This is a genomic window from Pauljensenia sp. UMB6358 (assembly GCF_030216865.1).
In the GTDB taxonomy this organism is placed as follows: Bacteria; Actinomycetota; Actinomycetes; order Actinomycetales; family Actinomycetaceae; genus Pauljensenia; species Pauljensenia turicensis_A.
In genome coordinates this window covers 230,098-345,440 of sequence record NZ_JASOMS010000001.1, presented here as the reverse complement: position 1 = coordinate 345,440, position 115,343 = coordinate 230,098, and the positions used below count along the sequence as shown (strand labels likewise).

Annotated in this window: 103 protein-coding genes, 1 tRNA gene, 1 pseudogene and 1 riboswitch (1 of these 106 running past the window's edge); of the genes and pseudogenes, 78 read left to right on the top strand and 27 right to left on the bottom strand. The window is 55.2% G+C overall.

The window, feature by feature from the left end:
* From QP381_RS01620 to QP381_RS01530, 19 genes are all read left to right on the top strand, one after another.
* Positions 1 to 2,578, top strand: partial view of an HAD-IIA family hydrolase gene (locus tag QP381_RS01620; RefSeq protein ID WP_285067515.1) — the 3' portion only. 38 nt of this gene lie to the left of the window's left edge; only the last 2,578 of its 2,616 coding nucleotides appear in the window; the start codon falls outside the window, past its left edge; the stop codon is at positions 2,576 to 2,578.
* Positions 2,578 to 2,787: a hypothetical protein gene (locus tag QP381_RS01615; protein ID WP_006680936.1), complete on the top strand. Its 210-nt coding sequence runs from the start codon at positions 2,578 to 2,580 to the stop codon at positions 2,785 to 2,787. Before QP381_RS01620 ends, QP381_RS01615 begins: the two co-directional genes overlap by 1 nt.
* Complete coding sequence (locus QP381_RS01610) at positions 2,784 to 3,617, top strand: TlyA family RNA methyltransferase (RefSeq protein ID WP_006680937.1); 834 nt, start codon at positions 2,784 to 2,786, stop codon at positions 3,615 to 3,617. Before QP381_RS01615 ends, QP381_RS01610 begins: the two co-directional genes overlap by 4 nt.
* The gene (locus tag QP381_RS01605; RefSeq protein WP_006680938.1) at positions 3,614 to 4,462 is read left to right on the top strand and encodes an NAD kinase; all 849 of its coding nucleotides are present in this window, start codon (positions 3,614 to 3,616) and stop codon (positions 4,460 to 4,462) included. Before QP381_RS01610 ends, QP381_RS01605 begins: the two co-directional genes overlap by 4 nt.
* Positions 4,459 to 6,129 carry a DNA repair protein RecN gene (gene recN, locus QP381_RS01600; RefSeq protein ID WP_006680939.1) on the top strand — a complete coding sequence of 557 codons (1,671 nt, stop codon included), beginning with the start codon at positions 4,459 to 4,461 and terminating at the stop codon, positions 6,127 to 6,129. The genes QP381_RS01605 and recN overlap by 4 nt, the downstream gene beginning before the upstream one ends.
* Positions 6,126 to 7,304 (top strand): putative cytokinetic ring protein SteA, encoded by a 1,179-nt coding sequence (gene steA, locus QP381_RS01595; protein ID WP_006680940.1) that lies wholly within the window; start codon positions 6,126 to 6,128, stop codon positions 7,302 to 7,304. Before recN ends, steA begins: the two co-directional genes overlap by 4 nt.
* Positions 7,305 to 7,315: 11 nt before the next feature.
* Positions 7,316 to 8,242, top strand: a complete 927-nt coding sequence (locus tag QP381_RS01590; RefSeq protein WP_006680941.1) for a copper transporter — start codon at positions 7,316 to 7,318, stop codon at positions 8,240 to 8,242.
* 147 nt (positions 8,243 to 8,389) lie between these two features.
* Positions 8,390 to 10,111 (top strand): CTP synthase, encoded by a 1,722-nt coding sequence (locus QP381_RS01585; RefSeq protein WP_179370562.1) that lies wholly within the window; start codon positions 8,390 to 8,392, stop codon positions 10,109 to 10,111.
* Entirely contained in the window at positions 10,108 to 10,758 is a 651-nt protein-coding gene (locus QP381_RS01580) for an NUDIX domain-containing protein (protein WP_179370405.1), read from the top strand. The genes QP381_RS01585 and QP381_RS01580 overlap by 4 nt, the downstream gene beginning before the upstream one ends.
* A gap of 93 nt (positions 10,759 to 10,851) precedes the next feature.
* On the top strand, positions 10,852 to 11,562 hold the full coding sequence (locus QP381_RS01575) for a helix-turn-helix transcriptional regulator (RefSeq protein ID WP_218840510.1): 711 nt from the start codon (positions 10,852 to 10,854) through the stop codon (positions 11,560 to 11,562).
* Positions 11,563 to 11,600: 38 nt separating this feature from the next.
* Positions 11,601 to 13,049, top strand: coding sequence for a Fe-S cluster assembly protein SufB (gene sufB / locus QP381_RS01570; protein ID WP_285067506.1), 1,449 nt, complete (start codon positions 11,601 to 11,603; stop codon positions 13,047 to 13,049).
* Between the two features lies 1 nt (position 13,050).
* Entirely contained in the window at positions 13,051 to 14,229 is a 1,179-nt protein-coding gene (gene sufD / locus QP381_RS01565) for a Fe-S cluster assembly protein SufD (RefSeq protein ID WP_006680946.1), read from the top strand.
* A 57-nt stretch (positions 14,230 to 14,286) separates the two neighbouring features.
* Positions 14,287 to 15,039 (top strand): Fe-S cluster assembly ATPase SufC, encoded by a 753-nt coding sequence (sufC, locus tag QP381_RS01560; RefSeq protein WP_006680947.1) that lies wholly within the window; start codon positions 14,287 to 14,289, stop codon positions 15,037 to 15,039.
* A 5-nt stretch (positions 15,040 to 15,044) separates the two neighbouring features.
* Entirely contained in the window at positions 15,045 to 16,337 is a 1,293-nt protein-coding gene (locus tag QP381_RS01555; RefSeq protein ID WP_006680948.1) for a SufS family cysteine desulfurase, read from the top strand.
* Positions 16,337 to 16,804, top strand: a complete 468-nt coding sequence (gene sufU, locus QP381_RS01550) for a Fe-S cluster assembly sulfur transfer protein SufU (protein WP_006680949.1) — start codon at positions 16,337 to 16,339, stop codon at positions 16,802 to 16,804. The genes QP381_RS01555 and sufU overlap by 1 nt, the downstream gene beginning before the upstream one ends.
* Positions 16,801 to 17,226, top strand: a complete 426-nt coding sequence (locus QP381_RS01545) for a metal-sulfur cluster assembly factor (RefSeq protein ID WP_006680950.1) — start codon at positions 16,801 to 16,803, stop codon at positions 17,224 to 17,226. Before sufU ends, QP381_RS01545 begins: the two co-directional genes overlap by 4 nt.
* Positions 17,227 to 17,641: 415 nt before the next feature.
* Complete coding sequence (locus QP381_RS01540; RefSeq protein ID WP_285067502.1) at positions 17,642 to 18,709, top strand: hypothetical protein; 1,068 nt, start codon at positions 17,642 to 17,644, stop codon at positions 18,707 to 18,709.
* A gap of 46 nt (positions 18,710 to 18,755) precedes the next feature.
* Positions 18,756 to 20,423, top strand: a complete 1,668-nt coding sequence (locus QP381_RS01535; protein ID WP_285067501.1) for an ABC transporter ATP-binding protein/permease — start codon at positions 18,756 to 18,758, stop codon at positions 20,421 to 20,423.
* The gene (locus QP381_RS01530) at positions 20,423 to 22,141 is read left to right on the top strand and encodes an amino acid ABC transporter ATP-binding/permease protein (protein ID WP_285067499.1); all 1,719 of its coding nucleotides are present in this window, start codon (positions 20,423 to 20,425) and stop codon (positions 22,139 to 22,141) included. The genes QP381_RS01535 and QP381_RS01530 overlap by 1 nt, the downstream gene beginning before the upstream one ends.
* 204 nt (positions 22,142 to 22,345) lie before the next feature.
* Here QP381_RS01530 and tgt read toward each other — a convergent pair whose 3' ends face one another.
* Both tgt and QP381_RS01520 read right to left on the bottom strand, forming a co-directional pair.
* Positions 22,346 to 23,668: a tRNA guanosine(34) transglycosylase Tgt gene (gene tgt / locus QP381_RS01525; RefSeq protein WP_285067498.1), complete on the bottom strand. Its 1,323-nt coding sequence runs from the start codon at positions 23,666 to 23,668 to the stop codon at positions 22,346 to 22,348.
* Positions 23,665 to 24,288 (bottom strand): queuosine precursor transporter, encoded by a 624-nt coding sequence (locus QP381_RS01520; RefSeq protein WP_103633762.1) that lies wholly within the window; start codon positions 24,286 to 24,288, stop codon positions 23,665 to 23,667. Before QP381_RS01520 ends, tgt begins: the two co-directional genes overlap by 4 nt.
* Before the next feature lie 168 nt (positions 24,289 to 24,456).
* Between QP381_RS01520 and QP381_RS01515 the strand changes: the two genes are divergently transcribed.
* Positions 24,457 to 26,067: an ABC-F family ATP-binding cassette domain-containing protein gene (locus tag QP381_RS01515; RefSeq protein ID WP_103633716.1), complete on the top strand. Its 1,611-nt coding sequence runs from the start codon at positions 24,457 to 24,459 to the stop codon at positions 26,065 to 26,067.
* Positions 26,068 to 26,189: 122 nt separating this feature from the next.
* Here the strand turns inward: QP381_RS01515 and QP381_RS01510 are convergent, their stop codons facing one another.
* From QP381_RS01510 to QP381_RS01495, 4 genes are all read right to left on the bottom strand, one after another.
* Positions 26,190 to 26,945, bottom strand: coding sequence for an amino acid ABC transporter ATP-binding protein (locus QP381_RS01510; RefSeq protein WP_040318535.1), 756 nt, complete (start codon positions 26,943 to 26,945; stop codon positions 26,190 to 26,192).
* Between the two features lie 14 nt (positions 26,946 to 26,959).
* Positions 26,960 to 27,862: an amino acid ABC transporter permease gene (locus tag QP381_RS01505; protein ID WP_006680959.1), complete on the bottom strand. Its 903-nt coding sequence runs from the start codon at positions 27,860 to 27,862 to the stop codon at positions 26,960 to 26,962.
* A 64-nt stretch (positions 27,863 to 27,926) separates the two neighbouring features.
* Positions 27,927 to 28,856 carry an ABC transporter substrate-binding protein gene (locus QP381_RS01500; RefSeq protein WP_179370398.1) on the bottom strand — a complete coding sequence of 310 codons (930 nt, stop codon included), beginning with the start codon at positions 28,854 to 28,856 and terminating at the stop codon, positions 27,927 to 27,929.
* 95 nt (positions 28,857 to 28,951) lie between these two features.
* Positions 28,952 to 29,644: a DUF4191 domain-containing protein gene (locus QP381_RS01495; RefSeq protein WP_103633718.1), complete on the bottom strand. Its 693-nt coding sequence runs from the start codon at positions 29,642 to 29,644 to the stop codon at positions 28,952 to 28,954.
* Between the two features lie 112 nt (positions 29,645 to 29,756).
* Between QP381_RS01495 and QP381_RS01490 the strand changes: the two genes are divergently transcribed.
* Entirely contained in the window at positions 29,757 to 31,148 is a 1,392-nt protein-coding gene (locus tag QP381_RS01490; RefSeq protein WP_285067497.1) for a protein kinase domain-containing protein, read from the top strand.
* A 98-nt stretch (positions 31,149 to 31,246) separates the two neighbouring features.
* Here QP381_RS01490 and sucB read toward each other — a convergent pair whose 3' ends face one another.
* Together sucB and QP381_RS01480 are read right to left on the bottom strand one after the other, a co-directional pair.
* On the bottom strand, positions 31,247 to 33,022 hold the full coding sequence (sucB, locus tag QP381_RS01485) for a 2-oxoglutarate dehydrogenase, E2 component, dihydrolipoamide succinyltransferase (protein WP_285067496.1): 1,776 nt from the start codon (positions 33,020 to 33,022) through the stop codon (positions 31,247 to 31,249).
* A gap of 178 nt (positions 33,023 to 33,200) precedes the next feature.
* Positions 33,201 to 33,602: pseudogene (locus QP381_RS01480) on the bottom strand (FAD-dependent oxidoreductase); the annotation flags it as partial.
* Positions 33,603 to 33,777: 175 nt separating this feature from the next.
* On the opposite strand from QP381_RS01480, the gene QP381_RS01475 reads away from it, so the two are divergent.
* The gene (locus tag QP381_RS01475; protein ID WP_285067494.1) at positions 33,778 to 34,278 is read left to right on the top strand and encodes a hypothetical protein; all 501 of its coding nucleotides are present in this window, start codon (positions 33,778 to 33,780) and stop codon (positions 34,276 to 34,278) included.
* A 93-nt stretch (positions 34,279 to 34,371) separates the two neighbouring features.
* Here the strand turns inward: QP381_RS01475 and QP381_RS01470 are convergent, their stop codons facing one another.
* Positions 34,372 to 34,833, bottom strand: coding sequence for a tRNA (cytidine(34)-2'-O)-methyltransferase (locus QP381_RS01470; RefSeq protein WP_006680966.1), 462 nt, complete (start codon positions 34,831 to 34,833; stop codon positions 34,372 to 34,374).
* A gap of 214 nt (positions 34,834 to 35,047) precedes the next feature.
* On the opposite strand from QP381_RS01470, the gene QP381_RS01465 reads away from it, so the two are divergent.
* The 5 genes from QP381_RS01465 to QP381_RS01445 all read left to right on the top strand — a co-directional run bounded on the left by QP381_RS01465 (position 35,048) and on the right by QP381_RS01445 (position 45,491).
* On the top strand, positions 35,048 to 36,739 hold the full coding sequence (locus QP381_RS01465; RefSeq protein ID WP_285067491.1) for a DUF262 domain-containing protein: 1,692 nt from the start codon (positions 35,048 to 35,050) through the stop codon (positions 36,737 to 36,739).
* A 28-nt stretch (positions 36,740 to 36,767) separates the two neighbouring features.
* Positions 36,768 to 37,499: a hypothetical protein gene (locus QP381_RS01460; protein ID WP_285067490.1), complete on the top strand. Its 732-nt coding sequence runs from the start codon at positions 36,768 to 36,770 to the stop codon at positions 37,497 to 37,499.
* Entirely contained in the window at positions 37,500 to 39,512 is a 2,013-nt protein-coding gene (locus QP381_RS01455; RefSeq protein ID WP_285067488.1) for a site-specific DNA-methyltransferase, read from the top strand.
* Entirely contained in the window at positions 39,512 to 42,088 is a 2,577-nt protein-coding gene (locus tag QP381_RS01450; protein WP_285067486.1) for a DEAD/DEAH box helicase, read from the top strand. Before QP381_RS01455 ends, QP381_RS01450 begins: the two co-directional genes overlap by 1 nt.
* A gap of 214 nt (positions 42,089 to 42,302) precedes the next feature.
* The gene (locus QP381_RS01445; RefSeq protein ID WP_285067484.1) at positions 42,303 to 45,491 is read left to right on the top strand and encodes a DEAD/DEAH box helicase; all 3,189 of its coding nucleotides are present in this window, start codon (positions 42,303 to 42,305) and stop codon (positions 45,489 to 45,491) included.
* 58 nt (positions 45,492 to 45,549) lie between these two features.
* On the opposite strand, the gene QP381_RS01440 is transcribed toward QP381_RS01445, so the two are convergent.
* Entirely contained in the window at positions 45,550 to 46,209 is a 660-nt protein-coding gene (locus QP381_RS01440) for an HAD family hydrolase (RefSeq protein ID WP_285067482.1), read from the bottom strand.
* 193 nt (positions 46,210 to 46,402) lie between these two features.
* Here QP381_RS01440 and QP381_RS01435 point away from each other — a divergent pair, with 193 nt between their 5' ends.
* The 6 genes from QP381_RS01435 to QP381_RS01410 all read left to right on the top strand — a co-directional run bounded on the left by QP381_RS01435 (position 46,403) and on the right by QP381_RS01410 (position 50,497).
* Complete coding sequence (locus QP381_RS01435) at positions 46,403 to 46,897, top strand: MarR family winged helix-turn-helix transcriptional regulator (protein WP_336619912.1); 495 nt, start codon at positions 46,403 to 46,405, stop codon at positions 46,895 to 46,897.
* Between the two features lie 176 nt (positions 46,898 to 47,073).
* Positions 47,074 to 47,159: transfer RNA gene (locus QP381_RS01430), tRNA-Leu, on the top strand.
* 114 nt (positions 47,160 to 47,273) lie between these two features.
* Positions 47,274 to 47,957, top strand: coding sequence for a DsbA family oxidoreductase (locus QP381_RS01425; RefSeq protein ID WP_006680972.1), 684 nt, complete (start codon positions 47,274 to 47,276; stop codon positions 47,955 to 47,957).
* A complete protein-coding gene (locus tag QP381_RS01420) occupies positions 47,954 to 48,994 on the top strand; it encodes a GNAT family N-acetyltransferase (RefSeq protein ID WP_285067479.1) in 1,041 nt (346 codons plus the stop codon). Before QP381_RS01425 ends, QP381_RS01420 begins: the two co-directional genes overlap by 4 nt.
* A gap of 74 nt (positions 48,995 to 49,068) precedes the next feature.
* A complete protein-coding gene (locus QP381_RS01415) occupies positions 49,069 to 50,166 on the top strand; it encodes an FAD-dependent oxidoreductase (RefSeq protein WP_179370389.1) in 1,098 nt (365 codons plus the stop codon).
* A 31-nt stretch (positions 50,167 to 50,197) separates the two neighbouring features.
* The gene (locus tag QP381_RS01410) at positions 50,198 to 50,497 is read left to right on the top strand and encodes a hypothetical protein (protein ID WP_006680975.1); all 300 of its coding nucleotides are present in this window, start codon (positions 50,198 to 50,200) and stop codon (positions 50,495 to 50,497) included.
* A gap of 124 nt (positions 50,498 to 50,621) precedes the next feature.
* On the opposite strand, the gene QP381_RS01405 is transcribed toward QP381_RS01410, so the two are convergent.
* On the bottom strand, positions 50,622 to 51,560 hold the full coding sequence (locus tag QP381_RS01405; RefSeq protein ID WP_006680976.1) for an aldo/keto reductase: 939 nt from the start codon (positions 51,558 to 51,560) through the stop codon (positions 50,622 to 50,624).
* Between the two features lie 87 nt (positions 51,561 to 51,647).
* Here QP381_RS01405 and QP381_RS01400 point away from each other — a divergent pair, with 87 nt between their 5' ends.
* A complete protein-coding gene (locus tag QP381_RS01400; RefSeq protein ID WP_006680977.1) occupies positions 51,648 to 52,502 on the top strand; it encodes an undecaprenyl-diphosphate phosphatase in 855 nt (284 codons plus the stop codon).
* 35 nt (positions 52,503 to 52,537) lie between these two features.
* On the opposite strand, the gene QP381_RS01395 is transcribed toward QP381_RS01400, so the two are convergent.
* Complete coding sequence (locus QP381_RS01395) at positions 52,538 to 53,416, bottom strand: RecB family exonuclease (protein WP_285067476.1); 879 nt, start codon at positions 53,414 to 53,416, stop codon at positions 52,538 to 52,540.
* Positions 53,417 to 53,495: 79 nt separating this feature from the next.
* Here QP381_RS01395 and QP381_RS01390 point away from each other — a divergent pair, with 79 nt between their 5' ends.
* From QP381_RS01390 to lnt, 37 genes are all read left to right on the top strand, one after another.
* Positions 53,496 to 54,539 carry a tRNA (adenine-N1)-methyltransferase gene (locus QP381_RS01390; RefSeq protein ID WP_040318537.1) on the top strand — a complete coding sequence of 348 codons (1,044 nt, stop codon included), beginning with the start codon at positions 53,496 to 53,498 and terminating at the stop codon, positions 54,537 to 54,539.
* Complete coding sequence (arc, locus tag QP381_RS01385) at positions 54,532 to 56,082, top strand: proteasome ATPase (RefSeq protein ID WP_006680980.1); 1,551 nt, start codon at positions 54,532 to 54,534, stop codon at positions 56,080 to 56,082. Before QP381_RS01390 ends, arc begins: the two co-directional genes overlap by 8 nt.
* A gap of 1 nt (position 56,083) precedes the next feature.
* Positions 56,084 to 57,607, top strand: coding sequence for a depupylase/deamidase Dop (gene dop, locus QP381_RS01380; RefSeq protein WP_179370385.1), 1,524 nt, complete (start codon positions 56,084 to 56,086; stop codon positions 57,605 to 57,607).
* A gap of 56 nt (positions 57,608 to 57,663) precedes the next feature.
* On the top strand, positions 57,664 to 57,846 hold the full coding sequence (locus QP381_RS01375) for a ubiquitin-like protein Pup (RefSeq protein WP_006680982.1): 183 nt from the start codon (positions 57,664 to 57,666) through the stop codon (positions 57,844 to 57,846).
* A 1-nt stretch (position 57,847) separates the two neighbouring features.
* The gene (gene pafA / locus QP381_RS01370) at positions 57,848 to 59,233 is read left to right on the top strand and encodes a Pup--protein ligase (protein ID WP_285067473.1); all 1,386 of its coding nucleotides are present in this window, start codon (positions 57,848 to 57,850) and stop codon (positions 59,231 to 59,233) included.
* A 2-nt stretch (positions 59,234 to 59,235) separates the two neighbouring features.
* Positions 59,236 to 60,231, top strand: a complete 996-nt coding sequence (locus QP381_RS01365; RefSeq protein ID WP_285067472.1) for an FKBP-type peptidyl-prolyl cis-trans isomerase — start codon at positions 59,236 to 59,238, stop codon at positions 60,229 to 60,231.
* A gap of 176 nt (positions 60,232 to 60,407) precedes the next feature.
* Positions 60,408 to 61,181, top strand: coding sequence for an imidazole glycerol phosphate synthase subunit HisF (gene hisF, locus QP381_RS01360; protein WP_006680985.1), 774 nt, complete (start codon positions 60,408 to 60,410; stop codon positions 61,179 to 61,181).
* A 42-nt stretch (positions 61,182 to 61,223) separates the two neighbouring features.
* A complete protein-coding gene (aroC, locus tag QP381_RS01355; RefSeq protein ID WP_006680986.1) occupies positions 61,224 to 62,435 on the top strand; it encodes a chorismate synthase in 1,212 nt (403 codons plus the stop codon).
* Positions 62,432 to 64,039: a 3-dehydroquinate synthase gene (gene aroB / locus QP381_RS01350; RefSeq protein ID WP_285067470.1), complete on the top strand. Its 1,608-nt coding sequence runs from the start codon at positions 62,432 to 62,434 to the stop codon at positions 64,037 to 64,039. Before aroC ends, aroB begins: the two co-directional genes overlap by 4 nt.
* On the top strand, positions 64,036 to 64,623 hold the full coding sequence (locus QP381_RS01345; protein ID WP_285067469.1) for a shikimate kinase: 588 nt from the start codon (positions 64,036 to 64,038) through the stop codon (positions 64,621 to 64,623). The genes aroB and QP381_RS01345 overlap by 4 nt, the downstream gene beginning before the upstream one ends.
* Positions 64,624 to 64,645: 22 nt before the next feature.
* The gene (gene efp, locus QP381_RS01340) at positions 64,646 to 65,209 is read left to right on the top strand and encodes an elongation factor P (RefSeq protein WP_006680989.1); all 564 of its coding nucleotides are present in this window, start codon (positions 64,646 to 64,648) and stop codon (positions 65,207 to 65,209) included.
* Complete coding sequence (gene nusB / locus QP381_RS01335) at positions 65,209 to 65,808, top strand: transcription antitermination factor NusB (protein WP_006680990.1); 600 nt, start codon at positions 65,209 to 65,211, stop codon at positions 65,806 to 65,808. Before efp ends, nusB begins: the two co-directional genes overlap by 1 nt.
* Before the next feature lie 144 nt (positions 65,809 to 65,952).
* Positions 65,953 to 66,627 (top strand): GntR family transcriptional regulator, encoded by a 675-nt coding sequence (locus QP381_RS01330; protein ID WP_006680991.1) that lies wholly within the window; start codon positions 65,953 to 65,955, stop codon positions 66,625 to 66,627.
* Between the two features lie 132 nt (positions 66,628 to 66,759).
* Entirely contained in the window at positions 66,760 to 67,329 is a 570-nt protein-coding gene (pyrR, locus tag QP381_RS01325; protein ID WP_006680992.1) for a bifunctional pyr operon transcriptional regulator/uracil phosphoribosyltransferase PyrR, read from the top strand.
* Complete coding sequence (locus QP381_RS01320; RefSeq protein ID WP_006680993.1) at positions 67,329 to 68,321, top strand: aspartate carbamoyltransferase catalytic subunit; 993 nt, start codon at positions 67,329 to 67,331, stop codon at positions 68,319 to 68,321. Before pyrR ends, QP381_RS01320 begins: the two co-directional genes overlap by 1 nt.
* On the top strand, positions 68,314 to 69,639 hold the full coding sequence (locus QP381_RS01315; RefSeq protein WP_006680994.1) for a dihydroorotase: 1,326 nt from the start codon (positions 68,314 to 68,316) through the stop codon (positions 69,637 to 69,639). The genes QP381_RS01320 and QP381_RS01315 overlap by 8 nt, the downstream gene beginning before the upstream one ends.
* Complete coding sequence (gene carA / locus QP381_RS01310; protein ID WP_006680995.1) at positions 69,636 to 70,808, top strand: glutamine-hydrolyzing carbamoyl-phosphate synthase small subunit; 1,173 nt, start codon at positions 69,636 to 69,638, stop codon at positions 70,806 to 70,808. The genes QP381_RS01315 and carA overlap by 4 nt, the downstream gene beginning before the upstream one ends.
* On the top strand, positions 70,808 to 74,107 hold the full coding sequence (gene carB, locus QP381_RS01305) for a carbamoyl-phosphate synthase large subunit (RefSeq protein ID WP_285067464.1): 3,300 nt from the start codon (positions 70,808 to 70,810) through the stop codon (positions 74,105 to 74,107). The genes carA and carB overlap by 1 nt, the downstream gene beginning before the upstream one ends.
* Positions 74,104 to 74,949 carry an orotidine-5'-phosphate decarboxylase gene (gene pyrF, locus QP381_RS01300; RefSeq protein WP_103633737.1) on the top strand — a complete coding sequence of 282 codons (846 nt, stop codon included), beginning with the start codon at positions 74,104 to 74,106 and terminating at the stop codon, positions 74,947 to 74,949. The genes carB and pyrF overlap by 4 nt, the downstream gene beginning before the upstream one ends.
* Before the next feature lie 89 nt (positions 74,950 to 75,038).
* Complete coding sequence (mihF, locus tag QP381_RS01295; RefSeq protein WP_006680998.1) at positions 75,039 to 75,350, top strand: integration host factor, actinobacterial type; 312 nt, start codon at positions 75,039 to 75,041, stop codon at positions 75,348 to 75,350.
* 29 nt (positions 75,351 to 75,379) lie between these two features.
* On the top strand, positions 75,380 to 75,937 hold the full coding sequence (gene gmk / locus QP381_RS01290; protein WP_285067462.1) for a guanylate kinase: 558 nt from the start codon (positions 75,380 to 75,382) through the stop codon (positions 75,935 to 75,937).
* A gap of 50 nt (positions 75,938 to 75,987) precedes the next feature.
* Entirely contained in the window at positions 75,988 to 76,254 is a 267-nt protein-coding gene (rpoZ, locus tag QP381_RS01285; protein WP_006681000.1) for a DNA-directed RNA polymerase subunit omega, read from the top strand.
* A gap of 5 nt (positions 76,255 to 76,259) precedes the next feature.
* Positions 76,260 to 77,504: a bifunctional phosphopantothenoylcysteine decarboxylase/phosphopantothenate--cysteine ligase CoaBC gene (gene coaBC, locus QP381_RS01280; RefSeq protein WP_285067460.1), complete on the top strand. Its 1,245-nt coding sequence runs from the start codon at positions 76,260 to 76,262 to the stop codon at positions 77,502 to 77,504.
* A complete protein-coding gene (metK, locus tag QP381_RS01275; protein ID WP_006681002.1) occupies positions 77,501 to 78,691 on the top strand; it encodes a methionine adenosyltransferase in 1,191 nt (396 codons plus the stop codon). Before coaBC ends, metK begins: the two co-directional genes overlap by 4 nt.
* A gap of 86 nt (positions 78,692 to 78,777) precedes the next feature.
* Positions 78,778 to 79,323, top strand: a complete 546-nt coding sequence (locus QP381_RS01270) for a vitamin K epoxide reductase family protein (protein ID WP_243440785.1) — start codon at positions 78,778 to 78,780, stop codon at positions 79,321 to 79,323.
* Between the two features lie 46 nt (positions 79,324 to 79,369).
* Complete coding sequence (locus tag QP381_RS01265) at positions 79,370 to 81,349, top strand: primosomal protein N' (RefSeq protein WP_285067459.1); 1,980 nt, start codon at positions 79,370 to 79,372, stop codon at positions 81,347 to 81,349.
* Positions 81,350 to 81,381: 32 nt separating this feature from the next.
* Entirely contained in the window at positions 81,382 to 82,326 is a 945-nt protein-coding gene (gene fmt / locus QP381_RS01260; protein WP_006681005.1) for a methionyl-tRNA formyltransferase, read from the top strand.
* Positions 82,326 to 83,816 carry a transcription antitermination factor NusB gene (locus QP381_RS01255; protein ID WP_006681006.1) on the top strand — a complete coding sequence of 497 codons (1,491 nt, stop codon included), beginning with the start codon at positions 82,326 to 82,328 and terminating at the stop codon, positions 83,814 to 83,816. The genes fmt and QP381_RS01255 overlap by 1 nt, the downstream gene beginning before the upstream one ends.
* 21 nt (positions 83,817 to 83,837) lie before the next feature.
* Positions 83,838 to 84,500 carry a ribulose-phosphate 3-epimerase gene (gene rpe / locus QP381_RS01250; protein WP_103633741.1) on the top strand — a complete coding sequence of 221 codons (663 nt, stop codon included), beginning with the start codon at positions 83,838 to 83,840 and terminating at the stop codon, positions 84,498 to 84,500.
* 93 nt (positions 84,501 to 84,593) lie between these two features.
* A riboswitch (FMN riboswitch) is annotated at positions 84,594 to 84,718 on the top strand.
* A 69-nt stretch (positions 84,719 to 84,787) separates the two neighbouring features.
* Positions 84,788 to 85,561, top strand: a complete 774-nt coding sequence (locus QP381_RS01245; protein WP_103633763.1) for an ABC transporter permease — start codon at positions 84,788 to 84,790, stop codon at positions 85,559 to 85,561.
* 12 nt (positions 85,562 to 85,573) lie between these two features.
* Positions 85,574 to 86,593: an ABC transporter substrate-binding protein gene (locus QP381_RS01240; protein ID WP_103633742.1), complete on the top strand. Its 1,020-nt coding sequence runs from the start codon at positions 85,574 to 85,576 to the stop codon at positions 86,591 to 86,593.
* Between the two features lie 59 nt (positions 86,594 to 86,652).
* On the top strand, positions 86,653 to 86,916 hold the full coding sequence (locus tag QP381_RS01235) for a phosphoribosyl-ATP diphosphatase (protein WP_006681010.1): 264 nt from the start codon (positions 86,653 to 86,655) through the stop codon (positions 86,914 to 86,916).
* A gap of 22 nt (positions 86,917 to 86,938) precedes the next feature.
* Positions 86,939 to 87,784 carry an ATP phosphoribosyltransferase gene (gene hisG, locus QP381_RS01230; protein WP_006681011.1) on the top strand — a complete coding sequence of 282 codons (846 nt, stop codon included), beginning with the start codon at positions 86,939 to 86,941 and terminating at the stop codon, positions 87,782 to 87,784.
* Between the two features lie 40 nt (positions 87,785 to 87,824).
* Positions 87,825 to 88,754, top strand: coding sequence for a helix-turn-helix transcriptional regulator (locus QP381_RS01225; RefSeq protein ID WP_181002195.1), 930 nt, complete (start codon positions 87,825 to 87,827; stop codon positions 88,752 to 88,754).
* Positions 88,754 to 89,731, top strand: coding sequence for a helix-turn-helix transcriptional regulator (locus QP381_RS01220; protein ID WP_103633744.1), 978 nt, complete (start codon positions 88,754 to 88,756; stop codon positions 89,729 to 89,731). Before QP381_RS01225 ends, QP381_RS01220 begins: the two co-directional genes overlap by 1 nt.
* The gene (locus QP381_RS01215) at positions 89,728 to 92,496 is read left to right on the top strand and encodes a DEAD/DEAH box helicase (protein ID WP_442953388.1); all 2,769 of its coding nucleotides are present in this window, start codon (positions 89,728 to 89,730) and stop codon (positions 92,494 to 92,496) included. Before QP381_RS01220 ends, QP381_RS01215 begins: the two co-directional genes overlap by 4 nt.
* Positions 92,493 to 94,067, top strand: coding sequence for an apolipoprotein N-acyltransferase (gene lnt, locus QP381_RS01210; RefSeq protein WP_285067452.1), 1,575 nt, complete (start codon positions 92,493 to 92,495; stop codon positions 94,065 to 94,067). Before QP381_RS01215 ends, lnt begins: the two co-directional genes overlap by 4 nt.
* Positions 94,068 to 94,203: 136 nt before the next feature.
* Here the strand turns inward: lnt and QP381_RS01205 are convergent, their stop codons facing one another.
* The 7 genes from QP381_RS01205 to QP381_RS01175 all read right to left on the bottom strand — a co-directional run bounded on the left by QP381_RS01205 (position 94,204) and on the right by QP381_RS01175 (position 98,584).
* Complete coding sequence (locus tag QP381_RS01205; RefSeq protein WP_006681016.1) at positions 94,204 to 94,569, bottom strand: RNA polymerase-binding protein RbpA; 366 nt, start codon at positions 94,567 to 94,569, stop codon at positions 94,204 to 94,206.
* Positions 94,570 to 94,602: 33 nt separating this feature from the next.
* Positions 94,603 to 95,703 carry a protein rep gene (locus QP381_RS01200; RefSeq protein ID WP_285067450.1) on the bottom strand — a complete coding sequence of 367 codons (1,101 nt, stop codon included), beginning with the start codon at positions 95,701 to 95,703 and terminating at the stop codon, positions 94,603 to 94,605.
* A gap of 95 nt (positions 95,704 to 95,798) precedes the next feature.
* Positions 95,799 to 96,509 carry a zonular occludens toxin domain-containing protein gene (locus QP381_RS01195; RefSeq protein ID WP_285067449.1) on the bottom strand — a complete coding sequence of 237 codons (711 nt, stop codon included), beginning with the start codon at positions 96,507 to 96,509 and terminating at the stop codon, positions 95,799 to 95,801.
* A gap of 4 nt (positions 96,510 to 96,513) precedes the next feature.
* A complete protein-coding gene (locus QP381_RS01190) occupies positions 96,514 to 96,798 on the bottom strand; it encodes a hypothetical protein (protein WP_285067447.1) in 285 nt (94 codons plus the stop codon).
* A gap of 2 nt (positions 96,799 to 96,800) precedes the next feature.
* On the bottom strand, positions 96,801 to 97,697 hold the full coding sequence (locus tag QP381_RS01185; RefSeq protein WP_285067445.1) for a hypothetical protein: 897 nt from the start codon (positions 97,695 to 97,697) through the stop codon (positions 96,801 to 96,803).
* Between the two features lie 505 nt (positions 97,698 to 98,202).
* Entirely contained in the window at positions 98,203 to 98,409 is a 207-nt protein-coding gene (locus QP381_RS01180; RefSeq protein WP_285067443.1) for a hypothetical protein, read from the bottom strand.
* The gene (locus tag QP381_RS01175) at positions 98,402 to 98,584 is read right to left on the bottom strand and encodes a hypothetical protein (RefSeq protein ID WP_101628154.1); all 183 of its coding nucleotides are present in this window, start codon (positions 98,582 to 98,584) and stop codon (positions 98,402 to 98,404) included. Before QP381_RS01175 ends, QP381_RS01180 begins: the two co-directional genes overlap by 8 nt.
* A gap of 314 nt (positions 98,585 to 98,898) precedes the next feature.
* On the opposite strand from QP381_RS01175, the gene QP381_RS01170 reads away from it, so the two are divergent.
* Together QP381_RS01170 and QP381_RS01165 are read left to right on the top strand one after the other, a co-directional pair.
* Complete coding sequence (locus tag QP381_RS01170) at positions 98,899 to 99,678, top strand: phosphatase PAP2 family protein (protein ID WP_103633746.1); 780 nt, start codon at positions 98,899 to 98,901, stop codon at positions 99,676 to 99,678.
* A gap of 36 nt (positions 99,679 to 99,714) precedes the next feature.
* Positions 99,715 to 101,223 (top strand): Hsp70 family protein, encoded by a 1,509-nt coding sequence (locus QP381_RS01165; protein WP_285067442.1) that lies wholly within the window; start codon positions 99,715 to 99,717, stop codon positions 101,221 to 101,223.
* A gap of 83 nt (positions 101,224 to 101,306) precedes the next feature.
* Here QP381_RS01165 and QP381_RS01160 read toward each other — a convergent pair whose 3' ends face one another.
* The 7 genes from QP381_RS01160 to pepN all read right to left on the bottom strand — a co-directional run bounded on the left by QP381_RS01160 (position 101,307) and on the right by pepN (position 107,797).
* Positions 101,307 to 101,861 (bottom strand): MerR family transcriptional regulator, encoded by a 555-nt coding sequence (locus QP381_RS01160; RefSeq protein WP_179370357.1) that lies wholly within the window; start codon positions 101,859 to 101,861, stop codon positions 101,307 to 101,309.
* A gap of 130 nt (positions 101,862 to 101,991) precedes the next feature.
* A complete protein-coding gene (gene ftsR / locus QP381_RS01155; protein WP_006681021.1) occupies positions 101,992 to 102,747 on the bottom strand; it encodes a transcriptional regulator FtsR in 756 nt (251 codons plus the stop codon).
* Complete coding sequence (locus QP381_RS01150) at positions 102,744 to 103,175, bottom strand: FHA domain-containing protein (protein ID WP_040318538.1); 432 nt, start codon at positions 103,173 to 103,175, stop codon at positions 102,744 to 102,746. The genes ftsR and QP381_RS01150 overlap by 4 nt, the downstream gene beginning before the upstream one ends.
* Before the next feature lie 65 nt (positions 103,176 to 103,240).
* Entirely contained in the window at positions 103,241 to 104,062 is an 822-nt protein-coding gene (locus tag QP381_RS01145; protein ID WP_285067440.1) for a DUF881 domain-containing protein, read from the bottom strand.
* 5 nt (positions 104,063 to 104,067) lie between these two features.
* Complete coding sequence (locus QP381_RS01140; protein ID WP_006681024.1) at positions 104,068 to 104,400, bottom strand: small basic family protein; 333 nt, start codon at positions 104,398 to 104,400, stop codon at positions 104,068 to 104,070.
* 2 nt (positions 104,401 to 104,402) lie between these two features.
* On the bottom strand, positions 104,403 to 105,239 hold the full coding sequence (locus QP381_RS01135) for a DUF881 domain-containing protein (RefSeq protein ID WP_285067438.1): 837 nt from the start codon (positions 105,237 to 105,239) through the stop codon (positions 104,403 to 104,405).
* 2 nt (positions 105,240 to 105,241) lie between these two features.
* Complete coding sequence (pepN, locus tag QP381_RS01130) at positions 105,242 to 107,797, bottom strand: aminopeptidase N (protein WP_219585829.1); 2,556 nt, start codon at positions 107,795 to 107,797, stop codon at positions 105,242 to 105,244.
* A gap of 80 nt (positions 107,798 to 107,877) precedes the next feature.
* On the opposite strand from pepN, the gene QP381_RS01125 reads away from it, so the two are divergent.
* From QP381_RS01125 to QP381_RS01115, 3 genes are all read left to right on the top strand, one after another.
* Positions 107,878 to 109,455 (top strand): UDP-N-acetylmuramoyl-L-alanyl-D-glutamate--2,6-diaminopimelate ligase, encoded by a 1,578-nt coding sequence (locus QP381_RS01125; protein ID WP_285067435.1) that lies wholly within the window; start codon positions 107,878 to 107,880, stop codon positions 109,453 to 109,455.
* A 71-nt stretch (positions 109,456 to 109,526) separates the two neighbouring features.
* Positions 109,527 to 111,005: a ribosome biogenesis GTPase Der gene (gene der / locus QP381_RS01120; RefSeq protein ID WP_285067434.1), complete on the top strand. Its 1,479-nt coding sequence runs from the start codon at positions 109,527 to 109,529 to the stop codon at positions 111,003 to 111,005.
* 114 nt (positions 111,006 to 111,119) lie between these two features.
* Positions 111,120 to 111,692 (top strand): methylated-DNA--[protein]-cysteine S-methyltransferase, encoded by a 573-nt coding sequence (locus QP381_RS01115; RefSeq protein ID WP_285067432.1) that lies wholly within the window; start codon positions 111,120 to 111,122, stop codon positions 111,690 to 111,692.
* 87 nt (positions 111,693 to 111,779) lie between these two features.
* Here the strand turns inward: QP381_RS01115 and QP381_RS01110 are convergent, their stop codons facing one another.
* Positions 111,780 to 113,060 carry a DUF5692 family protein gene (locus QP381_RS01110; RefSeq protein WP_006681030.1) on the bottom strand — a complete coding sequence of 427 codons (1,281 nt, stop codon included), beginning with the start codon at positions 113,058 to 113,060 and terminating at the stop codon, positions 111,780 to 111,782.
* A gap of 276 nt (positions 113,061 to 113,336) precedes the next feature.
* Between QP381_RS01110 and QP381_RS01105 the strand changes: the two genes are divergently transcribed.
* Together QP381_RS01105 and QP381_RS01100 are read left to right on the top strand one after the other, a co-directional pair.
* A complete protein-coding gene (locus QP381_RS01105; RefSeq protein ID WP_373273800.1) occupies positions 113,337 to 114,305 on the top strand; it encodes a hypothetical protein in 969 nt (322 codons plus the stop codon).
* The gene (locus tag QP381_RS01100) at positions 114,305 to 115,330 is read left to right on the top strand and encodes a DUF5692 family protein (RefSeq protein ID WP_006681032.1); all 1,026 of its coding nucleotides are present in this window, start codon (positions 114,305 to 114,307) and stop codon (positions 115,328 to 115,330) included. The genes QP381_RS01105 and QP381_RS01100 overlap by 1 nt, the downstream gene beginning before the upstream one ends.
* The last annotated feature ends 13 nt before the right edge of the window (positions 115,331 to 115,343 follow it).

Here is a 115,343-nt window from a genome sequence, read left to right as displayed (position 1 = left end):
TGGTGGATTCCAACGTCGCTCACGGTGGAGCGACCACAATCAATCCCGCGCAAACAACAACCGTCGCGAAGGTGGATACGGCCGTCGCGACGATGACCGCCGTGAAGGCGGATACGCGCGACGTGATAACGATCGGCGTGACGGCGGTTATGGTCGTCGTGATGATAATCGTGGTCGTGGTTTCGATCGTAACAATGATCGGCGTGACGGCGGATACGCGCGACGTGATAACGATCGGCGTGACGGCGGTTATGGTCGTCGTGATGACAATCGTGGTCGTAGCTTTGATCGTAACAATGACCGCCGTGAAGGCGGATATGGGCGTCGTGGTGATGATCGTCGTCAGGGCGGTTATGGGCGTCGCGATGATAATCGTGGTCGTGGTTTCGACCGTAACAACGATCGCCGTGAAGGCGGATACGCACGACGCGATAACGATCGGCGTGACGGCGGTTATGGTCGTCGTGATGACAACCGAGGTCGTGGTTTCGACCGTAACAATGACCGCCGTTCCGGCGGTTTTGACCGTAACAATGAGCGTCGCGGTGGCGATCGCCAGCGCGGTGATCGCATGCCTCCCAGCCATAACCAAGAGCAGTACCAAAACTACGCTTCCACTGACGAGTACGTCTCGCCCAATCCGAATGAGCCCACGATTCCCGCAGGTGTGTCCGCCCAGGAACTTGATGCCGCAGCACTGCGCGCACTTACTACACTTTCCGGCCCGAATAAGGACATCGTTGCCCGCCACCTCGTGATGGCCGGACAGCTGATTGACCTTGATCCGGAACTTGCCTACAAGCATGCTTCAGCAGCATCTGCGCGTGCCGGTCGCGTCGACGTTGTCCGCGAAGCAAGTGCCTTGACCGCATACGCATCCGGTCGCTATGACGAGGCGCTCCGTGAGGTCCGCGCCGTCCGTCGTATGCGCGGTGACAACTCGCTTCGTGCAGTCGAAGCCGATTGTGAACGTGGCCTGGGACGCCCTGAAAAGGCTGTCGAAATCATCGACCAGACTGAAACCAAGGGCATGGAACTGTCTGAGCAAGTCGAACTGATTCTGGTTTCTTCCGGCGCTCGCGCCGATCTTGGCCAGAGCGAAGTTGGTCTGCTCATCGTCGATGATGCGTTGGCTGTACTGCCCGCAGACACGGATCCCTTCCTCCTGCGTCGCTTGAACGAGGTCAAGATTGATCGTCTGCGCGAACTTGGACGCGATGTTGAAGCCGACGAACTCGAATCCCAACTTCCTGAAGAAATCGAAGACCCCGATATCGTTGATATTTCGCTCTATGCGGATGCTGACGTTGACAATAAGCGCACTCAGCTTCGTGCAATGTCAAGACCGCTGGTCGAAGAATTCGATGTTGCCCTCTTTGATCTCGATGGCACCGCATGGAATGGTGATGAGCCGATCGAACATGCAGCTGACGCAGTGAAAGAAGCACGCGAAGCCGGCATGAAGACCGTGTTCGTTACGAATAACGCGATGCGTAGCCCTCGCCAGGTTGCCGACAAACTGAACACGATGGACTTTGAAGCAGATCCGTCGATGGTGATGACCTCCGCCATGGATGTTATTGCTTTGATGAAGGAACGTATCGAAGACGGTTCGAAGGTCTTTGCTATCGGTGGCGACGGTCTTCGCGTTGCACTGACTGAAGCGGGATATGAGCTTGTTGATTCCGCTGATGATGAGCCGGTTGCCGTTGTTCAGGGCCTCGACAAGGACGTGAACTGGGTGCTCATGTCGGAAGGCGCATTTGCCATTCAACGCGGTGCGCGCTTCTTCGCAACGAACCTTGACACAACTCTTCCACAGGAACGTGGCTTTGCTCTTGGCAACGGCTCTCTTGTCGCCGCCATTGAACATGCAACGGGCAAGCGTGCGTTTGCAGCGGGCAAGCCGGAACCGGGTATTTACCAGCGTGCTGCTGCGCTGGTTGGCGGAGAGAAGCCGATCGCTGTTGGCGACCGCCTTGAAACCGACATCCTGGGTGCTATTCGCGCAGGCATGCCGGCAATGCATGTTCTTACCGGTATTCATGACGCACAAGCCATTGTGACGGCTCCTCGCGGCCAGCGCCCCAGCTTCCTTGCCCTCGATATCCGAGGCCTTCAGGAAACTCATCCGCGCGCTAAGCACCACCTGGATAACTCCTGGACCTGTGGCGTCTCTCAGGTTGTCCGCATAGCACGTCACGGTGGAATTTTCGTCGACGATGTTGAACTGGCCGCGGATGAGATCTACACGATTACGCTCGACACCTACCGTGCAATGGCGGCAGCAGGCTGGGATTACTCTGACGAAAACGCCGGAGAGACCCCGCGTTGCCCCAAGCTCACAGTCGTTCCGAACGACGATGAGTCCGGAATCGTTGTTGCGCCGATTGAAATCTTAGAAGACGCAGAAAGCGACGAGGGCTTCACCTCCTCTGACGAACTGCTTGCAGTTCAAGCAGATGAACTTGATGAAGCATTGGAAACTCCTGCGTTCCTTCCCGGCGAAGAAGAACTCGAACGTCTTCTTGCCGAAACTGAAGACGATGACGAAGCGGGCGAAACTCAAGGCGAGTGATGACTAATCTCAGTGACGGTTCTGGGGCGGGCGTGATGCCGCCCCAGAACCGGAGCCTTCGCAATGATGATGCTCACCAGGCTACGAATTCAGGACAGAATGCCCAGTCTGAAACGGTGAGCATCGAAGAACTTGAACGCGAGATCGTTCGTTTGAAAGAACGCGACGTTGTTCTACGCACGCGTCTATCCGGTCCGGAGTTCTTGTGAAACTGCGTCGAATTGATTCGGAGCTTGTGCGCAGGGGATTGGCTCGATCTCGTACCCACGCCCAAGAAATGATCGCTGACCAGCGTGTGAAGCTCGACGGAGAAATTGTTCTGAAGCCCGCACGTCAAATGGATCCTGCACAGGCGATCGTGATCAGCGAGGCACTAGAGATTGAATACGTCTCTCGTGGTGCGCATAAACTGGCCGGTGCCCTAGATATTCTGGGCGATACTGCTCCCACGATTGCGGACACAGTGTGTATGGACGCCGGCGCTTCAACCGGTGGATTCACTGACGTGTTGTTACGCAGGGGAGCCCGCCAGGTGTTTGCCGTTGACGTTGGTTACGGTCAGCTTGCTTGGAAGCTCCAGTCAGATCCTCGTGTTGTCGTGATGGATCGTACCAACGTACGCACGATGAAAGACGGCGATCTGGATCCGAAGCCACAGATCGTTGTTGGCGATATGTCCTTTATTTCACTGACGCTTGTTATCCCGGCTCTCGTTGCAGTTGCAACCGATGACGCTGATTTCCTGCTGATGGTGAAGCCGCAGTTTGAGATCGGCAAAGAACGTCTCGGCCACGGTGGCGTTGTTCGCAACCCGAACCATCACGTGGAAACCGTCGAAAATGTTGCGCTCTGCGCCATCGACAACGGTCTGACAGTCCGCGCAGTCGCAGCTTCGCCTCTTCCGGGGCCTTCTGGGAACGTTGAGTACTTTATCCATATGTCCGCATCTGGCTCAGGCGGAATTGATGCTGATGAGTTACGCTCACGTATCAAAGAGGCAGTGATCGCTGGCCCCGCAGATTCGAAGGGACTTCAATGATTCGTCGCGTCATGCTTGTCTGGCATAAGCATCGTCCTGACGCGCAGACAGCAGCATCGGTCATGATGAGCGAGCTCGACTCTCTTGGCGTAGAGGTCGTCGAAGAAGCACGCCCAAATTCTGCCGATCTTCTTCTTGCCCTCGGTGGCGATGGAACGATCCTTGCGGCAGCTGAATATGCTCGCCGTTGCGATGTACCCCTTCTCGGAGTGAACCTCGGCCACATGGGCTTTCTCGCTGAGGCAACCGATCAGGGCTTCGACGAACTGGCACAACGCATCGCGAACGAAGATTTCCATCTGGAAACCCGCATGACGTTGGACGTTGTTGTTCGCCAACCCGATGGGACAGTCATTACTGACTGGGCGTTGAACGAAGCGGTCGTTATCCACACGGATGTTGCCCATCCGGTGCATCTTGCGCTGGCAGTCGACGGACAGGACGTTTCAACGTATGGCGCTGATGGCATTGTTTTGGCGACGCCAACAGGCTCAACCGCATATAGTTTCTCTGCCGGTGGACCAGTTGTATGGCCCGATATGGAGGCGATCGTGATGGCGCCGTTGGCGGCTCATGGATTGTTTACGAGGCCGCTTGTCGTGGGTCCATCTTCCAAGCTTGAAGTGGGCGTGCTCAGTGAAAACTGGACCTCGCCAGAACTATGGTGCGATGGCAAACGACGGAACAGTTTGCCTCCGGGCTCGAGTGTGACCACAACGGTTGGTCAGTGGCCGGTGAGACTTGTCCGTCTTGATGACACTCCATTCTCGACTCGTCTGGTTCAGAAATTTAATCTTCCGACCCGCGGTTGGAGGAACGGACGTAACAGGTCGGTCGGGAAATGATTTCAACGATTGAAATCTCCGGGATCGGTGTGATTGACCGCGCCACTCTTGACTTCGGTGAGGGGCTCACGGTCCTTACCGGCGAGACGGGTGCCGGTAAAACGATGGTGCTCACATCGGTCAATCTTCTATTGGGCTCGCGGGCAGAGCCAGCCTTAGTGCGCGAAGGACGATCTCGCGCGCAAGTCGATGGTGTCTTCATTCTGGATGAGCAACACATAGCTCCTCTGGTCGAAGAGGGAATTGACGTTGAAGATTCGGAGCTGATTGTTTCGCGTACCGTTCTAGCCCAGGGGCGCTCGCGCGCACACGTCGGTGGGCGAATGGTTCCAGCATCGGGGCTTGCCCAGACGGTTGCCCCTCTGATCACAGTGCACGGGCAGGCCGAACAAATGCGTTTAAAAAACCCGAACGCGCAACGTGACCTCGTAGATTCCTACGGCGACCAAGCGCACCAGGATCTGCTGGCCGAATACGAGAAAGCTTGGAAAGAAGCGGTGAACGCCAAGCGTTCTTTCGACGACATTACGAAGAACGCAGATGAGCGTATCCGAGAAACAGAATCGCTAAGCGCAGCTCTTGAAGCGATTGATGCTTTCGACCCTCATGAAGGTGAGGACGAAGAGCTACGACTTGAAGCGCGTCGCCTGATGAGCGTGGAAGACCTCCGTCGGTTTATTGATACTGCAACGGCTTTCATCCGAGGAACTGACGATACAGATGGAGCCTCGAGCCTTCTTCGACACAGTCGCGACCAGATTTCTTGCGCGCGCAGTCTCGACGAGTCGCTCGCGTCTCTTGAACGACAGGCAGAATCGATCGCAATCGATGTTGAGACTCTGGGGGATGACCTGGGAGCCTACGCTCGTAGCCTCGACGCTGACCCCAGTCGTCTTGCATGGGTTCATTCGCGACGCGCTGATCTGAAGAAACTTCTTGAAGGCCGGGCCGATGATGCGACTGGCCTCATTGAATGGGCGCAACGCGCACGTAGGCGTCTTGAAGAGCTTGTGACCAGTGGAAATAATCCTGAGGTCGCCGAAAAGAAACTGAAGGAAGCTCAAGCGCGTGTCCTCGAAGTCGGTTCACGGCTTCACGATTCCCGCGTCCGATGCGGTTGTGAGCTGGCGGAAAAAGTAACGGGGGAGCTGCACGCGCTTGCCATGGCAGACGCGAAGCTTATTTGTATCGTTGAAAAGACAAAACCTACGTCGCATGGCCTCGACGACGTCACTATCCTGCTTCAACCGCACTCGTCGGCCACACCACGCCCACTTGGGCAAGGAGCCTCCGGTGGCGAGCTGTCCCGCATCATGCTGGGACTCGAAGTCGTCTTGGGTGAAAAGAGCACCACGAAGACCTTCATTTTCGACGAAGTTGATGCGGGAATTGGCGGGCAAACGGCGACTGAAGTGGGTGCCCGTTTGAAACGCCTGGCGCAAAACCGGCAGGTTATTGTCGTCACTCACCTCCCGCAGGTCGCTGTCTTCGCCTCGCACCACCTAGTGGTGACGAAGAATGACGGTCTCACCGACGTGCACGTGGTGGAAGGTGAAGCCAGAGAGGCTGAATTAACGCGGATGATGGGTGGAGATGCTCACTCTCCGGCGGCGCGCCGACACGCTATCGAAGTCCTGACTTCAGCCGTGCCACAATCACAGGGATGAGTAGCGAAAAAATCCAGTCCGCTTCAGGCGCGACACAAATCACGGGTATCGTACGCGTTGACAGTCGTGTTCGAAACATTACTGCTCGCATGGAACCCGGTGACATTGCAGTAATCGATCAGGTTGACCTTGATCGTCAAAGCGCGCACGCTCTCGTGTCGCGTGAACCGAAGGCCGTCCTTAATGCCGCGCCTTCGTCGTCAGGTCGCCAACAGGTGCGCGGACCTCGTGTACTTCTCGAAGCAGGAATCATCGTCATCGATGATCTTGGCCCCGACGTGATGTCCCTGCGTGAAGGTGACACCATCACAATCGAAGATGGTCGTGTTCTTCGCGACGATGAAGTCGTATCGACAGGTCGTCTGCTTTCCCTGCGCGATTTGGAAAACGACGAAGTCGAAAGCCGACAGCTCATTTCAACGCAGATCGGTTCATTCGCAGCCTCGATCGAAGAATTCCTTGATCGTGATGGAGGCGTCCTACGAGGTGTTGGCGTTCCGACCTTTAAGAAAGACCTCGAAGGAAAGCCCGTTGTTGTCGTCCTTGACGATTCCCAGACCAAACAACAGCTGAAGAACCTGAAGCGTTGGATCGGCGATGCGTCTCCGATCATCATCGGTGTTGACGGAGGTAGTGATCTGGCGCGTTCTGCCGGGTTTAAACCTCAGATCGTTGTCGGTGACATGGATCAGATCAGCGATAAGGTTCTTCGTGGAGCAGGCCGTAGGATTCTTCGACGCGGTCACGACGGTATCGCTCAAGGAAGCGAACGACTCAACCGCATGGGTCTGCACGCCGACGTTGTCGAAATGTCGGGTTCGTCCGAAGACGTTGCCCTGCTGGTAGCTAAGCATTCGGGCGCCTCGTCGATCGTTCTCGTCGGTGGTCACCACGATCTTGACGATTTCGTTGACCGTGGTCGCTCCGCGATGTCGCCCTCATTCTTTACTCGACTCGTTGCCGGGGATGAACTCGTTCAGGCTCGAGCAGTTGCCGCCAGCCACCGCCCACGACTCTCAGGTTTCTGGATCGTGCTACTGGCGTTGGTGATGATTGGTGGAATCGGTGTTGCTCTCTGGGCGACGCCGTGGGGCAATGATTTGTTCTCATCGATTATTTCGCTTGCGAGCCCGTCCACCCCATTGTCCCCTGACTCTTTGACGAACCTCAACTGAGGAGATACAAAATGATGAATTTCCGTTACCACCTGGTATCGCTGATCGCAGTGTTCGTGGCGCTTTCGATCGGTGTCATCCTCGGTTCTGGTCCGTTGCAGTCCCGAATCTCTGGGGCTCTTGCAGATAAGAATGCAGCATCTTCCGTTGCCGATGCCCAGGCTCTTGCTCAGGCTCAAGCTTTGGCAAGCGCTGAAGCAGCAGGTCTTGATGCGATTGCATCGAACAAGCTTGATGGCACTCTGTCCGGCATGAAGGTAACAACAATTGGTCTGCCCGGAGCTACGGCTGAAGACATTACTACGGTCAGCGATCGCCTGTCCGCCGCTGGCGCCGAGGTAATCGGCCATGTCTCGCTGACGGACAACTTTGATAACGCTGGAATGTCTCAGTACCGTGAGACCCTTTCAAGCCCCCTTTCGAGCCATATGTCTAATCTGCCCTCATCTGCATCGGGCGAAGCAATCATCAGCTTCGGCATCGTTGCAGTCTTGACGACTACGGGTTCTGAAACGGACCTCGTGAAGGAGATTTTGACTGACGATTCCACTCCGATTATGTCGATCGCCACGGATCCGGCCGGAGCAACAGAAGCCATCGTTGTCGTCGGCCCGCGTGCTTCGGCAACTGTTTTAGCTCAGAACTCTGCAGATTCTTCCCAGTCTGGCGTTGTGGAACGTGCTCCTCAGGCGTGGTTGGGTCTTGCTCAGGCGGTTACTTCTGTTCCGAAGTCTGCGGTTATCGTCGCCGATGCTTCGACGGATTCGTCCATGGGACAGGTTCTGCGCACTCAGGGTGCCCAGGTCACGTCAATCGATTCGCCTGGCACGACGCTGTCGGCAATCTCAGCCGTCATCTCCCTGAAGGATGCGTCCGCAACTGCTCGCGCATACGGCGTTCAAAATGGCGCCACTGCGGTTATACCTGAGCTTCCGTGATAGGAGCTATCGTTTCGCCTCAACGTTCGTGACAGCGAGCCACTAGCGCTTCCACCACGTGGCGTTTCCAACTGTGCGGTGCGTATCATCTTGGCCTTCTGAGTCGAGGTGATACGCACCGTTTTGTTATGCTGGAGTCCCATGGTGATGTCTTCAACGCGCGCTATGGGCGCAGATCAAATGGTAACCAAGCAGATTTTTGTTACTGGCGGTGTCGTCAGTTCACTGGGTAAAGGGTTGACCGCTTCAAGTCTTGGTCGTCTTCTTCGTTCTCGTGGTCTTTCTGTTGTGATGCAGAAGCTTGATCCGTACATTAACGTCGATCCGGGCACAATGAACCCCTTCCAGCACGGTGAAGTTTTCGTGACGGAAGATGGTGCTGAGACCGACCTCGATATTGGTCACTACGAGCGTTTCCTTGATGTTGCTCTTTCGGGTGACGCAAACGCGACAACCGGTCAGGTCTACTCGACGGTGATCGCGAAGGAGCGTCGTGGTGAATACCTTGGTGATACCGTCCAGGTTATCCCGCATATTACTGATGAAATTAAACGCATGATGCGTTCCCAGGCTCGTCCTGATGCCGAAGGTAACACTCCTGACGTGATCATCACGGAAATTGGTGGCACCGTCGGTGATATTGAATCTCAGCCGTTCCTCGAAGCTGCACGTCAAGTGCGCGCCGATCTTGGTCGCGAGAACGTTGCCTTTGTTCACGTTTCGCTGATTCCGTTCCTGCCAGCTGCCGGCGAACTGAAGACGAAGCCGACGCAGCACTCTGTTGCTGCTCTTCGTTCGATCGGTATTGCTCCCGATGCTCTTGTGTTGCGCACGGATCGTCCGCTTCCTGAGGGGATTAAGGGCAAGGTCGCGCTGATGTGCGACGTTGACCGCGATGCCGTCATCGAGTGCAAGGATGTGTCGTCGATTTACGAGGTTCCGCCGACGCTTCACCGTGAGGGACTTGATGCCTACTTGGTTCAACGTCTTGGATTGCAGTTCCGCGATGTTGATTGGACGGAGTGGAATGGCTTGCTCGAGCGGGTTCACTCCCCGAAGTACCGCGTTGAGGTTGCCCTGGTTGGCAAGTACATTGATCTGCACGATGCGTATCTGTCGGTTCAGGAAGCCATCAAGCACGGTGGCTTTGCAAACAATGCTCGCGTTGATATCCGCTGGGTCGCGTCCGATGGTTGCGAGACGCCCGAAGGTGCCAGTCGTGAACTTGCCGGTGTAGATGCGATCTGTGTCCCCGGTGGTTTCGGTGTACGAGGCATCGAAGGCAAGCTTGGTGCCCTGCGCTGGGCACGTGAACACGGCGTTCCTACTCTGGGCCTCTGCCTTGGCTTGCAGTGCATGGTGATTGAAGCATCGCGTAACATGCTGGGTCTGGCTGGCGCTTCTTCGACGGAGATGGATCCCGAGACTTCCGATCCGGTTGTTGCCACGATGGCTGACCAGATGGACATCGTTTCCGGCGAAGGTGATCTTGGCGGCACGATGCGCCTTGGCTCTTACCCTGCAAAACTCACCGAAGGTTCCATTGTTGCTCAGGCGTATGGAATGACCGAGGTGACCGAACGTCACCGTCACCGCTACGAGGTCAACAACGCCTATCGCGATCGCCTTGAAGCGGCGGGCCTGCATATTTCCGGTACTTCGCCCTCGGGTGATCTGGTTGAGTTCGTTGAGCTTGATCGTTCCATGCACCCGTACTACGTGGCGACCCAGGCTCACCCGGAGTTCAAGTCGCGTCCGACGAACCCGCATCCACTGTTCGCGAGCCTCGTCCACGCTGCCCTGGAACGCCACAAGGGACGCTACTCGTCGAACCAAGACACTCATGTCGTTGAGGAATCGGCGAAATGACCTTGCGTGAAGTTGCGGCCTCTCAGGCGAAGGCCGAAGGTGACACTCCAGCTCAATTCGAGGTCATTGAACACCGTCATCTGTGGGATGGTCGGGTCATCGGGCTTGAAGAGGATGAAGTTCGTCTGATTGAAGACGCTGAACCTGTTCTTCGCCAGTACACCACGCACCCAGGTGCGGTCGCTGTCGTGGCGTTGCGGGGCGAAGCTGGCAACGAAGAGGTACTTCTTGAACGTCAGTATCGTCATCCGGTGCGAGCAAACCTATGGGAAATTCCCGCGGGATTGCTCGATATCGAAGGGGAAGACTATGTCTGTGCCGCCCAGCGAGAACTGGCTGAAGAAGTTGATCTTCAAGCCAATCAATGGGATGTTCTGGTCGACTACTTCACGTCGCCGGGAGGATCTGTTGAATCGCTTCGTATCTTCCTCGCGCGTGATCTGGTCGAGCTTGATCAGGAGTTCGAACGTCTGGACGAAGAGGCACTCATGGTGAGTTCCTGGGTGAAGCTTGATGACGCTGTAGACATGATCTTTGCTGGCAAGTTGCACAACCCATCTGCGGTAACTGGAATTCTTGCAACCTGGAATGCGCGAGCACGTGGTTGGAAGGACCTCCGACCTGCGGATTCACCCTGGATGCGCTAAGGAAACGTGTGGCGTTTTTGACACGTCTGAATTTCGATAAGCATATTGTGCGTAAAAGGACGTAGACTCTGACATAGATTCCCATGTGAACAGATGATCGGAGGCCTTGTGGGCGAACAGCTCGATGCGCGAACTCGCGAGCAAGTCCTCGATTTGATCGTCGAAAAGGGACCCGTGACTGCAACCGTCATCGCTCGAATTCTTAAGCTGACTACCGCAGCCGTGCGCAGGCACATCACCATCTTGTTGGATTCGAAAGAAATCATGGAGATGGAACCGGCGCAGTTGCAAAAGCGTGGTCGTGGACGCCCGGCTCGTCACTATGTCGCAACACCGAACGCGCACACGAAGTTGCCTGACGCATATTCCGAGCTAGCTGTCAAAGCCCTCGGTTACCTTGGACAAGTTGGCGGTGGGGAAGCGATTGATTCTTTCGCGGCCTCTCGTTCGCGTGAAATTGAGCGTCGCTATGCGCCTATCATTCGCGAAGCTGGCTCAGACCCGAAGGTTCGTGCTCAGGCTCTTGCCGATGCGCTGACTCAAGACGGTTATGCTGCGACGGTTCGAGACATCGGTAATGGCAATTTTGCTATTCAGCTATGCCAAGGGCACTGTCCTATTCAGGAAGTTGCCGGTGACTACCCGCAGCTCTGCGAGGCAGAAACCCAAGCGTTTAGTCGACTTCTTGATGTTCACATTCAGAGGCTTGCAACTCTTGCCGGCGGTGGTCACGTCTGTACGACTCACATTCCCGTGGGCGCACCCGTGCTTCGTTCGGCTTCACGAGCCACTCGGCGTAAGTAGAGTGTGCTTGAAATTAAGAATGGAAGGTTGACACCACTATGACCCAGTCACCGCAGGTCACTGACCTCGATGACCGTCACATGAGTGATGATGAAATCATCGACTCAATTGGCGCGTATGAGTATGGATGGCGCGATAGCGACGAGTACTCAAAGAATGCTGAATACGGCATTAATGCGGACGTTGTTCGTTCGATCTCGGATCATAAGAATGAGCCGGAGTGGATGCGTGAACGTCGTCTGAAGGCACTTGAAATCTTCGATCGCAAGCCGATGCCCACATGGGGCCCGGATCTTTCGGATATCGACTTCGATACGTTCAAGTACTACGTCAGCCCCACCGACCGTCAGGTGAATTCGTGGGACGACCTTCCCGAGGAAATTCGTACCACCTACGATCGTCTGGGTATTCCGGAGGCTGAAAAGAATCGCCTGGTCTCCGGCGTCGCCGCCCAGTACGAGTCTGAGGTTGTCTACCAGCAGATTCAGGAAGATCTTGAACGCCAGGGTGTCATCTTCCTCGATACCGACACGGGTCTCCGTGAGTATCCAGAAATCTTCCAGGAGTACTTCGGCAAAGCTGTTCCCTCCGGTGACAATAAGTTCTCCGCACTGAACACCGCCGCTTGGTCGGGTGGTTCCTTCGTCTACGTGCCACCAGGCGTTCACGTCGACATCCCGCTTCAGGCCTACTTCCGCATTAACACTGAGGCTCTTGGCCAGTTTGAACGTACGCTGATCATCGCTGATGAGGGCTCCTACGTTCACTACGTCGAAGGGTGCACCGCGCCGATTTATGACGAGAACTCACTGCACTCAGGTGTTATCGAAATCTTCGTCAAGAAGGGTGCACGCGTTCGCTACACGACGATCCAGAACTGGTCGACCAACGTTCTGAACCTCGTGACCCAGCGCGCCATCGTCGAAGAAGGCGGAACTATGGAGTGGGTCGATGGCAACATGGGTGCCGCGATTACCATGAAGTACCCCGCCTGCTTCCTCATGGGCGAGCATGCCCGTGGAGAGACATTGTCCATCGGTTTCGCAGGCCCCGGTCAGCACCAGGACACTGGCGCCAAGATGGTCCACATGGCACCGCACACCTCTTCTTCGATCGTGTCGAAGTCCGTGTCTCGTGGCGGTGGCCGTACCTCGTACCGCGGTCTGGTTCAGATCAACGCCCGCGCACGGTACTCGAAGTCCAACGTCCTGTGCGACGCGCTTCTTGTCGACAAGGTTTCACGTACCGATACCTACCCCTATGTTGACGTCCGAACCGATGACGTCGAAATGGGTCACGAAGCAACCGTTTCGAAGGTGTCGGCAGACCAGCTCTTCTACCTGATGAGCCGTGGCCTTGATGAGAACGAAGCAATGGCAATGATCGTTCGTGGTTTCGTTGAGCCGATCGCGAAGGAACTCCCGATGGAGTACGCGCTCGAACTCAACCGCTTGATCGAACTGCAGATGGAAGGATCCGTCGGCTGATATGACGACACAAGAAGTGATGAATAAAGCGCACTCTCACGGCGGCGTCGAAAAGGGCGGCCACGCCAGCCGCGCAGACCGCCCGGTTTCCTTCGATCTCGATGCAATCCCGACCCCGCACGGTCGCGAAGAAGACTGGCGTTTCACCCCGATGCGTCGCATCGAACGTCTTTTTGAGGTTGAAAACTATGACCAGGGTGATGCCCCGGTCACCGTTGAGGCTCCTGAATGCGTGACAGTTGAACAGGCTGATCGCTCCGATTCTCGCTTGGGTACTGTTCTTGCTCCCGGTGATCGCACAGCGGTTGTCGCATGGAATCAGTATGGTGAGTCGACAATTGTTTCTGTTCCTGCCCAGATGCAGGTCAGCGAACCGATCCGTCTGAACGTTGACGCTGTTGAAGGAACTCGCGCCCAGCACATCTTCGTTGAGGTCGGCGAACTTGCCGAAGCGACGATCATCCTGAACCACCGTGGCTCTGAAGAAGCAGCTGTCAATCAGACCATCGAAGTGAACGCAGGGGACGGCTCGAAGGTCACCTTCGTTTCAATCCAAGAATGGGATGACACCACACTGCACGCCTCAAACCACCGACTGGCACTGGGCAAGGATGCTTCCCTGACGCACATCGTTGTTACTTTCGGTGGCGACCTGGTCCGTATCTCTTCCGATACTGATTTCCGAGGCCCCGGTGGCGAACTCAACATGCTGGGCCTGTACTTCGTTGACGGCGGTCAGCACCTCGAGCACCGCGTGTTCGTTGACCACTCCCAGCCGAACTGCTACTCGCGAGTCACCTACAAGGGTGCTCTGCAGGGCAACGGCGCACACTCGGTGTGGATTGGCGACTGCCTGATCCGGGAAGCAGCCGACGACACCGACACCTACGAACTGAACCGCAACCTGGTCCTCACCGAGGGCGCCAAGGCCGACTCTGTTCCGAACCTCGAAATTGAAAACGGTGAAATCCGCGGAGCTGGACACGCATCCGCAACCGGCCGTTTCGATGACGAACAGCTCTTCTACCTGATGAGCCGAGGAATCAGCGAACACGAGGCACGTCGTCTTGTTGTCCGTGGTTTCTTCGCCGAGCTCATTAATCAGATTGGTGTGCCCGAGGTGGTTGACCACCTCATGGAGGCCGTCGAGGCCGAACTCGCCAAGTCCCGAACGAACTGACCCTGCGCGCCATGTGGCGCACCAACTATTGCGGCCTCGCGCCGACAAGGAGAAACAATGTCGACTTTGACGATCAAAGATCTGCATGTCACGGTTGAAACCGCTGACGGCCCCAAGGAGATCTTGAAGGGCGTGAATCTGACCATCAAGTCCGGTGAAATCCACGCCATTATGGGGCCGAACGGTTCGGGCAAGTCCACGCTTGCCTATGCACTCGCCGGCCATCCCGAATACACCATCACCCAGGGCGAAGCATGGCTCGACGACAAGCTCATTACTGAGATGAGCGTTGACGAGCGCGCCAAGGCCGGTCTGTTCCTGGCCATGCAGTACCCGGTTGAGGTTGCGGGCGTTTCCGTTTCCAACTTCCTGCGTACCGCTAAGACCGCTATCAACGGTGAAGCACCGCAGATCCGCCAGTGGGTCAAGGACGTGAAGTCCTCTATGGAGCACCTGCGTATGGACGAAGACTTCGCTGAGCGTGACGTCAACGTCGGTTTCTCCGGTGGTGAGAAGAAGCGTCTTGAGATCCTCCAGATGGAACTCCTGCAGCCGACCTTCGCAGTCCTGGATGAAACTGACTCCGGTCTGGACGTCGATGCTCTGCGCATCGTGTCTGAGGGTGTGAACCGTGTCCATGACACCACCGGCTGTGGCGTCATGCTGATCACTCACTACACGCGCATTCTTCGCTACATCAAGCCGAGCCACGTTCACGTCTTCGTGAACGGCCATGTTGCCGCCGAAGGAGGCCCCGAGCTTGCTGACCAGCTTGAAGAAGAAGGCTACGACAAGTACCTGGGTCTCTGATCAACATGAATTCGCTTCTCGGAGCAGACTTTAGCGCTGTAGAGCTCGAAGCTATCCGTTCGGATTTCCCGATTCTCGCTCGACTGGGGCGCGGAGGGAAGCCGATCGCGTACCTTGATGCCTCTGCAACGTCTCAAAAGCCTGCCAGCGTCATTGATGCGGAAGCGAATTTCTACCGTCGTTCGAATGCTGCTGTTCACCGCGGAACCCATATTTTGGGGGACGAAGCGACCAGCGCGTTCGAAGACGGACGTAGTGCGCTCGCCTCGTTTATCGGTGGGCGCAGCGATGAGATCGTGTGGACCAAGAACGCGACCGAAGCCATCAACCTTGTTGCTCTGTCTATCGGTCATGCGTCTGTTGGCCGTGGAGGCACGGCTTCGACTCCACTGAGAATTGGGCCAGGAGACACGATCGTCACCACTCGCTCAGAACACCATGCGAACCTCGTTCCGTGGCAGGAATTGTGCGCACGAACCGGCGCTGAACTCAAATGGCTGGATCTGACTCCTGACGGTCGCATTGACCTTGAGACACTCGACGTCATTACGCCCAACACTAAGCTGGTTGCTTTCACTCACGTGTCGAACGTGACGGGCGCGATCTCTCCCGTCGATGCGATTGTCGCAAAGGCACGCAGTGTCGGAGCTCTTGTTTTGGCTGATACCTGTCAGTCGAGCGCGCATATGGCGATTGATGTTCGTGCCATGGACGTGGATTTTGCTGTCATGTCATCGCACAAGATGCTTGGTCCTACCGGCGTCGGTGCGTTGTGGGGCAGGCGGGAACTCCTCGACATGATGCCTCCGGTTTTGACCGGCGGATCAATGATCGAATACGTGACGATGGAGGAATCGACGTACATGCCCGCTCCCGAACGGTTTGAAGCGGGATCTCAGCCCGTAGCTCAAATCGCAGGTTGGACGGCTGCGCTTGAATACCTGAGCGCTATTGGTATGGATCGCGTACACGCCCATGAGAAAGCCCTAACGCAGCGTCTGCTTGATGGGGTTGCCTCACTCGACGGTGTGAAAGTCCTTGGCCCAACAACCGATGTGGATCGTGTGGGCGTCGTGGCATTCGCAGTCGATGGTGTCCATCCGCACGATGTCGGTCAGATTTTGGATGCTGATGATATCGCGATTCGTGTCGGTCATCATTGCGCGATCCCACTTCATACGTTCTTCTCTGTTCGATCGTCCGCACGAGCATCCGTTGCAGTGTCGACGACTGAAGAAGAAATCGATCGTCTGGTCGCATCCCTTGGACGCGTGAGAGAGTTTTTCGGAGGATTCTGATGTCAAGCTTGGATCAGCTCTATCAGCAGGTCATCTTGGATCATGCCCGCGCCAAACACGGCCGAGGCGATGTGGAAGAGGTTGCGGCCTCGTCGCACCAAGTAAACCCCACGTGCGGCGACGAAGTAACCCTTGGCGTTACTCTCGCTAACGACGGCTCGATTGAAAAGCTTGTGTGGGATGGCGATGGTTGCTCGATTTCTCAAGCATCTCTGTCCATGCTGAACGACCTGGTCGCGAACCACTCGATTGAGGAAGCACGCATAGCATATGCGTCCATGGAATCGATGATGCATTCGAGGAACAGGGGAGTGCCCGACGAAGTCCTTGATGCTTTGGGGGATGCAGCGGCTCTTGAATCCACTTCTCAGTTTGCCAATCGCGTGAAGTGTGCACTGCTCGGCTGGTATGCCTTGCGTGACGCGCTTGCACAGCTCGGAACCGACATCGCAGGAGGTAATAAATGAATAACCCCATGGCAGCTCCGGAGCCTGTGGAGCAGCGTTTCGGCGCACCACCGGCACACGAACAGTCTGAGAATGTTCGCCAGATTGACGGCACAGACATCGTTGAAAACGGTTCTTTGAAGGGTGAAGATATCCTCGAAGCACTCAAAGACGTCATCGATCCTGAACTTGGCATTAACATCGTTGACCTTGGACTGGTCTACGGCGTGAACATTGCTGAGAACGACACAGTTGTTCTCGATATGACACTGACCTCTGCTGCCTGCCCGCTGACGGATGTCATCGAGCGTCAGGCACAGTCCGTTCTTTCCGCATTGACGCCTGAAGTGACTATTTCTTGGGTGTGGATGCCACCGTGGGGGCCGGATCGTATTACTCCGGATGGTCGTGAGCAACTCCGCGCAATTGGTTTCAACGTCTGAGCTGGTTTCAACGTCTGAGCGTGATCAGTGGTGGACTCGCGACGCCGGCACGGTTGAGGACACGCCGATTAAGGGATGGCGGGGATCATGGCAGGTTCGCTTCTGCTTCTTTCCGGAGGCGTGGCGCTCAGGCTACGAAAGCAGAGCATCATTCAGCGACCGTCTAGTATGTCTGGTCATCCCACAGGTCAGATGAGGCTGGGTGTGCCCCTCGTGCGATAATTATTCGCGCACGAGGGGCACACTCGTGTGTACACCGGGGCCGAACACGCAGTTGGATACGACGGTCATGGAGTGGTTCAAGGCATCCTCGTTATTCACAACCGCGTAGGATGACCTCAGGAAATATCGTGGTCGGTCAATATAGTTAAGTCGATCAAAGCGTGACTGTATGAATCAACAGGGGAGGCGACGAATGGGAGCCAATACCACATTAGTCGCCCGCACTTTTGACATTGTTCAGATGTTTGCATCGGGAGCGACTTCTTCAGCTGTTCGTTCCAGCATCGACATTGAGGAAGAACCCCTGTCACATCTGGTTGACTACCTGTCCGCTGTCGATGATGTCCCGCCCACAACTCAAATCGCGATTCTGGTTGACTCTGACTCATACGACAGACGCCCAGCCTTCACGAATTTTTCTACGTGGCAGAGAACCGCATGGGAGCAAGGGTACGGCGTTCGCATGCTCACCGATATCGACCAGGCGATCTTCGAATCTCTTATCATCATCGACGCGAATCAGACGAACACCTTGCCTCACAGCGCAATCGAGCACCTAGCAGAAAGCGGCAACCAGGTTCTCCTTATTGCTCCTTCAACCACGCAACCTTCAGATTCCGCTTTCGCGAAGACCGCCGGAGTTCAGTTCGAGGGGGAGTCTCACCTTCAGAGGCTCGACGAAGCCAATGATGCAACGTGGCACCTCGCCGGTCGCCTCACAGAACCATCACTCAAGCATGCCGGAACGCATCTGAAGACTTCGACTGCTCCCCTGAAACTTACCGCGACTGATCCGAGCCTTGAACGAACACGTCAACTGATGAATGAGCCTCGGCCAGCATTGCGCGCAGCAAACTGGGCACGTGTCTTCACCCCGGGTGACTCGACCACCACGTTAGCGAGCGTTGATGATCCACTCAGTGAGCTTGATGGTCACCCGATCATCACCAAACGTGCCGTCGCAAACGCGCACGGGGAAGCGGGCGGAAACGTGTGGCTTGTCGGCGCTGATCTTGATGCATTCACCCGAGCAACACTGCTCAGACTCATCAGCGTTCATGCGCGTATCCGGCCAATGAACCTACAATTCCCGCGCGGTATCGAAGTCGTCCAACGCGCTCACATGACGTTTATTGTGAATCACGGTAGCACGATGGCAGAACTCTCCAACGTTCATGGATTAGATGTCATCAGTGGTAATACGTGCACGGGGCACGTTGCTCTTGCCCCGCACTCGGTCATGGTCGTCGTCGGAGAATAACAGCCGTTCAGTCGTTATTTCCTGAGCCTCATATCGGATTGATGAAATGAAACAGATAAAAAACTCGGTCATCACCGACCGTGGACGCCGTGATTCGATTATTGTCGCCGCCTTGCGATTGGGATATCTGATTGCGTTCGGAGTCGTCCTTGTGTGGCTTGGAATCCAAATTGGGAACTACGCGACTGGCGGTCGTACGTTTTCGCTTCTTATTCCGATCATCGCCTGTCTTTTCGCTGCGACCTTCGCCGGCGTTGAAATCGTATATGGTGGCAAGGTCGCCCGTGCGGAAGAAAAACGTATTCGTCGCGATCTTCTGATGCGTGTGTTCAGCTCAACCAGTGAAGAAGCATCTGATCAAGCGCATGTTGTTCAGCTGGCAACCGACAATACGGAACGTGTCACTGAATTTCGCCAGGTCTACTTGGGCCCGACGATCGCGACGATTGTGGCGCCGTTCCTCACTCTCGGATTTGTCGCCGTTGCTTTTGACTGGGTTCTGGGGCTGGGAATCATGGTGCTTTGCCCGCTGATTCCTTTGCTGCTTGGTGGCTTCCAGAAGCTTTTCCGTCAGCGTTCATCGGATTCGCGAAAGCAACGAGGCCAACTGGCTGGCCGTTATCTTGATGCGATCCGAAATCTCATCACTATTCGTCTGTTCGGGGCTGGCCCACGAATTGAAGAGGATCTGCGCGTTCAGGGCGAGAAAAACCGAAGCGCAATCATGAAATTGCTGGCAGGAAACCAGATCGTCATCATTGTTCTAGACGGGTTGTTCTCGCTGATCCTGATCTGTGCCACGACTGCACTGACAATCGCACGATTTAATGCGGGTGCTGTCGACCTCGGACAAGCGATCGCAACGATGCTTCTGACCGTACTGCTCGTCGAACCCTTGGTGCAGGTCGCCGGTTTCTTCTACATCGGAATGGGCGGTATTGCATCGCAGAAAGCAATCGGACGTTACAAAGCGACCCATGACCGCGCCTCCCATGTCGTCAGCCACGCTTCGATCGCGAACGACGGATCGATCAGTGTTGATGCTGTTTCCTACGACTATGGTCGCGGTGAAGTGTTGCACGAGGTCTCTTTGAAGGTCCCAGCTGGTCATCGCGTGGCAATCATCGGTCGTTCGGGCGGGGGCAAGACTACTCTTCTTCGCCTGCTACGCGGTGACTTGAGACCCCAGTCCGGCTCCGTTGCTGTTTCGGGCAACTCTTTGGCATCTCTGTCGATCGATCAGGCGCACGCTTTAAGCGCCTCGGTTGCGCAATCAACCTGGCTTTTCACCGGTTCGATCGCTGACAACTTACGTCTTGCACGCCCCCATGCCAGCGAAGAAGAGATGTGGCAGGCCTTGAAACAAGCGCAGGTAGCTGATGAGATTGAGCGGATGCCCGAAGGCCTTCATACCCAGATTGGAGAGCAGGGTGGGCTGATCTCTGGTGGGCAAGCGCAACGAATCTCGATTGCTCGGGCTCTTTTATCCGGACGCACAATTCTGCTTCTCGATGAGCCCACGTCTCAGGTTGATATTGAATCCGAGAAGAAGATTATTCGAGCGATTTCTGAACTTGGACGAGAGTGGACGATTGTGGTGGTGACACACCGTAAGGCTCTGCTTGCACTTGCTGACTTAGTGTATGAGATGCGCCAAGGGGAACTGCACCGCGTGAATGCAAACGAACACACAATTGGCCAGGAGGTTCTCTGATGGAATCACAGCCGAGCGTTCTTCAGCTGGTGAAATGGCTGACTTCGCATACGCGAGACATCCACAAGCCCCTCTATGTCAGCACCCTTTTCCGCCTCGTCAATCTGTCAATGGATATTGTGCTCTTTGCCCTGGGGGCAGGGGGAGCCGTCGCAGTGGTGGTGGGAAATGGAAAATGTGCCACGATCCTGTTCTGGCTAGTCGTTGTTGCCCTGATCAAAGCTAGCGCCTACTACTGCGAGCAATTCACCGGTCATTACGTCGCTTTCAAGGCGCTGGAACTACTGCGCACGATGGTGTTTTCGCGACTGTGGCCAAAGGCCCCCGGGATTGTGTTGCGTTCGAAGAGTGGCGATGTCCTAGCGTCACTGACGCGCGACGTTGACCGGATTGAAGTCGTGTATGCTCACACGTTCGCGCCGGTCGTTTCAGCCATTATCGTTCCGCCCGTATTTCTTATCGGTGCTGGCATTGTGTGGGGCTGGCAGATCGTCGCTGTTCCGGCACTGTGCCTCCTGATTGCTCTTGCGGTTGTCCCGTTCCTGGGGGCAAGGAGCTCACTCGAGGCAACCAAACACACACTTGAACTTCGCCGGCACCTGGCTCAGCACGTCACGGATTCTGTCTTTGGCGCTGAAGAGGTAGTGGGATATGGGCGTGTGAATGAACGCCTTGAAGAGATGGACGCTATCGGCTTTCGTATCTCATCGTCGGCGAGTGTTGCCAAACGTGCTAATGCGTTGCGTCGCGCGTTGAATGCTGCACTCACACTTATCAGTACTCTCGCAATCGCCTGGTCAGCAATGAATGCCGGCTATTCTCCCGTCATCGTCGCGATTCTGACCGCTGGAACGCTACGTCTTTTTGAAGGGCCTCGTGGCGTTGAAGATGCGACCGGATATCTGGATCATTCACTTTCTGCTGCGCGCCGTCTCTGGGAAATATGCCATGCGCCCGCGAATGTGGATGACGGCGATGAGGAACTCACCCTTGACCATGCTCCGACGCTCACTTTCGAGAACGTTACTTACACATACCCGTCAGTGAGCGCCCCTGCTCTGAAAGATGTCACTATTTCGGTCAAAAGTGGCGGACACGTTGTATTGGCTGGACCATCAGGGTCTGGAAAATCAACGGTAATGACAATGGTGTTACGCTACGACAACCCCGATTCGGGGCGCGTTCTGATCGACGGCATCGATGTTTCAACGTTCACTTTGGATAGTTTGAGACACAGCGTGGTCGCTGTTTCGCAGAAGAACCAATTGCTCAACACGACTATTCGCGACAATGTCACTTTGGGTGCGCCGAACGCCAGTGATGAACAGGTTTGGCGTGCTCTTGAACATGCATGCGTTGCTGATGAAGTACGAGCGATGCCACAGGGGCTTCATACGCGCGTCGCTCAGGGAGGTAGTGCTCTGTCCGGTGGCCAAGTCCAGCGTCTTAGTCTTGCACGCGCACTGGTGATGAACCCGAAGATTCTGATCCTCGATGAAGCAACCGCACAGCTGAACTCTGAGTTGGAAGCCCAGATTCGTCACAACCTTGACACCTTGGATATGACGATCATCGAAGTAACGCATCGTCTTGACCTGATCGATGGCGCAGATCAGATCGTGCTTCTTGACCGCGGTCGGATTGTCGGCGTCGGAAGCCCATCAACGATCCGCTCCGAAGGGAGCTCCCTTGAAGAGTTCTTCACGAGGAACGTCTAGTTGAGGAAGCATGAAGCCGGCACTCACGTATGAGTACCGGCTTTGGTGCACTGAGGAAGGGGATCAGACGGTCTGGCGGGCACTCAGTTGCTCGGTTCAGACTGCGTCCAACACCAAACCAATGGATCGCACCGATATCGGCTACTCAGCGCCCACCACGGGACCTGAGACGACCAGAATCCGACCGTACTTGTTCGTTGAAACTCATGAGTGCACCACCCTCGTTGACCCCCCTGCGTATTTACCCAACATATCTGCGCGGAAGACTTCAAAGTTACCGTTGTCGATGGAATCACGAATCGCATCAACCAGTCGGACGGTGAACCACTCGTTGTGGATCGTAGCCAGGGTAGAGGCAAGGATTTCGTGTGCCTTGAACAGGTGATGAACGTAGGCGGCACTGTAGTGCGTGCACGTGTAGCAGCCACAACCTTCGACCATCGGGTTGAAATCCCTCTTGAATCGAGCATTCGTAATGTTGAAACGCCCATTGGGGGAGTAGATGGCAGCGTTACGGGCAACGCGCGATGGATTCACGCAGTCAAACGTATCGGCGCCCGCCTCAACACCTCGGAAGAAATCGTCAGGTTCGGATATACCCAGCAGGTGACGCGGACGATCCTCGTCGAGTTCTTCGCTGACCCACGACACAATCGTGCCGAGGTTTTCCTTCTCTAGGGCACCACCGATTCCGAAACCATCGAAACGCGTGCCGTCTTCATCCATATCGTTCATTGTGCGGGCTGCGAGCCTACGCAGATCCTCGTACTGAGCGCCCTGGATGACGCCCCAGAGCTGCTGATACGGCTTGTTTGCACGCACTTTGGTCAGGCGTGCGTGTTCGCGCAGGCAGCGCCTCGCCCACTGGTGCGTGCGCTCCAGCGACGTTTCCTGGTAGGAACGCGGGTGGAGCAGGCTGGTCAGCTCATCGAAAGCAAACATGATGTCTGAGCCCAACTGATGCTGAATGTTCATCGATACTTCAGCGGTGAAGCGGTGCTTCGTACCGTCGATGTGCGAGCTGAACACGACACCGTCATCGTCCACGACTGCAGTGGATGCTTTCACGGCCTGCATGTGGAGCTTCGGGTCGTTCGGGTCGGCTGCACCGGAAAACTCTTGGGAGAGCACCTTCTTGAAACCAGCACCCAGCGAAAGAACCTGGAAGCCGCCGGAGTCCGTGTAGGTGGGTCCTGGCCAGTTCATGAATTCGCCGAGTCCGCCGGCCTCGTCAACGAGGTCAGAGCCGGGCTGTAAATACAGGTGGTAAGCGTTCGCGAGTACCGCCTGGGCACCCAAGTCCGCGACCATCTCGGGGACGAGCGCTTTTACATTCGCTTTCGTTCCGACGGGAATGAACGCGGGGGTGCGAATATCGCCGTGGGCGGTGTGCAGGATTCCAGTACGCCCGAGACCGCGTCCACTTTCCAGACGCGACCCCACATCGAAGCCACGGTCCGGTGAACCGGGTTTAGCCCCCAGAGGGCGTTCATTGGATGGGGGAGCAGCAAGCCATTGTTCACTCATGCGGCAAGAACCTCGTTCGACGTTAGACCTTCGCGATTACGGACGAAGGCAATGACACGGTAAGTAATGGGCAGGAGGACGATTTCAACGCCCACCTTGTAGACGTATCCGGTGATGATGTAATTTGCGAATTCGGCCCCTGGAATGACACCGATGAAGGCGATCGTGCAGAAGAGGACGGTGTCGAAAAGCTCGCCGACGACGGTGGAACCGACGAGGCGTGCCCACAGGTGATCCGCACCCCAGCGTTCGCGAATTTTCACGAGGACCAGCGCGTTGATCAGTTGGCCTGCTAGGTAGCCGATGATCGAGGCGGCCACGATACGAGGCACGAATCCAAGGACCGCTTCGAATGCAGCCTGATTATCGTAGCCGGGGCCAACCGGTGCGACCTGAACAAGGAGGAAGGTGAGTGAGGCCAGTACTGATGCGACGAATCCGAGGACGATGACGCGACGAGCACGACGGAAACCGTAGACCTCGGACAAGACATCGCCCAGAACATAGGTCAGCGGGAAAAGGATTGCTCCACCGTCGAAAACAAGATGGATCGGTCCCGCATCAAGCGCCGTGACCTTGGTGCCTGCAATATTCGAAATGAGAAGGAAAGCCACGAACATCACGGCAATAATGTCGAAGATCTTTGGTGTGCGTGCTGATTCTTCTGGCGAAGTCAATGAAATACCCCTACCTCTGTTTCAGATGTACGCCTTCAATTGTGCCTGCCCGTAGGGCGTATCACCTTATTTGACTAGGGTGTACCTGCCCACAACCACTAAAATTGTCGGGTGATCAACGTACAAGACTTCTCCCTCAGCATTGGGCCAAGAGACCTTGTGAAGAACGTGTCCTTCAGGATCGATAAGGGAATGCGTATCGGCCTTGTCGGTCGCAATGGTGCGGGAAAGACGACGACCATGCGTCTTCTTGCCGGCGAATCAGATCATGGTGCTGCTGAGTACTCCGGCACGATTACGAACAACGGAAAGATCGGGTACCTCGCTCAGGACACTCACATCGGTGATCAGTCCCTCACTGCTCGCGAACGCATTATCTCGGTGCGTGGAATCGACCAGATCATCGCAAAGATCCGTAAAGCCGAACACGAGATGTCAACGACTGAGGGCAATCGCCAAGTGAAAGCGATGGAGCGCTACGTGCGACTCGATCAGGCATTCACGAACGAGGGCGGCTGGGCCGCGAACGCTGAAGCGGCACAGATTGCCCACTCACTGGGCCTCGAAGATCGTGTCCTTGAACAGAGCCTCGACACTCTATCTGGTGGTCAGCGCCGACGTGTTGAACTCGCACGCGTCCTATTCTCCGGAGCTGACGTGCTTCTCCTTGACGAGCCCACAAACCACTTGGATCACGATTCGATCATGTGGTTGCGTGACTGGATCAAGACATTCCCCGGTGGCGTCATGATGATTTCCCACGACGTAAAGTTGCTGGGGGAGACCGTCAACCAGGTCTTCTACTTGGATGCGAACCGTGCCGAGGTCGATATCTATCACCTGGGCTGGGATGCCTACCTGAAGCAACGCGAAGAAGACGAACGCCGTCGTCGCAAGGAACGCGCAACCGCTTTGAAGAAGGCTGAACAGCTGAAGGCCCAGGGCGAAAAAATGCGTGCGAAGGCCACAAAGGCAGTGGCAGCTCAACAGATGCTACGACGCGCTGAAGAGCTTTTTGCTCAGGCGGGTAGCGAGGAAGTTCAGGAAAAGGTGGCGCGTCTACGTTTTCCAGAGCCTCTTCCATGTGGCCGAGTCCCGCTGACTGGCGAAGGCCTGTCGAAGTCCTTTGGATCGTTGGAAGTGTTTACCGGTGTTGATCTTGCAATCGATAAGGGAGCAAAGGTTGTTGTCCTCGGTTTAAACGGTGCCGGTAAGACCACCCTGCTACGAATCCTCGGTGGCATCAGTGAACCTGATTGTGGCGCGATTGTTGCAGGTCACGGGTTGAAACTCGGCTACTACGCGCAGGAACATGAAACCTTGGATAATTCCAAGACTGTTTTCCAGAACATGGTTGATGCTGCGCCGAACCTTGACGATACTCACGTCCGCAACGTCCTTGGTCAGTTCCTCTTCTCGGGTGACGATGCAGACAAGCCGACGTCCGTTTTGTCCGGTGGTGAGAAGACCCGTCTCGCTCTGGCAACACTCGTTGTTTCCGGCGCGAATGTCCTTCTCCTTGACGAGCCGACGAATAACCTCGACCCTGCGTCCCGCGAAGAGGTCTTGAATGCACTCGACACGTATGAAGGTGCGGTCGTTCTGGTGACACACGACCCGGGCGCTGTCACCGCGTTGAATCCCGATCGTGTTCTGTTACTCCCGGATGGGGACGAGGATCTCTGGGATGACTCTTACCTTGATCTCGTCACCCTCACCTGATCTGACATTGCTACGCGCTGGCTGACTGCCCTGCGTAGCACATATGGCTGTGGGCCCAGCGATTTCGCTGGGCCCACACCCATCTCAGAATCGTGTGTGAAGCAGGAGCCTCGTACACCGCGTCAGAGCACCTTCGAGAAGAATTCCTTTGTTCGCTGTTCTTGCGGATTGTCGATCACGTCAGCGGGGCTACCAGCCTCGACGATAACTCCCTCATCCATGAAGACAACCGTGTCAGCGACCTCACGTGCGAAACCAATTTCGTGCGTAACTACAGCCATCGTCATGCCCGACTGTGCAAGATCCTTCATGACCTGCAGAACTTCGCCCACCAGTTCGGGGTCAAGCGCCGATGTTGGTTCGTCGAAAAGCATGATCTCCGGATCCATCGCCAGAGCGCGAGCAATCGCCACACGCTGCTGTTGACCACCGGAAAGCTCCGAGGGATAGTGATCCGCACGATCCGACAATCCGACGCGTTCAAGCAGTTCAAGCGCACGCTGTTTCGCCGTTGCCTTATCCACCTTCGCAACATGGATCGGTGCTTCCATGACGTTTTCCAACGCAGTCTTATGCGGGAACAGGTTGAAACGCTGGAATACCATGCCAATGCGCGAACGCTGGGCGGCGATGACCTTGTCAGCCAGCTCGTGCAACTGGCCAGCATCGTCCCTGCGGTATCCGAGAAGCTCGCCATCAACGCTCACTTCACCAGCACTAATCTCTTCGAGCTGATTCAGGCAACGGAGCAACGTCGACTTCCCTGAACCCGACGGACCCAGAATTACGCACACCTCGCCGGACGCGATCTCAAGATCAATGCCCTTGAGCACGTGAAGGTCACCAAAGAACTTGTGGACGCCTTTGACGCTCACCATAGGAGTTGAAGATTTCACGGTGTCACATCCAAGAATTGAGTCGAGGTTGAAGCGGTCGCGTTATCGCGACGATCAAAGCCCTTACCGAAGTAACGTTCAATGTGTGCCTGGATCCACATCAAAATGCTCGTGATGAACAGGTACCAAAGAGCAGCCGCAATCAACAGCGGAACCGGCTGGAACAGGGACTGGCCCTTTGTCGATGCAACGAACGTCAGTTCCAACGTGAACGGAATCGCCGAAACAAGCGATGTCGTCTTCAACATGGAAATCGTTTCGTTGCCGATCGGCGGGACAATCACGCGCATCGCCTGGGGCAAAATAATGCGACGGAAAATCATCGAACGAGGCATACCAAGAGCGGTGGCAGCCTCCCACTGACCCTTATCAACAGACAGTAAGCCGGCGCGAATAATCTCAGCAAGGTAAGCGCCTTCGTTGAGTCCCAGACCGATGAACGCCATCCAGAACGGTGTGAAGTACGTTGCCGTGTCGAAGGAAACGAACGGTGGAGCAAACGGAATGCCAAGCTCAATCTGCGGGTACAGCGTGGGTAGCAGTGACCAGAAGATCAACTGCGTGTAGATCGGGGTACCTCTAAAGAACCAAATATAGGCTGTGGCAACCCAGCGCAGAACCGGGTTAATCGACTGGCGCATAATCGCAAACGTGATGGCGAGGATCGTGCCAATTGTCATCGCGATGACAGTCAGAATCAACGTGTATACAACGCCTGAAACGATCGTCTTCGAGAAAAGCCATTTGCCAACGACATCCCACTGGTAGTTGTCATTGGTAATGAAACCCGTGGCGAGGAGCAGCGCAAAGATCGCAACGATCACTGCGCTGATCCACCGTCCGGGTCGCGGTACCGGTTTTGCATCAATGAGGGTGATGCCGTCTTTAACGTGTGCCATATGTTTACCTTGCTCAGTATGGGGCTCGCGCCATATGGTGCGAGCCCCATACGTTGAGTTCAAATCAGAGGCCGGGGTTCAGTTCGGCCGTGGTGAGACCGGCATCCTCGGCGCCGTAGGCTGCGAGAATCTTGGTCAGGTAGCCGTTATCCATTAGGTACTGCATGGCCTTTTGGATTGCGTTGGCCAGTTCAGTGTCGTTCTTGGCGACAGCAATACCCTGAGGCTCGGCCTCGATGATGTCACCAACCTGCTCGAGCTTGCCACCGGAGAGTTCAACCGTGTAGCCGATTACGGTGGAGTCAGCCAGAGTGGCGTCGTACTGGCCGCCGATGACCTTGGTTGCAATGTCGGTCTGAAGGTCGAGGGGCATAATCTTGATTGCTTCGTTGCCACCAGCAACGCATTCTTCGGACAGATGCTCAGCGTATTCCTGCTGGTAAGTGCCGTTCTGAACGCCGATTGTGGTGCCGCAAGCGTTGGCGGGATCGAAGTTCTTCGGGTTGCCTTGAGCGACAGCGTATGCGGAACCGACCTCGACGTAGGAGATCATGTTGGTCTGAGCAAGACGCTCTTCGGTGATGGTGAAGGAAGAAGCGCCGATATCAAACTTGGAACCGAGACCCGGGATGATGGTCGGAAACTCTGCGTGAGTCGTGGTGCCTTCTTCAAGACCCATCACCTTTGCCAGAGCCTTGACGATATCAATGTCGTAGCCAACGGGGGTCTGACCGTCTTCAGCGCGGAACTCGGCGGGGGCGTAGTCAGCGGATGTGCCGTTACGTAGGATATTTCGTTCCTTGACTGCGACGGGGACCAGAGCGGCGATTTCATCGACGGTTTCGATCGACGAGGTGTCGAATGATTCAATCGCGGTGGCCGATACTGCCCCCTCAGCGGACTGAGAAGTCGAAGAGGTTGACGGGTCGGAGCATGCGGCGAGTGCCATCGATGCGGTAGCAGTCAGGAGGAGTGCTGCAGGAAGCTTGCGCATGGGAGTACCTTTCGGAGATTTTCTCTCTACGCATATAAGTATGCACCCCTATGCATATTATGCATAGGGGTGTCTCGGTATTTGAGTCGAAACTCTCAGCGGCCGCGCATCGCCCTGCGGTTCGGGCGAGCCTTCATCGGATCAATTCCCTTGGGAATCGGCAGAGCATTGGACTGCAACGCATTCAAACGATTCGAAACGGCAGGAACCTCTTCCTTCGTCAGAATCTTCTTGAAACCACGCAACTTGCCCTGCAGCTTCGCAAGTTCCAGCTGGCCTTCATCGTGGCCAGTCTGGATAACGTGAACAGGAACGTTCTTCACAACGCGTTGAACCTTCTTACGCTCAGCTGAAAGAAGTGGCTGAACGTGGCTGGAAGGACCTTCGGAAATAAGAACAACACCGGCGCGACCGATAATTCGCCAGATAACATCCTGCTCGCGCGTGACGTTAATCGGCTGTTCGGGAATGATCCAACCGGACTTGATCTGCGACAAAACAGCGTAGACAGAGCCGACAGTGCCATCGATCTGATCGTATAGAGCACGACGCACCAAGAACGACAGCAGTGACATCGCGATCGTGCTACCTACCAAAACGCCCAGAATTGTCCAGACAATGTAGTTCGCGTGCATCAGGGCGGCGATCGCCAGTGCAAGACAGATCGTTAGGATCCATGCTCCGGCAAGTGCCCATCCGATCCACGGATAGGAGCGCTTTGTAATACGGTATGCGTCCGCGAGGTTGTGGTACCAGCGACGCTTCTTGGGGGCAGTGTTCTCACTCATAGCGAACCTATTCTACCTGTAATGGCGATATTCCAATGCATGGGATCGCAGTTATCCACAAGCTTAGGCAAGGCCGGTCGCTTTCAAGAAATCTGGACCGCACAATGCGGCTATGACTATGCATTCAGATCGCCTTGGAACGATTGCATTTATGACCTCCAACGGTCCGCTGTGGGAGGTCACTCGTGACAATGAAGCACTGTTGATCAGCGTATATAGCTCTGATATCGCGCGTGATCAGATGCAGCGTTGGATTGCATGGCGTGGCCTCGTGCACCCGAATGTGGCAGAGCTGGTGGAAATATCGTCCCAGCCGGATGGTCGCGTGAGTCTTTCTCAGCGTCGGTACGCCGGGCGAACCTTGCAGGCGCTACTCGATAGCGGTCAGCAACTGAACGACAACCAGCGCCGACGTATCGTCGCCGATGTGCGTGCTGGCGTTTGTGCGCTACATGATAGGGGAATTATCCATACCGATATTGCGCCATCAAACATTGTTGTCAGCAGTGATTTTCACGCGACGCTGATTGATATTGCCATTCCCGCGCAGGCCGGTGAAGGAACCCCCGGTTTTTCTCTGTCTGCAACAAAGGACCAGCGCAGTGACGATGCCGGAGTTGAAGCCATCGCATGCGCATTGAATATTGATCCACTCGGACTTAACCCCACGCGCGTCGAGCAACGCCCGCTACAACAGACAGTTGACTCACGCTGTGATAATCCGTCTCAGATGAACGATGTAGTCACGTGGCGAAAGGAACACCTTCTCGATAAACATCCACGGGGATTGCCAGCGACTCAGGGGCGGCGACGCGGTGCGCTGGCGGGGATCATCATCGTTCTCCTTAGCGTCATCTATGGAATGACGAGGCCGCCCACACTATCAAACGCGTCCTTCTCAACGGGCGGAATTAAGGCGCAGTCGGTGCCCTCGAGTGGGGGTATTGAACGATCTCGACATCCAGATGCCACGCAATCTGCGCCACTGAGTGAAAATAGGCAATCGGGAGAGACTCAAGAAGAAACTAAGCCGGCAGATCCGATGAAGGGAATGGACCTGGGACAAGGAATCCAACCATTTGGTCGCAATCAGGTTGCTTCGATCGACGACTTCGCAATCGATGGCTGCCCCGACGTCAGGCAGGCGAACGACATCGTCTCCACTTTTATGCATGCGCGAGATCAAGCAGTGATGGATCGTAATATCGCTGACCTGGACAATTTTATGGAAGGGGATGCTCTTCGAGCCGAAGCTGAAAAGATTGCAACCCTTCGCCGCTTTGATGCGTTCGTTAAACATCTGGAATCCGAATCGCACGTGGTCAACCAACCATACTGTTCGGACACGGAGCTCACAATCGAAGCAACGGTGACACAAAGTGAATACCAACGCTGCGAAGGGGCAAAGTGTGTGACTCTTCCTGCTAGTAGCTCGCAAGACGTAGTGATGACTTTTATGCGTCTGACGGGACGAGTTTCACGAACCGCTCAGCAAGACCCTTAGGCGGATCTGGTAAACCCCCAGTTCCCACCGGTTTCCCGGCACGAACTGGGGGTGCCTGAACGTCAGATCGGCAAATTACTTTGCCAGATTGGTTCTACTCAGAGAGCAAGGTCAGCGTCGAAGTTTGCTTCTTCAAGGCGCTTCTTGACCTCCATGAGGTAACGAGCCGCGTCGCCACCGTCAACCAGACGGTGATCATACGACAGCGACAAGTACACCATCGAGCGGATCGCAACGGACTCGGAACCGTCGGCTGCCTTGACAACCATCGGACGCTTCACGATCGTGCCAATACCCATGATTGCGGTCTCGGGCGAGTTCAGAACCGGAGTATCGAACAGTGCGCCACCGGAACCGGTGTTCGTGATCGTGAAGGTGGAACCGGTGAGCTCTTCCGGACCAACCTTGGCGTCGCGGGTACGAGCGGCAAGATCGTTGATCGAAGCTGCGATACCCGGGATGTCCTTGGTGCCCGCATCCTTGATCACCGGAACCAGCAGGCCACGCGGGGTATCAACTGCAATACCGATGTGCTCATGGTCGAAGTAGGTGACCTTGTTGTCATCAATGGTTGCGTTGATCTTCGGGTGGAACTGAAGAGCCTCGGTTGCGGCCTTCACGAAGAAGGGCAGGAAGGTCAGCTTGGTGTTGTGCTTGGCGATGAAGGCATCCTTCGAGCGTGCACGCAGAGCTGCAACCTTGGTGACGTCAACCTCGACCACAGTCGTCAGCTGAGCAGAGTTCTGCAGGGACTCCATCATGCGACGAGCGATCGTGAGACGCAGACGCGACATCTTCTCGGTCGTGCCACGTAGTGGTGACGGTTCACGCTTCTGCGCAACCGGAGCTGAAGCAGTCGGAGCCGAAGCTACGGGTGCCGGGGCAACAGGAGCCTTGGCAGCTTCGCGGGCTGCAACAGCATTCTCGATGTCTTCGCGACGGATACGGCCACCAACGCCGGTGCCGGTGATCATTGCAAGATCAATGTTGGCCTCGCGAGCAAGCTTGCGAACGATCGGGGTTACGTAGCCGGTGTTTGCCACTGCTGCCGGAGTCTGCGATGCGACCGGGGTGCCGGTCGGGGCGGCGGTTTCAACAGCATTGCTCAGTTGATCGAGGGTTGCCGGGACCGGAGTCGGGGCTGCAGGAGCAACAGGCATTGCCGGTGCAACCGGAGCCGGAGTGGCTGCTACCGGGGCTGCAGGAGCAACAGGCGCTGCCGGGGCAACCGGAGCCGGAGTGGTTGCTGCTGGAGCTGCCGGAGCTGCAGGAGCTGCGCCCGGAGCCTCAGACGAAATGACGGCGACAACGGTGCCAACTGAAACGGTCTGGTCTTCCTCGACGCGGATTTCGGCGAGGAAACCGGCTGCGGGGGATGGAACTTCGGAGTCGACCTTGTCGGTGGAAACCTCGAGCAGAGGCTCGTCAGCTTCAACGGCGTCGCCAACGGACTTCAGCCACGTGGTGACGGTACCTTCGGTCACGGACTCGCCTAGGGCGGGCATGAGGACCTCGGTGCCGGAAGTGGGAGCAGAAGCGATGGGGGATGCAGGCGCAGGAGCTACAGGCGCTTCGGCAACGGGTGCTGGCGCTGTGGGAGCTTCGGCTACAGGTGCTGGAGCGGAAGTGGCCTCGGATGCGTCACCGATCATTGCGATCGTAGTGCCGACCTCGACGGTCTCGTCCTCGGGGACGAGGATCTCGAGCAACACACCCGCCACGGGGGAGGGAACTTCGGAGTCGACCTTGTCGGTCGAGACCTCGACGATGGGTTCGTCAGCTGCGACCGTGTCACCGACGTTCTTCAGCCAGGTGGTGACGGTGCCTTCAGTGACGGATTCGCCTAGGGCGGGCATTGTTACTGCGGTTGCCATGGATGTTCTCCTTGAAAGACGGGTGTGCTAGTTGTGGGCGTGCAGGGGTTTACCGGCGAGAGCCATTTCCGTGGAAACCGACGATCGGTCCATCTTCAACGCTCACGAGCTTGATGAAGCCTTGGGTATTCAGGATATTAGACTTTCTGTTGCCCGCAAGGTTGTATTCGACGGTTCTGTTGCGGGCGGTGATGTCGCGTCCGTCAACGGTGACGGTGTTGGCACCAGTCAGGCGACCCCAGCCCTTGACGACCTTGACATTGTGCGAGGACAACAGACCCTGAAGGCCCTTGTCAAGCTTGGTGATGACTGAATCGCGGTAGGTACCGGCTATCGCCATGTCGATGCCTTCGAAGGTGGAACGAATGGCGAATGTTTCGGATTCGCAGGCAGCGTCAGCGGTTTGAGCTGCGTGCAGAGAAGCCTTCGTGGGGATGCAACCGCGGTGGAGGCAGGTGCCACCAACCTTGTCTCCATCGATCAAGGCAGCTTTCATTCCCAGTTGGGAAGCACGTAAAGCGGTGGCGTATCCACCGGATCCGGCGCCCAGTACGACGATGTCGTATTCTGGTTCGCTCACGTCTGAGACTCCTTACGTCGTGTTTTCTGCTGACAGTCTTGTGAACCGTCTAGGCCTATTGTCCCACTTGTGGGCAATGATGTCCGCGCACAGACGGATGAGATGAGGTGGAACCGGCCACACCGAACATTCGTGCGAAGTGAGGATGATGGTGGGCGCAACGTATGATCAACCTATGAATGAATCCCCGCAGCTTTTGGAGGGTGCCGACGTTTCCGGCAATGGCAAGAGTGTGAAAGATGGGCGCCCGCGAGCGCTTGGCCTCGGTCGTCTTGTTATGGCTATGTTCTGGGTGCTTGGGGCTTGGGTGTTCGTGACAGCGATCGTTGATCTGTTCCATCATCAGAACACCCTCCCGTGGGGTCCTCAAATTGTCGCGTTGATTGCGGGAATCGTGTATTTCGTTGGTGCGGCGGGCTTGACGCACAATGGCAGGAGAATGCGCATTATTGCCGGCTACAGCATCGGTATTAGCATTGCGGCGCCGATCATTATCGGTATTGCAGGCTTTGATGTGCCCGATCTGATTGTGGCTCGTTCGGCGTGGAGCCGGTGGGGTGCGGACTTTTACTATCTGCCACTCATTATTTCCATGATTGGTACGGGGTGGATGTGGAGGTCGAATCCGCGCCGGATTGTGGAGTTGGCTGAGCGGGTTGAGCGGCCTCGTTCGTAAAAATAGCGGTGGTGAAAATTTCGGCCTCACCCCAACGTACGGGGGATGAGGCCGATTGTGCTGTGTGAAGCGGAATATGGTGTGGCGGTCGTTTTAGATTCCTCCTGGGAAACCGAGTTGGCGCCACGCTTCATACAGAACAATCGATGCTGAGTTGGCCAGGTTGAGAGAGCGGAGTCCCGGTTGCATGTGAATGCGGACGCGATCTTCGATGCGGGGGTGATTCATTGCGTCTTCGGAAAGGCCGACGGATTCTCGGCCGAAGAGGAGTCCATCGCCGTCTCGATAGGAAACGTCGGCGTACATTGTTGAGGCTCGTCCTGTGAATGCCCAGATGCGTCCGGGAACCTCCGCGAGTGCATCATCAAGGTTTGGGTGTACTTTCACGTGCGCGAGATCGTGGTAATCCAAGCCTGCGCGCTTGAGTTTTGTGTCGGACATATCGAATCCCAGCGGTTCGATCAGGTGGAGCATTGATCCGGTGCATGCGGAGAGGCGGATTGCTGCGCCTGAATTTCCGGGAATTTCGGGTTCGAAGAAGAGGATGTGAAGCACTCGTTTATTTTGCCACCATTGTTGGTGCGACGGGTAACCGGAAGAACATGGACTTTTTGCAATCTGCGTATCCGGACCGAAACGTCATTGTTGAAGCTTTCAACCCGACTTGAATATAAAATGGTGGCACAGTCGCGCTGGCGGTGTGAGTGGTTCAAATGAGGCGTCGGTGGTTCAACTCAAGTTCAAGACATAATCGATGAGGGGACACTTGGTGGCAGGAGAAACAAGAAGGCTAGAGGCTGCGGAGATCAGCGTCGGGAAGCTGTTGACCAGTGGCGAGTTCGAGTTCGTCATTCCGGAGTACCAGCGTCCGTATGCGTGGGGTGCTGAGGAATCGCTCCAGCTGCTATCGGATCTGCTCGGCGCGCTGGAGCGGAACACCGATGAGCCGTATTTCCTCGGGTCGATTGTTCTCGTGAAGTCTCCGAACGTAGCTCGATCCGAGGTCATCGACGGGCAGCAGCGCATCACAACATTGACGTTGTTGCTGTCGTTGCTTCGAGACCTCGTCGCCAACGATGACCTGCGCCGTTCCATTCACGATTTGATCGAGAAGCCTGCGGTGGAGTGGGATAACCAGCCCGCACGGCCACGTTTGAAGCTTCGTCCGCGCGACAACCAGTTCTTCTACGACTACGTGCAGACCGTGGGCAACACGGCAAAGCTCATCGAGCTCAGCGACAACATTCCCGAGACTGACTCTCAGCGGGGTCTACGAGACAACGCGAAGGCGCTTCACGACGAGTTGGTGCAGCTCAGTGCAGAGCGGTTGAAGGACTTGTTCCGGCTCATCGCTGGACGGGCTTTCTTGGTAACGGTCTCGACGCCGGATTTGAACAGTGCCTACCGGATCTTCTCGGTGATGAATGCTCGGGGTCTACCGCTTTCTCCGCAGGACATTTTTAAGTCCCAGGTGATTGGTGCGATCGACGAGCATGAAAAGCAGCACTATGCGGATCGCTGGGAGCACGTGGAGGAAAGCCTTGGTCGGGACGAGTTCGGCGATCTCTTCCTGTATATCCGAGCAATCAAGGCTCGCACCCGTGGCGTGAAGAGCCTCCTGCAAGAGTTCCCAGAGCAGGTTCTCAATACTTACCTGCCGGACAATGGAAGTGGCTTCATTCGGGAGGTACTCGAACCATATGCTCGCGCCGACATCCGGCTGCTGGCGCAGGATTTTCAGGGCGAGGACCCGCACTGGGAGCAGGTGAATCACTGGCTCAAGCGACTCGATCAGCTCGACAACGATGACTGGCGTTCTCCGGCATTGTGGGCACTGACCGAGCACGGTGAAAACCCAGAGTTTCTCGTCGATTTCTTTACCAAGTTGGAGCGCTTGGCTGCGAGCATGTTGGTTCGCCGCGTCTACGCGACCCCACGCCAGTTGCGATACATGGAACTCCTCAAGCAGCTTGCTGATGGCGTGGGACTCGAGGCTCCGGCCTTCGAACTGACCGAGAGCGAACGAGCCGAGACACGAGACCGCATTGACGGGGAGATCTATCTCGCTACTCGTGTGCGTCGCTACGTGCTGTTACGGCTTGATTCCATCTTGGCGAAGGACCCGGGCGCGTCCTATGACCACCACATCATCACCGTTGAGCACGTTCTGCCGCAAACCCCTGCTCACGACAGCCAGTGGGTGCGTGACTTCACCGAGGATGAAACAGCGACGTGGACGCATAGGCTGGGTAACCTGCTGCTGTTGAATCGACGTGCGAACTCACGGGCGCAGAACTTCGATTTCGACGTGAAGAAGGACAAGTACTTCACCTCGGGTAAAGGCGTGGCCGTGTTCGCTTTGACGACCCAGGTACTGGCGGAACCAGTGTGGACTCCCGAGGTCGTTAAGCGCCGCCAAGAGGAGTTGGTGAGCCTGCTGGCCAAGGAGTGGCAACTCTAGCCGGGTGCTACTTGCCGATAGGCTGTGTTTGCTTCGCGCCATCCCTGAAAGTGAAGCTGATGGTGCCATCGGTGGCGATGTCGACGACGAAGACGAGGGAGGGCGCATGACGCAGTTGTGCTTCGCAACGTTTGCTGGAGCGATGCAGCACGCCCTGTTGCATCACTTGATTTCCGACGACGACCGAGTTTCGGCTGCCCAGAAGAAGACGCTCCTGTCCCTGTGCAAGCTGGCAACGATGGCTCGATTCTTCGCACAAACATTCCTTTATGCGTGCTGTCAGTTGAACAAGTCTCGGATCGCTGATCTCAGTGTTAACGACGGGTGGCTGAGCAATAAGGCGTGCGATATCTGCCCGATGTGCCGAAAGAAGCCTCTGACGATCACGAATGGCAACTGCACAATCCCGCAATACCAAGCAGTAACATTTCCGGCGGAACCTGGGGGCAATAAGGAGTGTCAGGTCTTAGTTTGTGTCGGATGCACTAGAAGTAAGGAGCTTCAGCCAACCGGCACGATCACGCTCACCGACTTCCGCCAAAGCTTGTCCAACGCCTACGGACTGAACGAGACTGGATTAACCTGGCGCGAGGCAGTTAGTGGAACCTTCCGTATCTGGCAACGTGACAACGACAAACCCACACTGCCGTTATCAGTTCATCACACTGACATGCTCCTTCGCATCTGCCAATACCTGAATTGCTCGCTACCCGACATCTGCGAAGCAATCCCAGCAACACCGAAGGGAGAGACCGACTAGATGGCCAATCAACGTCTACAGCTCACCTGGTACAACAAGGACAAGGCCCTCATCCCCACTGAGACCGGCAAGTACGGCTACACGTGGGTTGACCCCTCTGATCCGCGCTACTGCGAAACGCACACCCTTGTCTATGACGACTATGTCAGGGGAACGCAGAGCGAGAAGTCTGATCAATTCGAATATTCGGAGCGTGCCGATCTCGAGCCCCAGGACGACAATCTGCTGATCTTGGGTGAATCCGGCGACGTCCTGGAGGCGCTGACGCGCGTTCCCGAGCTCGCTGAGAAGTACGTCGGCCAGGTGAAACTGATCTACATTGATCCGCCGTTTAACACCGCACAGACATTCGCCTCCTATGAGGACAACCTCGAGCACTCCATCTGGCTGACCATGATGCGCGACCGGCTCCTGCACATGAAGAAGCTGCTCACTAACGACGGCTCCATCTGGGTGCACCTCGACGATGTGGAGGTTCACCGAATGCGAGTGCTAATGGACGAACTCTTTGGAGCAAGTAATTATGTTGCTGAAGTTTGTTGGGAGAAAGCCTACGCGGCGAGCAATAACGCTTCGGGGATCCCGATGGTTACTGATACCGTGCTGGTGTATCGCAAGTCAGATTATTTTCGGCGGAATAAACTGATTCGGTCTTCTGCAATGGATGCGCGCTATTCAAATCCAGATGGATCCATTAGGGGAAGATGGAAGCAGGCTGACAAGAGCGCTCGACATAACATAGGTAAACGTCAGCACCCCGGCGTTTATGGTATTCAGCACCCAGTTACTGGTGAAATGATTTATCCCGCAACAGCTTCAAATTGGCGGTTTGAGCAGCCAGAAATGCTGAGGATTATGCGTGAGTGGGCGCATTATGAACTTGGCGATGTAGATGAATCAGAGCTCGCCGCCCGGGCCGAAATCGAAGGTTCGCAGGTTGAACTAAGAACCGATGTAAAGCCCCTAGTAATCAAGAACTGGTCTAGCACAGTCGCAGATTCTTCGATCGAACGATACAGGCAAGGTAACTGGCCAGTGTACTATCCCGCTGCAGGCGGTTATGGAGGATTCCAAAGGAAGATTTATCTCGCTGATGTCGAAGGATCCGTTCCAAAGAATTTGTTTACGCATCGAGATGTTGGCCATAGTGATTCAGCAAAGAAAGAAATACAAGCGTTATTCCCTGGAAAGGTCGCTTTTTCGACTCCGAAACCCGAGCGCCTCCTGGAACGGATAATTCACATCGGCTCGAATCCTGGTGACATTGTGTTGGATGTGTTTGCTGGGTCGGGGACGACGGCGGCGGTGGCGCAAAAGATGGGCCGCCGCTGGGTGACGTGCGAGTTGCTGGAGTCCACCTTCACTACGTTCACCCGCCCGCGTCTGGAGAAGGTCGTGGGCGATCAAGACCCGGGAGGGATCACGCGGACGAAGGGCGAACGTGTTGACGCTACGGAAGACGGGCTGCCTGATGGTGTTTCGCCGGAGGACGCCGCGAAGTTCGCGAGCGTGCTCAACAAGCTGATCAAGGACGACCCGGAATTAAAGAAGAGCGTCGAGGTGAAGTCACTGAAGGCTGCCTCGAAGACCAGGCGCACCAAAGAAGTCATCAACTGGCGTGGTGGTGGTGGCTTCCAGGTGGCGCATCTGTCGCCTGCGTGTTTCGACTATGACCCCGCCTTGGATCGGGTGATGCTGACGGCGGCTGCGACCGGTGAGACCTTGATCGAGTCGGTGGCCGCCAACCTCGGGTTCACGCTGTTACACCCGGATGATGACTACATTTTTGATGCCCGTCGTGGCAATGCCTTGTTGAAGGTGGTGGAGGGTGTCGCCACGACCGAAATCGTCGACTGGCTGGCCTCCCAAGTTCAACCCGGAGAGACGATCGTGCTAGCGGCCACCACTGTGATGGACGGGGTCCGCCAGCATCTACGCAAACTGGTGAAGGGGTCGCGGGTGGTGGCGTTGCCGGATGATGTGTTCCGCTATGCCGAGGGTGGTGACCAGTGATGAGGCTCAACATCAGTTTTGATTCGGACATGCTGGAGTCGATTAGTGCCGAGTTCGACCTGCGTGCTCCGAACAAGGAAGCACTCCGCCAGCTGGTCTTCACCCTGGACGGTGACTATGACCCGGACGTGATGCAGGTGCTCAACCTTGCTACGGGTGTGGGCAAGACGTATCTGATGGCGGCGTTTGTGGAGTATCTGCGTCGCCAAGGGGTCGGTAACGTCGTGATCGTCACCCCGGGCAAGACGGTGCAGGCCAAGACGGTGCAGAATTTCACGCCCGGCACGCCCCGCTACATCACCGGCGCGGCTGTGCCGCCCGAAGTGGTCACCCCGCAGGACTATTCGGCGTGGGTGGCCCGGCAGAACGGACCCGCCCAGCTTTCGTTCGGGCGGGAAACCCCGATGCTGGCGTTCATCTTCAACATTCAGCAGCTCATCGCGCCGAAGGAGGCCGAGGGTGACACCCACGGCGCTACGCAGGATGCGATGCGTCGTAAGCCCCGCCGGTTCGATGAAAACGCCGGTGTGCTGTTCGACTACCTGAAGAACCTCGATGACCTGGTTGTCATCGCCGACGAGTCCCACCTGTACGGGTCGAGCGCTGTGGCGTTCAATGCTGCGTTGAAGGAACTCGATCCAGCAGCGGCGATCGGGTTGACAGCGTCGGTGGACAAGAAGACCGATCATGTGATCTACGAGTACCCGCTCTACCGTGCCATCCAGGACAAGTACGTCAAGGCCCCGGTGTTGGCGTTCCGCAAGACTGGATATGGCACCGATGAAGCCTCCGAAGAGCAACAGTTGCGTGACGCTCTGCAGCTACGTGCGCTCAAGCAGGCCTACTACGACGCGTACGCGGCTTCCCAGAACCGCGATCATGTGAACGCGGTCGCGTTCGTCGTCTGCTCCGATGTTGAGCACGCCACCCAGGTCGCCGACCTTCTGCGCACCCCGGAGTACCTCGGCCGGGAATCGGCTGTGCTGCAGGTGGACTCCAAGCACGAGGATGAGTTGACCCAGCGTCGCCTCGACGAATTGGACCGACCCGAATCGCCTGTGTTGGCAGTGGTCAGTGTCAACAAACTCAAGGAAGGCTGGGATGTCAAAAACATCGCGGTCGTCGTGACACTACGGGCGATGGCCTCCGAAGTGCTTACCCAGCAGACCATGGGAAGAGGCCTTAGACTGCCGTTCGGCAGATACAGTGGCGTGTGGCAGATCGACCAGCTTGACATCATTGCCCACCAATCCTTCACCGAATTGTTGAACGCCGAGAACGTGCTGCAGCAGTTCGGATTGGACGAAGCCGTCCCCGAACCCGACAAAGCCAAGGTGGAGGAGGCGATCCGTAAAGCCGCCGAAACATCCGGCACGGATACAGTCACAGACACGACCGGCGGTCAAGCATCGACTACGACTATGCCAGGGCCTGGTGCTGGTACCAGTGGTGAGGCCACCGGTGGCGTAGAACCGCAGCCGAGCAGCGTTCCCGGCAACGGTGGTGACGAAGGTCCGGGTTTGCCCGGTGTCAGAGTTCGTACCATCACCGAGCAGGAGGATCAGCCCACCTGGGAGTTCGTTTCGATCGGACGGAACCCGAGCTTTGCTGACGTGTCCTACCGATTCCCGGTGACGACAATGACTGTGCAGCAGCCACCCATTGACCTGTCCGAAATCAGTGACACCGATATTGAGCAAGCGGCCCGCCGGGTCACCTCTGCCGGTGACGTGCTACTGCGCAAAGAGATCATCGCCGCCCTAGGCAAGAAACTCCGGGCAGAGGATCGAGAAAGCGCCGAAGTCGACTCCGTCCACGTCGACGACGCCGACGCCGAGGAGGCGCTGGTCAAACTAGTGATCAACATGTCGCTGGTGCCCAAAACTGAACAGACCGCCCGCTACGTCGCCGCGTTCCTGGTCCCGAAGTTCATGCGCGCCCTGACATTCACCGGCTGGACCGTCAAATCCCTCGACTCCGCCCGCGCCGAACTCCTCGCGCTGATCAAGAACTACACAACCGAGACATTGCGAGCCACCCGCGAGGTGCCGACCATACACCCCAAGACGATGCCAGGCACCGGCTACACGCTCCCGTTGGGTGAGAAGGTGCATGACCAGATCGAGACTCGTGACCAGTTCGTGCGAGGCCGGGTCTACGGCGGCTGGTTCAAGTCGCTATTCGCCGAGGAATCCTTCGACTCCTTCACCGGCGAATACCAGCTTGCTCGCCTGCTCAACACGTCGCCGGGAATCGTATGGTGGCACCGGTTGCATCCGCAAGACCAGGCGTTCGTGTACTACAACGCGAAAGACCGCTACTTCCCCGACTTCGTAGCCTTGGACGCCAACGGGGTGCATTGGATCATCGAGGGCAAGGACGAGCGCGGCCGCGATGACGCCAGGGTGCAGGCCAAGCGTCAGGCTGCCGAGGCGTTGGTGCGCCGGTTGGTTGCTGAGGATGCCTACGCCGGTCAGCACTGGGGCTATCTGATCGCCTACGAGCAAGACACCGCCCGTGCCGACTCGTGGGAAGACCTGAAAGCCTTCGCCAGCCCGGTCAGCAACGCCCTGTAGCTGCGAGTTCGCCTGAGCGCATCAAAGCATTCGTATCTCGCACGGTTCTTGGATAATCTGTGGCAACCGGTGGGATGATTCATCGCCCGCGCGAGCATACCTTCGCGTCATCACCGATCAGGAAAGCGATCTCCTTCTGATTTATACAGACAAACACTGGTGGATAGAAGGGGCCTTCTCAGCAGAATCTGACGGTGAAAGATAGACTGACAGAATGCGCATTTCATCCGAAGAACTCCGTCGCGTCGCTGAGTTCGACGAAGCAATCATCCGCAATCAAGTCGGCTATGCTGCCTGGGCGCGCGCGAGCGCACTGTGTGAAGGAAACAAAGTCACCGACGTTGAGATCGGTGATGACGGAGTTTTTAGTGGACGTGTGGCTTCAAAGGGGCTTCGTCTTAAAACCTGGGTTGGACTCAACGGAGGGCAACCTGTTCTGACCTGCGCGTGTATTGAAGGAAAAAACTGTCAGCATTCGGTTGCTCTGTTCCTCGAATTACGACGCCAAAGCAACGAACTCACAACGGAAGACGAACCAGAGTGGAAAACGCGTCTCCGCTCCTTCACGCATACTGGGGATTCAAGCGGAGAGCCAATCGCACTATTGATTGATACTAGCGACCCAGAGCGCCCGTATTGGATGCACCCACTACGCCCCGGCAATCGCATTCAATGGACAAAGAAGCGAGCAACGTGGCCGGATTTGGTGTCGACGCAGTGGGCTTCAGTTTCAGATGGATTATCGCGTTCTCAGCTCGGGTTAATCAGAGAAGGCTATCGTCTTGCAAAAGTGGATGATGGTCGCGCAGCACGAAATGAAATTAGTCTTCAGATGCTCGGAATGGATGCTGCACCGTGGCTACTCAGACTGATCAACCAAGGAATCGAACTCTATTCCAGCCTTGATCCACTGACGCCCATACATTTCGATCGATCATCGTGGGATTTGGGTTGCGACCTCAGCCTGCAGGGGGATGAACTACTCCTGCAGATGATGGCCTTTGATGGGGATAAACGTATCCTCAAACCCCGAATTGATACCGCGACCCGCCTGCTCATCTTGGACGATGGCACACGGGTAGCCCGTGTTGGTGGGCAAGAACTCATGAACCTATTCGAACGAGGACCGATCTGTGTGCCCACCGACCAGATCGCCGAACTGACGACCGCGTATCTCCCGCATCTCAAACGTCGTTTCGAAGTCTCTTCAATTGACTCGTCAGTCGATCTTGGCGAAGAAGCAACAGTGCGCATTATTGGACAATGCGACCTTGTCGAAGGAAAAGAATTCACCCTCACCTGGTGGGCGGAATACGACTATTCAGGTTCCCCCTCGCGAGTCCGACTTCAGCAGGTCATGGATTTAGAAGCCGTTCGACCGCTCGTCGCTTCCCTGAAAACTCTTGCGCGACAGCACGTGCCCGCTTCTTTGTGGGACGGAGAATTCAAAAACCTCCGACTCCCCGCGTGGACTATCCCGCAATTTCGAAAAGATGTGATCGATCAGCTGAATGACTCGCGTCTTGCATGGGAGATCAGCGACGCAGTACTGACGTTCATGATTGATGAAATCCCGCTCCATTCATCGATCCGCGTCACGCCAAGCGAAGCGCACAATGACTGGTTCGACCTTGACGTCAGACTCGACGTCGGCGGATATCCGGTTCCATTCAGCGATGTTCTCGAGGCAATCGCCCACTCGGAACACTATCTCTACGTTGACGGACGCTGGGTCAGCATCGACAAAGAAACAATTGAATCCATCACAGCACTTCTCGAAGAAGCACGAACACTTTCTTTTGATGATGAGCCACGCCTCGTACCCACACATCTTGGCCTCTGGGAAGAACTCGACTGCCTTACGGATACGACTGTCGACTCCCAGCAGTGGGAAGCCCGTCTTGAACACCTGCGTCACGCCGGCGCAGATATTCCACTCCGGAACCCCGTGGGTGCCACCTTGCGCCCGTACCAAGTTGACGGAGCGCACTGGCTGATCGCTCGAGCCTGTAGCCAAACAGGTGGCATCTTGGCAGACGATATGGGGCTCGGTAAAACCCTTCAGCTTTTAACTGCTCTTGCCTCCCTCAAAGATGCGTCAGTATGCGAAGAAAACGAAGAATCTGACGTCGCATCATCTTTCAAACGCGATCTGCCCACGCTTGTCGTCGCGCCAACATCGGTTTTAAGTACCTGGGAAAAAGAAGCTCAACGATTCTTCCCAGATCTCAACGTGCGCACGATCAATACAACGGGGAAGAGGCGCGAAAGGAGCCTCGCCAGCGAAATCGAAGGCGCAGACATCGTTATCACCTCATACACAATCGTGCGCATCGACGACCAAGAATGGAAACAGATTCCTTTTAACGGCCTTATTCTCGATGAAGCACAAAATGTGAAGAATCCGCGGACCGCCATTCACCGTGTGCTGCGAGGAATAGAAAGAAACTGGACTTTTGCGGTCAGCGGAACCCCGGTAGAAAACTCTCTTGGCGACCTCTGGTCGATCATGGCCCTCGCAATGCCCGGACTACTTCCCAAATGGTCCCTTTTTAACGACAAAATTCGTCGCCCCATCGAAAACGATCACGACGTCACGGCATTGAACCGTCTTCACTCTCTTCTTAGTCCCAACATGATGCGTAGAACCAAAGAAGAAGTTGCCACTGACCTGCCCGACAAGATCGAATCCGTTATCCCCATTGACCTCGGCACGGAGCACCGACGTATCTACGATCAACACCTCATGGCAGAGCGCGCAAAAATACTCTCGCTGACCGACGATCCGAGTGCAAAAATCGATATCCTCGCGGCGCTGACACGTTTGCGCCAACTCGCATTGGATCCCGGTCTTGTCGACGCAACATGCGGACACATCGGCTCGGCAAAAATCGAGTACCTCGCCACTCAACTTGAACAAATCATCCCAAGCGGACACCAAGCTCTGGTCTTCAGCCAATTCACAACGTTCCTTACGCGCATTCGTGACTACTTAGAACGACGTGGAATCGCCACAGTCCAACTCGACGGATCCACAACCCGCCGAGACGAAGTCATCGAACGCTTCAGATCCGGAGAAGTCCCCGTATTCCTCATCTCTCTGAAAGCGGGAGGCACCGGTCTGACGCTCACGGAAGCAGACTACGTGTACATGATGGACCCCTGGTGGAATCCTGCAGCTGAAGCACAAGCCGTCGACCGCGCCCACAGAATCGGCCAAACAAAGAAAGTCAACGTGTACAGACTGGTCGGCGCTGACACCATCGAAAACAAAGTCGTCGCACTCCAAGAACGCAAACGCGAACTCGTATCAACAGTCGTCGAAAGCGTAGGAAATGGTGAGGGTGGCGAGCTCTTATCCAGGCTCGATATGTCCGACCTGGTGGACCTTCTCGATAACTAGCATCCGCACCTCGTAGGCTTGCGAGACTTCCGCTAGCTGTACAGATGAGCTGAAAGGCTCAGAGCGTGAACCCCAGTAGGTGTGCAAGCTCTTCGGGGGTATGTGCGATAGCAACACAATCGTCAAGGTCGCCGTCTTTCGCGTAACCCCAGCTTACGCCCATGACGTCAATACCAGCTTGCTGGCCTCCTTCAACATCCCAGCAGGAATCACCGATCAGAACGGGGCGGGAGATATCCATTCCCTTGGCGCTCAGGCGCGAAAGTGCACCGGCGATAACTGTTGCTTTCGAAGAAGCTGGATCCGGAGTTGCGCCGGCGATGACGTCGAAAGCGTCAAGAATTCCCAGATGTTCCATTTGTGCCAGAGCAAGGGGCTCTTGCTTCGACGTAGCCGTTGCCACGGGAATCCCGGCGTTGTGGGCGCCACGCACTACTTCATCCATCCGAGGAAAAAGTGGGGGTTCAAGGAAAATTGTGCGGTACAGCGCCCGGTATTCGTCGACGAGTTCTTTCACGATCTCGCCTTCAAAGCCAAGGTCAGCAAATGACCACCAGAGCGGGGGGCCAACGTACTTGCGCATTGCATCCGCTGGCAGGGGTGTGACGCCGCGCTGAGAAAGAACCGTGTTGAAGCAGTGGATCACTGCGGGGGCAGAATCAACAAGAGTGCCATCAACATCGAAAAGTACGCACGTGAATTGTGTTTCTGCGCTCAACCAACTACTCCTTCATCGCTTGTGTCTTAATGGTGGCACGAGGCCACGCACATTGAGAAACTCTCGGCATTTCGTGGCGCGGAGCAAACACGCATAACGGTATGCGAGCAACTGTCTCACCATTCAGTCAAAAATGTGAGATAGACCAGGGTTTATCAGTGCTTTTCCAACTTCATAGAATATTCTTCAACACGTGAAAGAAAACGAAATGAATAGTCCCGCGCTTCTGGATACTGATTCAGCTCACTTGCGTCAGCGTGCTTGGCGACTTTATTTCGAAGCGAATGGGCGTCTTCATGGCCTGTTGGAATCCAGCTTGAAGAAGAATTTCGGCCTGTCGGTGCCCGATTACAACATCCTGCTTGCCCTGTTCGAAGCGCCTGGTCAATGTCTAAAAATGGGTGAATTGTCCGGCCAGGTTGTCTATTCTCCGTCGCGCCTGACCTATTTGGTCACTCATTTAGAACGTGACGGTTGGGTAAAGAAAGTGATGTCGAAGGAGGATAGGCGAAGCTATCAAGCGTGTCTGACTTCACAGGGTGCGCGGATCGTGAAGGAGGCAACTCGTCTTCACCAAGAGACGCTTCGCGAATTCTTGCTTGCGGATATGACCGATGCGGAAATATCCCAGATTGTGAGGGTTTTTTCCGCGTTGGATGAGCGACTGCGTTCACGGAACAAGAATTAACTCTGCTGGGGGACCTTCCTCGTCGCCACTTCCTGTGGACACTGACTATCGGCGCTATTCCAACAAAAATGCTGATGGTCCCCAGGAATTTCTCCTTTCGATTTGGCAGTACGGCTACCAACCGTGTTAGAGTTTTCCACGTTCGACTTGAGGTAATCAAGAAGAGCAAGTCACCTGCGCGGGTGGCGGAATAGGCAGACGCGCTAGCTTGAGGTGCTAGTCCTCGTATTAGAGGGTGGGGGTTCAAGTCCCCCTCCGCGCACAGATGGAAGCCCGGAGCTTGAATAAGTTCCGGGCTTTCGTTTTATCTCGGATTTTTCTTACAACCGTGAAGAAAATCCGGATCAATGCAACGAAGCGATGAAAGAGCGTGCGAATGCATATTGATCTTTGGTTCGATGTGACCTGCCCATGGTCGTACTTGGGTATTCGACACTGGCGACAGGCGCTGTCCTCTTTCGATCATCGTGACGAGGTGGAAATTACGCTCCACGCTTTCTTCCTCGACCCCGAATTGGATAGTGCCCGTGAAGAACCTCGTCGCGTCTATCTGATGAACGAAGGCGAACTCACGTACGAGGAAGCAGTGGCGCTGGACGAGCGACTTGAAAAGCTTGGACGTGCAGAAGGCGTCGTTTTTGACTTCGAGAAACTGATCGTTGCTCCATCCTCATTTGCACACCGCGTGATCAATGCCGCCCGCATCGAAGACTACGATCGTGACACTCTCTATGGTCCCGACTCAATGCAGTTGAAGCTTGCCGAAGCTTTGGGACGTGCCCACTTTGAGATGGCCCTCGATATTTCAAACAGCGACGTTGTGATCGGTTGCGCACAGGACCTCGGGTTGGACGCTCAGTTCGTCCTCGATGCGCTGACTGATCCGCACACTGCATCCGATGTCTTCTCTGATTTCCAGATCGGTGTACAGATGGGCATCGACCGTGTACCCACCGCCCTGATCGATCGTCAGTTCGTTGTTCAAGATCATCAGACCGTTCCTGCACTTGGCAATATTCTTGCTACAGCATGGGCAAACACGGGGAAGGAAGAAGCATGAGTAAAACACTGCCGCAGACTCTTCAAGGACCGCGCGTCACCTTGGTTCCGATGAACCTTGATTTCGTCGACGCAATTACCGAGGTGCTCCAAGACGCGCGCATAAGTGAAACGACGACCGTTCCCCACCCGTATACGAGGGATATGGCGGTTGAGCATCTTTCGCGCTCTGAAGAGTCTTGGAAGAACGGTAACGCTGACTGGGCGATTCTTTCTGCCAAGAATCAAAGGTTCCTAGGTCGCCTGGAGTTTTGGCGTGGGCAGCGTGATCCCAAGTCGGCTGAGGTTGGCTACTTCATCCGCACTGATGCCTGGGGTGAAGGGTTTATGACCGAAGCGCTCGGTCTTGCCGTTGATTTTGCCTTTGAACAGATGGATGTCACCCGCATCGACTGGTACTGCCACGTCGAAAACTGGGGTTCTTGGAAGCCAGCGTGGCGCAACGGTTTTAAGCGCGAGGGGATCCGCCGACGAGCTGAAGGCCCGGCCTTCTGGCAGGCAAGCCTTCTGATCACGGACACTCGCGAACCGAAGACCCCATGGGATGGCCCCGGTGCCGGACAGGGACCTGCCCTTGATCCTTCACGCCCAGGAAAGCTTGTTGAGCAGTTCCACCGAACCTACTCCATGCCCGTGCGCCTTGGCACCGGTTCCCTGCCAACCATCGACTACGAACGTCTCAACATGCGCATGTCACTGATCCGCGAAGAATTCGCTGAACTGATGGGCGCCGTGTACGGACCTGCTGCACGGAGCCTCGTTGAAGAAGCAACTGAAAAGGCCGTTGACGGTGACGACCACACGCGAGATCTCATCGAAACTGCCGATGCTCTGGCAGACCTCGTCTATGTCATCTACGGAATGGCAATCGAATCGGGTATCGATTTGGACGCGGTTTTAGCTGAAGTTCAGGCATCGAATCTGTCGAAGCTGATGCCCGACGGTTCGGTAAAACTGCGTGAAGACGGCAAAGTCCTCAAGGGACCGAACTTCTTTGTCCCCAACATTGCCCGAGCACTCGGTATCGATCAGGGCTGACGCGCCCGATAGTCTCGCGCGCAAACCCGTATCACGTGCAAGAATTAGACCAGCTCGACGTGAAGGAGAATGAAGTGGCTCGTGTTGTTGTTGTAGGTGGCGGTTACGGTGGCGTGACTGTTGCAAAAGGACTCGATCCTATTGCTGACGTGACGCTCGTTGAACAAAAAGACCAGTTTGTCCACCACGCAGCTGCACTGCGCGCAGCCGTAGACGACGTGTGGCAGGAAGCAATCTTCATGCCCTATTCGAACTTGCTGACACGAGGCGAATTCATTCACGGCACTGTTTCTCAGATTGTCGGTAACACCGTCCATATTTTCGGTCGCGAACCCATCGAAGCGGACTACGTTGTTCTTGCAACCGGCGCAACATATCCCTTCCCAGCAAAGTACTCGTCAGCGAAGTCCGTTGTTGCAAAGGCTCGTTTGAACCAACTGCACGAAAACCTTGCTGGCGCGCGCTCCGTCATGCTAGTCGGTGGTGGCACCGTCGGTATCGAATTCGCCGGCGAACTCGCACACGCTTACCCCGACCTTGATATCACGATCGTCGAGAAGGCCGATCAGATCCTTTCTGCCCCCGGCTACTCCGAAGACCTGCGTCAAGAAATTTCCACGCAACTCGCTGAGCTCGGCATTCGCGTGATCACCGGTTCTGAACTTGCTTTCTTGCCTCCGCACAACGTTGGCGAACTCGGTCACTTCCATGTGTCGACCTGCAAAGGTGAAGAAATTGAAGGCGATATCTGGTTCCAGTGCTACGGCTCTCGTGCGAACAGCGGCTACCTCGCAGGTACCGATTACGAACCCATGTTGCGCCCGAACGGCACAATCCGTGTTGGTAAGACCCTGCAGGTTGAGGGCCATGCCCACACCTACGCCGTTGGCGATCTGACGGACGTCCCCGAGTCAAAGCGTGCTGATGCTGCTCGCCAGCAAGCCCGCGTTGTCATCGCGAATATTTCGTCTCAAATCGCTGGCGAGACGCCCGAAGCAATCTACGAGCCTACGAAGGAATGGGTGATCCTCCCGCTGGGGCCGGATATGGGTGCATCGCAGCTGGTTGACTCTGAAGGTGTGTCCCGCATCGTCGGTGCTGATCAGACAACAGAAATCAAGGGCGCTGACCTGATGGTTTCTGTTATCCGCTCGCAACTTAATCTTCCGTGAGTCCAGTTCGCATAAGGTCTAGGATCTTCTCATGACTCATGATCCTCGCGTAGCGCTTGACGCACTGATTGCAGCCTTTGAAGCTCATTATGTTGCCTGTTCGCAGGCAACCGATGATGATCCTTCGACGCTTGAAGAAGCAGAGAACACTTTGCGAGATGCGTTCTTCACCTACGACGACGAACTGTTCAGACAGTTCGGTGTCGAGCTTCCCTTCGATCTTCTCGACGATAATTACGACGAAGATGATGATGAGGAAGAGGACGATGATGAATCCTACGATGAGGATTCGGACGATTTGGATGATGATTTCATCGACGTCGACGACTGAGCGATTCTAAGAATTCTTTTGTGGCGCGATATCAGACGCTTGTTTGATATCGCGCGACACTGTCTGCTGAACGTCGCGCTTGAAAGCCCAAACTTGAGGGCTGGGATCTAAGAAATATGCGTTCTTACGAGTACGCGACTTCGTTGAGCACTTGGCGAATCGGGGCAGGCAGAGGCTCGGTCGAGTCAAGGATGTGGTCAAGCTGTCGTACATTTCGCGGACCGCAGATTGCTGAGGCAATGCCCGGCATATCCCGTACCCATGCAAGAGCAACGTCACCTGGATTGCGATCAAGCCCTTGCGCGGCGCGAACAACTGCTTCAACACGTCCCGCGTATTCGTCGGTCAGGAAAGGAGCGACAGTGGGCAACATATGTTCGGTAGCCCCGCGCGAATCTGGGGGAGTGGAATGGCGGTATTTTCCAGTTAATACCCCACCGGCAAGTGGAGACCGAGCAAATACACCCAATCCTTCGTCGGCCAGATGTGAACGCAAGCTATGGGTAGCCGGAGCAGTTAACAGGCTGACGGGGAGCTGTGCTACCGCTGGCTGAACAAGCCCGTGTTCACCAAGGCGGGTAAGGGCGCAGGCTGTTGTCCACGTATCCCAGCCAGAAAGACCGACATAGTGAGCTCGCCCTGAACGGGACGCTGCTTCAAGCACACCCAGCGTTTCTTCGAGTGGGACACTGGGGTCGGGCTCCGCCATCCACACGTCCACATAGTCGGTATCTAAACGAGCAAGAGCATCGTCTAGGCTGCGCAACATATCACCGCGCCCAGCCGAGGAAACCCAACGACCTGAGTGGTCGCGACGGGTGGCACCCCTCCAAGCAATCGTCAGGCGGTGGCGTCCGACTCGGTTCATCGCTGCTCCAAGAACGTCGGTGGCCATTCCTTCGCCGTTCATCGGCGAACATTCAACAAGCGTTCCACCCGCATCGACAAAGTGAGAAAGCATGTCCCATGCTTCTTCACCATCGGTGTCGCGTCCCCACGTGAGCGTGCCCAAGCCAAGTGACGAAACCCTCAGACCACTGCGACCGCACTGACGAATTTCCATAGCCTCTAGCCTAGCCGTGTCAGGTTGCACAGGTTTCGTGGCACACCGTTTCGTCAATACCCGCCAATAGCCCGTAGAGTTTCGACTATGACTTGGTTCGATGCGATTTTTCTTGGCCTCGTGCAGGGACTTACTGAGTTCCTGCCGATTTCGTCTTCGGCTCACCTCAGGATTCTTGGGGAATTGGTCGGCAATGCTGACCCGGGCGCGGCTTTTACTGCCATCACCCAGATCGGTACTGAAACCGCAGTCCTCATCGTGTTCTGGAAAGACATTGTCCGGATCTTGTCTTCGTGGTGGAAGTCGCTTCCTATTCGTCCGCGTGAAAAGCGTCTGAGCTCAAGCAATCCCGACGTCCGCATGGGCTGGATGATCATCGTTGGCTCGCTCCCGATCGGGATCCTTGGTCTTCTATTGGAAGACTGGATTGACGTTTCCTTCCGTAACCTGTGGATTACAGTCGTCATGCTTGCCCTTTTCGGTGTTCTTCTGGGTATTGCTGACCGCTATGCTCCTCAGAAACTCACCCTTGACCATATGTCCTGGCGTGACGCGCTCCTCTATGGCCTTGCCCAAGCAATGGCCTTGATCCCCGGCGTCAGCCGCTCGGGTGGAACGATCACGATGGGACGCGCATTAGGGTACACGCGCGAGGCGGCAGCCCGCTATTCCTTCCTTCTTGCCATGCCAGCAGTTTTCGCATCCGGCCTGTACAAGGTGTACAAGGTCTTCTCCGGCGGAGATCACGTTGATGTTGCCCCAACCATCGTCGCCACACTGATCGCGTTCGTTGTGGCATGGGCAGTCATCATCTGGTTCCTCAAGCTGGTTTCAACGAAGTCATACAAGCCGTTCGTGTGGTACCGAATTGGCTTGGCTATTGTTGTTGCAATTCTGCTGGTGACCGGAGTACTCAGCGCAGCGTCAACTGCGGTGATGTAGCTGATCGCCCCAGTTCTTTCGCCCAGTAGGGGGGGCTACGTGGGTTCCTGCATTGAAGCAGGGACCCGCGTTTGCAGTAGGCGCTTCATGCCGTCTGCTGGCGCATCGGGAAGTACCCCGTCAAAGAGAGGACAGTGGGCGCGCACACCGCACCAGTTGCATAGGGGATTTTTTCGAGGAGCGAATTCCCCACGCTTCGCATCACGCTCAATCCGATCCCAAATACCTGACACTTCGTCTTCGAAGCGTTCAATGTCATCGGCCGTCGGATCAAATGTCAGGGTCTGACCCGCTTTGATGTAGACCAACTGGGTGCGCAACGGCATCCGATCGGTGAGTTTCAACAGCAGGGCGTAGAAGCGCATCTGGAACAGGGCCTCGTCTTGGAAACGGGGCGAAGGCGCCTTACCCGTTTTATAGTCGACCACACGCAACTCCCCAGAAGGGTTACGGTCAATGCGATCGATGAAGCCACGCAGACGCACGCCGTCGTGAGTGTAAGCGTCCACGCGCTTCTCGCGCGCAGCTGGTTCTAGGCGCTGCGGATTTTCGAGCGTGAAATAACCGCGCACAAGATCACGGGTCTTGTCGATCCATTGATCGAGCGCGACCTCGTCGTCGAACATCGCAACAACATCATCTGAAGACTCTCTTGTTGCAGCCCACTCTTGGTCGAAGAGTCCCATTGCCGTCTCTTCATTTCGGTCCGCTTGAGCCACATCGAAAAGCTTCTCCAATACCGAATGTACCAGCGTGCCGGCAACGGTTGCAGGCGTGAGAGGTTCTTTGATGCGATCGACCACATGCAGGCGGTACTGCAACGGGCATTTCAAGTATTCCTTGGCTCGCGAAGGTGAGAGAGCGGGGTCGAAAGAACCTGAAATACGTGGGTTCGACCCGGTAGTGGCAGTCATAGGACAACGGTAACGTGAAACGCGTTCACCAGCAGATCTCACAGTGGGAGCTGTGGATAGCCGCGATAGACTTTCTGGGATGAATACACAGCCAGATACAACCGATAACTACGCGCCGCTTGGTCAGCAGAATCGGCGTGGTCTCTTGGAAGAAGGCGATCGCGTTCAGGTTCGCGATCCAAAGGGGCGATTCCACCAAGTGATTTTGACGCACGGCGGAAAGTTCCAGTCGAACCGTGGCGAGTTCTTCCATGATGACCTCATCGGCAAACCCGATGGGCAGGTCATTACGACTGAAGAAGGTCGCCAGTTCCAGATTATGCGCCCGTTGATGGTCGACTACGTGATGTCGATGCCACGAGGTGCAGCGGTTGTGTATCCCAAGGATGCCGGTGTCATTACGCACATGGGCGATATTTTCCCCGGCGCAGTTGTCGTTGAAGCTGGTGCGGGGTCTGGCGCGTTGTCGATGGCGTTGTTGAACGCGGTTGGTCCGACTGGGCGTCTGATCTCAGTTGAGCGTCGCGAAGAGTTCGCCGATATCGCACGAGGAAATGTCGAACTCTGGTTTGGTGCGCCACATCCTGCGTGGGATTTGCGCGTCGGCGACTTAGCTACCGAATTGGAAGCGATGGACCAGGCCAGTGTTGACCGCGTAGTCCTGGACATGCTGGCGCCTTGGGAAAACATTGATGCTGTTTCACACGCTCTGATCCCCGGTGGCGTGCTGGTCTGCTATGTCGCGACGGTTACGCAGCTGTCGCGTCTTATTGAAGACTTGCGTGCAAGCGAGAACTTCACGGATCCGATCACCTGGGAAGACATGCGTCGTGAATGGCACGTTGATGGTTTGGCTGTCCGTCCCGAGCACCGCATGGTTGCTCACACTGGTTTCCTGTTGGTTACGCGCCGTCTTGCTCCGGGAATTAACCCACAAGAAAGGTCGGTTCGTCCCGCGAAGTCGTCTGAAGGTCTGGGTGGCCAGTGGGATGATGTTGATGAGTGGAATGAACACAACGTTGGCCTTCGAACGGCATCTGAAAAGAAGTTACGCAAGGTTCGTCGTGATGTGACGCGTCAGGCTGACCAGTGGGTTGAGGGAAGGATCAGCACTGATGAGTGATGACTTCTACGCAACTCGCATCGAAGAGATGCAACGCCTTGTTGTCTCTCTGGAAGCGAAGAATGAGCGCCTTGCCCAGGCGCTGTCCCAGGTTCGCGGACAGTTGGTGAAGGTGCAGTCTCAGCTCCTTGAAGTGAATCGTCCGCCACTAACGATGGCCGTGTTTGTATCCGCGGATGTGCCTTCGCGTCAGATTGAAGCGATCGTGAACGGTCGTCGTATGCGCCTCGCTGTTGCACCTGACCTTGATCTTTACTCGCTGTCGTATGGTCAGTGGGTGCGCGTCGACGACAAGATGGTCGCCGTTGCCGCTGATGGATTTTCGAGGTCCGGTTCAATTGTCTCGATTCTTGAGTTGGTGGGTGATGACCGCGTGCTGGTTGCAGGCGAAGCTGGCCAGGAGCATCTGCTGATGTTGGCAGGCCCTCTACGTCACGGCAATCTGCGTCTCGGCGACGCATTGATGGTGGATCTACGTAGCGGAATCGCGTTGGAAAAGATTGTGCGATCCGATGTCGAGCAGCTTCTCACCCCCGAAGCTCCCGATACGACATACGACGATATCGGCGGTTTGGATGCGCAGATTCGTCAGGTCCGCGACGCAATTGAGCTTCCTTTTAGTCATCCCGAGCTCTACCGCGAGTATGGTTTGCGTCCGCCTAAGGGCATCCTGCTCTACGGTCCACCCGGATCAGGTAAGACGCTTATTGCAAAGGCAGTCGCAAATTCCCTGTCGGGTCGGACAAGTGGTGTGAAAACCTACTTCTTGTCAATCAAGGGGCCGGAGCTTCTGAACAAGTTTGTTGGTGAAACTGAGCGACACATTCGCGCGATCTTCGCGCGAGCACGTTCACTTGCTGCTGGCAATATCCCTGTCGTCATTTTCTTTGACGAAATGGAAGCCCTGTTCAGGACGCGTGGAACCGGGATCTCATCGGACGTAGAAACGATGATCGTTCCCCAGCTTCTTGCGGAAATGGACGGTGTCGAGACCCTGGATAACGTCATCATCATCGGCGCCTCGAACCGTGCTGACATGATCGATCCTGCCGTCCTTCGCCCCGGCCGACTGGATGTGCGCATTCGCGTGGATCGGCCCGATCGCACAGGTGCCCGCGACATCTTCTTGAAACACTTGAACACTGACGTGCCACTTCGTGATGATGAAATCGGCGTCGGCATGACCCTCGGCCAGGCACTCGGAAACATGGTCGATCAGGCACTTGACGTCTTGTTTCGCGAAGATGAAACGACTGCGCTCTTTGATGTCGTGCTGGCATCTGGACGCACGAAGCGCATTCACCTTGGGGATATCGTCTCTGGTGCCATGATCGCCGGAATCGTTGAGCGCGCAAAGAAACATGCGATCAAAGAATCGCTCACAGGCGGGGGATATGGCCTGTCGGCGAAGCACCTGCTTGCCGGTGTTAAAGAAGAAATGGGCGAGTCTATTGAACTCGCAGTCTCTTCGTCTCCCGACGACTGGGCCCGCACCATTGGCCTGCGTGAAGAAATCGCATCAATCGTTGCCTTGGAGGCCTGAGATGACCCACGTGATTGGAACCGAAACCGAGTACGGCGTCTATCGCCCAGGTGATGCATGGGCGAACCCCATTGCACTTTCGTCGCAGGCGGTTCGTCTCTACGCTGAGATTTCTCGCGATGGGACGCCGGCACAGGGCGCTGCACCCGTTCGCTGGGACTATCGGGCTGAGGACCCGCTCAACGATATGCGCGGTATCCGCTTGTCACGTGCGGCCGCCGACCCCTCGTTGCTGACGGACGATCCATATCACTTGGCGCCGTCGGGTGGCAGTGAGCAGATTGAACGCCCAACTCCAGAAGAAATGGCTTTGCCTGCACAGACCACCGCGGTTTTGACGAATGGTGCACGCCTGTATGTCGACCACGCTCATCCGGAGTATTCCGCTCCAGAAGCGTTGGGTGCCCTTGAAGCCACGCTCTATGATCGTGCCGGCGAGGTGATCGCACGCCGGATTATTGAAGAATCGCTCAAGAGCGAAGACGGTCCTATCGTCCTAGTGAAGAACAATACGGACGGTAAAGGCGCCGCCTACGGAACTCACGAGAACTACCAGATCCCCCGCAGTGTTGACTTCGACGATGTGGTTCGTGGACTGACTCCGTTTTTTGTTTCTCGACCGGTCATGTGCGGTGCTGGACGCGTGGGTCTGGGACAGAAATCTCAAGTTCCAGGGTTCCAGATCTCTCAGCGAGCTGACTTCGTCGAAAACGAAGTGGGCTTGGAAACCACCTTTAATCGCCCGATCATTAATACGCGCGACGAACCGCACGCGAATCCGGCACACTACCGGCGTCTGCACGTCATCGGTGGTGACGGCAATATGTTCGATGTGTCAATCTTGCTGAAGCTTGGCGCGACATCGCTGGTGTTGTGGGCAATCGAGCAGGGGATTGGGCTGGAGTGGGAAGCCCTCGCGCTCGATGACGCCGTGCAGGAAACATGGAACCTCAGCCACCACCCGAATCTTGATTACAAGATGAACACGGCCGGTGGACGCGCATACACGGGACCTGAATTGCTTCAGGTGTATGTGGACCTCATTCTTGCAACCTTTGACCGAATGGGTATCAGCCCCGAAGGTGAAGACCAAGCGATTCTGACCCTCTGGCAGGACGTCCTTGATCGTATGCGCGCTGACATGTTCTCTGTTTCCACTGAAGTTGAATGGATTGGCAAGTATCAGCTGTTGGGTCGTCAAAAGGATCGTCTGGGAGTTGAGTGGAACGACCCCCGTTTGACGGCGATGGACTTGCAGTGGGCCGATCTTCGCCCGGAGCACTCGCTTGCTTTGAAGCTGGGTAAAGCCGGACGCATCAAGAGACTCTTTAGCGACCAACAGGTTGAGGATGCAGCCTCTCAAGCCCCGACAACGACCCGCGCGTTTGCCCGCGGTCAGGCTGTGGCGTCACGACCAGACTTGGTGAAAGCCTCGTGGACGTCCCTCGTCATTGATCCGGGACAGGGGAATCTTGTCCGCTATCCGATTCCGGATACTGCGCAAACACGTAGCCCCGTGGAATGATCCTCACCAGTGGAATAATTTCACATAGTAAAGCAACACAGGTTTAGGAGAAACGAATGGATATCCGTCAACTGTTCGCTCCTTCGGGGGACAACGACGATTTCGGCGATACCGAGGCCGCTGGCCAGGTTCACGCACAGACTCAGTCGATTGACGATCTGCTCGACGAAATCGACTCCGTGCTTGAAACGAATGCAGAAGCGTTCGTTCAGGGCTTCGTCCAGAAGGGTGGCCAGTGAAGTGAGGCGTCGCGTAGTCGGCATCGAAACTGAATATGGCCTGATGAGCGCCGCACCGCCCGGGGTTCTGGCAATGGACGCCGACATGGCTGCACGCAAGCTCTTTGAACCGTTGCTACGTCGGGGACGATCATCGAATCTCTTCTTACGCAACGGTGGCAGGCTCTACCTTGATGTTGGCTCGCACCCCGAATATGCGACCGCTGAATGCGATCGCCTAGAAGACCTGTTGAACCAGGATCGTGCAGGCTCACTGATGCTCGCGATGCTGGCAGCAGATGCTGATCGCTCGCTTGAAAAAGAGGGGAGCGCTGAGCGCCTGCACCTGTTCCGCAACAACGTCGACTCGCAAGGAAACTCGTGCGGTTGCCACGAAAACTACCTCCTGCACCGTCGTCGTGATTTCCGTCAGGTCGCAGATGCCCTGGTTTCATTCTTTATCACTCGCCAGATTCTGGTGGGCAACGGTCTGATTCGACGTAATGCCTCCGGTGCAACACTCGCTTTCTCCCAGCGCGCTGAGCAGATGTGGGATGCCGTTTCATCCGCAACAACGCGTTCACGCCCGATCATCAACACCCGTGACGAACCGCTAGCAGATTCCGGTTCGTACCGTCGCATGCACGTGATCGTTGGCGATACGAACGTTGCTGAGCCAACGACTGCGCTCAAGGTGGGGGCCACCGAGTTTCTCCTTCAAGCAGTTGAAGACGGCTTGCATATCGAAGACCTGACGATGGCTGACCCCATGCGGTCCATCCGCGAGATTTCCATTGATTTGACCGGTCGAACTGAAGTCGAGCTTGCCGATGGTCGTCGCTGGACTCCCGTCCAAATCCAGCGTGAGATTCGCGAACGTATCTTGGGCACAATCGATGCTGCAGAGCTTGACGATATACATCGCTATGTTCTTGATCTCTGGGAACGGGGTTTGAACGCGATCGAATCCGGCGATTGGTCTCCGGTCGACACCGAACTCGATATCGCTATCAAAGCTAAGCTCTTCTCATCCTACGTTTCAAAGGCAGGGACGAACCTTGCCGATCCGCGTGTGGCTCGTTTGGATTTGAGCTACCACGATATTACCGGCAGCTCCCTGCTTGACCGTATGGAGGCGTCTGGCCTCGTGAAACGACTAACGAAGCGCGAAAGTGTGCAGGCGGCCGTGAATACTCCGCCTGCGACCACCCGCGCTCATCTACGAGGCCGCATCATCGGCGCTGCCGAAGATGCGCGCGTTGACCTGAGTGCTGACTGGGTTCACGTGCGCGTTGACGACTTATCGTCTTCCCCGCTTTCACTGCAGGATCCTCTGGCCAATGAAGATCCACGCGTGGATGAGCTCATTGGAAAGATCGCTTCCTGCTCACCGGTGCTTCCCGCATGAGCATGATTGATCTTTTCACACCCTCGCATAGGCATGGTCTGCGCAATCTGACCATTGCGTTGCTTGCCACCGTCGTGGTTGCTGGCGCCGCAATCATCGCCGTAGTGCACGCGACCCACAACGGCTCGGGCTCATCGAAGGTGCAGGGCATCAGAGGCCCCCTTGACTCCGTGTCAGTCTCGGGTCGTATTGGCGCGATCCCTGTTGTGACCATGGGACAGCCAGTGACGGTGAATGCCGCAAAAGCCAAGGTTCTTGAGATCGGAACTGGGCGGCAAATCACGAAGGATTCACCGATTCTGCTGGCTATCACCTCGTTCGACGGTAAAACAGGCGAGAATCTGTCTGCGGATGGGCGACCCGACCTCGTTGTCGGATCCGCAGACCAAGCAACCTTGAACGATGCTCTTCTTGACATTGTCGTTGGACTTCACGAAGGATCACGAGTCCTTGTCGCCCATCCGTTGGCTTCGTCTCAGAGCAAGTTAGCGAAGCCGACAGATCAGGACACTGAGCTTCTCGTGATTGATATTTTGTATTCGATCGCGAACGGTAGTGAAGACACCGGTGAATCTTCCGGGGTCCTGTCTGTGACAATGACCGACGAAGGTCCTGTTATCGAACATGGAAGCGACGTGCCCACGGACGTGACAACCCAGATTCTGATCAAAGGTGAAGGACAGCAGGTCACATCGAACGATCAGATTGTGGTTCAGTACGCCGCAGTGGGATGGAACGACGGCGTTGTTCGAGCATCGACATGGCAGACGGGCAAGCCAGAGGTCGTCTCAATGCTCACCGCGATGACCGGCTTGAAGCAGACTCTTGTTGATCAACGAGTGGGATCGCGACTGGCGATTTCTATTCCGCCCGATTTGGCGAACGGTGACGACACTGTGTGCATCGTCATCGATATTCTGGGCACTGAACCAGCATCCGATAATGCGTCTCAGTCGGGTGCTTCAGCCGAGCAGACGGGCGTAGCTCCGTCAGATTAACCGGAGTCTTCTTCCAACGCGCACAGCACCGCCGAAGAGTACGCGGAGCGAAATACAGTCCGAACCGCTAACGTAAGTGACAGTCAGTCAGCCAGCAGTTCGCCCACACATGCTGTGCATGCACAAGGCAGGACTGCCCTCAGGTAGTGAAGAGACCTCGACGAAGAAGGATAAACATGAGTGTCGCACTGAGAATTATCCCGTGCCTTGATGTGAATGCTGGGCGCGTCGTGAAGGGCGTGAATTTCCAGAATCTGCGCGATGCTGGGGACCCTGTTGAGTTGGCTAAGCGCTACGGGGCTGAAGGGGCTGACGAAATAACTTTCCTTGATGTGAGTGCATCGACTGAGAACCGTGGCACGATGCTTGATGTCGTGTCGGCCACGGCGGAACAGGTGTTCGTTCCTTTGACCGTTGGCGGTGGAGTTCGGACTGGCGAAGACGTGGCGACCCTACTCAAAGCGGGCGCTGACAAAGTTGGAATGAACACCGCTGCGATCGGCAACCCTGACGTGATTTCCGAGGTTGCGGATCGTTTCGGTAATCAGGTTCTGGTTCTGTCTGTTGATGCTCGGCGTTGCCCTCCCGGCGTTGAAACACCTTCGGGCTTTGAAGTGACCACTCACGGTGGAAAGCACTCGACCGGTATTGATGCGCTCGAATGGGCGATGGATGCCGAGCGCCGTGGTGTGGGTGAAATTCTGCTGAACTCAATGGATGCAGATGGGGTGAAGCAGGGCTTCGATATCGAACTACTGAATCTCGTGAAAGAACGCGTGCACGTGCCGATTATTGCTTCGGGTGGCGCCGGAACGGTTGAGCATTTCGTTGAGGCTGCTCGCGCGGGAAGCGACGCGATTTTGGCGGCGTCCGTGTTCCACTTCGGTGAAGTAGCGATTCGCGACGTGAAAACGGCCTTGGATCAGGCCGGTTTCCCCGTTCGCATGTGATACGCCACGGCCTTGCACGGTCACGTGTGAAAGACTGGAGCCATGCTCAGATGGCTTACCGCAGGTGAATCACACGGTCCGGCTTTGATCGCTGTCATTGATGGTGTTCCAGCCGGTCTTCGTATCGAATCCGACGATTTTGTGCGGGCTCTAGCCCGTCGTCGTCTTGGCTATGGGCGTGGGGCACGCCAGTCTTTTGAGAAGGACGTCGTGCGTATCGTCGGTGGTGTCCGTCATGGTATGTCGACGGGTGCTCCGATTGCGATTGAGATTGCGAACTCAGAATGGCCCAAATGGGAAGTTGTGATGAGCTCCGATCCAGTTGCCCCAGATCTTCTGCTGATTGATGCCGGTACTGGCGACGAACGTGAAATTGCGCGGAACAAGAAGCTGACCCGCCCGCGTCCAGGTCATGCGGATCTTCCGGGAATGCTGTCGTACGGTTGTGATGATGCCAGACCAATTCTGGAGCGTGCGAGCGCGCGTGAGACCGCAGCTCGTGTGGCGCTCGGTTGCGTTGCCGAGGCGATTTTGGACCAGGTGGCCGGTATTCGTCTGGTCAGCCATGTTGTGCAGGTGGGAACGCAGATCGCAACTGATCCTCATCTTCCGACTCCGGATGATGAGGGTGCTCTGAACGAATCTCGCATGCGTACCCTTGATACCGAGCTTGACCAGCGTTTCGTTGATGTCGTCGACGAAACGAAGAGAGCCGGGGACACCATCGGCGGTGTCGTCGAAGTGATTGCGTGGAACGTGCCCATTGGTTTGGGAACACACGTGAATGCCCAGCGTCGTTTGGATACGAAGGTTGCGGCTGCGCTGATGTCGATCCAGTCTGTCAAAGGTGTGGAGATCGGTGATGGTTTTGCTCAGGCGGCGTTGCGGGGCAGTGTTGCTCACGATGAGATCGTGAAGGGCGACGACGGGCATCTGCGTCGTACGTCAAATCGTGCCGGTGGTATCGAAGGTGGCACCTCGAATGGTCAGCCGATTGTTGCTCGTGCTGCGTTCAAGCCGATTTCTACGGTTCCGCGTGCTCTTCGTAGCGTGGATCTTGCGACGGGTGAAGAATCCGTCGGCTTGCATCAGCGTTCTGATACCTGTCAGGTTGTTCCCGGTGCTGTCATTGCGCAAGCTGAGCTCGCGCTTGTGCTGGCCGATGTTCTCGATGGCCACGCCGGAGGAATGTCGGTAGAGGAAATGCGTCGCAATCTTGGCGCATATATCGCGTCAATTCAGGAGCGCGCATGAGTGTCTCTTCACCTTCATCGATTCGACTGCATCTTCCGCTTGTTTTTGTTGGATTGCCCGGTGCGGGTAAGTCGAAGGTTGGGCGCCTTGTTGCCGCCCAGCTTGGGGTTTCCCACGTGGATACTGATGACCTCATCGAAAAGAGCGCGGGTAAGTCGATTTCGCAGATTTTTATGGACGAGGCTGAGCAGGGTTTTCGTCAGCGTGAGATTCGCGCGGTGCATCAGGCTGTGCAGATGGGCGGGGTGATCTCGTTAGGCGGTGGTGCTGTGACATCTGAAGAGGTTCGCGATGTCCTGCGTGATGTTTGTGTCGTCCATATTCATGTAGAACATGATGAGTTAGTGCGTCGGGTGACGAAGAAGGCTCACCGCCCTTTGCTTCGTGAAGATCCTGATGGGATGCTCCGCCAACTGCGTCGCGAACGTTTGCCACTCTATGAGGCAGTAGAGACGATTCGGCTTGAGTCTGACGATGGGCCTGCTTCAGAGGTTGCCGATCGCGTGGTGGATTTGGTGGATCTTGGATGGAAACGGATTCACGTTGGGGGAGATGCTCCCTACGACGTGTGTGTTGGTCACTCGATTCCAGTCAGCGCGATTGCAGGAGCGTTGCGATCTGATGCTTCGAAGGTATTGATTGTCCACGCCCAGCCTCTTGAGACCAAAGCACGCGAGATTGCAAACGGTCTTGAAACGATGGGCTTTGAGGTGGGTATCGCTACGCACCCCGATGGTGAGGCGGGCAAGAGCCTCGACGTCGTTGCACGTCTCTGGGATGAAGCTGGGCGCATGAAGCTCGGCCGAGCAGATGCAGTGATTGCCATTGGTGGCGGTGCAACAACTGATATGGCGGGGTTTGTTGCAGCAACGTGGCTACGTGGGATCGGTTTGATCAACATTCCGACGACCTTGCTGGCCATGGTGGATGCTGCAGTCGGTGGGAAGACGGGTATCAACTCATCAGCGGGCAAAAATCTGATTGGCTGCTTCCACCCGCCGTTGCGCGTGATCGTGGACCTCGATTATCTGTCCTCGTTGCCGGAAAAAGACTTCGTAGCCGGTCTCGGCGAAGTTGTGAAATGTGGATTCATTCGCGATACGGAAATTCTTCGCATTATCGAAGGAACCGACACGAACCTCCTGAGCGATTCGCGCTCCAACCAGATTCGGGAGCTGATCGAACGCGCTATCGTAGTGAAAGCGGATGTTGTTTCAGCTGACCTGAAAGAATCGGGATTGCGCGAAATCCTCAACTATGGGCACACGCTGGCTCATGCGATTGAAAAGTGCGAGAACTTTTCGTGGCGTCATGGTGAAGCGGTCAGCGTCGGATGCGTGTTTGCCGCACACCTCGGCGTTGTTCGGGGGCTTCTGACAGATGTCGACGTTGAACGTCATATCAATGCATTCTCACGAGTTGGCTTGCCGGTTACCTATTCCGGTACGTCCTTCGATGAATTGCTGGACGTCATGCTCTCAGATAAAAAGGTGCGTGCGGGTCAGCTCCGTTTCGTTTTGCTTGATGGCATTGGAAATGCGGCGACCTATCGGATATTGCCTGATGAAACGAGGCAGGTAGCTACGCGATTGGGGATCGCATGACAATCGAGTGTGTTGATACTTCTGTGGCGGGCACTGTCCGTGATAGAGAATCATCTGGGGTTCCCGGCCTCGTCCTTGTGGGAGTTTCTGGCGCGGGAAAGACAGCGGTTGGCCGCGCCATTGCTTCGCTGACTGGAATGCGCCTGGTTGAAACTGACGACCTTGTTGAACGCCAGAGTGGCAAAAGTGTTGCGCAACTGATCATTGCAGGCACAGGCGATGTGGAGCAGGTACGACAAGAATGTGCGCTTCGGGCGCTCGGTAGTGCAGGTGCAATCGTCACGGTTGGTGCCTCGCAAATTGAGAACGAGGCCGTGGCTAGGCGGCTTCAACGCTTAAACGATCAGGGAGCCGCAATCGTTGAGCTCTATGCCGACGTGAGTGAAGTGGCTCGACGCGAAGGACTGAATAAACCGCGTTCGGTTGGCCTGGGTGCACCACGTGCAATGCTCAGGCTGATGATTGCAAACCTGCATGAAAAATACTCAGAGATCGCTAATGTGTTAGTTGATACACGCGGTAAAACCGTCGATGAGGTTAGTAGAACCGTTATCGAACAGTGTAAAATCGCGTTGATTCTTTGAAAAACCAAAGTGAGGTATATCTGTGGCAACGACGAATGATCTGAAGAACGGCACAGTCATGGTCATCGACGGCCAGCTGTGGCAGGTCGTTGAATTCCAGCACGTCAAGCCGGGTAAGGGCCCCGCATTCGTGCGCACCAAGATCAAGAACGTGATGAGTGGCAAGATCGTCGACAAGACCTTCAACGCTGGTCTCAAGATCGAAACCGCAACTGTTGACCGTCGCGATATGACGTACCTGTACCAGGACGGCACCGACTATGTTTTCATGGACGAAAAGACCTACGAGCAGATCAACGTTCCCGAAGAGATCGTCGGCGATGCCCGTAACTTCATGATCGACAACCAGTCCGTCATCGTTTCCCAGCACGATGGCACTGTCCTGTTCGTTGAGCTCCCGGCTACTGTTGTCCTGACCATCACGCACACTGAACCCGGTCTGCAGGGCGACCGTTCCTCGGCAGGTACCAAGCCCGCAACGCTTGAAACCGGCTACGAGATCCAGGTCCCGCTCTACATGGAAGAAGGCACTCGCATCAAGGTTGACACCCGCGATGGTTCCTTCTCGGGACGTGTCAACGACTGATGTCCAAGGCATTTCGTTTCACTTCACGAACGAAAGCTCGCAAGCGCGCTGCTGACGTCGTTTTTGAAGCAGATCAGCGAGGCATGGGGCGTAACCCCGATGTCTTGCGCGATCTTTTGCGTCAGCGCAAAGTGATCACGGCAGCAGAAACCCCGCTTCCGGAATACTCGATTCAAGCAATCGAAGGTGTCGCTGATAACCTGCGTCGCATCGATGATTTGATCGAAAAACACGCGAACGTAGCGGGCCTTGATCGAATCGCCGGTGTTGACCTGGCGGTTATGCGCGTTGGCGTTTGGGAAATGCTGGACAACGACGATGTTGCGAACATCATCGCGATCGATGAAGCAATTGCAATTGTGAAGTCGATTTCTGGTGACGGGGCTCCGCAGTTCGTCAATGCTGTCCTTGACGCTATTCGACGTGAACTCGAGGCATCCCCGTGGTCGCGTCGCAGTTGCGACAATGACGCTGACGTGTCGGCTCCCGGTGATGATGCGCCCAGCCTGGCAGGCTCAGATGAGGATACCTCCCCTAAGACGCATGATTTGAGTGTCGATGAGCTTGAAGAGCTTGACGAGTTGCTCGACGAATACTGAGCAGGTTGGCTTGTAGTGGCGGATTGTAGCGAAAGCTATGGTCCGCCACTTGCTTTCTGTGCTTATTAACCTTGATGAAAAGTGTTAATGTGACAGTGATATTTGTTGAGTGTTAACGACTGTCAAAGATGAGGAGTCGTCGCTATGCCCATGAAGGGGATTAACCGACTGACACTGCGTGAGCAGGTGTGGACGACGTTGCGCGCAGAGATCCTTGAGGGCAACTTGCCAGCTGGTTCGCGTCTGGGTGAGGTCGATCTTGCCGAACAACTGAACGTGAGTCGGGGCACCGTTCGCGAGGCACTGCGTAAGCTCCAGCAGTCTGGTCTTGTCGAAGGTGAAGACCGCATTGGTTTGCGCGTCGCTCAATTTACTCCCAAGCAACTTCGTGAGCTCTTTGCTGTACGCGCAGCTCTAGAGGGACTGGCGGCATCGACGATCGTGACCCAGGGGAGAGGCAGCGAAGTCGCCGATCTCCTTGAAAAGAATCTCCCTGCAGGGGCGGATGGCAAGAGTGCCGTGGAAGTTCTGGATGAAGACCTTGGTTTCCATCAGATTTTGTGTCACGAATCCGGCAATGAAGTGCTGTTGGAGATGTGGAACGACTTGCAGGATCGGATGCGCGTTGCAATCATGTCCGACGCATCTGCACAACGCGCTGAGCTGATGAGCGGCGTTTATCATCAACCGATTGTTGACGCCCTTCGCGCCGGAGATCCCGAAAAGGCACGCGAGACTCTGAATGAGCACATGCGCTATGCGGGTGAGGTTTGGGCAGTGAACAGGGAAAAACAAGCGTCTCGAGTCGACGAAGACTAGTTCAATCGCATTCTTTCATCGGTGATGATCAGCACGCCGTCAACTAGACAGATCCGCGGGGTAGAGCACTACACTAGTTGACGAAGCGTTCCTTTAAATTCCGTCCTGTGAGGCGGGGAAGGAGATTCACTGATGGGATCAGTGCACCCACACGCAGAGCGGGGCAGCTCTGCACGGCAGGTTTTAGATGCCGATGATATTGCCCGTTCACTCACGCGAATCGCGTTTGAGATTATCGAAAGAAATGGCGAAGACCAGATGCTGGTCATCGCGGGAATCCCGACTCGTGGCGCGACGCTTGCCAAGCGCCTCGTCGAAAAGATCAACGAGGTCGGTGGTAGGCGCACGCAACTTGCCATCATCGACACGACAATGTTTCGGGATGACCTTTCCTCTCAGCCCCTTCGCGAGCCAAAGGAATCATTTGTACCGGCCCATGGCATCGACGGACGCACCGTCGTTCTTGTCGATGATGTGCTCTACACGGGACGCACCATCAAGGCTGCCCTCGATGCGCTGACATCGATCGGTCGCCCGAAGGCAGTCCAGCTCGCAGTTCTCGTTGACCGTGGTCACCGTGAACTGCCTATTCGCCCCGACTACGTGGGCAAGAACCTTCCCACCGCTCGTGATGAGTCAGTGTCGATTTGGCTGAATGAAACTGACGGTGAAGACTGCGTTCTGATTGAGAGGAACAACTGATGTCCTTGAATCACCTCATTTCCATCCGTGACCTCGAATATCGCGAAGCCCTCTTGCTTCTAGATACGGCTGAACAGATGGCGGCAACGCAGTCACGTCGAGTGAAGAAACTACCAACACTTCACGGTCGCACTGTTGTCAATCTGTTCTTCGAGGATTCAACCCGTACACGTCTGTCGTTTGAGGCTGCTGCAAAACGCCTCTCGGCAGACGTTATTAATTTCTCCGCTAAAGGATCGTCGGTCTCCAAAGGCGAATCGCTCAAAGACACGGCTCTCACCCTCCAAGCCATGGGCGCCGACGCGGTGGTTGTCCGCCACTCTTCTTCCGGAGCGGCTCACCGCCTTGCACACGCTGGTTGGATGGACCTGCCGGTGCTGAACGCGGGCGATGGCACTCACCAGCATCCGACTCAGGCGCTTCTTGATGCCATGACCCTGCGTCGCCACTACAAACGCAACCCCTCAGACCCCGACGTTGAACCGCTGGCACCGGGCACCGATCTCAAAGGCGCGCGCGTCGTGATCGTCGGCGATGTTCTCCACTCGCGAGTTGCGAGGTCCAACGTTGATCTTCTGACTCTGCTGGGCGCCCACGTCACGTTGGTCGCGCCTCCTACGTTGCTTCCCGTGGGCGTTGAAAACTGGACCTGTGATATCGAATACGACTTCGATAAGGCTCTCGCCACCGACCCCGACGCCGTGATGATGCTACGCGTCCAGCGTGAGCGCATGAGCGCTGCCGGCGGCGGATTCTTCCCGTCACCGGGCGAATATCACACCGCATACGGCCTCGATAATCAGCGTTTCAACGTTCTCAACCCCGAATGCATCGTGATGCACCCCGGCCCGATGAACCGAGGCCTTGAAATTAGCGCGGAGGCAGCTGACTCAAAGCGTTCCGTTGTCGTCGAACAAGTCTCCAATGGCGTCAGCGTTCGTATGGCTGCCCTCTACCTGCTTCTTGCCACGGAAGGAAACACCAATGACTGAAAACACCTCGAAAACTTGGTTCATTTCCGGCGCATCGATTCTGGGAGAGCAATCCAGCGACATCCTGGTCCGTGACGGCGTCATTGTTGCTATCGGTGCCGAAGCAAAGGACGGCGCCACCAATGCCCGGCATATTGATGCCGACGGTCTGATCGCGCTTCCCGGCCTCGTCGATATGCACACGCACCTGCGGGAACCCGGGCGTGAAGACGCCGAAACGATCGAAACCGGCACGCGCGCTGCGGCGGTGGGTGGCTACACAGCCGTTCACGCGATGGCGAACACGACCCCGGTTGCCGATAGCGCATCGGTTGTCGATCAGGTGTGGCAGATCGGTCACGACCTGGGATGGGTTGATGTCCGCCCGGTTGGTGCCGTGACTCAAGGCCTCGCTGGCAAGCACCTGTCGTCGATGGGTGCGATGGCACATTCCCGCTCTCAGGTGCGCGTCTTTTCTGATGATGGCAAGTGCGTGTCGGATCCGGTTCTCATGCGTCGTGCCCTCGAATATGTGAAGACCTTCGGTGGCGTCGTTGCGCAGCACTCGCAGGATCCGGACTTGACTGACGGTGCGCAGATGAATGAATCGCCACTGTCTGGTGAACTCGGTTTGGCCGGTTGGCCTCCCGTCGCTGAAGAGGCGATCATTGCCCGCGACATTTTGCTGGCAAAGCACGTCGGTTCGCGCCTTCACGTGTGCCACCTTTCGACTGCCGGATCGGTAGACCTGATTCGTTGGGGCAAGCGCATGGGTGTTGACGTGACGGCAGAAGTAACTCCACACCACCTGCTCCTCACTGAGGAAATGGCCACGACTTACGATCCGCTCTACAAGGTCAACCCGCCACTTCGCACTCGCGAAGACGTGGAGGCAGTCCGCGAGGGCCTCGCCGATGGCACGATTGACGTTGTGGGAACCGACCATGCTCCGCATCCGCTCGAAGACAAGGACTGCGAGTGGCAGGCGGGCGCGTTCGGCATGACCGGCCTGGAAACTGCATTGCCGATCCTGATCGAAACAATGGTGAACACCGGTCGCATGACGTGGGCCGATATTGCTCGCGTGATGTCGACAAAGCCTGCGCAGATCGGCATGGTTGCCACTCAGGGGCAGGGTCTTGTGGTGGGCGCTCCGGCCAATATCACGCTGGTTGATCCGAGCGTGCGCCGGAAAGTGGATCCCACCCAGCAGTTCACGCGCTCAACCAATTCGCCGTACCGAGGGATGGAGTTGCCCGGCCAGGTTCTGTACACGCTGTACGCCGGTGATGCAACCGTCATGGGCGGAATGCCGATTGAAAAGGCGGACCGGCGATGACCCAATCAGAACTCGCACTGCTCGTCCTTGAAGATGGCACGGTATTCCCCGGATACGCCTGGGGCAAACGCGGGCGCACACTGGGTGAGATTGTCTTTTCCACAGGCATGACCGGATACCAAGAGACGCTCACGGATCCTTCATATCACCGCCAGATCGTCGTCATGACGGCACCTCACATCGGTAATACCGGTGTCAACGATGAAGATCCTGAATCCAAACAGATCTGGGTTGCCGGTTTCGTTGTGCGTGAGCCTGCACGTCGAGCATCAAACTGGCGATCGAAGCGCACCCTTGATGAAGAACTCATTGAGCAGGGGATCGTGGGAATCAGTGGTGTTGATACTCGCGCTATCACGCGCCACATCCGCTCACACGGCGCGATGCGCGCTGGAATCTTCTCCGGTGGTGCACTTCCCGCAGGCGCTGAGCACCTGACTAACCAGGTGCGCGATGCTCTGGTACGTATTGTCGTTGATCAACCGATGATGGCCGGCGCAGCCTTAGCATCCGAGGTTTCGACAAAAGACACCTACGTTGTTAAAGGCGAAGGTGAACCGGTATGTCGCGTAGTGGCCGTGGATTTGGGCATCAAATCGCGCACACCGGAGCAGCTTGCGCAAAGAGGGGTCGAGGTTCATGTTGTGCCCAACACCGTGAGTTTCGCGGATATTCAGGCTCTGAACCCCGATGGAGTTTTCTTCTCGAATGGGCCGGGTGACCCCGCGTCTGCTGACCTGGAGATTGAGCTACTACGTGCGGTCCTGGATGCTGGGCTCCCGTACTTCGGCATTTGCTTCGGACACCAGCTGTTCGGTCGCGCTCTGGGGTATGGAACCTACAAGCTCGAATTCGGTCACCGCGGTGTCAACCAGCCGGTGAAGGATCTGGTGACCGGTCGCGTTGAAATCACCGCCCACAACCATGGTTTCGCAGTGGACGCCCCCGTTGGGGCCCCCTCGGTCGCACCGTTCGACGCTGGTCGCTATGGAAAGGTTGAAGTCAGCCACATTGATCTCAACGATGGGGTTGTGGAAGGCCTGCGGGCACTTGATATTCCCGCTTTCTCGGTTCAATACCACCCCGAAGCGGCGGCTGGTCCTCACGATGGTGAGCATCTCTTCGATCGTTTTGTATCCATGATTCTGGCCTCGAAGGAGGCGAACTGATGCCTAAGCGCCACGATTTGCGGTCCGTCCTTGTTATCGGGTCCGGTCCGATCGTTATTGGTCAAGCGTGCGAATTCGACTATTCGGGTACCCAGGCATGCCGTGTTCTCAAAGAAGAAGGCCTGCGCGTTATCCTCGTGAACTCCAACCCGGCCACGATTATGACCGACCCGGAGATTGCCGATGCCACGTACGTTGAACCGATTACCCCCGAAGTCGTTACGTCGATTATCGAAAAGGAACGACCAGACGCTCTGCTTGCAACACTGGGTGGTCAAACTGCACTGAATACAGCGGTTGCGCTGAACGAAGCTGGCGTTCTCGAAAAGTACAACGTTGAGCTGATCGGCGCGTCCATCGAGGCGATTAACGCAGGTGAAGACCGGGAAATCTTCAAGGAGATCGTTGAGACGTGTGGCGCCGAAGTCGCACGTTCCTATATTGCTCACACGATGGAAGAATGCCACGAAGCGGCAGCTCAACTCGGCTACCCGCTGGTTGTACGTCCCTCGTTCACGATGGGCGGTTTGGGTTCAGGCTTCGCCTACACCCCCGAAGATCTCGAACGCATCGCCGGTCAGGGACTTGCGGCGTCGATCACCACCGAGGTTTTGCTCGAAGAATCCATCCTCGGCTGGAAGGAATACGAGCTCGAGCTCATGCGAGACAAGGCGGATAACGTCGTTGTCGTCTGTTCGATTGAAAACATCGACCCGGTGGGTGTTCACACGGGCGACTCGGTGACCGTTGCACCCGCATTGACACTCACCGACCGCGAGTTGCAGCGTCTGCGCGATATCGGCATTGCGGTGATCCGTAAGGTCGGTGTTGATACTGGTGGCTGTAATATCCAGTTTGCTCTGGATCCGAAGACTGGTCGCATCATCGTCATCGAAATGAACCCGCGTGTATCGCGTTCATCCGCGCTGGCATCCAAGGCGACGGGCTTCCCGATTGCGAAGATCGCAGCGCGCCTCGCCACCGGTTACACGCTCGACGAAATCCCGAACGACATCACGGGCTCCACGCCTGCGTCTTTCGAGCCCACGCTGGACTACGTCGTGGTGAAGGTTCCGCGATTCACCTTCGAAAAGTTCCCGGAAGCTGATCCCACGCTGTCGACCTCAATGAAAGCAGTCGGCGAGGCCATGGCAATCGGGCGCAACTTCACGGAGGCGTTTCAAAAAGCGTTGCGCTCCATCGACAAGTCGGGAGTCCAATTCTCGTGGGCGCGGCCTCGTCCCACCACAGAAGAGACAAAAGCACTTGTCGCTCAGGCTGCACGAGGTACCGAACAGCGCTTTGTGCAGGTCATGGACGCAATCCGTGGAGGTGCGACGCTCGACGAGCTCTTCGATTCGACGAAGATCGACCCCTGGTTCCTTGACCAGTTCTACTTGCTTGACGAGATTGCTTGTGAAATCGCAGAAGCTCCCGCGCTCAACCGCGAGGTACTGAGTCTTGCGAAACGTCACGGCTTCTCTGACCGTCAGATTGGTGATATTCGAGGCCTGTCGGAGACGAGCGTGCGAGAAGTACGAGGTGCTTTCGAAATTCACCCCGTCTTCAAGACGGTGGATACGTGTTCGGCAGAGTTTGCGGCGAAGACTCCGTATCACTACTCGACCTACGACTTCGAGAACGAGGTTGCGCCCCGCGAGCGCGAAGCAGTCATCATTCTGGGTGCTGGACCGAACCGTATCGGTCAGGGCATTGAGTTCGATTATTCGTGCGTGCACGCAGCGATGAGCCTGCGCGAGCGCTACGACACGATCATGGTGAACTGCAACCCAGAAACCGTGTCGACTGACTACGATATTTCGGATCGCCTCTACTTTGAGCCCCTGACACTTGAGGATGTGCTCGAGATCTACCGGGCAGAAAGCGAGGCCGGTCCGGTCAAGGGCGTTATTGTTCAGTTGGGTGGTCAGACTCCGCTGTCGCTTGCGCGTGATCTTGAGGCTGCGGGGGTGCCGATTCTTGGCACGCCGCCGTCGTCGATCGATGTGGCTGAAGACCGTGAAGAGTTCGCTAAGGTGCTGGCGATTGCCGGTTGCCCGGCTCCGGCGCACGATACGGCTCATGTGGTCTCGCAGGTTCGCGAGGTTGCTGAGCGCGTTGGATATCCGGTGCTTCTGCGCCCCAGCTTCGTCTTGGGCGGTCGTGGTATGGAAATCGTGAATGACGAGGCCGCGCTCGATCGTTATCTCGATAGGCCGGATATTGGCGCGCTGTTCTCACGCGGTCCACTGTTGATTGACCGTTTCTTGGATGCGGCGATCGAAATTGACGTGGACGCGCTGTATGACGGTAATGAATTGTTTATGGGCGCCATTATGGAGCACATTGAAGAGGCCGGTATTCACTCCGGTGACTCGGCATGCGTGTTGCCACCGATGACTCTGTCGTCCAGCCAGCTTCACCGGATTGCTGCATCGACCGAAGCGATTGCACGTGAGGTGGGGGTGCGTGGCCTGATCAATATCCAGTTCGCCCTCTTGTCCGATGTCCTGTACGTGATTGAGGCGAATCCTCGTGCTTCTCGTACGGTGCCTTTTGCTTCGAAGGCGACGGGCGTGCCTCTGGCGAAGGCAGCATCTTTGATCCAGGTGGGCGATTCGATCGCATCGTTGCGTGAGCGTGGCATTCTCCCTGTCACGGATGCACGCGAGATCCGTGATGGTGCCTCGATTGCAGTGAAGCAGGTTGTTCTTCCATTCAAGCGCTTCCGTACAGCTCAGGGATTGGTCGTGGATACGATCCTCGGGCCTGAGATGCGCTCGACGGGCGAGGTTATGGGTATCGATCACAACTTCCCGACGGCATTCGCGAAGTCGCAATCCGGTGCGATCGGAAAACTGCCGACCGAAGGTACGGTCTTCATTTCGATTGCGGATACGGACAAGCGTGCGATCGTGTTCCCTGCGGCTCGTATGCGGGACCTTGGTTTTACGATTTTGGCGACAACGGGTACAGCTTCGGTGTTGCGCCGAAACGGGATTGAGGCCCAAGCTGTTCGCAAGCGCTCTGAGGGACGAGGCAATGAAGGTGAGCCCACCATCGTTGATTTGATCAACGATGGGATGATCGACATCGTTGTGAATACTCCGCAGAAGAGCGATAACCGCCACGACGGCTATCAGATTCGTACCGCTGCAATGACCCACGACAAGACGATTGTGACGACGCTCCAGGCGTTTAACGCGCTTGTTCAAGCGATTGAGGTGCGTACTCACGGTGCGTATCACGTGCGATCGTTGCAGGAATGGGATGCGCTTCGAAAGGAGAATGAACGATGACCATGCGAGGTTTCGGTGATCGTCTTGCCGACGCAATGGCTGAGCATGGGCCTATGTGCGTTGGGATTGACCCGCACCCCGGTCTGCTTGACCAGTGGGGCTTAGACCATTCGATCGACGGATTGCGTAGGTTTTCTCTGGGCGTTGTTGAAGCGTTGGGAGGCAAAGTTGCTGCATTCAAACCGCAGTCAGCCTTCTTCGAACGTTTTGGATCACACGGCGTCGGCGTATTGGAAGAAGTCATTGACGCCTGTCGAAATGCGGGTTCCTTGTGCATCGTGGACGCTAAACGCGGTGACATTGGTTCAACTATGAACGGTTACGCCGATGCGTATCTGGCTAATGGTTCTCCGCTGGCCGGCGATGCTGTGACTCTTTCACCGTATTTGGGTGTTGGCGCGCTCACCCCGGCGCTTGAAATGGCAAAAGAGACGGGCAGGGGAGTGTTCGTTCTTGCTCTGACATCGAACCCTCAGGGTGCTTCGGTTCAACACTGTGTGAACTCCGAGGGGCAATCGGTTGCTGGGGGAGTCATTCAAGCAGTGTCCGATTTCAATGCGACGTTCGACTTTGAGCACATGGGTCCTGCTGGAATTGTTGTGGGCGCGACCGTTGGGGATGCTCGCCGTCGCCTGGGCATCTCTTTCGATGCCTTCAATGGCGCAATTCTTGCCCCCGGGGTGGGAGCTCAAGGTGCCGGTCCGAAGGAACTGGGCGAGGTGTTCGGCCAAGCAGCTTTGAACGTGCTCGCGTCGTCATCTCGAGCGATTTTGGCCAAAGGCCCCGATGCTCTGGGCCTTCAACAGGCATATGCTCAAGCGGTCGCCGAATTAGCTGAGTGAATATTGCTTCCCACTTTCTTCACACAAAAGCCCTGTTAACACGATAAAATCGCCTGCAACAGTCACAATCTGTGAAGGAGTGGGAAGCAATGGCGCTACCTCATCTGACACCCGAACAACGTGCGCAAGCTCTAGAAAAAGCAACTGCAGCGCGTCGCGCGCGCGCGGATATCAAAGCACGTTTGAAGAATCGCGAAATTACGCTTTCAGAGGTTCTCAACCTTGCCGAAAAGGATGAGTCAATCGCCAAGATGCGTGTTGTCTCACTGCTTGAGTCAATGCCACGCGTTGGAGTCACAACGGCTGCGGCATTGATGGAAGAGTACGGTATTGCTCAATCACGTCGTGTCAGGGGCCTTGGGCATGTTCAAGCTCAGGCTTTAATCGAACGATTCGGCTAATAGCAGGTAAAGGTGGCACGATTGTCAGCATGGATAAACCACGACTGACCGTGCTTGCCGGTCCCACTGCTGTAGGTAAGGGGACCATCGTTCAAGCTCTTCGTGAACGTCACCCGGAACTGGTTGTTTCCGTCTCTGCGACGACTCGTTCGCCCAGGCCGGGTGAAGTTGATGGCGTTCATTATCTGTTCAAGACAGATGAAGAATTTGACGCGCTTGTCGAATCGGGATTGATGCTCGAATGGGCGACAGTCCACGGTGTTCACCGCTACGGCACACCTGCGCCACCTGTCGACGAGGCCTTGAAAGCAGGTAAATCTGTCCTGCTCGAGATTGACCTTGATGGTGCTCGTCAGGTGATGAAAACGCGTCCTGATGCGCTCTTCGTTTTTCTTGCACCTCCGTCGTGGGATGAGCTTGTGAGGCGCCTCGTCGGTCGCGGAACCGAAGACGAGGAGGAACGCGTGCGTCGTCTTCAAACTGCCAAGGTAGAGATGGCTGCAGAGACGGAATTCAACGTAACTGTGACGAATGACGACCTCGACGACACCGTTACTGAACTGGCTCACCTTATGGGGCTGGAGTAAACTGGCCCTCAGTGTGGCCAGATGGCCACGTTTGAATCCAGGAGGACCGCATGGCCGGAATCGTCGCACAGCCCCAAGGCATCACGTCGCCACCGATTGATGATCTGCTTGAGCACGTCGATTCAAAGTACGCTCTCGTTATCGTTGCCGCTCGTCGCGCACGTCAGATCAACTCGTACAACCTTCAGCTTGAACAGAACATGATTCAGTTCGTTGGACCCGTTGTCGATGTTGAACCCGATGAAAAGCCCCTGGGTATCGCACTTCGCGAGATCAACGATGGCATGATCTCGGTCGAAGCCGAGCAGAAAGCCTGACGCGTATGCGCCCCACGGTGATCGTCGGGGTCAGCGCTGGAATCGCCGCCTACAAGGCGGCGATTCTTGTACGTGAGCTGATTCGCGCCGGATGCGATGTTCGTGTTGTTCCAACACCTGCCTCTTTAGAGTTCGTTGGAAAAGCAACGTGGGAGGGCCTGACTGGTCACCCGGTTCACACCGGGCTCACCGATCACCCAGGCTCTGATCATGTGGAGCTTGCTCGTATCGCTGATTTGATTGTTATCGCCCCTGCTACCGCGGATGTGATGGCACGCATTCGCGCTGGCTTTGCGAATGATCTTTTGACGACCACCGTCTTGGCATCTCGTTGCCCACTTGTTCTGAGCCCGGCAATGCACACGGCAATGTGGGATAACGCTGCCACTCAAGATAACGTTGCCGTTCTGCGCCAGCGTGGAATAACTATCATCGACCCCGCGTCCGGTGCGCTTGGCTCCGGGGATCATGGAGTTGGTAGGCTCCCCGAACCTGAAGAAATTGCTCGTGTGTGCCTCGATACTCTCGCATCAACGCAGACTTCGTTCTCTTCCAACGAACAGATGCTTTTTGGACGTCATATTGTCGTGACCGCAGGCGGAACTCAAGAACCACTGGATCCGGTGCGCTTCATTGGCAACCGTTCGTCGGGACGCCAAGGCATCGAGATTGCTCGCTCATCAGCTCGAATGGGCGCGACAGTACACCTGATCGCATCGAACGTTGAAAAGTCGCTGCTGGACGATCTTGAACCTTCGATTAGCGTTTCCTTCGCACCCACGGCCCACGATGTTGAACTCGCGGTTCAGGCTCAGTGTGATGGCGCAGACGCGCTGGTGATGTGCGCGGCAATCGCCGATTTTAGTCCCACCAGCGTTGCTGATGCGAAGATCAAGAAGACGGATGATTCTTCAGACGTTCCCACCATTGAATTGGAACGTACGACGGATATTCTTGCCACCGTCGCCCACAGCGATTCAAGGCCCACGGTGGTCCTCGGATTCGCCGCTGAAACAGGTCAGGCAGACACCGTGCTTGCCTATGGCAAAGAGAAGGCACGCCGTAAGGGCGCCGACTTCCTCGCGATTAACCGCGTGGGTGATGGGTTCGGTTTTGGTGACGTCGACAACCACGTCACGATCGTCGACTCGAAAGGCGAGCTTGTCGGTGAAGTCTCTGGCTCAAAAGCTCGCGTTGCGGACTTTCTCATCACAACAATCGCTCAAAGACTCGCTACTATTGATGAGTGACTTCTAATCGACAGCTCTTTACGTCAGAATCCGTGACCGAAGGTCATCCGGATAAGGTCTGTGACCGAATTTCGGATTCAATCCTTGATGCTCTTGTAGAAAAAGACCCGCATTCTCGTGTCGCGGTCGAGACTATGGTGACCACGGGCCTCGTGCACGTTGCCGGTGAGGTAACAACCGAGGCCTACGTTGAGATTCCTCAGATTGTTCGTGATGAGATTCTGAAAATTGGCTACAACTCTTCACAAGTGGGCTTTGACGGTGCCTCGTGTGGCGTATCGATTTCGATTGGACAGCAGAGCCCTGATATTGCCGGGGGAGTGGACCACGCGCTTGAAGAGCGTGAAGGTAGTGCAAGTGATGTCCGTGATAGTCAGGGCGCTGGCGACCAGGGAATCATGTTTGGTTATGCCTGCGCTGATACACCCGATCTGATGCCTGCCCCGATTTGGCTGGCGCACAAGCTGTCGAAGCGCCTGGCTGACGTCCGCCATAACGAAATCGCCACCGGTCTGCGTCCCGATGGAAAGACTCAGGTCACATTGGCGTACGAGGACGGCAAGCCTGTTGGTATTGATTCGGTTCTCGTTTCCACTCAGCATGATGAGGCTCTGAACCAATCCGATTTGCGCGACCTGATTGTGGCACACGTGATTGACCCGGTTCTTCGCGACGACGGCCTCGATCTCGACACGGCCGATATGAAGATCCTCGTCAATCCCTCCGGACGCTTCGTCATCGGTGGCCCCGCCGGCGATGCAGGCGTAACCGGGCGAAAGATTATAGTTGACACCTACGGTGGTATGGCACGTCACGGTGGTGGAGCGTTCTCCGGTAAGGACCCATCGAAGGTTGACCGTAGCGCCACGTACGCTGCGCGCTGGGCGGCGAAGAATGTAGTTGCAGCCGGTCTTGCTTCCAAATGCGAGATTCAGCTTGCCTACGCGATTGGCCGCGCTCATCCTGTCGGTCTCTATGTTGAAACATTTGGTACCGGAAATGTGAGTGACCAGCAGATTGCACGCGCCATTGAGACTGTTTTTGACTTGCGTCCGGCCGGCATTATCGCTGACCTGGATCTGCTGCGCCCGATTTACGCTGCCACATCTTCCTACGGCCATTTTGGTCGTCCGGGCTTCCCGTGGGAAGAAACGAACCGCGTCGACGAATTGTTGAGTGTGAGCTGATGACCGCTCCCTCTGTTCTGATTGACGAGGCCGCCTCCACCGATTCGTCATTTGACTTGAAATGGCGACGACGAACAACAGTAGAAATGATCATTTCTGGGCTGATTGGGCTTTACGCTTCTTTCGTCCTTTCGATTGAAGCATGGCAGTTAGCTGCCGATTCAGCGAAGACATTCGCTTGTGATGTCTCATCGGTCCTGTCATGTTCCACGGTGGCGCAGACGCCTCAAGCTCGTATCCTGGGGTTCCCGAACGCATTCCTAGGAATCTTTTTCGAAGCGGTAGTTCTTGCCATTTCGGTCGCTTTGTTTAGCGGAGTGAAGTTTTCCCGCTGGTACATGGCGTGTGCCAATGTGCTGTACACAATCGCATTGTTCTTCGCGTACTGGCTCTTCAGCCAGTCTTTTTTCGTGATCCACGTGCTTTGCCCGTGGTGCTTGGCGATCACCGTGACAACAACCCTTGTCTTTGCGGGTTTGACACGGATTAATATCCGCGAAGGTGTTCTTCCGGCGCCTGCGTGGTTGAAACGCAGTGTGACCTTGGGGTATGACTGGTCGTTCTGGGGATTGTTGCTGTTCATCCTGATCGCGATGGTCGTAGCCAGGTACGGGGTAGCTCTGCTCGGCTAACCGATGTGCAGTTCAATTCCTCCATGGCTCATGGTGCAATAGAGCCATGGTTATTCAAGGTAACAGCGACGTTCTTTTTGGCTTAGAGCAGGTCGCCACCGCGCAGGCTATTGCCAGCGTGTGCGTGGATGTTGATGTCCCACACCTTGATCGCCCGCTGGACTATGCAATCGTTCCAGAGCTCGCAGATTCGGTTGTTCCAGGCGTTGCCGTAAAGGTTCATCTTGCCGGAAGAAGCGTCACCGGTTGGGTCCTCAGCGTCAGAACCGAGGTCCCCGAACATCGTTTAAGTCCGATCGATAAAGTTATCTCGCGCCTGCCCGTCCTTTCGCCTTCGATTGCGAAAGTGGCTCGGAAGATCGCAGACCGCCAGGTAGCAACGCTCTCACAAGCACTCTCGCTTGCACTTCCACAGCGTCATGTGGGTGCCGAAAAATCATTCTTAGCACAGGACGAAAGCCAACAGCTTGAGTGGAATGTAGACACTGATGCAGATGGGGGAGCCTGGCACGACAATCCCGTGGGATGTACGCTTCTTGCTCACCTGTCTCATGGTGATCCAGTCCGCAGCGTCTGGACAGCTTTGGGGCCAACGCGTGATGAGCGCCTCGTGGACTGTATTCAGGCCAACGCCGCCGCACACCGTGGAGCCATCATCGTCGCGCCCACACACTGGCAGGCATCGCAGCTGTATAGGCTGATCCAGACCCGCCTTGGGGTTCCAGCTGCACTGATGACAACGCAGACATCCGCGGAAGACCGATATCTGACGCACCTCCAAGCGATGGCAGGTGAACTTGGCATCGTCGTCGGTACTCGTTCAAGTATCTGGACGCCGTTGAAGAATCTCGGTCTCATTGTCATTTGGGATGACAGCGATGACCGTCTTGTCGAACAGCGAGCACCGCGTGCGGATGCACTCGACATTGCAATGGCACGATGCGCCGAAGAACACTGTTCGCTTCTTATCGCCTCTTTCTCGCGTTCTGTTAAAGCACAAGCACTTGTTGAATCCGGTTGGGCCGTTTCCTTAATGGAAGATGGTTCAAAGAAACGCGCACTTGTCCCAACCGTCCGCGTTGTTGATGATGCTTACATCGAGAGGGAAGGCCCCAGGGGAGCAATGCGCATTCCCTCAGCTGCTCTTGCCACTATCCGCACGGGTCTTGCCATCGGCCCAGTGTTAGTTCAGGTCGCTCATGCTGGATATGTTCCTGTTGTTTCATGCTCCCAATGCAAGAGCGTTGCGCGTTGCCATCATTGTCACGGGCCACTGGAGAAATCAGACCAGGACACCATTTCGTGTTCATGGTGTCACCGACCCGCGTCGGGATGGCAGTGCCCAACGTGCGCAGGAACGCGGTTACGACACGCACGCATCGGCTCTGAACGAACGGGAGAAGAGCTCGCCCGCGCAATGCCGACGGCGTCAGTCTTGGTTTCATCATCAAGCAATGCGTTGACCCGCACGATCAGTCATAAACCACAGGTTGTCGTCGCAACCCCCGGTAGTGAACCGCTGGCTGAAGGTGGGTATCACGCTGTGGTGATCTTGGATGCCCAAGCGATTGCTGGTCGACCAGAACTATGGGCCCCTCAAGAAGCAATGCGCCGGTGGTTCAATGCGTTGGCACTCGCTCGCCCCGAAGCAAGTGCCCTCATTTGTGGTGGCATCACGCCTTCCATGGCACAGGCTCTTATTCGCCATAACCCTGTTTCATTTGCTCACGATCTGCTTGAAGACCGCAAAGCCAACGGATTCTTCCCTGCAAAAACCGTGATCGCGATCGACGGACAACGCAAAGACTCTCTCGGAGTTGCCGAGTCCTCCGGTGGCGAACTCCTGGGTGAGTACACGTATCAGGCGGTGAAGGAAGGGACGTTACCTATTGTGCGCTCCTTGGTCAGCGTTGAACGTGACCAGCTTCCCGAAGTGTTAGTCACACTGAAGAAGCTCCTGCAATATCGCAGTGCCCACAAGCTTCCTACCGTGAAGATCACGGTCAATCCGCCAGAGCTTTTCTAAAGCGATTCCTTTCGTTCGTTAGACTGATCCTCGTGCGTATTGTTTTCGCTGGAACTCCAGCTCCCGCTATCCCGACGCTTGAGCGTCTTGTCGAGTCTACTCATGAGGTCGTCGGTGTCATTACCCGTCCACCTGCCAGAGTGGGTCGTGGGCGCACGCTACACCCCAGTCCAGTTGCGCAGTTCGCACGTGAACACGGCCTACCTGTGATTGAAGCGTCTTCGTTTAAAGACCCTAAGGTATGCAACCAAGTCGAGTCACTACGCCCCGATCTTGGTGTCGTTGTCGCATACGGTGCACTCATTCCTTGCTCCGTTCTGGACATGCCTACTCATGGGTGGATCAATCTCCACTTCTCGTCTCTTCCGCGGTGGCGCGGGGCTGCTCCCGTTCAATGGGCACTGATCAGCGGGGATACCACTACGGCTTCCAGTGTTTTCCAACTTGAAAAAGGTCTTGATACCGGGCCTGTTTATTCCTCGATTCCGGTCGACATCACGCATGAAACAGCGGGCGAATTACTTGAACGCATGGCAATTCTCGGCGCTCCACAAGTTGTGGATGTGGTTGACTCGATTGCGAATGGAACCGCACAAGCTGTGCCTCAAAACGAAGATGATCCGCGGGCAAGCCACGCACGTCAACTGAGCTCCAGCGACGGGTTCGTTGATTTTCGTTCGTCTGCTCAGGCAACTGACCGGCAGATTCTTGGTCTTAGCCCCAACCCGGGCGCGTGGACACTTCTTCCAGACTCAAAGCGATTGAAACTAGCCGCGGTAACAGTCGTAGAGGGCGATGATCTTGAACCCGGTCATATTCGAGTAACGAAGAAGAGCGTTGAAGTCGGCTGCCAGGACGGAATCGTTCGCCTTGGACAGGTTGCTCCGGCAGGTAAAGGCTGGATGGACGCTGCCGCATGGGCTAGGGGAGCCAGGCTTTCAGAAGACACAGTGCTTGGCACGATGGAGGAAAACTGATGGCAACCCGTCGTTACTCCGATGGATATCGCAAACTTCAGGACGTCGATACGCCTAGGCGCATTGCTTTTGACGTGCTCATGGCAGTTGAAACTGAAGATGCCTTTGCCAACATCGCTCTAACGAAGGCGTTGCGTGACGCGCGTTCACATGAGCGCCTGGACTCGCGCGACGCTGCTTTTACCTCCGAACTTGTCAATGGAAGCCTGCGAGCCCAGGGACGTCTCGACTGGGTTTTGGGACGCTATCTGACCAGGCCCATCGATAAGGTCGATACCCCCGTTCGAGTCCTCCTGCGCCTGGGAGCCCATCAGCTTCTGAATATGCGCGTTGCCGACCATGCGGCAGTTGCTTCCACCGTTGATCTCGCTCGCCACTACCTGACCGAGGGGCCAACGCGAATGGTGAATGCGGTTTTGCGTTCAATCACTCGTGAAGCTCCTGGAGCAATCGAAGATGCAATCGCCCAGATCAGTGACCCGAACAAACGTCGTTCCATTGAGTTTTCGCATCCGCTCTGGATGGTCGATGCCTTCGAAGACGCCCTCATTAGCCATGGCTTCGAGGCTAGCGAATTAGATGACCTGCTAGCCGGCGACAACCAGCCTCCGCTGGTGACTCTTGTTGCGCGCCCAGGTCTGATCGAAGCAATCGATCTAGCTGATGAAGCTGAATCAGTGTTGGGAACTCGCGTCGCCCCAGGCGATGTCAGTGATTGCGCGGTTCTTCTCGAACACGGTGATCCGGGTAGTCTCGATTCGATCCGCTCAGGGCGCGCCGGTGTCCAAGACGAAGGATCCCAGCTTGGCGCAATGATCGCTGCTACCGCCCCGATTGAAGGCAAAGACGAGTGCTGGCTCGACCTATGCGCAGGACCGGGTGGCAAAGCATCGATGCTCGCATCGATCGGCGCTCTTCAAGGAGCCACACTGATTGCAAACGAGGTCCATCCTCACCGTGCTCGCCTCGTAGAACGCGCGTGTCGCCAGCTTGACAACGTTGAGGTCGTCTCGTCCGATGGTCGTACCTTCGGTGGGGGCAAGAGCCAGTGGCCTCTTGGAAGCTTTGACCGAGTTGTGATCGATGCTCCCTGCTCAGGCATGGGCTCAATGAGGCGCCGCCCCGAATCACGATGGAGGCGCACGCAAGCAGATGTTGGCGGCCTCGTCGATTTGCAGGCGGAACTGTTGGCACGCGGTCTCGAACTTGTTCGCGAAGGCGGAATCCTGACGTATATCACCTGCTCTCCGCACGTCGACGAAACGCTTGCTCAGGTGGAGAAGCTACTGAAAACTGGGAAAGTAGAGCTTCTCGATACAGTTGCACTTGGCGAAGCACTTGCACCGGAGTCTCTCAACGTCCCTGACGCTGCTGGTCGTATCAAGAAATACCCCGGTCGCACCCTCCAACTGTGGGAACACCGTAACGGTACGGATTTGATGTTTATTGCAGCGATGAAAAAGGTCGAAAAGCCCACATCAGCGCGCTAATCACCACGTATCATAGGGATCATGAAACCAACTATTTCTCCTTCGATTCTTAACTGCGATATCGGCGATCTGCGCGGCGAACTCACGAAGATTTCCAGCGCGGACGTTGCTCACGTTGACGTGATGGACAACCATTTTGTTCCGAACTTGTCGTGGGGCCTGCCCGTTGTCGAGTCCGTCATCGCATCGAAGATCCTTCCTGTTGATGCACACCTGATGATCGAAGACCCTGATCGTTGGGCGCCCGCATATGCGGAAGCTGGTTGTCATTCAGTCACGTTCCACGCTGAAGCTGCGGCAGCTCCGCTCCGCCTTGCACGCGAGCTCCACCGCATCGGTTCAAAGGTCGGTCTGGCGCTTCGTCCCGCAACCGATATCGCTCCGTTCGTGGACATTCTGTCGGATTTCGACATGATCCTCGTGATGACTGTGGAACCTGGTTTTGGTGGTCAGTCGTTTATTGACTCGATGATCCCGAAGATCCGCCGTACCCGCGAAGCGATCAATGCTTCTGGTCTTGAGGTTTCGATTCAGGTTGACGGTGGTGTTTCTCGTCAGACCATCGAACTGGCAGCTGAAGCGGGCGCAGACAACTTTGTTGCCGGTTCTGCCGTGTTCCGTGCAGAAGACGCGTATGCAGAGGTCGCAGCACTCCGCGAGCTCGCATTGCATCACTGCCACTGATTTGTTGAGCTTCCAACCGGTGTGTGGTCGTAATTTGTAAGACCACACACCGGTTTTTATTTTCGCGCTTTGGACGCGTTCGTGGCATGATTGAGGAAGCTCCGGGGTCGGTGAAAGTCCGAGCCGGCGGTGAAAGTCCGCGACCCGCCTGCTATCAGGTGGCTGAATCGGTGTAATTCCGATACCGACGGTGAAAGTCCGGATGGGAGGAGCGCGTCAAGCAGACGGACGTTCTGTGCCGTGTTGCTTGCCTCGCGACGCACCCGGATGCCAGAAAGGCTAGGGTCGTGGCACATCGCAAACGCGCTTCGCGTACGGTGACGCTCATTGCACCTGTCGTCTTCCTGCTCTTCCTACTTGGAATGTGGTGGGTGACCGTATCCTTTTCGGGCATCGAGTCGTGGCGTCTACCGTCACCTGCACAAACGTGGCAGCGTGCATTGACGCTTGCAACAGGGTCGTCGTTCTGGAATAAAACGCTTGTGACGTCGGGGGAGGCGATTGCGGGGTCCGTTCTTGGCGCCCTTGTCGCACTGCCGCTGGCGTATCTCATCTATCGTTCGCCACTTGTCAGTGCTGCGGTCGAACCCTTCCTTGGAGCTACGCAGGCGCTTCCTGCTATTGCTCTCGCACCACTTCTTGTCTTGTGGATCGGCTACGGTTTTTGGTCGATCACTGCACTCTGTGCGCTTCTCGTTTTCTTCCCGATTCTCGTCTCTACGGTGGTGGGTCTACGACATCTCGATTCTGAGATTCTCGAGGCCGCCCAGGTGGATGGAGCGTCGGGCTTAACGATGGTGATTTCGATGGAGCTTCCTCTTGCGGCCCCCGCGGTCCTTGGCGGTGTCCGAAACGGTTTTACTCTTTCGGTGACTGGCGCAGTTGTTGGCGAAATGGTGATGGGTGGCAATGGCTTGGGGCAGGTTCTTACACAGGCACGTTCAAACGTTGATACGGCAGGAATGTTCGTCACGATTGGACTCTTGTGTGTGATGGCAACAGCGATATACATCCTCGTGTATCGCATTGAGCGCTCGCATCGTTACATGATCTCGCAATGAAAGTGGTTCCTCATGTCTGTTCGTCTTCGCGCATCTATCGTGGCTTTCGCCCTATTCGGCGTTACATGTGTGGGAGCATGTGCTCCCGATCCTTCGACCGCTGAGTCTGGTGCGTCGGCGTCACACGCAGTGACCGTTGGTCTCACTTATATTCCGAACGTGCAGTTCTCTCCCGTGTATGTCGCCCATGATGACAGCTTGTATTCGAATGCTGGGGTGGATGTGACGATTCGTCACCACGGTTCCGATGAGGGACTGTTTACGGCCCTCATTTCCGGTGAAGAAGACGTTGTGATTGCTTCGGGTGACGAGGCAATGGTGGCGCGTGATTCCGGGATGGATCTGGTGTCGATTGGTACCTATTACCGTCAGTACCCCGGCGTTGTGATTGTTCCAGCGGATTCTGAGATCCACACTCTGTCGGACCTTAAAGGACACAGCATCGGTATTCCCGGTGAGTATGGGTCGAACTGGTATGCGACCCTCTCGGCTATCTTACAGGGTGGCTTGAGCGAGAAGGATGTCGAGATTGCGTCGATTGGCTACACGCAACGAGCTGCTCTTGCTCAAGGTGAAGTGGATGCTGTCCTCGGTTTTGCGAATAATGACCTGGTTCAGATGCTCCAGTCGGGCATGGATGTCAGGGCCATTAGTTTGGAATCGCAGACGCCTCTTGTCGCGGCGTCGATCATCACGACCCGTCAGTGGGCTGAGGCAAACCCTGAACTTGCGTCAGCGGTTGTCAGCGCAACAACTGCTGGTATTAACTCGGTGATTGATGATCCCGACCATGCCCTTGACGTCACGATGGCGTGGGATGAGACTCTCAGCGACGAGACCTCGAAGTCTAATGCGATGGCAGTGCTTCAGGCGACAATTCCTCTGATGATGAACGCTGGCGGCCCGGCTGTGGCGAGGCAGGATCTTGATCGCTGGGAGATGATGGCAGAGTTCTTGGGCTCTGTGCCGGGTGTCGTCTCTCAGAAGCCCGATGCTTCTTTGGCTGCTACTAACGAGTATGTGAATGAATAAGGCTGTCCGCTAGGCGGATAGGGTTTCATTTGTTGTCCGAGGCGTCGTAAAGTCAGGCCATGGCTACTTTTGAAGATCTCTTTGCCGAACTGTCCGAAAAGGCTCAGACCCGCCCCGAGGGTTCTGGGACTGTTGCTGAACTGGACAAGGGCATCCATGCGATCGGAAAGAAGATCATCGAAGAAGCCGGCGAAGTGTGGATGGCTGCCGAATACGAGACTCTTGACGATCTCGCTCTTGAGATCTCGCAGCTCTTCTACCATGCGCAGGTCATGATGATTGCCAAGGGCCTGACCCTCGACGACATTTACAAGAAACTCTAAGCATTTTCGTTGAAGGATCTCCATGCTTCGCATTGCTGTGCCCAATAAGGGCTCACTGTCTGACCCTGCTGTTCGTCTGCTTTCTGAGGCTGGCTACAACACTCGTCGCCACGGTCGTGAGCTTGTTCTTACCGACACCCTGAATGATGTCGAACTCTTCTTCCTGCGTCCGCGAGACATCGCGGTCTATGTGGGACGAGGCTCCATTCAAGCGGGTATCACCGGTCGCGATCTGCTGCTTGACTCTCAGACTCAAGCAATCGAGCATTTCCCGTTGGGTTTTGCTCGTTCAACGTTCCGTTTTGCAGCTCCTACCGGCACGATTACCTCGATTGAACAGATCAACGGTAAGCGCGTTGCTGCGTCATATGACCATCTGGTGAAGTCATATCTTGATGAGCGTGGTGTGGATGCTGAGGTCGTTCACCTTGATGGGGCAGTGGAGTCCTCGGTGCGCCTGGGTGTTGCTGACCTGATTGCTGACGTCGTCGAAACCGGCTCAACCCTGAAGGCTGCCGGCCTTGAGGTGTTTGGTGAGCCTTTGGCGAAGTCAGAAGCTGTTCTGATCACACGTCCCGATGTCGTTGACGATCCGGCGCTGGCAACGCTGGTCAAGCGCCTCGAAGGTGTTCAGGTTGCTCGCAAGTATGTGATTGTTGACTACAACGTTCGCGAGTCTGCTCTTGATGCGGCGATCGCTATTGCGCCTGGCTTTGACTCTCCGACTGTTTCTCCATTGCAGGATTCTGCGTGGCGAGCGGTTCGCGTGATGGTGGAAGCACACCAAGTGAATCCGATTATGGATCAGCTTCACGAGGCTGGAGCCCGAGGAATTATCGTCACCGAATTGCGTGCCTCTCGTCTCTAGAACAGGGCTTTTGCTCGCGAGCATCAGTAGGCTTATGCCTATGGGAAATGACAGCTCGCGCGATGCTCGGTTGCTTGCCTTATTGAATTGTCTGAGGCATTCTGGACGCCCACTGTCTAAGCGGGAGATTCAGGAACAGGTTCTTCAGTATCAAGGACTGACTCACGATAACTTCGAGGGCCAATTCCAAGACGATAAAGAAACTCTTCACTCCATCGGTATCGCACTGACAATGCGGGGAACGAATCCTGATTTCACTTATGAAATTGATCCGAAAGCTTCGGCTCAGTTCCAAGGAGAGAACGTTCGTTTTGATGCCAGCGAGTCACGGCTCATTTCGATGGCAATCAAAGTGTGGGACGATGACGCGAATACGACGGCACTAAAAAAGCTAGCGCTTTCGATGGATCCGCCTGAAACGTCTTTTTCTCACGTGAATATCGGCCTTGATCACAGCGATGTGATTTGTGCGCTGAGCGAAGCAATCACGCATGGGCGCTTTGTCAGCTTTGACTACACGTCTGAATCGGATTCGTTCCGACGTAGCGTTGCTCCCCGAAAGCTTGTGATGCGCTCGAACTCCATGTACTTATGGGGTTTTGATATGGATAGGTACGCACCGCGTTTGTTCAAGCTGTCGCGGATTGCTTCCGAGATTGAAATTATTGGCGACTCTTTCGACGCACTGGAGCTTCCCGAGATCCCGGCAGATCCCTTCACTCTTCTAGAAATAGAGCCTCTTCTTGCAATTCGCGATGACGCATCGCTTGCGATTCGCGCCTACGTCCAACTGACAGGGCGCCTGATAACAGATGGTTGGTGCGAAGCCGTCGGGCTGCGAGCTTCCCGTCATACGTGGATGACGCGCGTTCTCACCGAAGGTGAAGATGTTGTTGTTCTTGCTCCCCACGATTTGAGGGATGAGATCTATGCCCGAATTGACAGGGCCTCGTCGTGGGGAGTTCAGTGATGGGAGCACGATCTACTGACGCGCTTGTTCGCCTGCTCGCGATTCGTGATTGGCTTGCAACGAATGCATATTTCGAACCTGTGCCACTCGACGATGTGGTCCGCCAGTTTGGTGGAACGCGAGACAAGATGCTTCGCGATTTGAATACCCTGTCAGTAGCTGATGATGACACGTTCGATTTCGACGGTCGTTTCTGGGTTGATATTGATCTTCTTCACGACTCAGGTCTTGTCCAGCTGATGTCGCATATTGACGCCAATCAGCTACCGGGCCTTACTCCAAGCGAAGCGTTGGCGATTCGTATCGGTCTTGAGTCTCTGTCGAGTGTTCTTTCCCGAGACCTTGTCGAGCGTATTCCCGCCGTTCTGGACAAGATTGGCCAGCTGGTTGGGGAGCGTGGTGATGAGCAGATTCTGCTTCATCACCGGGATCACCAGTGTCAGAATGCCTTTGCTCTTCTTGACCGTGCCATCGGGCTTCGCAGACCGGTTGTGTTCACCTATACCTCAGCGAATGGGGCGACTCAGCGTCGCGAAGTGGAACCTCGTGAACTTCATTTGGAAGGAACCGGCTGGATGCTTCTTGGCTGGTGCATGATCCACGATGAGTGGAGAACGTTCGCTGTTGACCGGATGAGCGACCTCGAAATCAATATGTCGCGTAAGAATGCCCGGCGGAAGTCACCCAATAGACTGCGTGACAACCAACAACCACTTGAGACACAACAACTGGTTGTTGGCCCCAATGGGCGTTGGGTAGCAGACGAATACCCGCAGGTAATCAGTCGTCAAGTCAACGATAAATTGACCGAACTGTTGATTCCGATCTGGAGCCGACAGTGGTTTTTGACGTTGCTTATTGATATTTCAGAGTCCCTTGAATCCGCCCCGCAGGACTCGCTCGTGCAAGCGGGTGAAGTTGCGCGTCAGATGAAGGCATCATGGGACGAGGTTCTAGACAGCGTGGAGACATTGTGAGCCCAAAAAGAAGGCGTCAGGCAAGCAAAGCTTCCGGGGAACCACAGCCTGTTGAGCAGCTGAGTCCGGCCCAGCGAATACAGGCGTTTAAGAAGGATCAGCACATCCAACGCACCATGCGTTACGCATGGTGCGAGACCCTCGATTTTCAGGCTGATGATTTCCAGATCGAAGCGATGGATGCTCTCGAAGCTGGACAGTCAGTCTTAGTTGCTGCTCCAACTGGTGCTGGTAAGACGGTTGTGGGTGAATTCGCGACGTACCTTGCTCTCCAGAAGGGAAAAAGAAGCTTTTATACAACTCCGATTAAGGCGTTATCTAATCAGAAGTTTTCGGATCTACGTCGTCGCTTCGGTGAAGACACTGTTGGTCTTTTGACCGGTGATACGTCGATCAACTCTCACGCGCCAATCGTTGTGATGACGACTGAGGTTCTTCGGAACATGATTTATGCGGGCGCGGATCTATCGGATCTTGATTCGGTTGTGCTCGACGAGGTGCACTACCTAGCGGATCGCTTCCGTGGCCCCGTGTGGGAAGAAGTGATTATCCATCTTCCCGCTGAGCAAAAGATTGTCGCTCTATCGGCAACCGTTTCGAACGCTGAGGAATTCGGTACGTGGATCGGTCATGTTCGTGGAGGATGCCGGGTTGTTGTTTCCGAGCATCGTCCTGTCCCGCTGTATCAGCACATGTTGGTCGGGCGACATCTCTATGACTTGTATTCGCCATCGAAGAAGGGCGAATCAACGCGAATCAACCCGGAGCTACGTTCGGCTATCGGTCCGTCGAATCCTGGGAGAATGGGACGAGGTGGAAGGAATTGGCATGAAACTGCTCGTGTCAGACCTCCACGCGAGTCGCGTCCGTCGACTTTGATTGAGCTGGATCGAGCTGGCCTATTACCGACGATCACGTTTGTTTTTTCTCGGGCAGGGTGTGAAGACGCTGTCACCCAGGTTGTTCGCGCGGGAATTTGGCTGACCAATAAAGAAGAGCAGAAGCAGATTGCGACAGCGGTTGATGAGGTAAAAACTCAGGTTGGTGCACAAGACTGTCATGTCTTAGGGATTAATGCGTGGGGTGAGGCACTAGAACGTGGAATCGCAGCGCATCACGCGGGTCTTCTTCCCATTCAGAAAGAGACAGTAGAAAAGCTCTTCACGCGCGGTTTGATCAAAATGGTGTATGCGACTGAGACGCTTGCTCTAGGCATCAATATGCCGGCTCGCAGTGTCGTCATCGAGTCGTTGCGCAAATGGAATGGAGCTGCCCACGTTCAGCTGACACCGGGGGAGTACACCCAATTGTCGGGTCGTGCTGGTAGGCGTGGCATCGATACCGAGGGACATGCAATTGTTCTTCACCGTGGCCAAGTTACTCCTGAAGAGGTCAATGCTCTTGCCTCTAAACGAACATACCCACTGATCAGTGCTTTCACTCCGACCTACAACATGGTTGTGAACCTGCTTCACCATTCGTCGCGGGCTGCCACGCGTGATGTGCTTGAAACATCGTTCGCTCAGTTCCAAGCCGATGGCGGGGTCGTTGAACTTGCACAGCATGCCCGTGCGCTCGCACGCCAGCGTGCCAAGTTCGAGCAGGATATGGAATGTGATCGCGGAGATGCGCGCGAGTATTTTGCGCTTCGTGACGATCTTGTTCTTGCCCAGAAGTCCGAATCTAAGCTGAGGGCTGCCGAAAAACGCAGTGCAAATCGTGTGGCGTTGGCGACCTGTCAGCCAGGAACAATCATTCGTTATGGATCTGGTCGTCGTAGCCTGTACGCGGTGGTTGCGTTCCATTCCGACACGGCTATCGGGCACGTTTCTACAACGTTGATTGGCACGGATGGGAAGTTCCATTCGCTGTCAGCTAAAGATGTCTCATCTTCTTTCGCTGTTGTGGGGTCGATGAAGATTGCCGGCGGATCTGCGGTGCGTCGGAATAAAGAACGAATGAAAATCGCTGATGAACTCAAGCGCCGTATTCGGGTGAAATCTATTGAGATTCCGCTTGATACGCCGGACTTTGATGCGACCAAGAGCGCCCAGATCGAGAAGCAACTGAAGGCTCATCCTGTTCATCAGTGTCCTGAACGTGAACACCATGCGCGTGCAGGGCATCAGTGGGCCCGAATTAATCGCGAGTTGCGCAAGGTGAACGAACGCATTGACTCTCGAACACATTCCGTTGCCCATAAGTTCGACCGAGTATGCCAGGTTTTGGAGGAACTAGGCTTTCTTGACGGCGATACTGTGACCGACCAGGGTGAACGTCTACGTCATATCTTTGGCGAGCGCGACATCATCGTCATGGAGTGTTTGCGAAGCGGAGCGTGGAGCGGATTGGATGACGCGGAATTGGCTGCGATCGTGTCGACGTGTGTGTTTGAGTCGCGTCGTGAAGATGGTGCGCGTCCTGCACTCCCGGTTGGTCTTTCAAAGAATTTGACGCGCGCACTCAAGGCAACATTTCAAGCAAGTGCGAAGGTCGCAGAGGTTGAGAAGCGAGCCGGACTTGAACCGACAACTGAGCCTGATTCGGGAATGATGGAAGCGTGTCTGGCGTGGGCTCATGGGGCATCGTTGGGAACCTCGCTCGATGGCGAAGAGATGCTCGGTGGCGACTTCGTTCGTTGGATTCGTCAGGTCATGGATCTGTTGGATCAGCTGCGTCATGACACTGACGAAGCGATGGCGTCGCAGGCGAAGCGTGCCCGACACCAACTTGTTCACGGCGTAGTAGCGTGGTCGGTGTTATGAAAAATACTTCTTTGATTGTTGATGTTTTTCTCAGCGCCCTTGCAGGCGTGGGAATGTGGGCAGCCTTCCCGTCCCTGTCGTTATGGTGGCTGATCTTTCCGTCTCTTGCTCTCTATTTTTCACGTGTGGATCATTCGACTCTTTCACGCGGACTGCTGAACACCGTTGTTTTTGGTTTTTCCTGGTGGCTTCCTCTGATTCACTGGGTGACGCTGGCGACCGGAGGATATTTACCGTGGGCCGCTCTTGCTACGACTCAGGTGATTGCGTTGTGCCTGTGGGCAGTGATCGCGCGTCTGTCACAGTCGATTCCAGTGGTGAATTCTCCGTTGGGACAGCCTTTTGTCTATGCATTGACGTGGGTGGGTGTCGAGCAGCTTCGTAGTCACTATCCCTGGACTGCTTTTCCGTGGGGAAATGTCGCGATGCCACAGGTTGATTCACCACTTGGTCACCTTGCCCCGTGGGGTGGGGAAGTGGTGGTGTCATTTGTGAGCGTTGCCCTCGCAGTTGCGCTTCGGAGAGTGTTCTATTTCCGCTCAGATTTGGGCGATGAGCATTGGTTCACGAGGCCGGCTCTGCTTGTTGGAAGTCTCGGCGTATTTTTTGCCGCGTGGATGATTCCGCTTCCTTTGTCGCAAGAGGCAGGCACGATTCGTGTGGGAGTTGTTCAGGGAGACGTTGAACTACCGGGAGCACACACCTTTGGTATCGAAGGTAAGGTCACAACGAACAATTCTGCGATGACTCAGGAGCTTGTGGCTCAGTCTGATCCTGTCGATCTGCTGATCTGGGGAGAAACCGGCGCCGATCGTGACCCGAGAGAATCCGGTTTGGTTGCCCAGCTTGTTGATTCTTCGGCCACGTTGGCTCATGCGCCGTTGCTCTTCGGTTTCGCGAACGTTAAAGATGACAAGCGTTGGAATTGGTTGGGCGTCTGGTACGAGTCCGAGGGACTCGATGAAGAAAGCCTCTATGCTAAGCAAAAGCCTGTTCCTTTTGGAGAATTCATTCCTTTCCGTTCGCTGATTTCGAAGCTTGCTACCCAGGCTGCTCAGATCAATATGGACATGGCTGCCGCTAATAATCTTGCATTAATGAATGTTCATCTCCATGATTCGCGGACGATTCCGATCGCTGTAGGGATTTGTTTTGAATCCGCTTACCCGGCGGTGATTGGTCCTGGTGTTATGGCAGGTGGACAGCTCATTGTCACTCCGTCGAATAACTATCATTTCCAATCTTCATCGGAGTCTGCCCAGCAGAATCAGCTTCTGCGTTTGAGAGCAATGGAGTATTCGCGTTCAGCGATCCAAGCGTCGACTACCGGAATGTCGTCAGTGATTTTGCCGGATGGTCGTATGAAGGCGACAACCGATCCTCACAGTGCTGCGTGGCTTGCTGACTCGGTGCCTCTGAGGACGTCGATGACGAAGACTGCTGAGTTGGGGGAGTTGCCCGCTCAGATGGTTATGGGAGCAACGGGTGTGTACGGCGTTTTTGCCTTGCTCTATGCGTCGATTCAGGCTGCGGTGAACTGGAACTCTCTAAGGCGTCAAAATAGGATCTGACCTGCATAAATATGCTTTAAATTGTGCGTGAAACGTTCGATAGAGGGTATTATTATGTCAGATACTCCTCGCTTCGCGCAGGAAGCCAGGAGTATCTGGAGGCTTTATTGAGTCGAGCAAGCCAAGCCCAGGGGTGTCAGCCCTTACGATAGTGACCTTCGGGCTGAAGGCGCCCTTCGCGGTATGCGGTGAGCTGTTCGTTCAGGACAACTTCAAGTTCTTCAAGACTGCGGCGCTCGCGAAGCATATCCCAGTGGGTGCGAACAGCCTTGGCGGGCTTTGTTTCTTCATCTTCTGGCGCATCGCCAATCAGTTCAGCAGAACTACCGCAACGGCATTCCCACGTTGCTGGCGGAGTTGCTTCGCTAGCAAGAGGAACCTCGAACTCGTGACCGTTCGGGCAGACGTACGAAACGGTGTAGCGTTCGGCAAAAACGACACCGTCTTCAGACTCCATAGACTTTGCGCCGATCTGCATTCCTCGGAGCGCGCGATCTGCCATGGTGATCTCCTTAAGGTCATTGAAGCTAACACTCTATTTTAGCGGAGATACCAGCATTTGCATTACTAGCGGATCTCTCACACACGAAGCTGAAGCCGATAATGTTGCTTTATGTCTGATCTGGTCTTCGATCGCGTCCATAAATCTAGGAAGATAGTTAGATTCTAACAGGTCTAAATAATCTACACGGCTAATAAAGCCAAGTGTTTCACGGTCTTCGCCTTGTTCGGCTACCTGCTGATCGGTCAGTTCGTCGATGCCCGCGAGTTTTTTGAAATGCCTCGACCACTGTAGTTGCCGTTTCCCCTTAGACGCGGACGCCCATTCTTGCCAAATCGCGAAATCTCTTTCATTGTATTCCTCTCCCAAGTCTGCGAGAACTTGAAAAGGAGTGCGTGAACTGGACTTGCGACCACGCTTGAAATTACCCATGGTCATTTCAAGACCAATATCGCCGGCACCTTTGCCGACATACTTAGCCACGATTTCAGCCGTATCGCCCGAAACAGATTCAAGAACTGCCCCGCGTTCAAGCGAAGACGAAGACCCTACGGACTGCAGAGCGTCGCGCCACTGTAAAGAAATAAACCGCTGATTATCTGCCGTAACCGGGTTGAGTTTGGAAACTAAAATATAGTGCGAGTGAACATGCCAGCCGGAACCGCCGTGGGTGACTTCGTTGGCTCGGACGTAGCCGACGAAGCCTATATCTTTCTTGAAACGGTTAAAAGTCTTGCGACGATTTAATTTACTCCATGCTTTACTGAGTTTGCGCCATAGGTCATCGAGTTTCTGACCTTTGTTGTGTTGTTGCGTCAACGTTAGGAACGATACGCAGTATTCATTCTGTTTAGCCCAGTCAACGAGTTGAAGAAGCTCCTGGCGACGACCCATAGAAATTTTGGCAGAACAAACAGGACACAGCCACGGACTTGAACACGTCTCAATACCACCGAAACCGCAAGAACCATCTTGCAAGGATTGGACAGCAACGCCATAGCGAAGCGGGAAACCGCAGGTTTTCACCCTAGCGTCAGTATATTTACGAGCAACATTGCGCAGTTGAAACCGATAAGACCTAGAAGAATCACCATCAGTGACAACTGTTTGCGAGTTACCAAGAGCGAGAGCCATGCAACAAACATAACAGACAGTTCTAAAGTTGTGGGGGGGGGGGGGGGGGGGGGGGGTTGGGGGGGGTTTCGACCCCCCCACGCCCCCCACGCGCGTCAGTGACGCGCCCGCAGGCGCGTCCGCGTCCCTGACGATCGAGAATCTTCTACAAAGATCGGAGCAACTGAGGTAGCGCCGGTAGTCCGTTGGTAGTCGTCGTTTCGGCTGATACGTTGGAACGTGTCGTAGCATTCGCATTCCTCTTTAGTCATGTGAAAAATTTGAGTGTAGATATGTTTGGCGACGTAAGCGCCCTCAAGTTTGTCGTAAGTGAGTGTTTCGCCGTCTGCAACATCGTTAATGATAATGGTTCTAAATAGTGAACGGCATGAAACAATTTCCCTCACTTGTTTACGTAGTGAGATGTCGAGTTCTTCCCAGATTTGACTACTCATCACGATATGAAAGCGGTTCTTACGTTGCTGGCTAATAGCGGTGAGGAAATCGAGGGAGATACCCCGTTTCTTGTTAAAAAATAGATGGGCTTCGTCAAGAAGTAGGAGCAGACCGGACTCGCCGGGGGAGAGTTTAAGAATCGCGTCAAGTGCGTCATTGGAGTCAAAAAAGTTAACGCGGTCGTTGTTCTTAAAAATGATATTAGAGTAAACAAGGCAGTCAGGGAATTCGCTCATAATCTGGCGGGCATAATGAACCATGCTAAGAGTTTTGCCCGAACCTTGAAACCCCTTGTACACGCGGGTGCCGGTAGGGAAGCCGGTTAAAGCTTTTGGCGCGCGTTTTTTGAATGTCCACCAATCAATCTTCATAGTTTTATCTCCATGCGACGAGTAGCCACTTCAAACCCAAAACGGCATAACGAGCAAGGAAAACAGTCCAGCGGACAACGTATAAAGCAAGAACCGCGCCGAACATCCACACGGCCTCGGGTGCCCAGTGCATCAAAACGCCCTTACCGACACCGACCGCTTGGACGATGGTCGAAACATTAGCGGACGGGATTTTAACGCTATTAAATAAGGCGTAAACGGCGACCGAAGCGAGAATTAAAGCCGCGACCGTAGCAATACGGATACCAACGCGAATACCATCAACCATGCCTATACACCTGCTCTAAACTTCTCTATTTCAGACGCAATCATTTTGACAACGTGAATAGATAAAAAGAGTGAAGTAATCGCGACGGGAAGAGAAAGCAAAGGACCGAGCCAGGGCGGGCGAGGCGTTGAACAAAAATCAAAATCAAGAACTAAACCAGTATGCGCAGTCCCGGAAACAGAGCAAGAGCGAGCAGGAGCATTCACAATCTGTTTCAACGAGCTAGAAAGCGATGAACTTTTAGACTGAAACGCGGAATTTTCGAGTTGCTTCTGCTGTGCCTTACCCGAATTATCCTGTGAAGCAAGCGCGTCGGCTTTCTTCTTTTCCTCCGAAGCCACAACATCGGACGGCGATTGACCGGAGCGAATAAGATACGAGGTCATGACAAGACCATGAAAAGAAGCAGTACCACCATTAACAGTATTAATTTGCTGTGAATATTGGAAAAGGGTTGAAGTCCAGCAATAATCATCACGTTCACACGAAAAATAGGCGGTATTATCGCGCACCGCTAAAAGTCGAGTATAAGGGTCTTTACCCACCGCTTCCCACCGCAGACGCGAATAAAAAGCTTCAGTTAACGTAATAGGGCGACCTGCGCCAGCGTCTGAGTGATAAAGATACCCCCTATCATGCGAATATGTAAAAGAATCAGGGGTAGAGTCCCACGGGTAAACAGAGATAGCGAGAATATCGCCCTTTTTAACCAACCCTATAGGCGTTGAAAACTCAGAAACAGAAACCGGGGTAGTGCCGGAGGCTTTAAGCCAGACATAATCAGGATAAAAACTCACGGAGCCGTTAGAAACTTGAAGAAACGGGGCACTAGAGGGGGTATAGGGGATATATTTTACGCCGTTAGAATCGAATTCACCGGCGTAAGCCGGTAAAGACATGAGTAGGGAAAATAGGACGAATAACGCGCCAAACAAACACCGTAATACACGCGACGACGAGAACCGCCGACGAAACGAGCGTAGCGCCACCCTCAACAGTCGTAGGGAGTTGCTCAAAACTATAAACCTGGTACGAAGAACACGGGGAAGAACTCCCATAAGAAGACCCCGAAGAAGAAAACACGACTTCATCGAACGTGGACGATAATTTAACATAATCGCGATAACTCCTATTCTGCCCATACTCACGGGAATTAAAAACGCGAACGGAATTACCGTAAAAACATAAAGAATCACCCCACGACGGGCGAGCAGATCCACCGGAATTGCCGGGTTCTATGAACCTCATTTATCAACTCCGAAAAATAAGATCAGCAATCCAATGAAGAACTAGCCATGCGCAAATAGCGGGGACAGCCAAAGGAACAAGGGCGGAACCTAAAGCATTAACAACCGCTATAAATGGCTCAAAATCATACAACATGGCTAGTCCTTCAAAGGGAAATCAGATCTTCGCCTTGCCACGCGAAGCGCCAGAGATAACTCGACGAACAACGCGATAGCCAAAAGCAAAGACGACGACAAGACCAATCAGGGCAGCCGCTTGAGTCAATTCACCCCACATGGAAGCAGAATTCCAAGTAGATTGAAACGAACTAATCCAACCAGACATACCGCCGGCACCCTCCATGAGGGCAAGGCCTCTAGCCATCGGAACGACCGTGGAGCCCATTATTTTCACCTCCTCCGAAAATCGTATAAATCTCTAGTTCAGACTTAAAACAGCGTTCAACCTCAACGCCGTTCCACTGAACAGAGATATACCGGTAGGGCTTGCCAGCCTTAGAAACTGCATCGACAAGAACCAGGGAGGCGGGTTGTTCCATCGTTCACTACTTTCTCCATGCTGGTTAACTGATTCCCAGCTACTTCTTCTTCCAAATGCGAGGAACGTCTTCCAAAGACTCATACACGCGAACGTAGAAATCAGAGACAACATGTATCAAGCGGACACCCTTAGGTATCTCGGAAGCCGATAATGTACATTATGTCAGAATTGTTGGGGTTTTGATCCAGCTTCAATTCCATGCACTCCTCTCACAAATGGTTGCCAACACCACGATGAATCCACCGTGCAACCGGAAGAAAAGTAGACAACGATAGGTAAGGACATCTATGGAATGCGAAAGGAAGGGATGACATGAGTGTTGCACTGAAAACCGATCAGCGGACCGCCGTTTCTGGCGCTTCATCGAATGTCCGAAAACCCCTCCCTGAAATTGCTCTTGTCGGAACCTGTGCTCTGCTCTATTCGCTGATGTGCGCCATTGCGCCCGTTACGCGAGTTGCTGCAGTTCGGCATGCGCGTCAGATTCTGCGCCTCGAAAACTATCTCGGGATCAACGTCGAACTCGCGCTCAACACATGGCTCTCCCACCACCCGTGGCTCGCCAATGTTTCAGCGGTTTTCTATTCCGTTTCATTCTTTGCCGTGACATTCACAGCCTTGGCCATCGTGTGGGTGAAACGCCCAGACCGCTACGATTTCGTTCGCAACTCACTCTTCGTGATGACTGGTGGCGCAATGATCACCTATTGGGTGTATCCCCTGGCTCCTCCGCGATTCTTTCCCTCACTGGGGTACGTCGATGCCGTAGCTACCCAATCAACGCTTGGCTCTGGATACTCGACTGCCTTTTCTTATTTGGCGAACTCTTATGCTGCGATGCCATCCATGCACACGGGATGGGCTGTATGGAGTGCCATTGTTCTAGGTACATTCGTCTTTAAGAGCTGGCAAGCCCGAGCAATTCTTGCCCTGCATCCCCTCTACACAATCTGGGTAATCCTTGCGACCGCCAATCACTACGTGCTGGACGCAGTGGGTGGCATTGTGTTCTGCTTACTTGGTTTCCTTCTGACCACCCTCATCATTACTCGAGTATCACAGCGTCAATCACTTGAAGCCCGAGGTGTCTGAGCGGGGGCATTCGGCCTAGCCGATACTCTTGAACCTATGAAGTTCGGAGTAGATTTTGGCACCACCCGCACAACCGTTGCCCTCGTTGATCGAGGCAACTATCCCCTGATCTCATTCATCTCCCCCGATGGTGACGCCTTTGACCACGTCCCTTCGGTTGTTGCTCTGGATGACAAAGGCTTGCTCTTTGGCTTTGAAGCTCACGAAGCAGCTCTCGGAGGCGGCGAACACATCCGATCTTTCAAGCGCCTTCTATCCGACCCTGACGTCACACCTCGGACAACTCTTCGCCTCGGAAACCGCGACTTCCTGATCATCGATGTTCTTACTCGCTTCCTGGAGTACGTCGCAGGTATGGTACGAGAGAATTCATCCGCCGTTATCGAAGGCGATGAACCGCTTGAAGCGGTCATCGGTATCCCCGCGCATGCGTGGTCTGCTCAGCGTTTTATGACCCTTGAAGCATTTAAAGCAGCCGGTTGGCACGTCATCGAAATGATGAACGAGCCCTCAGCTGCAGGTTTTGAATACACCCACCGCCATGCTTCCAGCTTGAACGCAAAACGCACTCGGGTCCTCGTTTACGACTTGGGCGGTGGCACCTTCGATGCTTCTCTTGTCGAAGCAGTCGGGCGCGACCACACTGTCCTCGATTCCGCCGGCGATAATCTACTGGGCGGAGACGACTTCGACATGGTGCTGGCACAGGTCGCACTTCGCAACGCCAACGTGATGCCCGCTTCTCTGAGTGATATGGAGTGGCAAGCGCTGATCGAAGAATGCCGCGTTGTTAAAGAATCGCTGAACCCCAACAGTCGCAACGTTGTAGTCACCGTTGGTGACATTCCGATCTCGTTTTCCGTCAAGGACTACTACCAGGCTGCAACTCCGCTTGTTGAACACACACTGGAGGTCTTAAATTCACTCCTTTCCCCCACAGAAAACGGTGGCGAACGCGTGATTCCAGAGGACGTTGCCGGTCTTTATGTTGTTGGTGGCGCTTCTGAATTCCCACTAGTCTCGAGGGTGCTCCGTCGTCGATTTGGTCGTCGCGTCCATCGTTCGACTCACAACGCCGGCTCGACGGCTATCGGCCTTGCCATTGCGGCCGATGAACAGGCCGGATACACCGTGTCAGAACGTCTTGCGCGCGGGCTTGGCGTCTTCCGTGAATACGATTCGGGCGCATCCCTCTCCTTCGACCCGTTACTTACCCCCGATGATCGATGGACACCGGGCGAAGACACCCTTGTTGTTCGGCGTTACATGGCTGCCCACAACGTTGGCTACTACCGCTTTGTTGAGTATCGCAGCGTGGACGAGCAGGGCGTTCCGCGCGGTCAGGTAAGCCCAGCCGGCGAAATCATCATGCCGTTTGATCCTGTGCTACAGGGTGAAGACGTTGACCTGAAACATGTTTCGGTTGAGCGCACTGACATCGGGCACCTTATCGAGGAACGCTACCGAGTAGATGAGAACGGAATCGTTGACGTTGAAATTGTTGACACTGAAACCGGTTACACCCGGTCTGCGCGCCTGGGCTGAGCGACAAGCGATCAACGAAAAGAGGGGCGGTGATGAATAATCACTGCCCCCTGACATAGGCGATGACCTATGAAAGCAAAGCTTTAGGAAATCGAACGGAGCTTACGCTTGCGAAGTTCTGCCAGTTCATCAACGTGGTCGCTCAAACGTTCAATAGGAAGCTCAGCAAGAGAGCCTTCAACCTCGCGCCACACGCGACCAACGGCAATGCCGAAAACACCCTGACCACCCTGAAGAAGGTCAATCACCTCATCCGTCGACGTGCATTCGTAGACTGACGCGCCGTCACTCATCAACGTGATGGATGCGAGGTCGTCCACTCCCCTGTTCTGGAGTTGCGAAACTGCTTGACGAACCTGCTGAAGAGAAACGCCGGTATCCAGAAGCTTCTTGACGATCTTCAAAACAAGAATGTCTTTGAACGAGTACAGGCGCTGCGAACCTGAACCTCGTGCGGCACGAACGGAAGGCTGAAGGAGACCAGTGCGAGCCCAGTAGTCGAGCTGGCGGTAGGTGATGCCAGCAGCTGCACATGCGACGGGACCACGGTATCCAAGGCCTTCACCGTCAATGCCTTCAAGGGGATCACCGAAGAGCATCGCTTGGCGCGATTCGGCCTCGTATGGTTCGGCGCTCACTAGGACTCCTGCAATAATGAAAGACGTATCAGTTGATGGTGATACCACGCTATGCGTTATTGAACGCAAGGTCAATGACACGACCGGCGAGCCTCAAGTTCAACTTGAACTTGAGGGTTGAGATCCCCTCTTAGAGAATCTGACCAACAGAGATTCGCAAGAACTCTCTGTGCAGGTCAGCAATGATTTCGGCAGATTCAGTCACCTTCGCGTTCAAACGTTCATTGTCAGATGAACGTCCACGCGAACGAGTAGATTGAACAGTCTGATCAATCACGTCAGAACAACGATCCGCACTGAGTTTCACTGCACGCAACAGACGAATATCGAATCCTTGGGATTCAAGAGTGGCAACGTGTCGCACAATCTGCAACGAGCGCACTGGGAAATAGCCCGCAATGTCAGGGGCAATCAATCCTGCAGAAGAATAACGTTCCAGCGTTGAGATATCGACGCCGGCCAGATCGGTCAGTTCCCTAGCCGACAGATAGGGAGAAGACGGCGTGACGCTAACGCCCTCAGAAGAAACGATACGAGGCCGCCTGACTGCTTCAACCTGATGACCCGCATCAAGGGCGCGCAGGTGCTCACCGATTACTCGAAGAGGAGTAAAAGAGTCGCGCTGTTGTGTCAGAACATAACGCATACGTTCCACATCGGTCTGCGAGTACTTGCGATAGCCCGACTTCGTACGCGCAGGAGTGACCAACCCCTGGTCATCGAGGTAGCGAACCTTCGACACAGAGATAGCAGGAAACTCTTTCTTGAGTTCCTCGACGACTCTACCGATCGAAAGAACCGGGTCCCTGGACGCATCGTGTGGCCACGGCCCCGTAATACTCGTGTGTTCAGCCTCAGAGCTGAACTGTGCAGCCTGAGAACTCATGCTTGCAAGGGCGAAGGCTGGTATGTCAGGCGATACTTTCCAATCTGGACCTCGTCGCCAGCGTTTAAACGAATGGAGTCAACGCGCTCCCGATTCACATACGTGCCGTTCAACGAACCGGAATCACGCACAATATGACCGCCGTCTTCAGCCTTGAACTGGCAATGCTTACGGGAAACGGTCACATCGTCTAAGAAAATATCGGATTTCGGGGAACGACCAGCATTCGTTACCTCACTGTCGAGAAGGAAACGAGCACCCGAGTTCGGGCCACGCTGAACGATCAGCAGAGCAGAACCAGCGGGAAGTGAATTCACCGCTTCCTGGTCGCGTGCAGACAACACAAGAGGAGCATCAACTTGCTCTTCAACCGGCGAAAGTCCAAAGATGGAAGTTGCGGTTGGATCGAAATCGTTAGTGGATTCCATGATCTCCCCCTGTGATAGACGCATTCATTACCCTCAATAGTCTAAAGGGTACAGGGCAAACGTACTTACTCGTCAGAAGATTTGGACTCTTCTGACGTATCAACCACGGCGTATTGAGGCTGAGGCACAGAAGACACAGAATCAATCGAAATGTGCCCAACCACTGAAACCGACACATTCGCGTCCTTTGCGCGCATCTGGGCAGCCGAACCAGCTTGAATCTCTAGAGCAGTCGCGATCGTCTGACCCTCGCCGATCACATGCCAATCATACGGTTGCGACAAGACAACGCCATCGACCGCAATCATATTATTGTCAGACGTAAACGCGCTCCGGGTGGAAAGACGCACGCCGTTCAACTCGATTGCCTCAGCCCCGGCATTACGTAACTCCCCTAGCGTCATCACGAACTCGGTAGCCGTTAAACGATTCGCTTCATCACCGATGTGTATGAGCACCCCGGGTCCCTCGACAGGAACTCTGCCTGCATTGATCTGAGCGAGCTGATTAATCTTCCGAGCCGTCTGAGCCGCCGCTTCTTGCTCCGACTCGTTGGCTTCAATCTCGGCAACCTGCTGTTGCAAAGCAGAACGCTCCTGACGAAGGTTATTCTCCTGAGAATTCAGCTCAGAAAGCAACGCAACCAAGTCTTGTTCGCTCAAAGCTTCCAAGGGATCTTCCCGTTGAGCACGAAGGGTTGTCACCAGCGCAAAACCAAGAATGAAACAGATCAGAACAAGGACAAGGTGAATCGTGCGCGGAACGGCAAAAAGAGCTTGAACAAACTGCGCGCGACCCGGCTTCATGTCCTTTTCAGTGGACGCAACCTCGTCCCTTCGAGAAGCTCCATGTCGCCCATGACGCGAATTCTTCGAATCTAAACTCATGGACTTTACGCCTTAAAAATCAGACGACGAATCGATGCTGTATTCGAAAAGATACGAATACCCAACACGACGATGACGGCCGTCGTAATCGCGGACCCCACGCCAAGCTGAGTTCCCAACCACACAAGCAAACAGGCAACAACGACATTCCAGAAGAACGACGTGATGAACACGCGATCATGGAACACCCCTTCAAGCCAAGCGCGTGTCGCGCCAAAGAGAGCGTCCAAGCCCGCGATTACCGCAACCGGCAAGAACGGCTGAAGCCAAACCGGAATCGTCGGATCAAGGAAAAGTCCCAAGATAATGCCAGCCGCTAGGCCAATGACAACAACCATGACTATTCTCCTTGGGAATTCGACGCTACCGCATACTGCGGAGTACGGACATTAAGCGCTGGCATTTGAATTTCGGCGGTGCCCGCAGCCGAGATTTCAATGCCGTTCATTGACTTCGCAGTTGAAAGAAAATCACCTGTTGACCCGCGCACAAGACCAACGGACAGTGTGTTCGCATCTCCGATAGCTCTCACCTCGTACGGAGATTCAACGGGAGTGACGTTCACAAGAATTGCCGAACCAGCAGTACGAATAAACGTGCCTGGGCCAATTCGTAGGTCATTGATTGAAATTGCCTCGGCTCCCCCAGCCCAGAGGGCATTCACGATCACATTCAAGTCAATGTCGCGGACCTGACCTCGGGACCCTTGTGCCAGCGTTTTTGCTGATGACGAGTCCTTGACCGTGACCGTAATTCCCGGACCAACCACGGGTTCCATTGCATTCGTCAGTGCAACCGAAGGATCAACGAGGACCTGAGGAGCTGTCGACGACGCAGCTTGGTTGACGCGGGTGGACAACGATTGAACGTTGTCCTGAAGTGAAGCCACGACGCTTTGACTAGATTGTGCCTGATCGCGAAGGCTTTGAGTAATGTCAGCGTCCTGAGCGGTACGCAATGACATCACTGCGATTGTGAGCGTGAAGCCGAGCGCCAGCGTGAAAACAAAAGCGATCGGGCGATGCCACCAATGTTTGGGATGCTGAGTATCGTCATAGCTTTCGTACCCAACATCGAGCGGATTATTCAGCAACGAGGTCAGCAACGACATCGACGTAGCAGGATCATTGCCTTGCGCCGGCGAAGAAGACGTTGTGTGCGTGTTGTATTCTTGCACGCCTACATCCAGGTGCGTTGTACGTTAATTGCACGAGATGCGTAATCAACATGCTCAATGAGAAGACGTCTTAACGGCCATGCTGCATTCTCGTGTTCGCCGAGCCAACGATTCACCCGATCAATATGGTCCTCGACGCTTTCGGGGCTGTCGGCATAAACCGGGAGCGAAAGAAGGCCCTTGATGTAGCGAATCGACAGGGCAATCGAGTGCGTATTCCAGAAGTATTCAAGTGAGCCAAGACCGCGGTCAATGAAGCTTGAGCCTTGCCACGAGGATGCAGCAAATCCGTCGAGGATTGCGCTCAGTGTGTCGTTTGCGATCCCGTCAACGAAGAGTTTCGACCACGAGGCCTCACGTTCTTCTTCGTACGGCAGAGCTGCAATTGCGCGTTCTGATGCGGTCTTTGCTTCGCCTGTTGGGGAAGTGGCGAGCCATGCTTCAATACGATCGCGTCCGATCGAACCAGAAGCAGCAATGACAGTACGAGCTGTCCAAACGATCTCGCTGGTCAAAGTATTCGCATACGATTCCACGGTCTGACTAATCGCGGGATCATCGGTCATCGGATAGGTAAAGAACAGGGTCTTTAACCATGCGCGACCACGATCCGTGGCGTGCTCACGCGACAGACGTAGCGCAAGCCTTCCTACCGTTGTCGCAATCGCGGCACGCTGTTCCTTTGGCACGTAGGTGCCCAGGGTAATGCGACCGAGCTCCAACAAGCGATCCGCAAGTGTCTCGTCGACTTCGTTTTCTGCATGACGGAATGCTGCAAGAGCGAAGTCACTGGGGTTCAAGCGGCAGTCACGGACACCGTTGAACAGGGCACCCCACACGACGCATCGCGTCATCAGGTCGGGACATGCCGAAATGAAGGCAAGCGCATTGGATGCTGAGCGATCGTCGAGGTAGGTGACCGCATACGTCAGATCGCCGTCATTGACGACGAGTAGATCCATATCCGTAATACCGGCTGGTTGGCTAAGAAGCCCCGCGGGATCAACCTCTTGGGATCGACCTTCCATTGTCAGCTCAAAACGATGCGTCATCTGAAGCTGATCGCGTTTCATCGCCCACGTTGTGACATCGAAACGATGCGGGCGAGTCGTATCTGACTCAGACTCATCCGTGATCTGGAAATTGGTGACGCTACCAATACGGGAGATATCAAAGTGAGGAACGAGTTTCGAAGGACCGGAGGTAGTAAGCCACGTGGACACCCAGTGGGATAAGTCTTTGCCCGTTGCTTCCTGCAAACAGTCGACGAGGTCCTGGAATGAGGTCGATCCGAAAGCATGGCGTTGGAAGTAAATTCGCGTGGCTTCAAAGAAGGCTTCTTCGCCGACGGTTGCTACCAACTGGTTGAGTACCGAAGCGCCCTTGGCATAGGTGATGCCGTCAAAGTTGGTCTTGGCTGCGCCAACGTCGGGAATGTCAGCAATGATCGGGTGAGTTGTAGGCATGAGGTCTTGCTCGTAGGCCCAGATTTTGCGACCTGCAGCAAATGTGGCCCTCTCCCCCGTGTACACGGTTGCTCGGCTTGCTGCCAGGGCACCCTGATTCTCGGCGAATGACTCCTTCAACCAGAGGTCGTCCCACCATCGAGGTGTCACAAGATCCCCAAACCACATGTGGCACATTTCGTGAAGAATCGTGTTTGCTCGACGCTGACGCTGGGCGAAGGTCGGGGTGTCACGTGAGAGGTATGAGTCGTTAAAGGTCACGCATCCCGGATTCTCCATGGCTCCCAAGTTGTATTCGGGAACGAAGATCTGATCGTACTTGCCCCAAGGGTATGTGATGCCATAGTGCTGGTGGTAGAAGTCCAAGCCAGCGCGCGTAACGGAAAGAATGTCGTTGGAATCAATCGCTTGAGCCAAGCTTGAACGGCACATCAAGCGCAGTGGGACGTCAATCTTCTGACCGTCGTTTGCTCCCCCACTCCACGTACCTCCGTCAATGACAGCCCAGTCACCGGCAACGACGGCGGTGATGTAGCTGGACAACAGGCGCGTTCGAGCAAAGACATGTCGTGTGCCGTTTTCAATGGGTTCGGTATGTAGCTCTGCTCCGTTGGAGGCAACAACCCAGTGTTCCGGTGCATCGACGATGAATGACCACTCGGCTTTCAAATCTGGTTGGTCGAAGCATGGCCATGCGCGGTGAGCGTCTTGGGGTTCAAACTGCGTGTACAGGTAAACGCGTCCATCTTCTGGATCAATGTATCGATGCAGACCTTCACCGGAGTGTGAATACGGGCACCGCGCCTGAACCTCAACCGTGCACTCAGTATCGACGGGCAGGCCACTGAGGGCCAGACACTCGTCATTTTGCGTGATCTCTCGCGCCTCGCCATTCACACTGAGCCGGGTAACCTGGCCTGCGATGTCGACGAAGGTGGAATCCGCGTGGGAAGTCAGGGTGAAGGTGGACGTAACCACAAACTCGGTATTGTCTTGGCTATCCCCACCGCGCACATCAAGATTGACCTTCATCGTCGAAAGGTCGATTGCGTGTGAACGTTGACGGGCTTCATCGCGGGATAGGACGTGCATAACCGTAGTTTACGGCGCGTTCTTAAACACTTCGAGAAGCGATTGTAAGCGTTTCGCTATCCGGCGCTACAGTATGAGGCATGAGCTCAGTCGTAGATATTCGCCCCTCAGTTGTGCCACTTAGTGTTCCGATTGCGCTGGCCAACGTTGGTTCCTATTCAGTGTGCGACGCCTTGGGAAATCCTCTCAGGGATCCAAACGGGCTTACCATCACGGGCATTACCGTTTCCTCGAACGACTGCGAAGAAGGCTGGGCGTTCGTCGCTATTCCTGGGCTCACCCAGCACGGAGTTCGTTTTGCCCACGCGGCAGCCGAGGCTGGTGCAACCCTCCTTGTCACGGATAGCGAGGGAGCGAAGCGAGCAATCGATCAGAAAGTCGGACTGCCGATCGTTATTCTTAAGGATCCTCGTCGATGCGCAGCGACTATAGCCGCAACTCTCTACGGCCAGCCTGCGACAAAGTTGAAGACGATGGCCGTGACCGGCACAAACGGGAAGACCACTACGTCGTTCCTCATGCGTGCAGCTCTGGGCGTTGAGTTTCCGAATCCCTCCATCTGCGGAACCGTCGAAACACGCATCGGTAACCTACGTTTCCGTTCCGATCAGACTACGGCTGAATCCCCTGTCATCCAGCGCTTCCTTGCCCAAACACTGGAAGAAGGACTTGGCGCAGCGGTTATTGAAACAAGCTCTCACGCTCTGAGCTTCGAGCGCGTTGACGACATTGTGTTTGACGTTGTCGGCTTCACGAATTTGCAACACGATCACCTCGACTACTACGGCGACATGGAGAGCTACTTCGTCGCGAAGAAGTCGCTGTTTACTCAAGAACACTCACGACGCGGTGTTGTATGCGTCGATGACGAGTGGGGCCAGCGTCTTGCCCGCGAAGCTGAAGTACCGGTGACAACCGTTGCCGCGCTGAGCTCGAACGAAGCCGAGTGGCACGTTGAAAATACTCACCCCGACCGTTCGATCGGTCGCACGGTCTTTACGTTGGTGGATCCGAATGGCGCAGGGCATGATGTTGCAATGCCGATTCTTGGTGAAGTGAACGTTCAGAACACTGCCGTCGCCATTGTTGCTGCCGTTCAGCTTGGCTATGACGTGGATGCAGTCATCGCCGCCATTGAAAAGGCGGAGCAGGTTCCAGGGCGCATGGAAATGATTAATCCCAAGCCTCATAATCAACCACTCGTCATCGTCGACTACGCCCATACTCCCGAGGCTCTTGAGTGGACTCTGCGCTCAACAGCTGAGCTGACGAATGGAAAGCTTCATATCGTATTCGGTACCGATGGAGACCGTGACGCATCAAAGCGTGAATACCTTGCCGAAATCGCGGCACGAGAAGCTGACGTCTTGTGGGTGACCGACGAAAATCCACGTACTGAAGACCCGCAGTCTATTCGCGACTACCTGTTGCGCGGTATTACTTCGGTACGTCCGGACATGCACGATGTAACAGAAATTAAGACGTGCCGTCGCGATGCAGTGCGCAAAGCAATCTTGGCAGCCCAGCCAGGTGACACGGTGATTATCACCGGCAAAGGCTCGGAGTGGTATCAAGATTTCGAAGGCATTAAACACGAGTACAACGATGTTCCCGTATCGCGCGAAGTGCTCTACTACGACGTTCGTTCGCACATCTAAGAACGTGTGAGATTGCGCGTGAGCGCAAGGCTGACACCGCTTATGGGTGTGATGCCACGTAAGATGAACGGGTGAATGACGAGAACCTGAATCAGGACCTAGCCGCCGAAGAAGAATCTGAGCTACGCGCTCAGCACATGCGAGCTTCTCTTGCTCAATTCGAGCTTGACGAGGACGATCTTGCACTGATCGACGGTGAAGCTTCTTTCGATGAGCGTAAAGAAGAACTCGCCGGTCTACCGGTTCTCGCCATCGTTGGACGCCCGAACGTCGGCAAATCAACGCTGGTCAACCGCATTATTGGTCGTCGCGAAGCTGTCGTTCAGGACACTCCCGGTGTTACTCGCGACAGGGTCTCCTACCCCGCCGAATGGGCAGGTCGCGACTTCACAGTCGTCGACACCGGTGGTTGGGAAATCGACGTTAAAGGTCTAGACCGTTCGGTTGCTGAGCAGGCAGAAATTGCCGTTGATCTTGCCGACGCCGTCGTTCTGGTTCTTGACGCAACCGTTGGCGTCACCGCTTCAGACGAACGCATCGTTACGATGCTTCGATCAAAAGGCAAGCCGGTGATTCTGGCAGCAAATAAGGTTGATTCTCCTCAACAAGAAGCCGACGCCGCTTACCTGTGGAGCCTCGGAATGGGTGAGCCCCACCCGATTTCTGCACTCCACGGCCGCGGTATCGGCGACTTGCTGGACACCATCATGGATGTTCTGCCCGATGAATCCGCCGTGGCAAGCGCACTGCCTCAGGGGGGGCCTCGTCGCATCGCACTTGTTGGACGCCCGAATGTCGGCAAATCTTCTCTGCTCAACGCGCTCGCGCAAGCCGAACGTGTTGTCGTCAACGAACTTGCTGGCACGACCCGCGATCCTGTCGACGAACTCATTGAGCTTGATGGGCGCCTCTGGTGGTTTGTTGACACCGCTGGTATTCGTCGCAAGATGCACCGTACGACCGGTGCTGATTACTACGCGTCGATTCGCACCCAGGCAGCAATTGAGAAGGCGGAAGTTGCTCTTGTCCTCTTCGATGGCTCCCAGCCACTGACAGAACAGGATATTCGCGTCGTTCAGCAGGTCGTTGATGCTGGTCGTGCACTGGTGATTGTCACGAACAAGTGGGATCTCGTTGACGAAGACCGCCAGAACGAACTGAAGAACGAAATCGAACGCGAACTTGTCCAGGTCCAGTGGGCTCCGCGAATCAACGTGTCCGCTCTGACCGCGTGGCATACGAACCGAATTACGCGTGCACTCGACACGGCTCTTGCCGGTTGGGAAACGCGTATCCCCACAGGTCAGCTGAACGCGTTCCTCGGCCAACTCGTTGCCGCCCACCCGCACCCGCTACGTGGCGGTAAGCAACCTCGTATTCTTTTTGGCACGCAGGTGTCATCACGTCCCCCGCGTTTTGTCCTGTTTACAACGGGTTTCCTTGACCCGCAATATCGCCGTTTCATTGAACGCCGTTTGCGTGAGGAATTCGGCTTTGAAGGAACTCCGATTCAGATCGGTATGCGCGTTCGCGAACGCCGCCGCAAGTAACGGGCACTGAACCAACTCGTTTTACACGTCAACCCTGTGGATAACTACCACGGGGTTGACTTTGTGCATAAAGTCTGTTTCGTACCATTCGCTGTTGAGCTCACCCAAGGAGTAATGATGCTTCACTGGACAACACTTTCTTCCCCCATTGGCGACCTGATGCTCATCAAGTCTGGCAAAGGCATCGTCAGAGTTGCCTTCGAATGCGAAGACTTCGCCACAGTACGACGTAATGTCGCACACTCGTTGAATGATGAGATGGTCGAAGACAGTAAAGAACTGTTTGAGGCCATCGATCAGATTGAAGAGTATTTCGCTGGCCAGCGTAAGACTTTCGATCTTGCACTGGACTGGTCCCTGATCTCGGGATTCTATGCGCGCGCTGCCCAACAATTGACGATGGTTCCCTTCGGTACGACATTGCCGTATTCAGGCCTGGCACTGCTTGCAGGTAATAAGAAAGCTCATCGCGCGGCTGCGTCAGCCTGTTCCCATAACCCGTTGCCTATCCTTGCTCCATGCCATCGGATCACGCGAAAAGACGGATCATATGGTGACTACGCTGGCGGGCGCGAAGCCAAAGAGTACCTTCTGACGTTTGAGAAAGAAATTGACGCAAAAACCTATGTCCCCCAGCCCGTACTCAGGCCTCGCTATGTCGGGATTCCTGCTCCAGCGTCAGACTAAATACACCACCATGAAATTCGTTTGGGGGTGTCATCAATGACGATAACACCCCCAAACTCTGCTGTAGCACACGAACGCTGATGATAGTCAGCGCTCGGTTCGAGCCTTCGGGTAGCGATGGTCCTTATTTCCCCACCACGGCATGTATGACACATAACCGTCAGCTGGAGGGTTTGGAGAATCGGGTTCGAAGCCGAGTTCTGCTGGGGTTTCAGGAATGCGATCAACAAGGAAGTACTTGTCCCTGTCATCGCAGTGGGTGCGAACGATCGTCTTGAATTCACTGAGCTCGGGGTACAAAACACCGGTGATCGGATTGCGGCGGTAGCGAACGATCTTGTAGAGCCAGTAGACGAACAGGGCAACGTTCGCGATCAATGCAAGGACTGCACAGATGATGTTCGCGTTCGGATCCATCGTGGAGAAGTTAAAGGTGGAGTTTGGTGGAACGAGGATTTCCGGTAGCAATGTGTTCATAGAAATCCAGAACACTAACGTGAAGCACCTGAACCAAATCCACTGGCCCTTTGCCCATGTGAAGGCGGGAATGGTACATGCCAGAAGAAGGGCTGCTGTGCAGTACCAGGTGTAGTCAGCGAGCGAGTTGTAGAGGAAAGCATGGTTCCACAGGTCGTAGGCAATAACCCACGGCCACACCATGTCAACCCAGATCAGGCCACGAACCTTCTGCTTGCCTGGCGATGTGGCGATGATCTTGCCTAGACCGGTAATTGTGATGATGTTGAGCAAGCCAGCTGCCGCGCTGATCAGGTTCCAGTAGCCACCAATAGTTCTAAAACCGGTTTCTGGATCAATACCGATATGGCGAGCGGAAAGATTCGACGCGACTGCTTCGTACCATGCTTGTGAATGGAGTTCGGCGGTCACGCCCCTGGCTTCCGGAAGGCCCGCGATCATATCGAGAGTGTGAGTGTCATTGACATGTTTCAGGCACTGCCAATCTGCTCCGCACGCATAGTAGGTGTCCGCGTTGAAATAGATGGTGAGGTCACGGATATTGGCTTCCATGATGTTGACTGCGAGACCGATCCAGAGTGCAACACCCAGCCAAATAGCGTATTTGTGCGCCTTTTGCGGATTTTTCTTCGCATAGACAAGGACGGTTCCGGTCATTGTTGCAGTAAGGATCATGATGGCGTATTTGCCGAATGGGAACCAACCGACCATTGGTGTGCCGTGAATCCAAGCATAGGGCATAAGTGCAATGCCACCGATCGTCCAGATAACGAAGATGGTCCAGTTCCACCGCCGGTTGATCTCAGCAACAAGCATCTGAGCGACGAATACCGCTAGCCAAAGTGCATAGACCTTCGGGGAGCCAATTTCCCACAGCCAAAGTGACTCCATCAGTTTCCTCCTTGAAACACAGACGGGATAGTAGTTATTCAGCTAGTCTAGTGAACAAGAAAAAACACGGAGCGAGATTGCCCCAAAGAGGGATTTATAATTCCGCAGAAAGTTCTTTTTAGCAAAGACGCTTAGGACTTTTGGCCGGGATTTTATTTATCTCCTCCACTTGCCCACAACTGGGCCTTGACGAGAGGAAGAAAAATGTCAAAGAATTCGTCGAAACGTGGCCTTCGCACCGCTATCGGTCTGGGGGCTTTAGGGGTCCTGAGCGGGATGTATGGCTTCAGCCAGCTCAGCGGCAAAGCAACTCCGGAAGAACAAGCATGGCGTTATCCGGGCGACGATTTAATCGACGCAAATTACGATAATGGTTATTCTTCAACCTACGCTATTACAATTGAAGCCCCCGCTTACGCAGTATGGAGATTATTCAAACAAATCGGCGCGGAAAAGAGTGGTTCATTTTCTTCAGAATTCTTAGAAAGAACATTTGCTCGACTCCCCTTCTTTAATTCCTACGAAATTCAAGAAGAATTCCAACAGCCAGATTCCATGATGCCCGGCGATATCGCCGCCTTCGATTACCACGGAATGTCAATGGAATGGGCCGATATTGTCCCCGGCAAATACATGGTCCAGTGGGTCGACACCAAGAATCCGCCAAAGGCACCTGGCTCCTACGCATTCCGTTTCCCTGGAATGACCCACTTCGCAGCAGCATGGTGCTTCTACGTCGTTCCGCTTGAGGGCGGTCGCACGCGTCTGATCAATCACTGGCGTATCGGATACGAACCTGACTCAGTTGCCATGAAGGCCTTGAACTGGGTCAATATCGAGTTTATTGGCGGATGCATGACCCACATGCAGAACATCTACGTGAAGCGCGTTTTGGAGTTCCGTAAGAAGCAGCATCACACCGGCAAGTTCATGCGTGGAGTGCTTGGTGGCCAGTTCTTCAAGTCCGGTACTCCAGCTGGTCGCTACGACGGGACTCCCCTGTTCGACGAAACGTACACACAGTGGTTCCGATACGGCCGTAAGTCGCCTGCAGTTGCTGAGATTCGTATGCCCGTTACCGAAGATCCCAGCTGGCCACCAGTAGGACCGGGAACCCCATGGGAGCACGAGGTTGATGCCGAATACTTCGATGGATGGAGCGAACCCGCATTCGATTGGAACGAGCAGATCCGTCAGAAGATGGAAAAGACCTACTTGCCCAACTGGGGTAAGGAGGCCAAGTGATGGGTAACATCACGCCTCCCGACTATGCGACCCTCTTCTTCTTTGAGAAGGGAGAATGGTGGGACTATGTGATGTTGTTGATCGTCATCGCTGCCCTCGCATTCGCAGCCTGGCTTGCCCAGCGGAACATGTGGGTCGTTCTTGCTCTGTTCATCGTGGTGCCAGTATCGCTGAGTATCTTCTGGTGGCCTCATTCGACCGCTGGGACGAACTCCGCAGGCTGGTTCCCGATTGTGAAGCAGTATTCGGCTCTGCTTGGTAGCCTCTGCTTGGTTGCATTGCAGGTTTTCCCGAAGCTACGACACAACAAGTGGTATCTACTGATCCCCCCACTGTTGCTTAGCGTCAACATTGCCGAGGCTGTTGTTCGCGATTTCCAGTGCTACTTCATTCACGGCATTGATCCCTCTCAGGGAATGGTGACCTGGGGTGGTCCGTGGAACATCATGAACGGCATCGCTGGCATCTTGAACCTTCTCGCGATTTCCGGTTGGATCGGTATCTTCGTGTCGAAAGGCAAGGAACGGGGGCTAATCTGGGGCGATCTGACGATCGGTTGGATTATTGCGTACGACATTTGGAATGTTGCCTACGTGTACAACTGTCTTGCAGACCGAGCGTGGTACTCGGCAATCGCGTTGCTTGCCTCGTGTACGATTCCCGCGTTTATGAAGTTCGGTAAGGGCGCGTGGATCCAGTATCGTGCGTACACGCTGACGTTCTGGTCTGCGGTGGTGTTGACGTTCCCGCACTTCATGCAGGATTCGATGTTCGCTCACCGCAGTGCGCACAATCCATACGCGATGTTCATCATCTCGTTTGCTGCATTGGTTGCGAACATCATTGTGTTCGGCCGCCATGCCTATCGCATCGTGAAACTGCGTCGTAACCCGTTCAAGCAGGAGATTTACTCCGATACTCCGACCTACGTCGAATGGGTACGTGATCTTGCAACCGATGAGGACAAAGAACTGATCGCCCAGCGTATCGGTAAGACTCCCGCGGAAGTTGGGTACGTCAGCTGACGTTTCGGCTTAC

What these genes read in the sequence shown, in the direction of transcription:
- QP381_RS01180 (WP_285067443.1), bottom strand. Translation starts at nt 98,409, where the DNA reads ATGGCTAGAGGCCTTGCCCTCATGGAGGGTGCCGGCGGTATGTCTGGT.
- QP381_RS01410 (WP_006680975.1), top strand. Translation starts at nt 50,198, where the DNA reads ATGACTCATGATCCTCGCGTAGCGCTTGACGCACTGATTGCAGCCTTT.
- ftsR (WP_006681021.1), bottom strand. Translation starts at nt 102,747, where the DNA reads ATGAGTTCTCAGGCTGCACAGTTCAGCTCTGAGGCTGAACACACGAGT.
- tgt (WP_285067498.1), bottom strand. Translation starts at nt 23,668, where the DNA reads ATGAGTGAACAATGGCTTGCTGCTCCCCCATCCAATGAACGCCCTCTG.
- QP381_RS01580 (WP_179370405.1), top strand. Translation starts at nt 10,108, where the DNA reads ATGACCTTGCGTGAAGTTGCGGCCTCTCAGGCGAAGGCCGAAGGTGAC.
- QP381_RS01605 (WP_006680938.1), top strand. Translation starts at nt 3,614, where the DNA reads ATGATTCGTCGCGTCATGCTTGTCTGGCATAAGCATCGTCCTGACGCG.
- QP381_RS01220 (WP_103633744.1), top strand. Translation starts at nt 88,754, where the DNA reads ATGGGAGCACGATCTACTGACGCGCTTGTTCGCCTGCTCGCGATTCGT.
- QP381_RS01320 (WP_006680993.1), top strand. Translation starts at nt 67,329, where the DNA reads ATGTCCTTGAATCACCTCATTTCCATCCGTGACCTCGAATATCGCGAA.
- carB (WP_285067464.1), top strand. Translation starts at nt 70,808, where the DNA reads ATGCCTAAGCGCCACGATTTGCGGTCCGTCCTTGTTATCGGGTCCGGT.
- QP381_RS01505 (WP_006680959.1), bottom strand. Translation starts at nt 27,862, where the DNA reads ATGGCACACGTTAAAGACGGCATCACCCTCATTGATGCAAAACCGGTA.
- QP381_RS01175 (WP_101628154.1), bottom strand. Translation starts at nt 98,584, where the DNA reads ATGGAACAACCCGCCTCCCTGGTTCTTGTCGATGCAGTTTCTAAGGCT.
- pyrF (WP_103633737.1), top strand. Translation starts at nt 74,104, where the DNA reads ATGACCATGCGAGGTTTCGGTGATCGTCTTGCCGACGCAATGGCTGAG.
- QP381_RS01520 (WP_103633762.1), bottom strand. Translation starts at nt 24,288, where the DNA reads ATGTTCGTGGCTTTCCTTCTCATTTCGAATATTGCAGGCACCAAGGTC.
- steA (WP_006680940.1), top strand. Translation starts at nt 6,126, where the DNA reads ATGAGTAGCGAAAAAATCCAGTCCGCTTCAGGCGCGACACAAATCACG.
- QP381_RS01500 (WP_179370398.1), bottom strand. Translation starts at nt 28,856, where the DNA reads ATGCGCAAGCTTCCTGCAGCACTCCTCCTGACTGCTACCGCATCGATG.
- QP381_RS01345 (WP_285067469.1), top strand. Translation starts at nt 64,036, where the DNA reads ATGACAATCGAGTGTGTTGATACTTCTGTGGCGGGCACTGTCCGTGAT.
- QP381_RS01495 (WP_103633718.1), bottom strand. Translation starts at nt 29,644, where the DNA reads ATGAGTGAGAACACTGCCCCCAAGAAGCGTCGCTGGTACCACAACCTC.
- QP381_RS01420 (WP_285067479.1), top strand. Translation starts at nt 47,954, where the DNA reads ATGAGTAAAACACTGCCGCAGACTCTTCAAGGACCGCGCGTCACCTTG.
- QP381_RS01590 (WP_006680941.1), top strand. Translation starts at nt 7,316, where the DNA reads ATGATGAATTTCCGTTACCACCTGGTATCGCTGATCGCAGTGTTCGTG.
- QP381_RS01450 (WP_285067486.1), top strand. Translation starts at nt 39,512, where the DNA reads ATGAGGCTCAACATCAGTTTTGATTCGGACATGCTGGAGTCGATTAGT.
- dop (WP_179370385.1), top strand. Translation starts at nt 56,084, where the DNA reads ATGACCCACGTGATTGGAACCGAAACCGAGTACGGCGTCTATCGCCCA.
- sufD (WP_006680946.1), top strand. Translation starts at nt 13,051, where the DNA reads ATGACGACACAAGAAGTGATGAATAAAGCGCACTCTCACGGCGGCGTC.
- rpoZ (WP_006681000.1), top strand. Translation starts at nt 75,988, where the DNA reads ATGGCCGGAATCGTCGCACAGCCCCAAGGCATCACGTCGCCACCGATT.
- QP381_RS01225 (WP_181002195.1), top strand. Translation starts at nt 87,825, where the DNA reads ATGGGAAATGACAGCTCGCGCGATGCTCGGTTGCTTGCCTTATTGAAT.
- sufU (WP_006680949.1), top strand. Translation starts at nt 16,337, where the DNA reads ATGTCAAGCTTGGATCAGCTCTATCAGCAGGTCATCTTGGATCATGCC.
- QP381_RS01185 (WP_285067445.1), bottom strand. Translation starts at nt 97,697, where the DNA reads ATGTCTTTACCGGCTTACGCCGGTGAATTCGATTCTAACGGCGTAAAA.
- QP381_RS01165 (WP_285067442.1), top strand. Translation starts at nt 99,715, where the DNA reads ATGAAGTTCGGAGTAGATTTTGGCACCACCCGCACAACCGTTGCCCTC.
- recN (WP_006680939.1), top strand. Translation starts at nt 4,459, where the DNA reads ATGATTTCAACGATTGAAATCTCCGGGATCGGTGTGATTGACCGCGCC.
- QP381_RS01445 (WP_285067484.1), top strand. Translation starts at nt 42,303, where the DNA reads ATGCGCATTTCATCCGAAGAACTCCGTCGCGTCGCTGAGTTCGACGAA.
- QP381_RS01255 (WP_006681006.1), top strand. Translation starts at nt 82,326, where the DNA reads ATGGCAACCCGTCGTTACTCCGATGGATATCGCAAACTTCAGGACGTC.
- QP381_RS01400 (WP_006680977.1), top strand. Translation starts at nt 51,648, where the DNA reads ATGACTTGGTTCGATGCGATTTTTCTTGGCCTCGTGCAGGGACTTACT.
- QP381_RS01265 (WP_285067459.1), top strand. Translation starts at nt 79,370, where the DNA reads ATGGTTATTCAAGGTAACAGCGACGTTCTTTTTGGCTTAGAGCAGGTC.
- QP381_RS01125 (WP_285067435.1), top strand. Translation starts at nt 107,878, where the DNA reads ATGAGCTCAGTCGTAGATATTCGCCCCTCAGTTGTGCCACTTAGTGTT.
- QP381_RS01390 (WP_040318537.1), top strand. Translation starts at nt 53,496, where the DNA reads ATGAATACACAGCCAGATACAACCGATAACTACGCGCCGCTTGGTCAG.
- lnt (WP_285067452.1), top strand. Translation starts at nt 92,493, where the DNA reads ATGAAAAATACTTCTTTGATTGTTGATGTTTTTCTCAGCGCCCTTGCA.
- QP381_RS01510 (WP_040318535.1), bottom strand. Translation starts at nt 26,945, where the DNA reads ATGGTGAGCGTCAAAGGCGTCCACAAGTTCTTTGGTGACCTTCACGTG.
- QP381_RS01330 (WP_006680991.1), top strand. Translation starts at nt 65,953, where the DNA reads ATGCCCATGAAGGGGATTAACCGACTGACACTGCGTGAGCAGGTGTGG.
- QP381_RS01555 (WP_006680948.1), top strand. Translation starts at nt 15,045, where the DNA reads ATGAATTCGCTTCTCGGAGCAGACTTTAGCGCTGTAGAGCTCGAAGCT.
- arc (WP_006680980.1), top strand. Translation starts at nt 54,532, where the DNA reads ATGAGTGATGACTTCTACGCAACTCGCATCGAAGAGATGCAACGCCTT.
- carA (WP_006680995.1), top strand. Translation starts at nt 69,636, where the DNA reads ATGACCCAATCAGAACTCGCACTGCTCGTCCTTGAAGATGGCACGGTA.
- QP381_RS01455 (WP_285067488.1), top strand. Translation starts at nt 37,500, where the DNA reads ATGGCCAATCAACGTCTACAGCTCACCTGGTACAACAAGGACAAGGCC.
- QP381_RS01195 (WP_285067449.1), bottom strand. Translation starts at nt 96,509, where the DNA reads ATGAAGATTGATTGGTGGACATTCAAAAAACGCGCGCCAAAAGCTTTA.
- QP381_RS01205 (WP_006681016.1), bottom strand. Translation starts at nt 94,569, where the DNA reads ATGGCAGATCGCGCGCTCCGAGGAATGCAGATCGGCGCAAAGTCTATG.
- QP381_RS01115 (WP_285067432.1), top strand. Translation starts at nt 111,120, where the DNA reads ATGATGCTTCACTGGACAACACTTTCTTCCCCCATTGGCGACCTGATG.
- QP381_RS01270 (WP_243440785.1), top strand. Translation starts at nt 78,778, where the DNA reads ATGATCATTTCTGGGCTGATTGGGCTTTACGCTTCTTTCGTCCTTTCG.
- QP381_RS01200 (WP_285067450.1), bottom strand. Translation starts at nt 95,703, where the DNA reads ATGGCTCTCGCTCTTGGTAACTCGCAAACAGTTGTCACTGATGGTGAT.
- QP381_RS01405 (WP_006680976.1), bottom strand. Translation starts at nt 51,560, where the DNA reads ATGGAAATTCGTCAGTGCGGTCGCAGTGGTCTGAGGGTTTCGTCACTT.
- QP381_RS01575 (WP_218840510.1), top strand. Translation starts at nt 10,852, where the DNA reads ATGATCGGAGGCCTTGTGGGCGAACAGCTCGATGCGCGAACTCGCGAG.
- QP381_RS01140 (WP_006681024.1), bottom strand. Translation starts at nt 104,400, where the DNA reads ATGGTTGTTGTCATTGGCCTAGCGGCTGGCATTATCTTGGGACTTTTC.
- QP381_RS01145 (WP_285067440.1), bottom strand. Translation starts at nt 104,062, where the DNA reads ATGAGTTTAGATTCGAAGAATTCGCGTCATGGGCGACATGGAGCTTCT.
- QP381_RS01235 (WP_006681010.1), top strand. Translation starts at nt 86,653, where the DNA reads ATGGCTACTTTTGAAGATCTCTTTGCCGAACTGTCCGAAAAGGCTCAG.
- sufB (WP_285067506.1), top strand. Translation starts at nt 11,601, where the DNA reads ATGACCCAGTCACCGCAGGTCACTGACCTCGATGACCGTCACATGAGT.
- sucB (WP_285067496.1), bottom strand. Translation starts at nt 33,022, where the DNA reads ATGGCAACCGCAGTAACAATGCCCGCCCTAGGCGAATCCGTCACTGAA.
- QP381_RS01395 (WP_285067476.1), bottom strand. Translation starts at nt 53,416, where the DNA reads ATGACTGCCACTACCGGGTCGAACCCACGTATTTCAGGTTCTTTCGAC.
- QP381_RS01170 (WP_103633746.1), top strand. Translation starts at nt 98,899, where the DNA reads ATGAGTGTTGCACTGAAAACCGATCAGCGGACCGCCGTTTCTGGCGCT.
- QP381_RS01615 (WP_006680936.1), top strand. Translation starts at nt 2,578, where the DNA reads ATGACTAATCTCAGTGACGGTTCTGGGGCGGGCGTGATGCCGCCCCAG.
- QP381_RS01425 (WP_006680972.1), top strand. Translation starts at nt 47,274, where the DNA reads ATGCATATTGATCTTTGGTTCGATGTGACCTGCCCATGGTCGTACTTG.
- pepN (WP_219585829.1), bottom strand. Translation starts at nt 107,797, where the DNA reads ATGCACGTCCTATCCCGCGATGAAGCCCGTCAACGTTCACACGCAATC.
- QP381_RS01240 (WP_103633742.1), top strand. Translation starts at nt 85,574, where the DNA reads ATGTCTGTTCGTCTTCGCGCATCTATCGTGGCTTTCGCCCTATTCGGC.
- aroC (WP_006680986.1), top strand. Translation starts at nt 61,224, where the DNA reads ATGCTCAGATGGCTTACCGCAGGTGAATCACACGGTCCGGCTTTGATC.
- QP381_RS01315 (WP_006680994.1), top strand. Translation starts at nt 68,314, where the DNA reads ATGACTGAAAACACCTCGAAAACTTGGTTCATTTCCGGCGCATCGATT.
- QP381_RS01100 (WP_006681032.1), top strand. Translation starts at nt 114,305, where the DNA reads ATGGGTAACATCACGCCTCCCGACTATGCGACCCTCTTCTTCTTTGAG.
- rpe (WP_103633741.1), top strand. Translation starts at nt 83,838, where the DNA reads ATGAAACCAACTATTTCTCCTTCGATTCTTAACTGCGATATCGGCGAT.
- QP381_RS01365 (WP_285067472.1), top strand. Translation starts at nt 59,236, where the DNA reads ATGATTGATCTTTTCACACCCTCGCATAGGCATGGTCTGCGCAATCTG.
- QP381_RS01375 (WP_006680982.1), top strand. Translation starts at nt 57,664, where the DNA reads ATGGATATCCGTCAACTGTTCGCTCCTTCGGGGGACAACGACGATTTC.
- QP381_RS01535 (WP_285067501.1), top strand. Translation starts at nt 18,756, where the DNA reads ATGAAACAGATAAAAAACTCGGTCATCACCGACCGTGGACGCCGTGAT.
- hisF (WP_006680985.1), top strand. Translation starts at nt 60,408, where the DNA reads ATGAGTGTCGCACTGAGAATTATCCCGTGCCTTGATGTGAATGCTGGG.
- QP381_RS01585 (WP_179370562.1), top strand. Translation starts at nt 8,390, where the DNA reads ATGTCTTCAACGCGCGCTATGGGCGCAGATCAAATGGTAACCAAGCAG.
- sufC (WP_006680947.1), top strand. Translation starts at nt 14,287, where the DNA reads ATGTCGACTTTGACGATCAAAGATCTGCATGTCACGGTTGAAACCGCT.
- coaBC (WP_285067460.1), top strand. Translation starts at nt 76,260, where the DNA reads ATGCGCCCCACGGTGATCGTCGGGGTCAGCGCTGGAATCGCCGCCTAC.
- hisG (WP_006681011.1), top strand. Translation starts at nt 86,939, where the DNA reads ATGCTTCGCATTGCTGTGCCCAATAAGGGCTCACTGTCTGACCCTGCT.
- pyrR (WP_006680992.1), top strand. Translation starts at nt 66,760, where the DNA reads ATGGGATCAGTGCACCCACACGCAGAGCGGGGCAGCTCTGCACGGCAG.
- QP381_RS01540 (WP_285067502.1), top strand. Translation starts at nt 17,642, where the DNA reads ATGGGAGCCAATACCACATTAGTCGCCCGCACTTTTGACATTGTTCAG.
- QP381_RS01475 (WP_285067494.1), top strand. Translation starts at nt 33,778, where the DNA reads ATGAATGAATCCCCGCAGCTTTTGGAGGGTGCCGACGTTTCCGGCAAT.
- aroB (WP_285067470.1), top strand. Translation starts at nt 62,432, where the DNA reads ATGAGTGTCTCTTCACCTTCATCGATTCGACTGCATCTTCCGCTTGTT.
- QP381_RS01150 (WP_040318538.1), bottom strand. Translation starts at nt 103,175, where the DNA reads ATGGAATCCACTAACGATTTCGATCCAACCGCAACTTCCATCTTTGGA.
- QP381_RS01110 (WP_006681030.1), bottom strand. Translation starts at nt 113,060, where the DNA reads ATGGAGTCACTTTGGCTGTGGGAAATTGGCTCCCCGAAGGTCTATGCA.
- QP381_RS01190 (WP_285067447.1), bottom strand. Translation starts at nt 96,798, where the DNA reads ATGGTTGATGGTATTCGCGTTGGTATCCGTATTGCTACGGTCGCGGCT.
- mihF (WP_006680998.1), top strand. Translation starts at nt 75,039, where the DNA reads ATGGCGCTACCTCATCTGACACCCGAACAACGTGCGCAAGCTCTAGAA.
- QP381_RS01105 (WP_373273800.1), top strand. Translation starts at nt 113,337, where the DNA reads ATGTATGGCTTCAGCCAGCTCAGCGGCAAAGCAACTCCGGAAGAACAA.
- nusB (WP_006680990.1), top strand. Translation starts at nt 65,209, where the DNA reads ATGTCCAAGGCATTTCGTTTCACTTCACGAACGAAAGCTCGCAAGCGC.
- QP381_RS01490 (WP_285067497.1), top strand. Translation starts at nt 29,757, where the DNA reads ATGACTATGCATTCAGATCGCCTTGGAACGATTGCATTTATGACCTCC.
- QP381_RS01545 (WP_006680950.1), top strand. Translation starts at nt 16,801, where the DNA reads ATGAATAACCCCATGGCAGCTCCGGAGCCTGTGGAGCAGCGTTTCGGC.
- QP381_RS01530 (WP_285067499.1), top strand. Translation starts at nt 20,423, where the DNA reads ATGGAATCACAGCCGAGCGTTCTTCAGCTGGTGAAATGGCTGACTTCG.
- gmk (WP_285067462.1), top strand. Translation starts at nt 75,380, where the DNA reads ATGGATAAACCACGACTGACCGTGCTTGCCGGTCCCACTGCTGTAGGT.